This window comes from Rhizobium sp. A22-96 (genome assembly GCF_053521805.1).
Map to the genome: position 1 here is coordinate 113,585 of NZ_JBNWDQ010000008.1, position 115,343 is coordinate 228,927.

At 59.5% G+C, this 115,343-nt stretch carries 99 protein-coding genes and 1 pseudogene (2 of these 100 running past the window's edge); 52 read left to right on the top strand and 48 right to left on the bottom strand.

The window, feature by feature from the left end; genetic code table 11:
• Window positions 1-1,295 carry the 5' portion of an efflux RND transporter periplasmic adaptor subunit gene (locus ACQZ6F_RS30100; protein ID WP_449094882.1) on the bottom strand. It extends 142 nt beyond the left edge of the window, so only the first 1,295 of its 1,437 coding nucleotides appear in the window; it begins with the start codon at window positions 1,293-1,295; the stop codon falls past the left edge of the window.
• On the bottom strand, window positions 1,292-1,696 hold the full coding sequence (locus tag ACQZ6F_RS30105; RefSeq protein WP_449094883.1) for a FixH family protein: 405 nt from the start codon (window positions 1,694-1,696) through the stop codon (window positions 1,292-1,294). Before ACQZ6F_RS30105 ends, ACQZ6F_RS30100 begins: the two co-directional genes overlap by 4 nt.
• Window positions 1,697-2,544: 848 nt before the next feature.
• Between ACQZ6F_RS30105 and ACQZ6F_RS30110 the strand changes: the two genes are divergently transcribed.
• A complete protein-coding gene (locus ACQZ6F_RS30110; RefSeq protein WP_449094884.1) occupies window positions 2,545-3,459 on the top strand; it encodes a GntR family transcriptional regulator in 915 nt (304 codons plus the stop codon).
• A gap of 15 nt (window positions 3,460-3,474) precedes the next feature.
• Here ACQZ6F_RS30110 and ACQZ6F_RS30115 read toward each other — a convergent pair whose 3' ends face one another.
• Window positions 3,475-5,697, bottom strand: coding sequence for a N,N-dimethylformamidase beta subunit family domain-containing protein (locus ACQZ6F_RS30115; protein WP_449094885.1), 2,223 nt, complete (start codon window positions 5,695-5,697; stop codon window positions 3,475-3,477).
• 10 nt (window positions 5,698-5,707) lie between these two features.
• Complete coding sequence (locus ACQZ6F_RS30120) at window positions 5,708-6,016, bottom strand: hypothetical protein (protein WP_449094886.1); 309 nt, start codon at window positions 6,014-6,016, stop codon at window positions 5,708-5,710.
• 243 nt (window positions 6,017-6,259) lie between these two features.
• Here ACQZ6F_RS30120 and ACQZ6F_RS30125 point away from each other — a divergent pair, with 243 nt between their 5' ends.
• From ACQZ6F_RS30125 to ACQZ6F_RS30140, 4 genes are all read left to right on the top strand, one after another.
• Window positions 6,260-7,636 (top strand): aminotransferase, encoded by a 1,377-nt coding sequence (locus ACQZ6F_RS30125; protein WP_077471687.1) that lies wholly within the window; start codon window positions 6,260-6,262, stop codon window positions 7,634-7,636.
• A 211-nt stretch (window positions 7,637-7,847) separates the two neighbouring features.
• Window positions 7,848-9,173 carry an APC family permease gene (locus tag ACQZ6F_RS30130; protein ID WP_449094887.1) on the top strand — a complete coding sequence of 442 codons (1,326 nt, stop codon included), beginning with the start codon at window positions 7,848-7,850 and terminating at the stop codon, window positions 9,171-9,173.
• A gap of 101 nt (window positions 9,174-9,274) precedes the next feature.
• Window positions 9,275-10,711, top strand: coding sequence for an APC family permease (locus tag ACQZ6F_RS30135; RefSeq protein WP_449094888.1), 1,437 nt, complete (start codon window positions 9,275-9,277; stop codon window positions 10,709-10,711).
• 32 nt (window positions 10,712-10,743) lie between these two features.
• Entirely contained in the window at window positions 10,744-12,189 is a 1,446-nt protein-coding gene (locus ACQZ6F_RS30140) for a glutamine synthetase family protein (protein WP_449094889.1), read from the top strand.
• A gap of 98 nt (window positions 12,190-12,287) precedes the next feature.
• On the opposite strand, the gene ACQZ6F_RS30145 is transcribed toward ACQZ6F_RS30140, so the two are convergent.
• Window positions 12,288-12,836 (bottom strand): hypothetical protein, encoded by a 549-nt coding sequence (locus ACQZ6F_RS30145; protein ID WP_449094890.1) that lies wholly within the window; start codon window positions 12,834-12,836, stop codon window positions 12,288-12,290.
• 184 nt (window positions 12,837-13,020) lie between these two features.
• A complete protein-coding gene (locus ACQZ6F_RS30150; protein ID WP_449094891.1) occupies window positions 13,021-13,680 on the bottom strand; it encodes a hypothetical protein in 660 nt (219 codons plus the stop codon).
• Window positions 13,681-14,179: 499 nt separating this feature from the next.
• On the opposite strand from ACQZ6F_RS30150, the gene ACQZ6F_RS30155 reads away from it, so the two are divergent.
• Entirely contained in the window at window positions 14,180-15,328 is a 1,149-nt protein-coding gene (locus ACQZ6F_RS30155; RefSeq protein ID WP_449094892.1) for a polysaccharide biosynthesis/export family protein, read from the top strand.
• A gap of 10 nt (window positions 15,329-15,338) precedes the next feature.
• On the opposite strand, the gene ACQZ6F_RS30160 is transcribed toward ACQZ6F_RS30155, so the two are convergent.
• From ACQZ6F_RS30160 to tssA, 14 genes are all read right to left on the bottom strand, one after another.
• Window positions 15,339-16,223, bottom strand: coding sequence for a protein kinase domain-containing protein (locus ACQZ6F_RS30160; RefSeq protein ID WP_449094893.1), 885 nt, complete (start codon window positions 16,221-16,223; stop codon window positions 15,339-15,341).
• A gap of 23 nt (window positions 16,224-16,246) precedes the next feature.
• On the bottom strand, window positions 16,247-17,632 hold the full coding sequence (gene tagF, locus ACQZ6F_RS30165; protein WP_449094894.1) for a type VI secretion system-associated protein TagF: 1,386 nt from the start codon (window positions 17,630-17,632) through the stop codon (window positions 16,247-16,249).
• 11 nt (window positions 17,633-17,643) lie between these two features.
• On the bottom strand, window positions 17,644-21,135 hold the full coding sequence (gene tssM, locus ACQZ6F_RS30170; protein ID WP_449094895.1) for a type VI secretion system membrane subunit TssM: 3,492 nt from the start codon (window positions 21,133-21,135) through the stop codon (window positions 17,644-17,646).
• A complete protein-coding gene (tssL, locus tag ACQZ6F_RS30175; protein ID WP_449094896.1) occupies window positions 21,132-22,652 on the bottom strand; it encodes a type VI secretion system protein TssL, long form in 1,521 nt (506 codons plus the stop codon). The genes tssM and tssL overlap by 4 nt, the downstream gene beginning before the upstream one ends.
• Entirely contained in the window at window positions 22,649-23,989 is a 1,341-nt protein-coding gene (gene tssK, locus ACQZ6F_RS30180) for a type VI secretion system baseplate subunit TssK (RefSeq protein ID WP_077471695.1), read from the bottom strand. The genes tssL and tssK overlap by 4 nt, the downstream gene beginning before the upstream one ends.
• Window positions 23,986-25,182: an FHA domain-containing protein gene (locus tag ACQZ6F_RS30185; protein WP_449094897.1), complete on the bottom strand. Its 1,197-nt coding sequence runs from the start codon at window positions 25,180-25,182 to the stop codon at window positions 23,986-23,988. Before ACQZ6F_RS30185 ends, tssK begins: the two co-directional genes overlap by 4 nt.
• A complete protein-coding gene (gene tssG / locus ACQZ6F_RS30190; RefSeq protein ID WP_449094898.1) occupies window positions 25,172-26,197 on the bottom strand; it encodes a type VI secretion system baseplate subunit TssG in 1,026 nt (341 codons plus the stop codon). Before tssG ends, ACQZ6F_RS30185 begins: the two co-directional genes overlap by 11 nt.
• Window positions 26,198-26,218: 21 nt before the next feature.
• Window positions 26,219-28,000 (bottom strand): type VI secretion system baseplate subunit TssF, encoded by a 1,782-nt coding sequence (tssF, locus tag ACQZ6F_RS30195; protein ID WP_449094899.1) that lies wholly within the window; start codon window positions 27,998-28,000, stop codon window positions 26,219-26,221.
• Window positions 27,993-28,502, bottom strand: coding sequence for a type VI secretion system baseplate subunit TssE (gene tssE, locus ACQZ6F_RS30200; protein WP_068390616.1), 510 nt, complete (start codon window positions 28,500-28,502; stop codon window positions 27,993-27,995). The genes tssF and tssE overlap by 8 nt, the downstream gene beginning before the upstream one ends.
• Entirely contained in the window at window positions 28,495-29,322 is an 828-nt protein-coding gene (locus tag ACQZ6F_RS30205; protein ID WP_449094900.1) for a type VI secretion system accessory protein TagJ, read from the bottom strand. Before ACQZ6F_RS30205 ends, tssE begins: the two co-directional genes overlap by 8 nt.
• Window positions 29,319-30,722 (bottom strand): type VI secretion system contractile sheath large subunit, encoded by a 1,404-nt coding sequence (gene tssC / locus ACQZ6F_RS30210; RefSeq protein ID WP_449094901.1) that lies wholly within the window; start codon window positions 30,720-30,722, stop codon window positions 29,319-29,321. Before tssC (ACQZ6F_RS30210) ends, ACQZ6F_RS30205 begins: the two co-directional genes overlap by 4 nt.
• 51 nt (window positions 30,723-30,773) lie before the next feature.
• Window positions 30,774-32,252, bottom strand: coding sequence for a type VI secretion system contractile sheath large subunit (gene tssC / locus ACQZ6F_RS30215; RefSeq protein ID WP_068390609.1), 1,479 nt, complete (start codon window positions 32,250-32,252; stop codon window positions 30,774-30,776).
• A 109-nt stretch (window positions 32,253-32,361) separates the two neighbouring features.
• A complete protein-coding gene (gene tssB, locus ACQZ6F_RS30220) occupies window positions 32,362-32,874 on the bottom strand; it encodes a type VI secretion system contractile sheath small subunit (protein WP_068390605.1) in 513 nt (170 codons plus the stop codon).
• A 105-nt stretch (window positions 32,875-32,979) separates the two neighbouring features.
• On the bottom strand, window positions 32,980-33,969 hold the full coding sequence (tssA, locus tag ACQZ6F_RS30225; protein ID WP_449095062.1) for a type VI secretion system protein TssA: 990 nt from the start codon (window positions 33,967-33,969) through the stop codon (window positions 32,980-32,982).
• A gap of 286 nt (window positions 33,970-34,255) precedes the next feature.
• On the opposite strand from tssA, the gene tssH reads away from it, so the two are divergent.
• From tssH to ACQZ6F_RS30275, 10 genes are all read left to right on the top strand, one after another.
• Window positions 34,256-37,003, top strand: coding sequence for a type VI secretion system ATPase TssH (gene tssH / locus ACQZ6F_RS30230; protein WP_449094902.1), 2,748 nt, complete (start codon window positions 34,256-34,258; stop codon window positions 37,001-37,003).
• 63 nt (window positions 37,004-37,066) lie between these two features.
• A complete protein-coding gene (locus ACQZ6F_RS30235) occupies window positions 37,067-37,543 on the top strand; it encodes an Hcp family type VI secretion system effector (protein ID WP_034511314.1) in 477 nt (158 codons plus the stop codon).
• A 118-nt stretch (window positions 37,544-37,661) separates the two neighbouring features.
• Window positions 37,662-38,210 (top strand): hypothetical protein, encoded by a 549-nt coding sequence (locus tag ACQZ6F_RS30240; protein WP_136686881.1) that lies wholly within the window; start codon window positions 37,662-37,664, stop codon window positions 38,208-38,210.
• A 7-nt stretch (window positions 38,211-38,217) separates the two neighbouring features.
• Window positions 38,218-40,620: a type VI secretion system tip protein TssI/VgrG gene (gene tssI / locus ACQZ6F_RS30245; protein ID WP_449094903.1), complete on the top strand. Its 2,403-nt coding sequence runs from the start codon at window positions 38,218-38,220 to the stop codon at window positions 40,618-40,620.
• Between the two features lie 4 nt (window positions 40,621-40,624).
• Window positions 40,625-41,563, top strand: a complete 939-nt coding sequence (locus tag ACQZ6F_RS30250) for a DUF4123 domain-containing protein (RefSeq protein ID WP_449094904.1) — start codon at window positions 40,625-40,627, stop codon at window positions 41,561-41,563.
• A gap of 362 nt (window positions 41,564-41,925) precedes the next feature.
• Complete coding sequence (locus ACQZ6F_RS30255; protein ID WP_404944594.1) at window positions 41,926-42,090, top strand: NucA/NucB deoxyribonuclease domain-containing protein; 165 nt, start codon at window positions 41,926-41,928, stop codon at window positions 42,088-42,090.
• Between the two features lie 2 nt (window positions 42,091-42,092).
• Window positions 42,093-42,581, top strand: a complete 489-nt coding sequence (gene comJ, locus ACQZ6F_RS30260; protein ID WP_449094905.1) for a competence protein ComJ — start codon at window positions 42,093-42,095, stop codon at window positions 42,579-42,581.
• A 27-nt stretch (window positions 42,582-42,608) separates the two neighbouring features.
• Window positions 42,609-43,091, top strand: a complete 483-nt coding sequence (locus tag ACQZ6F_RS30265) for an N-acetyltransferase family protein (protein WP_449094906.1) — start codon at window positions 42,609-42,611, stop codon at window positions 43,089-43,091.
• Window positions 43,092-43,154: 63 nt separating this feature from the next.
• Window positions 43,155-43,454: a PAAR domain-containing protein gene (locus ACQZ6F_RS30270; protein WP_077470539.1), complete on the top strand. Its 300-nt coding sequence runs from the start codon at window positions 43,155-43,157 to the stop codon at window positions 43,452-43,454.
• A gap of 114 nt (window positions 43,455-43,568) precedes the next feature.
• The gene (locus ACQZ6F_RS30275) at window positions 43,569-44,417 is read left to right on the top strand and encodes a sugar phosphate isomerase/epimerase family protein (protein WP_449094907.1); all 849 of its coding nucleotides are present in this window, start codon (window positions 43,569-43,571) and stop codon (window positions 44,415-44,417) included.
• Between the two features lie 15 nt (window positions 44,418-44,432).
• Here the strand turns inward: ACQZ6F_RS30275 and ACQZ6F_RS30280 are convergent, their stop codons facing one another.
• Window positions 44,433-45,320: a sugar phosphate isomerase/epimerase family protein gene (locus tag ACQZ6F_RS30280; protein WP_449094908.1), complete on the bottom strand. Its 888-nt coding sequence runs from the start codon at window positions 45,318-45,320 to the stop codon at window positions 44,433-44,435.
• 122 nt (window positions 45,321-45,442) lie between these two features.
• On the opposite strand from ACQZ6F_RS30280, the gene ACQZ6F_RS30285 reads away from it, so the two are divergent.
• The gene (locus tag ACQZ6F_RS30285; protein ID WP_449094909.1) at window positions 45,443-46,930 is read left to right on the top strand and encodes a GMC oxidoreductase; all 1,488 of its coding nucleotides are present in this window, start codon (window positions 45,443-45,445) and stop codon (window positions 46,928-46,930) included.
• 455 nt (window positions 46,931-47,385) lie between these two features.
• Here the strand turns inward: ACQZ6F_RS30285 and ACQZ6F_RS30290 are convergent, their stop codons facing one another.
• Window positions 47,386-48,141, bottom strand: a complete 756-nt coding sequence (locus tag ACQZ6F_RS30290; RefSeq protein WP_449094910.1) for an SDR family NAD(P)-dependent oxidoreductase — start codon at window positions 48,139-48,141, stop codon at window positions 47,386-47,388.
• Window positions 48,142-48,260: 119 nt separating this feature from the next.
• Here ACQZ6F_RS30290 and ACQZ6F_RS30295 point away from each other — a divergent pair, with 119 nt between their 5' ends.
• The 5 genes from ACQZ6F_RS30295 (at window position 48,261) to ACQZ6F_RS30315 (ending at window position 52,731) form a co-directional block, all read left to right on the top strand.
• Window positions 48,261-49,163 (top strand): LysR family transcriptional regulator, encoded by a 903-nt coding sequence (locus ACQZ6F_RS30295; RefSeq protein WP_449094911.1) that lies wholly within the window; start codon window positions 48,261-48,263, stop codon window positions 49,161-49,163.
• Between the two features lie 773 nt (window positions 49,164-49,936).
• Window positions 49,937-50,200 (top strand): phosphopantetheine-binding protein, encoded by a 264-nt coding sequence (locus tag ACQZ6F_RS30300; RefSeq protein WP_077470543.1) that lies wholly within the window; start codon window positions 49,937-49,939, stop codon window positions 50,198-50,200.
• Entirely contained in the window at window positions 50,197-51,219 is a 1,023-nt protein-coding gene (locus tag ACQZ6F_RS30305; protein ID WP_449094912.1) for a hypothetical protein, read from the top strand. The genes ACQZ6F_RS30300 and ACQZ6F_RS30305 overlap by 4 nt, the downstream gene beginning before the upstream one ends.
• 331 nt (window positions 51,220-51,550) lie before the next feature.
• The gene (locus tag ACQZ6F_RS30310) at window positions 51,551-51,760 is read left to right on the top strand and encodes a hypothetical protein (protein ID WP_449094913.1); all 210 of its coding nucleotides are present in this window, start codon (window positions 51,551-51,553) and stop codon (window positions 51,758-51,760) included.
• Entirely contained in the window at window positions 51,757-52,731 is a 975-nt protein-coding gene (locus ACQZ6F_RS30315) for a D-2-hydroxyacid dehydrogenase family protein (protein WP_449094914.1), read from the top strand. The genes ACQZ6F_RS30310 and ACQZ6F_RS30315 overlap by 4 nt, the downstream gene beginning before the upstream one ends.
• Window positions 52,732-52,834: 103 nt before the next feature.
• On the opposite strand, the gene ACQZ6F_RS30320 is transcribed toward ACQZ6F_RS30315, so the two are convergent.
• Together ACQZ6F_RS30320 and ACQZ6F_RS30325 are read right to left on the bottom strand one after the other, a co-directional pair.
• On the bottom strand, window positions 52,835-53,458 hold the full coding sequence (locus ACQZ6F_RS30320; protein WP_449095063.1) for an isochorismatase family protein: 624 nt from the start codon (window positions 53,456-53,458) through the stop codon (window positions 52,835-52,837).
• 42 nt (window positions 53,459-53,500) lie between these two features.
• Window positions 53,501-53,572 (bottom strand): annotated as a pseudogene (locus ACQZ6F_RS30325) (twin-arginine translocation signal domain-containing protein); the annotation flags it as partial.
• Between the two features lie 152 nt (window positions 53,573-53,724).
• On the opposite strand from ACQZ6F_RS30325, the gene ACQZ6F_RS30330 reads away from it, so the two are divergent.
• Complete coding sequence (locus ACQZ6F_RS30330) at window positions 53,725-54,636, top strand: LysR substrate-binding domain-containing protein (RefSeq protein WP_449094915.1); 912 nt, start codon at window positions 53,725-53,727, stop codon at window positions 54,634-54,636.
• 31 nt (window positions 54,637-54,667) lie between these two features.
• Here ACQZ6F_RS30330 and ACQZ6F_RS30335 read toward each other — a convergent pair whose 3' ends face one another.
• Window positions 54,668-55,732 (bottom strand): magnesium transporter CorA family protein, encoded by a 1,065-nt coding sequence (locus ACQZ6F_RS30335; protein ID WP_449094916.1) that lies wholly within the window; start codon window positions 55,730-55,732, stop codon window positions 54,668-54,670.
• 301 nt (window positions 55,733-56,033) lie between these two features.
• Window positions 56,034-56,537, bottom strand: a complete 504-nt coding sequence (locus ACQZ6F_RS30340) for a hypothetical protein (RefSeq protein WP_449094917.1) — start codon at window positions 56,535-56,537, stop codon at window positions 56,034-56,036.
• A gap of 124 nt (window positions 56,538-56,661) precedes the next feature.
• On the opposite strand from ACQZ6F_RS30340, the gene ACQZ6F_RS30345 reads away from it, so the two are divergent.
• Both ACQZ6F_RS30345 and ACQZ6F_RS30350 read left to right on the top strand, forming a co-directional pair.
• The gene (locus ACQZ6F_RS30345; RefSeq protein WP_449094918.1) at window positions 56,662-57,246 is read left to right on the top strand and encodes an IMPACT family protein; all 585 of its coding nucleotides are present in this window, start codon (window positions 56,662-56,664) and stop codon (window positions 57,244-57,246) included.
• A gap of 167 nt (window positions 57,247-57,413) precedes the next feature.
• A complete protein-coding gene (locus ACQZ6F_RS30350; RefSeq protein ID WP_449094919.1) occupies window positions 57,414-57,719 on the top strand; it encodes a hypothetical protein in 306 nt (101 codons plus the stop codon).
• A 239-nt stretch (window positions 57,720-57,958) separates the two neighbouring features.
• On the opposite strand, the gene ACQZ6F_RS30355 is transcribed toward ACQZ6F_RS30350, so the two are convergent.
• Window positions 57,959-58,438: a lysozyme inhibitor LprI family protein gene (locus tag ACQZ6F_RS30355; protein ID WP_449094920.1), complete on the bottom strand. Its 480-nt coding sequence runs from the start codon at window positions 58,436-58,438 to the stop codon at window positions 57,959-57,961.
• Window positions 58,439-58,568: 130 nt separating this feature from the next.
• Here ACQZ6F_RS30355 and ACQZ6F_RS30360 point away from each other — a divergent pair, with 130 nt between their 5' ends.
• The gene (locus tag ACQZ6F_RS30360; RefSeq protein ID WP_449094921.1) at window positions 58,569-59,462 is read left to right on the top strand and encodes a glyoxalase; all 894 of its coding nucleotides are present in this window, start codon (window positions 58,569-58,571) and stop codon (window positions 59,460-59,462) included.
• Window positions 59,463-59,552: 90 nt separating this feature from the next.
• Here ACQZ6F_RS30360 and ACQZ6F_RS30365 read toward each other — a convergent pair whose 3' ends face one another.
• Window positions 59,553-60,482, bottom strand: coding sequence for an MYG1 family protein (locus ACQZ6F_RS30365; protein WP_449094922.1), 930 nt, complete (start codon window positions 60,480-60,482; stop codon window positions 59,553-59,555).
• Between the two features lie 330 nt (window positions 60,483-60,812).
• Between ACQZ6F_RS30365 and ACQZ6F_RS30370 the strand changes: the two genes are divergently transcribed.
• From ACQZ6F_RS30370 to ACQZ6F_RS30395, 6 genes are all read left to right on the top strand, one after another.
• Window positions 60,813-61,931, top strand: coding sequence for an ABC transporter ATP-binding protein (locus tag ACQZ6F_RS30370; protein WP_449094923.1), 1,119 nt, complete (start codon window positions 60,813-60,815; stop codon window positions 61,929-61,931).
• Window positions 61,932-61,981: 50 nt separating this feature from the next.
• On the top strand, window positions 61,982-63,115 hold the full coding sequence (locus ACQZ6F_RS30375; protein ID WP_077470550.1) for an ABC transporter substrate-binding protein: 1,134 nt from the start codon (window positions 61,982-61,984) through the stop codon (window positions 63,113-63,115).
• A gap of 67 nt (window positions 63,116-63,182) precedes the next feature.
• Window positions 63,183-64,007, top strand: coding sequence for an ABC transporter permease (locus ACQZ6F_RS30380; RefSeq protein WP_449094924.1), 825 nt, complete (start codon window positions 63,183-63,185; stop codon window positions 64,005-64,007).
• Window positions 64,004-64,840 carry an ABC transporter permease gene (locus tag ACQZ6F_RS30385; RefSeq protein WP_449094925.1) on the top strand — a complete coding sequence of 279 codons (837 nt, stop codon included), beginning with the start codon at window positions 64,004-64,006 and terminating at the stop codon, window positions 64,838-64,840. Before ACQZ6F_RS30380 ends, ACQZ6F_RS30385 begins: the two co-directional genes overlap by 4 nt.
• Complete coding sequence (locus ACQZ6F_RS30390; protein ID WP_449094926.1) at window positions 64,837-65,868, top strand: LacI family DNA-binding transcriptional regulator; 1,032 nt, start codon at window positions 64,837-64,839, stop codon at window positions 65,866-65,868. The genes ACQZ6F_RS30385 and ACQZ6F_RS30390 overlap by 4 nt, the downstream gene beginning before the upstream one ends.
• A gap of 139 nt (window positions 65,869-66,007) precedes the next feature.
• A complete protein-coding gene (locus tag ACQZ6F_RS30395) occupies window positions 66,008-66,712 on the top strand; it encodes a hypothetical protein (protein ID WP_449094927.1) in 705 nt (234 codons plus the stop codon).
• A gap of 591 nt (window positions 66,713-67,303) precedes the next feature.
• Here the strand turns inward: ACQZ6F_RS30395 and ACQZ6F_RS30400 are convergent.
• The gene (locus ACQZ6F_RS30400) at window positions 67,304-68,215 is read right to left on the bottom strand and encodes an SDR family NAD(P)-dependent oxidoreductase (protein WP_449094928.1); all 912 of its coding nucleotides are present in this window, start codon (window positions 68,213-68,215) and stop codon (window positions 67,304-67,306) included.
• 20 nt (window positions 68,216-68,235) lie between these two features.
• Window positions 68,236-69,015, bottom strand: coding sequence for an SDR family NAD(P)-dependent oxidoreductase (locus ACQZ6F_RS30405; protein WP_449094929.1), 780 nt, complete (start codon window positions 69,013-69,015; stop codon window positions 68,236-68,238).
• A 138-nt stretch (window positions 69,016-69,153) separates the two neighbouring features.
• Here ACQZ6F_RS30405 and ACQZ6F_RS30410 point away from each other — a divergent pair, with 138 nt between their 5' ends.
• Window positions 69,154-70,092: an AraC family transcriptional regulator N-terminal domain-containing protein gene (locus ACQZ6F_RS30410; protein WP_449094930.1), complete on the top strand. Its 939-nt coding sequence runs from the start codon at window positions 69,154-69,156 to the stop codon at window positions 70,090-70,092.
• A gap of 55 nt (window positions 70,093-70,147) precedes the next feature.
• Here the strand turns inward: ACQZ6F_RS30410 and ftsZ are convergent, their stop codons facing one another.
• The 10 genes from ftsZ to melA all read right to left on the bottom strand — a co-directional run bounded on the left by ftsZ (window position 70,148) and on the right by melA (window position 81,075).
• Window positions 70,148-71,155, bottom strand: coding sequence for a cell division protein FtsZ (gene ftsZ / locus ACQZ6F_RS30415; RefSeq protein ID WP_449094931.1), 1,008 nt, complete (start codon window positions 71,153-71,155; stop codon window positions 70,148-70,150).
• A 194-nt stretch (window positions 71,156-71,349) separates the two neighbouring features.
• Window positions 71,350-72,420 carry an ABC transporter ATP-binding protein gene (locus ACQZ6F_RS30420; protein WP_449094932.1) on the bottom strand — a complete coding sequence of 357 codons (1,071 nt, stop codon included), beginning with the start codon at window positions 72,418-72,420 and terminating at the stop codon, window positions 71,350-71,352.
• Between the two features lie 67 nt (window positions 72,421-72,487).
• Window positions 72,488-73,786 (bottom strand): D-tagatose-bisphosphate aldolase, class II, non-catalytic subunit, encoded by a 1,299-nt coding sequence (locus tag ACQZ6F_RS30425; RefSeq protein WP_449094933.1) that lies wholly within the window; start codon window positions 73,784-73,786, stop codon window positions 72,488-72,490.
• Complete coding sequence (locus ACQZ6F_RS30430) at window positions 73,783-74,736, bottom strand: SIS domain-containing protein (protein ID WP_449094934.1); 954 nt, start codon at window positions 74,734-74,736, stop codon at window positions 73,783-73,785. The genes ACQZ6F_RS30425 and ACQZ6F_RS30430 overlap by 4 nt, the downstream gene beginning before the upstream one ends.
• 11 nt (window positions 74,737-74,747) lie before the next feature.
• Complete coding sequence (locus ACQZ6F_RS30435) at window positions 74,748-75,581, bottom strand: carbohydrate ABC transporter permease (RefSeq protein ID WP_449095064.1); 834 nt, start codon at window positions 75,579-75,581, stop codon at window positions 74,748-74,750.
• A gap of 23 nt (window positions 75,582-75,604) precedes the next feature.
• Entirely contained in the window at window positions 75,605-76,522 is a 918-nt protein-coding gene (locus tag ACQZ6F_RS30440) for a carbohydrate ABC transporter permease (protein ID WP_449094935.1), read from the bottom strand.
• On the bottom strand, window positions 76,519-77,775 hold the full coding sequence (locus tag ACQZ6F_RS30445; RefSeq protein WP_449094936.1) for an ABC transporter substrate-binding protein: 1,257 nt from the start codon (window positions 77,773-77,775) through the stop codon (window positions 76,519-76,521). Before ACQZ6F_RS30445 ends, ACQZ6F_RS30440 begins: the two co-directional genes overlap by 4 nt.
• A 31-nt stretch (window positions 77,776-77,806) precedes the next feature.
• Window positions 77,807-78,766: an N-acetylglucosamine kinase gene (locus ACQZ6F_RS30450; RefSeq protein ID WP_449094937.1), complete on the bottom strand. Its 960-nt coding sequence runs from the start codon at window positions 78,764-78,766 to the stop codon at window positions 77,807-77,809.
• On the bottom strand, window positions 78,763-79,557 hold the full coding sequence (locus tag ACQZ6F_RS30455; RefSeq protein ID WP_449094938.1) for a DeoR/GlpR family DNA-binding transcription regulator: 795 nt from the start codon (window positions 79,555-79,557) through the stop codon (window positions 78,763-78,765). The genes ACQZ6F_RS30450 and ACQZ6F_RS30455 overlap by 4 nt, the downstream gene beginning before the upstream one ends.
• Window positions 79,558-79,758: 201 nt before the next feature.
• Window positions 79,759-81,075, bottom strand: a complete 1,317-nt coding sequence (gene melA / locus ACQZ6F_RS30460) for an alpha-galactosidase (protein ID WP_449094939.1) — start codon at window positions 81,073-81,075, stop codon at window positions 79,759-79,761.
• A 100-nt stretch (window positions 81,076-81,175) separates the two neighbouring features.
• Here melA and ACQZ6F_RS30465 point away from each other — a divergent pair, with 100 nt between their 5' ends.
• Window positions 81,176-82,042: a helix-turn-helix domain-containing protein gene (locus tag ACQZ6F_RS30465; protein ID WP_449094940.1), complete on the top strand. Its 867-nt coding sequence runs from the start codon at window positions 81,176-81,178 to the stop codon at window positions 82,040-82,042.
• A gap of 184 nt (window positions 82,043-82,226) precedes the next feature.
• Window positions 82,227-82,538: a hypothetical protein gene (locus ACQZ6F_RS30470; RefSeq protein ID WP_449094941.1), complete on the top strand. Its 312-nt coding sequence runs from the start codon at window positions 82,227-82,229 to the stop codon at window positions 82,536-82,538.
• 85 nt (window positions 82,539-82,623) lie between these two features.
• On the opposite strand, the gene ACQZ6F_RS30475 is transcribed toward ACQZ6F_RS30470, so the two are convergent.
• From ACQZ6F_RS30475 to ACQZ6F_RS30505, 7 genes are all read right to left on the bottom strand, one after another.
• A complete protein-coding gene (locus ACQZ6F_RS30475; RefSeq protein ID WP_449094942.1) occupies window positions 82,624-85,044 on the bottom strand; it encodes a glycosyltransferase family 39 protein in 2,421 nt (806 codons plus the stop codon).
• 541 nt (window positions 85,045-85,585) lie between these two features.
• A complete protein-coding gene (locus tag ACQZ6F_RS30480; RefSeq protein WP_068389326.1) occupies window positions 85,586-85,966 on the bottom strand; it encodes a pore-forming ESAT-6 family protein in 381 nt (126 codons plus the stop codon).
• 277 nt (window positions 85,967-86,243) lie between these two features.
• Window positions 86,244-87,092 (bottom strand): sugar phosphate isomerase/epimerase family protein, encoded by an 849-nt coding sequence (locus ACQZ6F_RS30485; protein ID WP_449094943.1) that lies wholly within the window; start codon window positions 87,090-87,092, stop codon window positions 86,244-86,246.
• A gap of 5 nt (window positions 87,093-87,097) precedes the next feature.
• Window positions 87,098-88,093, bottom strand: a complete 996-nt coding sequence (locus ACQZ6F_RS30490; RefSeq protein ID WP_449094944.1) for an ABC transporter permease — start codon at window positions 88,091-88,093, stop codon at window positions 87,098-87,100.
• Window positions 88,093-89,091: an ABC transporter permease gene (locus ACQZ6F_RS30495; protein WP_449094945.1), complete on the bottom strand. Its 999-nt coding sequence runs from the start codon at window positions 89,089-89,091 to the stop codon at window positions 88,093-88,095. Before ACQZ6F_RS30495 ends, ACQZ6F_RS30490 begins: the two co-directional genes overlap by 1 nt.
• Window positions 89,084-90,598 (bottom strand): sugar ABC transporter ATP-binding protein, encoded by a 1,515-nt coding sequence (locus tag ACQZ6F_RS30500; protein ID WP_449094946.1) that lies wholly within the window; start codon window positions 90,596-90,598, stop codon window positions 89,084-89,086. Before ACQZ6F_RS30500 ends, ACQZ6F_RS30495 begins: the two co-directional genes overlap by 8 nt.
• Before the next feature lie 90 nt (window positions 90,599-90,688).
• Window positions 90,689-91,678: an autoinducer 2 ABC transporter substrate-binding protein gene (locus tag ACQZ6F_RS30505; RefSeq protein WP_068389342.1), complete on the bottom strand. Its 990-nt coding sequence runs from the start codon at window positions 91,676-91,678 to the stop codon at window positions 90,689-90,691.
• 230 nt (window positions 91,679-91,908) lie between these two features.
• On the opposite strand from ACQZ6F_RS30505, the gene ACQZ6F_RS30510 reads away from it, so the two are divergent.
• The gene (locus ACQZ6F_RS30510) at window positions 91,909-92,967 is read left to right on the top strand and encodes a LacI family DNA-binding transcriptional regulator (protein WP_068389693.1); all 1,059 of its coding nucleotides are present in this window, start codon (window positions 91,909-91,911) and stop codon (window positions 92,965-92,967) included.
• Between the two features lie 254 nt (window positions 92,968-93,221).
• On the top strand, window positions 93,222-94,067 hold the full coding sequence (locus tag ACQZ6F_RS30515) for a lysozyme inhibitor LprI family protein (protein ID WP_449094947.1): 846 nt from the start codon (window positions 93,222-93,224) through the stop codon (window positions 94,065-94,067).
• A gap of 184 nt (window positions 94,068-94,251) precedes the next feature.
• On the opposite strand, the gene ACQZ6F_RS30520 is transcribed toward ACQZ6F_RS30515, so the two are convergent.
• The gene (locus ACQZ6F_RS30520) at window positions 94,252-95,247 is read right to left on the bottom strand and encodes a LacI family DNA-binding transcriptional regulator (protein ID WP_449094948.1); all 996 of its coding nucleotides are present in this window, start codon (window positions 95,245-95,247) and stop codon (window positions 94,252-94,254) included.
• 301 nt (window positions 95,248-95,548) lie between these two features.
• Between ACQZ6F_RS30520 and ACQZ6F_RS30525 the strand changes: the two genes are divergently transcribed.
• The 15 genes from ACQZ6F_RS30525 to ACQZ6F_RS30595 form a co-directional block, all read left to right on the top strand.
• Window positions 95,549-96,247 (top strand): 6-phosphogluconolactonase, encoded by a 699-nt coding sequence (locus tag ACQZ6F_RS30525; protein ID WP_449095065.1) that lies wholly within the window; start codon window positions 95,549-95,551, stop codon window positions 96,245-96,247.
• Window positions 96,240-97,019: a sugar isomerase domain-containing protein gene (locus tag ACQZ6F_RS30530; RefSeq protein ID WP_449094949.1), complete on the top strand. Its 780-nt coding sequence runs from the start codon at window positions 96,240-96,242 to the stop codon at window positions 97,017-97,019. The genes ACQZ6F_RS30525 and ACQZ6F_RS30530 overlap by 8 nt, the downstream gene beginning before the upstream one ends.
• Window positions 97,019-98,161, top strand: a complete 1,143-nt coding sequence (locus ACQZ6F_RS30535) for an N-acetylglucosamine-6-phosphate deacetylase (protein WP_449094950.1) — start codon at window positions 97,019-97,021, stop codon at window positions 98,159-98,161. The genes ACQZ6F_RS30530 and ACQZ6F_RS30535 overlap by 1 nt, the downstream gene beginning before the upstream one ends.
• Complete coding sequence (locus ACQZ6F_RS30540; protein ID WP_449094951.1) at window positions 98,158-99,420, top strand: neutral/alkaline non-lysosomal ceramidase N-terminal domain-containing protein; 1,263 nt, start codon at window positions 98,158-98,160, stop codon at window positions 99,418-99,420. Before ACQZ6F_RS30535 ends, ACQZ6F_RS30540 begins: the two co-directional genes overlap by 4 nt.
• 88 nt (window positions 99,421-99,508) lie before the next feature.
• On the top strand, window positions 99,509-100,813 hold the full coding sequence (locus ACQZ6F_RS30545) for an ABC transporter substrate-binding protein (RefSeq protein ID WP_449094952.1): 1,305 nt from the start codon (window positions 99,509-99,511) through the stop codon (window positions 100,811-100,813).
• 117 nt (window positions 100,814-100,930) lie between these two features.
• Window positions 100,931-101,818, top strand: a complete 888-nt coding sequence (locus tag ACQZ6F_RS30550) for a carbohydrate ABC transporter permease (protein WP_077470580.1) — start codon at window positions 100,931-100,933, stop codon at window positions 101,816-101,818.
• Window positions 101,815-102,708, top strand: coding sequence for a carbohydrate ABC transporter permease (locus ACQZ6F_RS30555; RefSeq protein ID WP_449094953.1), 894 nt, complete (start codon window positions 101,815-101,817; stop codon window positions 102,706-102,708). The genes ACQZ6F_RS30550 and ACQZ6F_RS30555 overlap by 4 nt, the downstream gene beginning before the upstream one ends.
• Window positions 102,709-102,713: 5 nt before the next feature.
• Window positions 102,714-103,940 (top strand): hypothetical protein, encoded by a 1,227-nt coding sequence (locus ACQZ6F_RS30560; protein ID WP_449094954.1) that lies wholly within the window; start codon window positions 102,714-102,716, stop codon window positions 103,938-103,940.
• A 4-nt stretch (window positions 103,941-103,944) separates the two neighbouring features.
• On the top strand, window positions 103,945-105,012 hold the full coding sequence (locus ACQZ6F_RS30565; RefSeq protein WP_077470583.1) for an ABC transporter ATP-binding protein: 1,068 nt from the start codon (window positions 103,945-103,947) through the stop codon (window positions 105,010-105,012).
• A 41-nt stretch (window positions 105,013-105,053) separates the two neighbouring features.
• Window positions 105,054-106,517 carry a mannitol dehydrogenase family protein gene (locus tag ACQZ6F_RS30570; protein WP_449094955.1) on the top strand — a complete coding sequence of 488 codons (1,464 nt, stop codon included), beginning with the start codon at window positions 105,054-105,056 and terminating at the stop codon, window positions 106,515-106,517.
• A gap of 4 nt (window positions 106,518-106,521) precedes the next feature.
• A complete protein-coding gene (gene uxuA, locus ACQZ6F_RS30575; RefSeq protein ID WP_449094956.1) occupies window positions 106,522-107,700 on the top strand; it encodes a mannonate dehydratase in 1,179 nt (392 codons plus the stop codon).
• Window positions 107,701-107,702: 2 nt separating this feature from the next.
• Complete coding sequence (locus tag ACQZ6F_RS30580) at window positions 107,703-108,704, top strand: Gfo/Idh/MocA family protein (RefSeq protein ID WP_449094957.1); 1,002 nt, start codon at window positions 107,703-107,705, stop codon at window positions 108,702-108,704.
• 392 nt (window positions 108,705-109,096) lie between these two features.
• The gene (locus ACQZ6F_RS30585; protein WP_174075098.1) at window positions 109,097-109,267 is read left to right on the top strand and encodes a hypothetical protein; all 171 of its coding nucleotides are present in this window, start codon (window positions 109,097-109,099) and stop codon (window positions 109,265-109,267) included.
• A gap of 356 nt (window positions 109,268-109,623) precedes the next feature.
• Entirely contained in the window at window positions 109,624-115,269 is a 5,646-nt protein-coding gene (locus tag ACQZ6F_RS30590) for a lysozyme inhibitor LprI family protein (protein ID WP_449094958.1), read from the top strand.
• A gap of 7 nt (window positions 115,270-115,276) precedes the next feature.
• Window positions 115,277-115,343, top strand: the 5' portion of a protein-coding gene (locus tag ACQZ6F_RS30595) for an alpha-2-macroglobulin (RefSeq protein ID WP_449094959.1). It continues 5,933 nt past the right edge of the window; the window shows 67 of its 6,000 coding nt (coding positions 1-67); it begins with the start codon at window positions 115,277-115,279; the stop codon falls past the right edge of the window.

Consider the following 115,343-nt stretch of genomic DNA (forward strand, 5'->3'; position numbering starts at 1 on the left):
ACGCCGAGCTTGACATCCTTTGGCTCGAACTTTCCGTCGCCCTTGTCGATGAACACGAGCTGCCGGTCACCGGTGTCGATGATGGCGCTGTTGGGGACAGCGACGACGGGCTTCTGTACGCCGGCCTCGATCTCGACGTCGGCGTACATGTTGGCTAGCAACAGCCCATCCGGATTGCGAAGTTCGATACGGACTTTCGTCGTCCGCGTCTGCATATCGACCTGCGGATAGATCAGATCGACGATACCCTTGAACGTCCGGCCGGGAAGGCTCCTGACCGTTACGTTGACTTCGGCGCCACTGTGGACCGAGGCCAAATCATATTCCGGCACGTCGGCCATCACCCATATGTTGGAGATATCGGCGATACGAAAGAGCACATCGCCGGGCTTGGCCATCATGCCAGTTGTCGCCGCGCGTTCTAGGATGATGCCGTTGCGCGGGGCGACATAACCGATGCTGGTCGGTACCTGATGGGTCCGCGCGATCGTATCGATCGCTTCCTGGGGAACGCCGAGATTTTTCAGGCGCAGAGCGGAGCCTGCGTCCGCGCTGCCGCGGCCGTCATTTCGCCCGGCAGCGTATTCGGAGGCGGCAGCGGCGATGTCCTTCGAGTAGAAGCTGAAGAGGTTTTGGCCCTTCCTTATGCGGTCTCCGGTGGTGACATTGGCGACGTCGTCCACGAACGAATCCGTCCGCATCGAGATGACGCTGACAAGCCGCTCGTCGAGGGTAACGGTGCCGGGTACCTGGATCCTACGGCTGATGACAGCCATCTCGGCAGTGGCCGTCTTGACGCCGGTGCGCTGCAGTTTTCCCAGAGATACCCTAACCGTCGAGGCATCGCCCCGTTCCCCTTCGTAGACCGGGATATAATCCATGCCCATGGAGTCCTTCTTCGGCACCTTCGAAGTATCGGGCAGGCCCATGGGGTTGCGGTAATAGAGAAGTTTTCCCTTTGTCGAGGTGGTGTCGGGTGACGCTGCGGTCGCTGCCGCTTCGACCGGTTTGGGTGGCGCCGTGGCGAAGCTCACGTCCTCGCTTGCATGGACCGGGATGAACGGTCGTCCATCTTCGGCATTCTTCGGCGTTGCGGAGAACCTCGGTTGCCCGTCCGGATGGCGGTAGTAGATGATCGCCCCGATTGGGACGGTCATGGAAGCGGTAGGAGTTGCAAGAGCCGGCTTGATGAAGTGAAGCTGCGTGCCAAGATCGTTCGTGCCAGCCCAATAGCCTCCCCCGCCGAGCAATACGGCGAGGGAGAGCGTGGCTGCCACACGCAATGGCGTGTTCAAGGAGCCGCCTTCAGGACGATCTCGCCCTGGATGGTGTCAGGTTCGCCCTGGAGCTTGGCGGCGAGCTTGAAGCGCCAGTCGCCCGCCATCGTGAAGTCGGTCTTGAAAGCATAGACGCCGGGCTCGGTGGAGGTGGCCGCTTCGACCGGGGTCGTCATCGTCTCCATGCCTTCGGGAGCCATGTCCATGCGGGTGGTGAAGATGACTGCGTCGGGAACGGGTTTGCCGGTGCGTTTGTCGATCAGGCGGACGGATACTAGCGATCCCTGACCCTGTTTCACCTTGGTCGAGACAGGCTGGAATTCATAGTCCTGTGAGGCTGCAAGTGTCACGGTGGCCGAGCCAACGATCAGCACGCCGGCGAGGAGCATCGCCCTCGCGGAAAAGGAAGTGGTGTTCATGATTTAAGATCTCATCGGGACGGATGTCTTGATCACGTCCTTGGGTCAATATTGATTGCCATCGGATCAGCGCAGACGCAGTCAAGCGCGCGGCGCGAACCTTGGGCATGTTCAAAAATGGCTTGAGATCAGGCTCTCGGAGGTCGGGCCGGGGGCTCGATGAGTGCGGAGGTCAATTGCGACGCCGGTAAGAGGTCGTACTGATGGGACGCCCAGGAGATCGCGAAGGACAAGCCGTTGGCGTCGGGAACGTGGGCTGACATCGAGGTTGTGCAAACCAGGGCCAATGGACATCCCTTGGCGCAGTCCGGTTTGGCCGGGGACCTTTCCGGGCAGCACGGCATATTATCCGTCATTTGCATGCCGGGCATGACGCTGGCCATGCCAGCCATTGTCGCGATATCCGAAGATGCCATGGCGCTGCCGGCCGACCCGATGCTCATAGGGCCGACGACGACCGCAAGCATGGCGACGAGCAGGAACAGACGATGGACGGTCCCGAGGAATATCATTGCAGAATACTGGCATGCCGCTTGAGCGTTTGGAAGCCGGGCTCACGGAGATGTGTTCTGCTCATCCCATATGAGACCGTCAACCGAGGCTTATGCACCAACGCTGCGCCGAACGGCTATGGCCGTTTGTCGGAAATCTCGCACTTCTTAAGCCCGGTTCAGGGCGAGAGACTGATCCAAAATTGAGCAAAATCAGCTCCTATTCTCCGAAGCAGGTCCAAGGTCGCGCCGCTCTGGCTCCATGTGGAACGTAACCTTGGCGAAGAAGCGGATGAATTGCGATTCCAGCTTTCGCCGGTACTATACGCGCGCAAAACACAATGCTACCAGTTGCGAATGACCGCAGTCTCACCGCTTCAGGAACGTATTCGCAATCAGCTTCGGGCCCAGTTCTTCGAGGGAATTCAAGTCGGAGAGCGAATCAACGAGGCCGAGATTGCCGCCATTCTCGGCGTGTCGCGCACACCGGTGCGGCGGGCTCTGGTGCAATTGGAGCGCGAAGGCGTTGTCAGCTACGAGGCTAACCGCGGTTTCCGGTTGCTTGAAGCAAGCAGGGCGGACGCCGCCCAAGGGCAAGCGGTTACACTTTCGCTCGATGAAACGGTGATGCGCGACATGGCGCTCGGCGCGTTGGATGGCGTCATCAGCGAGCGGGCGCTGCTGGCGCGTTACAATGCCACACCAGGCGGCCTGACCTCGACCTTGCGCCGACTGATGCGCGACCAGCTAGCCGAACCATCGCCTGGGCGCGGCTGGATCTTTGCCGATGTCGGCGCTGCCGCGCTCGATGACGGATATCGCTTCCGCCAGATCGTCGAGCCGGCAGCGATTCTGTCCGATCTCTATGAGGTCGACCGAAGCGCGATGGAGGCTCTCGACGGCGAGCATGCGCGGGCCATCGATACTATGGAAACGATGGATAGTCGGCGCCTGTTCGAGCTCGACGCGAAATTCCATCTGATGATCGCGCAGGGCGCCCGCTCCGCCAGCCTGGTCGCGGCGATCGAACGACAGAATAACATCCGCCGGGTCAACGAATATCTCGGTTTCGGCCGGCGAGAACGCATCCGCCAGTCTCTGACGGAGCATCGCGGCATCATGGCGGCATTAAAAGCTGGCGAACACCAGCTTGCCGCGGCGCTGATGCGGATACATCTCCAAATCTCACGCGAGGAGACCTTTGTCCACCTGGAGGAGGATCTGGAATCGGTGCGCTCCGGCCGTGTCCGGATCGGCGGCGAGGACGGGTGAGAGCTTTTTTGCGACTCAGCCAAACCCTTTCTCGTCGGCAAAGCGGCGCACGACATTTTCGGTAATGTCGGCGATCTGGTTGTCATAGGCGTTCCAGGCCATGGCGCCGGCCCAGGCGATGGAGCCGGTGGAGAAGACGGCGCCGCCGCTCTGCGTCTCGAAGAATACCATGTCGGCGCGGATGAGATCGCACTGGGTTCCCGACCAGGTCGGTGTCGGGTCGAGCAGGTCCTCGGGCGTCATCAGGTAGATATCCGTGTGCATCTTTGACGACGCCAGCACCAGCGCATGTGGCGGCGTGCCCAGGGCGAAATCGGCGCGGTCGATCTCGTTACCGGCGGCGCCACCGCCGTTGAGCCCGAAATCGCCGAGCACTTCGCCCTCGACGCCAGCAAAGATGAAGGCGGCGCGCGGATCGCTGCTGGCTTCGTTGCGGATATAGGGTGACGAAAGGTCAAACCCTTGCGCGGTCATACCAACGCCAAAGATCTGTTGCGGCGGCCGACCGATGCGGCGCCACAAGCCACCGAGCTCATCGGTGAACTGGTGCCAGTAATTGCCGGTACCCGGCTCCCAGCCGCGAATGCCGGATTCCGCGCGCCGGCATTCGATGACGCCAGGTAGCGTCTCGCTATAGGCGATACGCCAGTAGAATCCGTTGCCGCCGAGATAAGCGACGCAGCCGCCACGATCGAGAAAACTCTGATAGGCATCGAGCATGCGGGTGCTGGTGTATTCGGGATGGCTGCCGGTGAGCACAACACGGTAACCGTCAAGAGCATCGCCGTCCTCTCGGTCGAGGTCCTCGTCGGTCAGCACGTCATAGGCGATGCTGCGGTCCTCGAGAAACCCGAGAATGTGGGTATCGGCATTGAACTGCCAGATGTTGGAGCCGGTGCCGCCGATGAAACCCTGCACCTTGGGCTGGAAGTCGAGGATCGGCCGCAGCCGTGACGAATAGAAGACGCCGGAACCGTCATTGTGCACCTCGTACAGGGACAGGCCGAGTTGGGGATGTTCCTGCAGGTGCAGATGGTGGCGGTCGAGCTGCAGCAATTGGCCGGCGCCGATCTCGGTTTCCGAGACATCGATGCCGAGGCGGTGATTGGCATAGGCCATGTAGCTGGCGGTAGGCAGCACGAAGACGACGCTGTTCTTGCGGTGCCTTGCCCGCACGGCGAACACGACGAAATACTCCGCGTCAGCATCGTCGTCGGAGAACAGTCGCACGGCGTAGACGCCGCTCTTGAGATCGGCCGGCGCCGTGACGGTGAAATCAGTCTGCCAGGCGGCGTCATAAAGATCGTCATCGTGAAAATGCACGGCGGCATAGCTGGCGGGATCCTCGGTCCAGCGATAGCTTCCGCCGCTCCAGCCACAGCCCGTCACGGCCCGGTGCGGCAGGTTGAAGAAGCGGCCGTGCAGGCGGTGCGGGCCGCGATCCGAAAGACGGTCGCCGTGCATGTCCTCGGCGAAATCCCAGTCCGCGGCCGGTTTCAGCGGGCTCGCACAGCCGAGCATGATCAGTGCGATCTGACCTGCCGAGTATGCGCCGTCATAGATGCGTGGATTCTCGATCTTGCCGTTGAAGAACCATCCGGGAAATCCGCCGGCCGCCATCGACGCACCGAAGAGGATGAGAGAGCGAGACAGCACCTTGTGGTGCCCGCGCGCCGAGACCCAGTTCGATGCGGTATCGGCGACCTTCGGAAAACGCTGCACGGCAATCTGGCTGATTGTCAGCCGCTCGGCGGTGGCGTCATAGGTCGCGATGACAACATACCATGAGCGCTCACGGCAGGCGGCGCCGGACGCGACGGCACTCGTGTGACCCTGGGTTGTCAGCTCTATCGACGCCATGGCGTTGTCATCGAGGAAGAGGCGGCAGCCACTCTCGGGAGTGCCAACGGATAGGATCGCCTGCCGGCCCCGGCCGGGCAGTGTCGGCCAGATCAGGGCGGCAATGGTGAAGGAGCCGGAGGGGCAGAGTTCGGCAGCCCCGTCCACCCTGCCGTAAGAGCCAGGGCGAATTTTCTGTTCGCGTGCGGGAAATGGACCACCGAGATCGGCCGCGATCAGCTCGTCGCGATAACCCGGCCCATCCGGATTGATGTCACCCTGGATGATGCGCCGCAGCTCAGCCCGATAGGTTTGAAGACCGATGGCGCTGACCTTGATGTCAATCGTGTCGCCAGGAAAGCAGCTGATCCGGTCCGCGTAGGCAGTGATCTTGAGCATGACGGGTCCTTCAGGCCTTGAGTTCCGTTCCGGTCAAGTCGTGCCAGCGGCGGCGAAACACATCCCGCTCCGCCTCCTGCTGGTCGGTGTATTCGATGCCAGCAACGAGGCTGATCGGTGCGCCGCGCCGGCCTGGAAGCCGCGCCAACGCCCAGCGGCGACAGGGCTCGAGTGTGACCAGCACATATTTGCCCTCGAGCGTGCCGCCACGCATCAGGTTGAGCACGCGCTGCAGGCCCGGGCTGTGATAGCCGATCGGGCTTTCCATGAATTCGGCTGCATAGGCCAGATCGTCTTCCCCAAGTGCGTATCGCGCCATTGAGAATGCCCTATTATGTTAAAAAGCACACAACTGTGTTTTTTGAGAATTTAGCCATCTGGTGTCGATGAAGCACGACGGGAGTGCTTTATTCTCAATCTTATCTGCGAATTTAAGTTCTATGTCGGAGATACACTCGTCCGCACTGTGTCGCAAGTCGCCTATAATAAAAATGCATTATTTATTGACAAAATACAATTTTACTGTTTTGCTTGGTCATCGGGTTTCGGAGGAGTCGAGAAAATGACCACAGCAATTCAGTCCTGGGAGCGGCGCGAGGCCGAAAGCTTCTTTCACACATTCAGCGACCTGCCTTCGCTGCGGCAAGACGGGCCGGTGGTGATCGAAAGGGGTGAGGGCGCCTATATCGTGGACACGGGCGGGCGCCACTATTTCGAGGGCAATTCCGGCCTTTGGAACATGACGCTGGGCTTCTCCGAGCAACGCCTGACCGATGCGGCGGCGCGCCAGTATGCGGAGCTGCCGGGCTACCACACCTTCTTCGGCCGTAACTCCAAGCCATCGATCGCGCTTGCCGAAAGGATGCTGGCGCTGGCGCCCGTGCCGATGAGCCGGGCGTTCTTCACCAATTCAGGTTCGGAGGCCAATGAATCGGTCGTCAAGCTGTTGTGGATGATGTGGGCGCATGACGGGCAGCCGCAACGCCGCAAGTTGTTGACACGCAAGAATGCCTATCACGGCGCGACCGTGATGGCGGCGTCGCTGACCGCCAAGGACTATAACAAGGCTTTTGGCTTGCCGCTGCCGGAGATCGTCGTGCTCGACTGCCCGCATGCCTACCGCTATGCCGCGCCGGGCGAAAGCGATGACGAATTCTGCGCCCGGCTCGCCGCCAATCTCGAAGCGACGATCGAGGCGGAGGGGCCGGAAACCATTGCCGGAATGTTTGCTGAGCCGGTTATGGGCGCCGGCGGTGTGATCGTGCCGCCGCAGAACTATTTCAGCCACATCCAGCCGATCTTGAAGCGTCATGGCATTCCATTGGTTGCCGATGAAGTGATCTGCGGTTTCGGCCGCACCGGCAATTTGTGGGGAACGCAGACGATGGGCATGCAGCCCGACATCATGGTGGCCTCCAAGAGCATGTCGGCCGGCTACTTCCCGATGGGCGCGGTGATGCTGTCTAAAGACATCGACCGTCGCGCCTTGGCGGCGGCTGAAGCCTTCGAGGAGTTTCCGCACGGTTTCACCACCGGTGGGCATCCGGTCGGCTGCGCCATCTCGCTGGAGGCGATCCGTATCATCACCGAGGAGGGTGTCCTCGATGACATCCGCAATGTCGGCAGTGTGCTGCAGAGCGGACTGGACCAGCTCGCCCAGCATCCGATGGTCGGCGAGGCAAGGGGCGTCGGGCTGATGGGGGCGCTGGAAATGGTCTCGGACAAGACAAGCAAGGCGCCTTTCGCCGGCCATCTGCGCATCGGCGAGCGTATTGCCAAGGCGGCGCGCGATCGCGGCTTCATCATCCGCCCGCTTGGCTCATCCGTGGTGCTGGCGCCGCCCTTCATCTCGACCGCCCGGGAGATCGAAGCGCTCGTCGCAACGCTCGGCGAAATCCTCGATCAGGTCTACGCCTCGGCCCGCAAGGAAGCCGCCTGACCGAATGCAATCAGCCCGGACTGTTGACGGGTCCGGGCGAAGTCCGCAGGCGCGCCGCTTCGGACCCCTACGATGCGGCGCGCCCAAGGAGCCCTAGGAATACGGAGCGTGCCGGCAAGGATGCATGTGCGCCCCCGCAACGGAAAACAAGCCCGCTCGACGGGCGGGGAACAAGCCGGAAAACCGGCTGAATAACAATGGGAACGAATCCATGACAGACGCAAAACCGACGCTGGACCGGCGTCTTAGCGCTACATCGGCCGCCATGTTCGGCCTCTCCTACATGTCACCCATGGTGGTGATCGCGACATTGGGTGCGATCGCGATTAAGACCGGCGGCGCCGTCGCTCTCGCCTATGTCGTGGCCACAGCAGCGATGATGCTCACCGCCGCCAGCTATGGTTATATGGCGGCGCGCAATCCGAAGGCGGGGTCGGCCTATACCTATGCCTCGAGCGTATTCGGTCCGATAGCAGGGTTTGCCGTCGGCTGGGTACTGCTGCTCGACTATTTCTTCATCCCGATGGTGATCTGTCTGCTGACCGCCACCGGCCTCTCGACATTGGCGCCCGACGTGCCCTTCTGGATCTGGGTGATCGCGGTCGCTGCACTGTCGACGATCATCAACACGCTGGGCATCAAGCTGACCGATCAGATCAACCTGGCGATTATGGCAGTGCAGCTGGTGGTGGTCGTCGCGCTGATCTATCTGTGCATCAAGTTCGCGCTCAACACACCGCAGGTCGGCACGCTGGTTTCCTCACGGCCGTTCTTCAACGACGCGACCACCCTGCCACTGGTGATGGCGGGAGCGGCGGTTGCCTGCTATTCGTTCCTCGGCTTCGATGCGATCTCGACGCTTTCGGAGGAAACCATAGACCCGCGCCGCAACATTCCGCGCGCCATCATGTTCGCCACGTTGCTCGGCGGCGCCATCTTCCTGGCCACGGCGTATTTCATGATGCTGGTGCATCCCTCACTCGATTATGCCAGCGTCGACGGGGCGGCCTATGAAATCGTCGGCCAGATCGGTGGCGAGGCGTTCAAGGCGGTGTTCACCGTCGTCGTCATCATCGCCTTCTTCGCCGCCGGCCTCTGCGCGCAGGCCAGCGCCTCGCGGCTGCTCTATGTGATGGGCCGCGACCGGATCCTGCCGCCCATCGGCTTTGCGTACATTCATCCTTCCTTCAAGACGCCGGTGGTCAACATCGTGCTGGTTGGCCTGGTCATGCTGGGCGCTGCCAGATTCGACATCGCGACCTCGACCTCGTTCATCAACTTCGGCGCCTTCACGGCCTTTTTCGCCGTCAACCTCTGCGTCGTCGCCTGCGCGTTGCGTGGTGAGGAGCGGGAACGCCCTATCCTTGCCGCGCTGGCCGGCCTTGTCGGCGCGCTGTTTTGCGGCTGGCTGTTCTTCAGCCTCGATCGGCTGGCGGTGGAACTCGGCCTTGGCTGGCTGACGGTTGGCTGCCTCTACCTTCTTTTCCGTACGCGTATCCTAACCCGGCCGCTGCCGCGCATAGCCGCCGACCTCTGAAGAGCAGATGACCATGCCCGGTCCGCCGGGCGCGCCTTCGCATCCGCATCGCTGGTCCATCTGGAACCGGCGCGTTCCGATCCACCCAGGGAGTCAAATCCATGACAAACCATACGGACAATGCATCGCCGGGCTTGCAATCAGGAGCTATCCGCATCTGGGAAAGCGTCCTCATCTCCATCGCCTCCTCGGCTCCGGGGCAGGCCACCGCCGTCTCGCTGGGGCTGCTCATTCCGGCGACTGCCTATGCCGGCGGCCTCTCCATTATCGCTACCACCACGGCCATGCTCGCCATCGCCTGGTCCTATCACCGGCTCAACATGTGGCAGCAGAATGCCGGCGGCGCCTATGTCTGGGTCGGCCGCGCCGTCAGTCCCTATCTCGGGTATATGGTCGGCTGCGTCATGCTGGCGGGGTACCTGCTCGGCACCGTCAGCGACATCCTCCCCATCGGCCCGGCCATACTGACGCTGCTCGGCTTCGCCGATGTTTCCAATGCATGGGGCGAGGCGATCTCGGCCACGCTGCTCGGCGGCATCACGGTAATCTATGCCATTGTCGGCATCCACATGACTGCCAGGTTCCAGACCTTCATCTCACTCATGGAACACCTGATCCTGATCAGCTTCTGCGTCATCGGCGTCTATGTCGTGTTCATCCTGAAGCGCGAGGGCACGGTGACGCCGACATGGGAATGGCTGTCGCCGAAAGGCGTCGGCGGCGCCGGCAGCCTCGTGGCCGGCATGATCATCGCCGTCTATCTGTTCACCGGCTGGGATACATCGATCTATCTCAACGAAGAGACCGAACGGCCGGAGGTCAATCCCGGCAGGGCGGCGCTGTGGTCAGTGGCGATCCTAGGTGTCTATTACACTATACTTGTCGTGACATTGCAGGGCGCGGCTTCTCTGGCCGACATCAGCGCGCATCAGGATTCCGCGTTGATCTTCATCGCTCATCAGCTGGTCGGCTCGCCCTGGGACAAGGCGATGGCATTGGCTATCGTGCTGTCGATCCTCGGTACCACGCAGGCCTTCCTGGTCGGTGCGGCCCGCATTTCCTTCGCCATGGCCCGCGACCGGCTGCTGCCAGGGGTGCTTGGCGAGATCAGCCCGAAATACCGCACGCCGGCGAAGGCGACGGTCATCTTCGGCGTGTCGATGATCGTGATGACCTGGCTCTATGTGTTCCTGTCCTCGGTCGCAGGCGCCTTCGACACCGTCGTCAGTGTTGTTGGCATCATGTTCGCGCTTTTCTACGCGGTGACGGGCTTTACGGTGACCTGGGCATTTCGCGCCACCGTCACGGCAAACACGCGCAACCTGATCAGCCTTGGCCTGATCCCGACTATCGGGGGTGCCACCTTGCTGGCGATCGCGATTGTCTCGATCCGCCAGCTTGAGCCGGCCGCCCTGTGGTCGCTCATCGCCATCGTCCTCATAAGCCTGGTGATGATGGTAGCCGCCAGGTTTGGGAAGGGTGCGGTATTCTTCCGCACCCGCGCCGCCGAGACGCAATCGCAGCCACAACACATCTGACGCACGAACCTAACTGAAATCGGAGGACCGACATGAACTACGACCCCGCGCTACGTCTCGATCCATCACCTTTTGCAGACCGCGATCAGACATCAGGGGCCTCGCGCCTGCCGGTCGCCGGCCGGCTGACGTTGAAGCAGCTGAGCCAGGCGATCGGCGAGGGGGCGATCGACACGGTGATCGTGGCAATGACCGACATGCAGGGCAGGCTGATCGGCAAGCGCTTGACCGGGCGCTTCTTTCTGGAGACTGGCGCCTGCCGGCAGTTGTTCTGCGATTATTTCCTGGCCACGGACATGGAGATGACGCTGGTGCCCGGATATGAAAGCGCGTCCTGGGCGAAGGGCTACGGCGATTTTGCCCTGGTGCCGGACCTCTCCACGGCGCGCGCCATACCTTGGCTGGAGAAGACGGCGATTATTCTCGCCGACGTCACCGGCCGCGACGGCGCGGTGCTCAACCATTCGCCGCGTCAGCTGCTGCGCAACCAGTTGCAAAGGCTGGCCGACATCGGGCTTGCCGCCGACATGGCCGCGGAGCTCGAATTCTACTTGTTCAACGAAACCTTCGACGAGGCGAGGGCGCACAAATATGAAAATCTCAAATTTTCCAGCTGGTATCCGGAGGATGGTCACATCTTCCAGACCAGTAAGGACGAACCCTATATCCGCGCGATCCGTACGCTGATGGAGAAGGCGGACATTCCCGTCGAAGGCTCGAAGGCCGAGTGCAGCCCCGGCCAGCAGGAAATCAATTTGCAATATGCCGAGGCTCTGGAAACCTGCGATCGCCTTGTCCTCTACAAGAACGGCTGCAAGGAGATCGCCCATCAGATGGGCAAGTCCATCAGTTTCATGCCGAAGCTCGACGAGAAGCTGTCGGGCAGTTCATGTCATGTCCATATTTCGCTGCGCGATATAACAAGTGGCGGCTCGGCCTTTCACGATCCGGCGTCCGAGGGTGGAATGTCCGCCACCTTCAGGCATTTTCTGGCCGGCGCCATCGCCCATGCACCAGCCGCGACATTCTTCTATGCGCCCAACATCAACTCCTACAAACGCTTCACGGAAGGTACCTTCGCGCCGACGCGGCTGGCCTGGTCGGTCGACAACCGCACGACGGCCTTCCGCGTGCTCGGCCACGGTCCTTCGCTGCGCTTCGAATGCCGGGTTCCGGGCGCCGACGCCAATCCCTATCTGGCCTTCGCGGCACTGATCGCCAGTGGGCTAGCGGGCATCGAGAGCAGGTTGGAACTGGCGCCCGAACATGTCGGCGACGCCTATGGTGCGACCGACGTCGCGCGCATCCCGAGAACGATGGGCCGCGCCTTGCAGCACCTGGAGACCTCGGAAGCGTTGCGGGCGGGTTTAGGCGACAGCGTCATCACCCACTATCTGCACAGTGGCCGCTGGGAACTCAGCGCATTCGAGACTGCTGTCACCGACTGGGAAAGATTGCGCCTGTTCGAACGTTGTTGAGGGCGCGCCGGATCTCTATCGGGCAAAAGATGCGCCCTGAGACGCCCCACGGTAAACGACGTTGTACCCATGACCATCGGGGTCGCCTCGGGGAAGGTCTATTGAGCCCGGCAACCATGGAGGTAGCCATTGATGACGGTGACGCCGGAGCCGCTTGCGGTCGCGAGGCTTTGAAAACCTGCTGCCGCCACTCTGCTTGCAGCGGCGTTCGTCGATGGCGGATTTTGAATCTCCGTTTTTGCGACACTCCAGTGGCCGGGCGGATTATTGTTGAACGTCATGCTCCAGGGAAAGGCGCGCGGATTGTCGGAGGGACTGGCGTTGACTGGGATCGCTGCGTTCCCAACCGGAACATGCTTGCCGACTACCGGAGCGACGAGATTGCCGAGATCCATCTTGACGAGGCACTGCGCATTGGGGATGGCTGCCCGCGCAGCATCATCGTTCGGAAAGTGGAAGAATGTCAGGGATGGAGGGTTTCCACTGACCCCGAAGTTTGCTGCATACCAGATGACAACGCCACTACGCGCATCGGCTGTAACGGCGCGATAGACTGAATAGGCGTAGGCGGGATTGACGGCGCCAAGCGCGCCGGGGACGGCAAGGATCATGACAAGGACGGAGAAGCGTAGCCTGGCAAGGTGCACGATGATTTTCCTTTTCATTGTGAGGAGATGGGCGTTCGCCACCGCATCCAGGGAGCTCTGACCGACAGCAGCGATCTTCGGCCGGTCAGCCCTCTCTGGAAGCGGCGGTATGCCATGGCGTTTGATAGCTCATGCGGGCGAATGGGGGAGGAGGAGGCTCATAGCCCATATGGCCGCATTCACCCTACTGAAACTGGGTGCTCCAAGTTCCGTCGACGTTCAAGGTGACATTGCAAGTGGTGTGACCGCTGGTGAAATCCGCAAGAGCAGCATTCACGCTGGACTGGGTGAAGTTCATGACAGTGCCCGGCGTGTAGGATCCGGTCTGGACGAAGTATTTTAGGATAGGCTGGCAATCGATGTTGTACATCGGGTTTGCCTGCACGAAGTTGGACAACACGATGCCGCCATTAACAGCAAGCGCGGAGCCGACATTGTATAAGTCCCAGGGGTTGAAGCTGGGCGTCGTGATACGGAAGGCTCCAGGTTGCACACCCGAGCCATTGACCGGTGCGGAAAGTCCGAGCGGTGAGACCGTTGCGGTCGTCCAATCGTTCGGCGAGCCACTGCCGGCTAGGTCGATCGCACGGCTGGCGGAGGCAAAGCCTGACTGCTGGCCAACTTGTGGGGGTGTGTTCGCCTGCTGAATGGCGGCGTAATATTGCAGATTGGCCTGGAAGGTCAGGATTGCACCGGTTTGACTGTAGCTGCCGAGGGCCATCGAAAAGAGACTGTTGGAATAGACCTGCCTACCACCGGCATAGATGGCAGGCTGCTGGAAGAAATAGAAGCTCTGCGTCTGGGGCTGGTTGTTCTTCACATTGATGGTCAGCAATTTAGACATGGTCGACGATCCCTTTGTGTTGAGAGTGAGGCAAGGGTTCCAAACTTGGCGAAAGGTATGTCGTGTTTGGCTTCTGCTTTCGGTGTGGAGACGGAAACCCTGCCGAGATCATATTTTATAAACGCCTAAATCAACTTTAAGATGTTAATTAGGATTTGATAAATCGCCAAATGCGTTTAGTTGTCGTGCATTGAGTATCTCGGTGCCAATCGGCACCGAGGACCGGATGCGGCGCAATTTCGCTGACGTTGCACTTGATTGTCCACGCTCGCCTAGCAGTAGATGATTCGCGCCTCTTGGGCACTTCAGCCTTCCGATCCGGTCTTATCGCTGCCGGAAAGAGCACGCCTAGATCGCAAAAGCGGTGCTAGGTTGCTATTTGGACACATTGGTAAACAACCAGCCTGTCATAATTCATTATTTATTAGGCTCGCATATTGCCTCCCGCCTTCTGGTTGATATTTCTGCCTTGCCTGTAACATCCGAAGGAGGCTCGGGAATGCGGAAATTGGCGGCGGTCGTCTTACCCTTGGTTGTCTTGAGCGCCTGTGCACGGCCGTCGGATGGACCAAGCGCCGGCAACATTCGCAACGCGACGATGCCGCATTCGGGCGAGAGGATTCCGGTCGTGCCGCTGGCCAACGCCCCGATGGGTGGACAGGTCGCCGCGCTGTCCTATGCACCCTCCGATCAGGGCCTTTCGCGCCTTCGCTCCTCCGGCTTTTCAGATGCCCGGCTGCGCCCCGGCGATGTCATCGACGTGACCGTGCTCGACACGGGCGAAGATGGATTGCTTTCCACGACGCAGAGCAAGTCGCTCAATCTTGGCCGCTTCACTGTCGACTCGCGCGGTTTCGTCACCATGCCCTATGTCGGCAAACAGCGCGTGGCCGATTCGACGCCCGAGGGTCTGCAGTCGCAGATCGTGACGGCGCTCAAGGGTTCCTCGGTCAATCCGCAGGCAGTGGTCACGGTTGTCGACAAGCCATCGAGCGCCGTCACAGTCGATGGCAAGGTGCGCTCAGCCGGCCGCTTCCCGCTGACTGCGCGCAAGGAGCGAGTGCTTGACGTTCTCGCCCTTGCAGGCGGCGCATCCTCTGCGCCGAGCAGCACCAATGTGACGCTGACGCGCGGATCGCAGCGCGCAACCGCGCCGTTGGATCGCATTCTGCAAGACGACAAGCAGAACGTCCGCCTGTTGCCGGGCGATCAGGTTTTCGTCGATGGGGCATCGCAGAGCTTCACGGCGCTTGGCGCCTTCAAGAGCGTCGGCGAGTTTCCGCTGGAGCCGGGCAAGACGACCTTGGCGCAGGCGCTCGCCCGCGCCGGCGGCCTGCTCGACGATCGTGCCGACTCGCGGAATTTCTACCTCTTCCGCAACCAGAAGATCTACACGCAGGCGGTCACCCCACTTTCCAAGACCGCAAGCGCCGCTCCGGCTATCGTGTCGATCAAGCCCGTCATCTACAGCGTCAATCTCAAGGACGTCGCGAATTTCGTCCTGATGCAGCAGTTCAAGATGCAGGACGGCGACACGATCTATGCGAGCAACGCCGGACTAGTCGACGCCGCCAAACTTCTCACCGTCTACCAGAAGAGCGTGCCGACGGCGGCGGCTCCGCAGCCGGGAAGTGTCTCGGCGAACTGACGGATTCCATCTAGTTTTCCACGATGAGTTCAAGGGCCGCCATGGCGTTTGGCGGCCTCTGTGAAGGTGCGCGCTCGGTCAGTTTGGCTGCGACATTGTTTAGCGGCGCGAGAGCATCGGCGTCGTCCCTGCAACGCTCCAGAAGCAGCTTCATCACGCATCCCGCCGCGTAAATATCCGCGCGTGGATCTGCCGGCTCCGTGGAAGATAGTTCCGGGGCTGCAAAGCCGGGTGTCGCCGCCTTTGCGATATCCAGATCCCCGTAGGTCTTCCCGCATTCTATCGCCGAGCCGAAATCGGCAATCTTCAATCGCGCGAAATCGTCGTCGCGTAGAAGCAGGTTGGCGGGAGAGATGTCGCCATGGACATAGCCGGCTTCATGCATTGCATGCAGGCCGTCAAAGAGACACGTCATTGCCTGCCTGATATCCGCCGGGGACATGATTCCAGCCGACAATCGCCGTGACAGGGGCGATCCAGCCCATTCCGCGATGATGGCGGGTTGGCTATTCGGCAGCCGAACAACACATTCAATAGCGACGAGATTGGCATGATGAAGGGTCAGGCCGATGCGAGCCTCGCGCAACAACATGGCTTTGGTCGCAGCGTCGTCGAGCCGATTATTGCCGAGGGCCTTCAGCGCGTGCCATGTACCGAGATCGCGATGGCGCAGGCGGCTGATGATAGTCCGCGCATTGGAATGGACGACGGCTTCGACAAGAAAAGTGTTGCCGATAAAGCTCGGCTCGCTCTCGGGCATGGAAGGAAGGCGCCGATCGAGCGCATCGCGCAGGCGATCGATCAGCAGGTCGCGAATGTCTGATGGTCGCTCAATCTCGCCATCGTGAGTCAGAAGACGCAGCAATCCCGCAAAGCGCGCTGCAATCTCTTTCATGTCCTCCGACTTCAGATCTCCTGTCATGAGGCATCGATGACAATGGCGCTGACATTGTCTCGGCAATTGGCGATCAGCGCTTCTTGGATAAGGGCATCGGCAGCTTGTTCCAAGGGGGTCTCGATCAGGATCTCGGCGATGACCCTGTCCGTCAGGGAGCGCGAAAGCGGGCCACTGGCAAGCAAAAGCCGGGTCCCCTGCTGAAGCTCGTCATGGACGATCTCTGCTGCGAATTGTTCCTTCAGGCCGAGACCGCGCCCGAGGGTCCGCCGCAGGCCAATATCGATATGGTCTCGGGTTAGAAGCCGCATCATGCCGTCACGCAGGAGATAGCAGCGCGCATCTCCCGCCCACAGGACGGCAAGCCTGCCTTCGGCCATCACTGCAACGACGATGCTGGCGACCGGCGGTTCCCGCTCTCCGCTCGTTCCCTTCGCGCGCAGGATGGCATGCGCATGGCTGAGCTTGCTTTTCACATCCTGAACCAGCGTTTGCAAAGCTTCGCGCTCGGGAATGCCGGCGAGGATCTGTGTTGCGATCCGCGCAGCTTCGATCGCTCCGATGCCATCGCCCACCCCATCGGCTACAGCGAAAATACCTGGCCTGTCGGATACGAGGAGAGCATCGGCATTCAGCGACAGCCGCGTGCCTGGATGGCTGGCCTGGTTATGCTCCATCGTCCAATGGGTTTGAGATGCCGTCACGAATTTTGCCGGCTCTGCCACGACGGCAATGGCTGGCTGGGCCGGAGCTTCTGGAGGAGCAGATGGTTTCCCGTTTTCCAATGTGACGAGTTTGACAAAGTCTTCCGCCGTTGGCGCAGCCATGGTCCGGAATCCTTTGCCGTGACGTGTCCCGGGATTGATGCGCCACCAGAGCGAGGCGGGAGCGGCGGCTTCGTTGGTGCCCAAGGATGGTCGATTGGCAGGACGGATATCGGCAAATGGCAGACGAAGGCGCTTAATTCCTTCGACGAAGCGTTTCATATCGAAATCAGGCTTCTCCGATGTCTCGGCAAGCGCTTCGGCGGCGATAAACCAGCTGTCGTCTTCGCAGAGGTCGCGAAGCTGGCCCGAAAATTTCTGCAGTTGTGCGGCAATGACGAGCGGGAAGCTGCGGTCGACACGGTCACGGCTCGGCAGGAGCACGCCGGCAACGGCTCCGGGCGCCCATATGCCGTTGCCGACAACGAAACGCCACGCCGATGTGGCATGAAACCGCCGTCGCCACTGGGTCTCCAGGGCAGATTCGAGTGCGATCAGGCCACCCCGGATCCATTGGTCGAGTTCGCCTTGGAGCCGCAGGCCAAGTGCCGAGGAAACGAAATCGCCATGCGTCGGCAATTTGCCGAAGAAGCCGATCGTGTCGGCTTGCATCGGCGATTGGGTGCGGGCGAGGTGTTCGTTCATCGAGCCGACCGTCAAAATTGCGCCGGGCAGCTGAAATCGGACAATGCCTGCAGCCGGAATGGATTGAGAACCGAGCCGAACTGCACATCGAACTCTGCCGCTCGACCGTCGTTCTCGAAGCGTGCCCTGAAAAGATCGGGTCCTTCGACCGTCACCTTGGCAGCGTCGAACAGGCGGAAGGGAGACCAATCGCCGCTCTGCGTCATGGCTTCCTGCCAGCCACCGGGCAGAAACGCGATGCGCGATTGATTATCGGTGTTGGTAGCCGGCCAACCTATGGATTTCGATTGGATCGGGCCGTGGAAGTAGACCACACGCTCACCCTCTATCTCCATCATCACGGCATTGGCCGAATCCGACAGGGATACCGGCTTCACGTTGATCGAAATCGCCGGCTTCTCGCTTCCGGCAGGGAAGAAGGCACGTTCGATCTTGTTGGCATTTTCGAACTGCGCGATGGCCTGGCTCGGAATGCTGTCGCCGCCGAAGGTGCCGCGCCAGCCCCATGGCTGTGCGCTGGTGTCGATGAACGCATCCAGGCGGTTCTTGAAGAACGTCTGGAACAGGCCCTGAGGGCCGAAGAGTCGCACGAAATCCGCCATGGCAATATCCTGGCTTGATTTTCGATCGAAGGGATAGCGACCGGTGACGATGCGGGCGCAGAGATCGGCACCTTCCGTAGCCCAAAGATCGTTGATGCGGGCGCGGGCGGTTTTGACCGCGAGGGATCCGATATCGGCGGCAGTTGCCACCATCCAGGCATCGGCGGGCGCCGGCAGGCCCCGGGCCTGTTGCAACAGGTCCTGATTGGCGTTGGCAAGCTGGCCACCGGCATCGAAGACGCGGGCGACCTCTGCCGTCGATGTGGCGGCGCGCGATAGCTGGCCATAGATATTTTGCAGGATCGGCTGAAGGCTCTGGATCTGCGAGCGAGGCTTGCTGCTTGCTCCATTCGCATTGTCGCCCTGAGGCGCGGCCTGTGTATTGTTGCTGCTCACCTCGAGCGCTGCGCGCAACGGTCCATAGGGATCTGGCGTGTTGGCGACATTTGTGGATGCCGATGCAAGTGCTGCATCCGGAGTGTCGCCGAGCGACGCGACCTCAGTCACACCAGCCGGACGCAGATCCGTAGCCGTCGCGATGGATTTCAGCACCATCTCGATAGGACTTGGATTTGCCGCCAGGATTCTCGCTGTTTCGGTTGCGTCCGCCAGATCCTTCGAAGGGCGAACCTGCAGGTCTGCGAGCAGCGTCGACCAGCGTTGCTGGAATGTATCGAAATAAAGCTGCAATGCGGCCTGGGCGATGGCGTCCGTGGTCATGCCGGTTGGGTTGCCGCCGGCATCGCCGCGCACCCATTGCTCCTTGAGCGCTTCCGATGCCGCCGCTTCGGCGTCCGGCAGCACGACGGTGCGATAGCCCTTGCCCGTGAAGATTCCGGCGATACCGTCACGGAGCGCTGCTTTCGATTTTCTCTGGAACACCTGCGCACCGAGCGGACCCAAGGCGTCGGCGGGGATCCAGGGATCAAGCTGTCGGGCTTGGCGGGAATGGGTGAGAATGTCGTAGGTGCGCGATGCCAGGCTTTGCGGGCGAATGGTGTCGCGTGCCTTGGCAATCAAAGCGTTGTCCAGCTCGATTGCCGGCAGATTGCCCGTGGCCATCGCATCGACATGCGTAACGAGCGCTTTGCGAACGGCGGCGCGTCCTTCGCCCGGATAGAGCGTGGCAAACATATCTTCTGCCTGCTGCGAGATGAAATCCTTGTCGAGGGGACCTAATCCGCCGAGCATCCCGTAGAGCTTTAGGCTGTCGAAGGTCCTTTGGACATCTGAAGGCTGCTTGAGTTCCTTTTGAAGCTCCACCAGCATGCGCGGCAACAGGAGGGAATTCAGGGCACGTTGATAGGCGATGCGCTGGCGGCTGGCGATCTTGTCCTCCTGGTCCAGGCCGAAACTCGTCGGCCAGATCCTCGCTTCATCGAAACTGCCGGTCACGGCGCGAAGATTGTCGAGAGCGGGCAGGACGCGAAGGAAGTCGGCATCGGTGACGTCGCGCACCGGAATGCCGTTTGCCAGCTTCTCGTAATTGTCGATGCGCCGCTCGGCGGCGGCAATCGCGCGGGAATTCTGGAAATAGGTGGCTGTCCAGCCGGTGAAGACGATTGCGAGCGCCACTGCGGCCACACCATAGGCAACGCGCCGGATCATCGCCTGACGGCCGGACAGGCGTCTGTCGCGCGCAACCAGCGATGCTTCGCCGAATATGACCTCCTTGAAGAGGCGCGAGAGGAAATAGCTGCGGCGCATGCGCGGCGCCTCGGCTGCAGCCTCCCTGCCTTGCGTGCCGGAGGCAAAATAGACACCGCGCATCAGCGGGGCTTCGATCAGGCTCGACGAAGAGCAGAGTTCGCCGAGCACCTCCTGCAGCCGTTCGCCAAGGGCAGCAAGCTCGGCGGGGAAACGGAATATCCGGCCGCGAACCTCGATGTTCGGCTCCTGCTGCAGGCGCTCGATCAGCATTGCATCGACGCGTTGCTGCAGAAGCGCGAATTCCTCCATGAAACGTTCGGGCAGATTTTCACCCTTGTAGCTCTCATCGAGATTGAATGTCGTACCCCAGACCTGTTCACGATCGGTCTTTGCAAGTCCGTCAAAAAACTCGACGAAACCGGTCAAAAGGTCCGCCTTTGTCAGAATGACGTAGACCGGCACTCGCGCCTGCAGAAATTCATCGAGTTCCGACAGGCGCTTGCGGATGGAGCGCACCTCATCGAGCTGCTCCTCATGATCGCGGCTGAGGAGATCGCCGATCGACAGCGTGACGAGGGCGCCGTTGATTGGCTGCGACCGGCGATATTTCCTGAGCAGGCCGAGGAAGCCTTCCCAGCCCGCCTTTGATGCGCCGTTCAAATCATCCTGTGTCGTGTAACGGCCGGCCGTATCGATGAGGATTGCCTCATCGGCGAACCACCAATTGCAGTTGCGGGTGCCGCCGACGCCCTGAACTGAATTGCTGCCGATTGCATCGCCAAGTGGAAACTTCAATCCCGAATTGGTCAGAGCCGTGGTCTTTCCGGAGCCGGGAGCGCCAAAGATCACATACCAGGGAAGTTCGTAAATATAGCCGAAGCGCTTCTTGCTGATGCGGCGCAGCAGCAGCAGGGCCTCCTTGAGGCGGCTATGGATTTCGCCGACCTCGGCCTGCTGGCTGGCCGCATCATCGCTGATGCCGTCCACAAGCGCGTTGTCCCGCTTGCGAGCGCGCAGCCGTGCGATCAACAGATAGGCGAGCCAGACTGCGATGACCACGCCGATCGCGATCAAGCGGGCATTGACTGTCGCCAGCGGCTTGAAGGTGCCGTAGCCGAGCGTGTAGCCGTAGAACCAGATGAGGATGCAGATGGCTGCGACCCAGATGAGCGAGATGAAACGCTGGCCGAGAAGGCCGGCATAGACCGAGACGTAGGAGCGAAGCGTGTAGAATATGCCGAGCGGGTTCATCGTGTGGCTCCCGTCGTTGCTGCCGGTGCAGCGCTCGGGTTGTCACCCGCCGGCCCAGTCGTCGCCTGCGGATTGAGGGCGGCGTCACCAAGCCGTTGCGTCGGATCGGTCAGCACGAGGATTTCGGTGCGGCGATTGGTTTCGCGTCCTTCCGGCGTCTCGTTGCTTGCCAGCGGATCGCTGTCGGCGCGCCCTTCCGTCAGGATCGCATCCTTGCCGGTATAGGCGGCCAGGATATCGCCGACCGCGCGGGCTCGGGCCTCGGAGAGGTGCCAGTTCGACGGGAATTGTGTCGTGCGGATCGGCACATTGTCGGTATAGCCGACGACCACCGCGCGGAATTTCTCCGAGGCGAGAGCACCGCCGATGCGCTGCAGGAGATCGCGGAACCGGTCGCTGACCTCGGCGCTGCCGGTGTCGAACAGGCCGGAATTGTTGATGCGCACCAAGAGGCGCCCGTTGGAGTTGGACAGGGTGACGAGTTTGCGCTCGACTTCTGGTTGCAGGAAAGCCAGCAGATTGTCGAGCGGGCTCGGAGCCGGCTTGACCGCCGGCGGGGCCGTTTCAGGCTGCTTTTTCTGCGGCGGTGGAGCCTCGACGACCACCTCCTTGGGTTTCGGCGTCTCGATCAGCAGGCTCGGCATGTCGCGCGGCGGCAGATTTGCCAGGCGCTCGAAGGTCGCATCCGAGGCCCGGTTGAGCGACAGCGTAAAGAACATGTAGCCGAGCGCAAACAGCAGAGCGAGGATGGAAAGAACCGTCCAAAGTGCGACAACGGTCCGCAGCGGCTTGTGCCGTGCGGAAACACCGCGCCAGTGCGGCGACAGCTCGCGTTCGAAGACACCATACTGGCCGAGCAAAGTCTTATAGAGACTGTCGCGGATGCGTCCGAGCTCCAGAGAACCGCGCGGTGAAACGCGTGTCCGGCCTTCGAAGGCCAGAGACAGGCATAGATATATAAGAAGCAGCAGATCCTTGTTGGTGCCCGGGCTTTGCTGGAAGTGGTCGAGGAGATCGAACACCCGGTCGCCGCCGGTGACATCCATGTGGAAGGTGGAGACGAGGCCGGAGCGCGCCCAGCCGGCGCGCACGCCCCAGCGCTTGCTCAGCACGACGTCGTCGATGGTTGCGCAGACCACATAATGGGCGGCGCGCGCCCGCTCCGGACTGATGCGGGCGCTGGCGAGATCGCGCTCATAGCGTCCGACGGCCTCGATCGTCACGCGACGTAATTCGGCGATATCAGGCTGTTCCTCGGTATTGCGGAGACTATGGGCGAGATTCAGCAATGGGGCGGCCGAGCGCACGATGGTCGGAACGTCCTCGCCGCCAAAACGGAAGTTGCGGATCAAGGTGTCGACCGACCAGCCGCCGGGCGTATCCCCAGCCTGTTGATCGAGTTCGTCATCCAGAAGGTCGGCCAGCTTTCGGGCGGCCTCATTCTTCTTGGTGCCGCTGTCGCTGAGCTCGATGATGGTCGGCAGCTCGTGCCATGGTGTCGATCGTGGTGTGTTCATTCTCTGAGAGCCCACAGTTCCATCTCCAGGCCAGGGAAGTCGCCGGCAAGATGCAGGGCGATCGCGCCGGAGGTATCAAGCTGTTTCCAAAGCGGATTCTTCGTATCGAGTTCGAAATAGATCGTTCCAGATCGATAAGGCAGCTGCCGCGGCAAGACCGGTAGCGGACGGACAGGAATACCTGGGAGCGCCACGTTGACGAGTTCGGCGATGCGCTCGACAGGGCCGACCTTGATCTGCGACGGCAGCTTGCGCCTGACGTCCTCGGCCGACATCTCGGCGCGCACGGCAAGAACGAAGCCGGCATCCTTGAGCAGCGAACGATCGTTGATGGTACCGACGCGGACGTCGTGACGCCGCTCGATAAGCTCGATGGAAACCGCGGCTTGCTCCAACACTGCGGAGAGGGAGGCGCGCAAATCATTGAAGACAGCTGCAAACGTCGCCTTCAGATCGTCGTGGCGATAGGGCGGGAAGTCGCTCGCCCGCTTGCTGTCGGTGGTAAAGGTCGCAAGCTCTCCGGCAAGCTCGATACATTGCTCATAGAAGGCCATCGGATGCATCCTCGATGCATTCGCCGCAATGTGGCGCAGCATCGGATCGGCGCGATTGAGGATGTGTAGAAGAAAGTAGTCGCCCACTTCCGCGGTGCCACGCACAGTGGGATCTCCGATGCGTTCGGCAATCGCCTCGGCGCGATGCCGCACGATGCCGAGCAGTTCGGTGACCAGCTCGTTCAGCCGCGCTTCGGCGGCGCAGTTGAGGCAGGGCGCAATATAGTCGGGATCCAGAATGACTGCTCTGTCCGAACGCACCTCGATGATGCGGGCAAGGCCAATCAACTCGTAGCCGGCGAGCTCGTCGCCGGTTTTCAGGTAGCGCAGGCTCAGGCGACCGACATCGATGGGTGCCATGAAGTCGGTTTCTATATTGGAATCCGGCGCCTCATATTGGGAGGCGGTGATGCGAACGCTGTTGCGCATTGCGCTGCCATTGTGGGCGACATCTGCCTTGCCGGGCTGACGCGCCGGCAGGGCGAGATAGACGATGGCATTTTTGGTGCTGTCGTCCAGATCGAGTGGTGGCGGCAGGTCCGCATCGATGGGTGCTTCGAATGGCGTGCCGTCGGGCAGGATGCCGCGCAGATTCGACAGCGCGAATTGGCCGATGGCGAGCGCGCTGCGGTCGATGCCGATTTCAGCGATGCCCCAGGGATAGGGCGCCAATCCGCGCGCGGTCGTCCGCACAAGCCGCTCCGTCCAGCGGTCGGCTTGCTGGAAGTGCTGTACGCGAAGGAACATGCCCTCGCTCCATGCCACTCGATTCTCGTTCTTCATCGGGTGTTGCCCGTCCTCTCTGCAATGGTGCTGATGTCCTGCTCACCCTGACGATCCGCCGGGGCGCGTCCGGCTTCCGTCAGCAGATCGCGGACGGAAATGCGCTTGCCATCTCGTTCGAACCGGGTCTGATAGGCCTTCCAATAATCCCGGCTACCGCGCCAAATCCCCTTGCGGGAGCCGGCATCGACCTGCGCCTCGATCATGCGGGGCTCGAATAGACGACTGGCTTCGCCAAGGAGATTTTCAAGGCCGGCATTCAGGGCGGATTGCCTGGCAATGAGTGTTCGCAGCCGATCCGTGAGCTGCTCGGCTCGCTCCCGGCTGAAGAGCGACGCAGACGAATGAACATGGTCATCTTCGATGCCAAGGAGCGCGGCTTCATCGGCGAGGGTCTGCTCTAATCTATCGACAAGGGCTTCAAACTGCTGGAGCGGATCGTCGGACAGCAGCAAGGTTTCATCTGGCTGGCCAAAGCCTGTGTCTTCCGCCGCCCGGATATCGTTTGCGGGAATGATCACCTTCGTCGTATCCGGGGCATCGCGACCGACGGCGCTGCGCGCAACGGCCACGGAAACGTGTGTCGCAGCACCATGCTCCAATTGGCTGCCGAGGCCGAAATCCGCATTCCAGTCATCGGGGAGGACCGGTTTGATACCATCGATATCAGGCGGACCGCTCCAGCCGACATCGATATTGCGACTCGACTGCTTGTCCTTTCGCGTCGATTGCGGAATAGCCGCGATCCAGTCTTCTCCGCCGCGATGGCCGAGTATGCCATTTGCCGTGCTGCCGCCGGGCGCGACGTCAGCGAGGATTGAGGAGATGGTCATCGTTTCATCGCTGAGGCGCAGGCCGGCGGCCGGATCCTCGATATCGCGATCGGCTTCGCCGCTGATGGCGACATGGAAGGATATTTCGCCGAATGCGATCTTCGACTTGTTTGCAAGTCTCGCAGTCTCACCTTCCATGATCATGACGCCATCGACCCGGGTGCCGTTGGCGCTTTGATCGCGCAACAGAAAGCCGGTGCGGTCGCGCTCGATCATGCAATGAATCTTCGACACCAGGCGGCCTGGATCTTCGACTTGCCAGTCGCAATCCGGCGAGCGGCCGAGCGTGCGCTTGCCGCGTTCGAAGAACCATCCCTTGCTGGCGCCATCGCCGGCGATCTGACGCAGCTCAAGCCGCATGGGCGCCTCCTGCTTGTGACAGCCCGCGAGCCGAGCGTGGTTCGGCGATAATGGCATCGCCACTGTCGCTTTCGGCTGTAGCGACGCGTGCCCAGCTATTCCAACCGAGCCTCGGCGGATCACCATCCTCGCCCAGCTTGCAGAAGGGGATATGCTCCTTCTTCAGGACGACCTGAATATCGAAATCGAGCGTCGGGCCGACAAAGAGACGCGTCAGCGCGAAAAGCGCGTCGATATTGCTGCCGCCGGGTGAGAGCGCCCGATAGTCTTCGTAGTTGACGGGGCCAATAACCACGCGGAAACTGCCACCGAAATCATGGATTGCCGTTCCCGCCGTAGCATTTACGCCGAGCTGAACTCCCTGCGGCTGGCCCATGCGGCTGCGTTCATCGACGGGGATGGAAAGCCAGCGGCCCCTGAACAATTCTATCGCCACCGGCAACCCGCTGAATTCGCGCAGCATGGCCTGCAGATTGATCGCATTGCGGTTGCGAGCCGCAAAGAAGCCGGAAAATCTGAGGATGAGTTCATCGTCGGGTCGAACGCGCTCCCTCAATCGTGCCGTACCGAAGCCCGCGAGGGAGAAAAGCGTTGATATGAAGGTGTTGCCGCTTCTGCCCGGGTTCCATCGCAGTCTGCGGGCGAGGCGATATTTCTCGCTTGCATCGACGAAAAGTTCCGTGAGGCGGGCGGTGAAGATATCGAAGAAGCTTGCAAGTCCGTGGGCACGGTTGCGCTCTTCGCGCATGACGAGCTCGTTGTAGCTCGGCGGCATCGCTCCGAGCGGGCCGAGCAATCCGGCCATGCTGGCACGCAGCGATGCGCCTTTGCCTTTGCGCCTGAAGTCGTTGACGGCGAGCGGCGTCGGCGAGACGCCGACCGGCGACGAAACCGAGAGATGATCTCCGGCCGATTCCTGAGCCACGCGGAATGCCGTCGTCGGCTCGAAGCGACCGGGGTCGCGTTCGAGCAGCGATGCAAGCATTTCACTGTCACTCGGCAGCATCTGATCCATCGTCCTAAGATCGTCCTTTCATCAAAGCAGCGGCCGTTCGGCGGCGCGTGCCGGCCAGACGGCGATCGGCTTGGATTGTCCCTTCATCGAAATGGAGAGACGGGTGAAACTGTTGATAGAGGTGTAAAGCCCGAAAAAACGGTCGAGAACGCTGCCGAAGAGATAGGCCGAAGGCCTGTCAATTGCTGCTGGATCGAATTCCAGCCGGATATCGGTGCCGGGGACCATGCCGCCGCTGCCGAGGCGGGCCATCGAGCTCTTCGCCTCGATCCTCACCAACGCGTCGGCAAGTTGCCGTGTCTCGCGGCTGTCGCGGAAGGCGTAAAGAGCCAGGATGTCCTTTAGCGCTGCGCCGTCATTGTCGAAAATCGAGAGATGGTTGAGCTGCAGATGCGACATGAGCCGCCAGTTGCGCCCCTGTTGTTCGCTCATGCGTACCGAGGGAGTAGGGGCCATCAGGGCTTCGACAGTGCCAACCGCTTCGCTGCCGGAGGCAAGCTGCAGATAGGGGTGGCCGCCGCCGAACGGCAGCTGTTCGGGAAGTTCACGATTGAGGCAGAGCGCATCAATGCTGGCGATCTTATCAATGGACCCGGCCGGCCGCCTTGCGCGATCGACAAAGGCGATTTCCATGTCCGAGGTGCCGTCATCGGCGTCGAAGAGCCGCGCACATTGCCAGAATAGCGACGAGGCTCCACCTTTCAGGCTGCGGCCGAAGAATGGCTGGCACTGCTCCTCCCCGCCGGTGCGCCCTGAGACGAGCACGTTTTCAATCGTGTAGATCTCACGCGTCTTTTGCCGTCTGGCGTCCGGCAGGACGCGATATTCCGTGCGCGTGCCGTCAAGGGCCAGGGGTTCGCAGGTTTGGCGGAAGAGATTGACCACCGGCGTCGCATTGAGCACGAAATCGCGGGCCGAAAGCGTCCGCTCCAGCTTTGTGCTGGTTTCGTCGAGATAGATAAAGATCTCCAGCGTCTCGCCGTCCCAGGCCTTCAGCCCGGTAATGTCGATGAAGAGGAATTTCTGCGGCAGAGCGAAGAATTCCGTGAGTAATCGGTAGCCGGCGAAGCTCGATGTCGGGTAAGGCAGTATGGCTTCATCCGGTTCGAAGCCGATCGGCTGAAGCGCTTTCGCCGGTAGCATGACGGGAGCACGATCATCGGCATGCCGGGCAAGCGCGATGCCGAGCGTATGGTTGGCGAGCAGCTCGTGGATCGCCACTGCCTGCTGCCAGGAGGAAGCAATATGCAGTCTGAGCCGATCAAGGCCGATTTCACTGATGGACTTGTTCGTGTCGCGCGGGCGGATCGAAAGACGCAGACAACCGGCGGCTCCGGCATGGGGTGAGGGTGGCGCGCTGATGGGATGACCCGTCAATGAAGCCGAGACGATTTCGATCGGCGCAACATCCGTATCCTGCGTGGTGCGAAAGCGGCAGCTCTCGCCACCGATCGGCTCGGCGAAGATCTCTGTGTGGCGGGAAACCGTCTGCACTGAGGCAAGCGTGTTGCTCGGCGCCAAGCGCACGATGCTCATCGAGGGCAGCGGCGCCAGATAATGCGGGTAGAGGGTTTCGAGCAGGCCGTCGGTCAGTTCCGGGAACTCGTCGTCGAGTTTCTGGCGTACACGGGCGGCCGAATAGGCAAAGCTCTGGATCAGTCGCTCGACATGGGGATCGTCGGCCACCTCGCCGGTCACGCGCAGCCGGCCGGCGATTTTCGGAAAGGCGTCGGCGAAACGCGCCGCGCGGCGACGGATGGCAGCGAGTTCGTCATTGTATCGCTGCAGGAAACCGTCAGCCATTGCCGGCCTCCACGAGAAAGCGCTGGGTCGACGGATCGATCGTCGATTCAAAGCTGATCGGCGGCATGCCTTCGTGCACGCGAAACGTCGCCTGGATACGCATGCGCAAGGCGCGTTCGCCATTGCCGCGGCTTTTCAGGATGCTCACGCGCACGTCCGAAAGACGTGTCTCGAAAAGCGCGATCCGTCGCTCGATCAGTCTGGCGAGGCGCGTTTTGGCCTCGTCGGTGACGAGGTTCGCCGACACCATGCCATCAACGCCGAACGAGACCAGGGCATCGCCGAGTTCCTCATGGATCGATGGCGGAGCGGTCGGCCGGCGGCGTGTGTTGAGCAGCGCTTCCAGATCGCGGCGGATGCATTCGCGCAGCTCTCGCAACTGTTCGGCAGATGTCAGTGGCGGGTCCTGCAATCGATCCGGGTTTTCGTCGATCAGCCGATCGATGATCGATCTGGCGACGATCCGTTCCCGGGGTCGGTAGCGTTCGAGCGGATCAGCCATGGGCGGCGCGCCTCGTCTGGTCGGCATCAAGCGACACGGTTTCCAGCGTCTCAAGCTCGTGGAAGGAGACGACGTCGTCCCCCGCCAGGAAACATTTCTGGCCGCGTCCGGTCGTAATACCGGTCGGCTCGTCGATCCATTCGGTCTCGCGGCCCAGCAGCAGCCTGGCGCCGGTCGTTCCGTGATAGATTGCCGGCAGAAGAACCGTCGCAATGGCGCCGTCGACAAGTTCCAGTTCGGCCGAACGGAAAGCGAGGTCACGCGGCCGCGAGATCGGCTCGACGCGAAGGGTGGCGATCCGGGAAAAGTCGATCCAGAGATAGGCGCCGCCGGTCATGATCACTTCAAGCGCATGGGGGAGGCGGTCGTCGAGATCGCGGAAATCGGAAATAGGGCGACCGTTCCAGCTCATCGGCCGTTCACCCCGGATCTCTTCCAGGGATTGAAGCCCAGCGGCAGCGTCCTTCGAGCCATCGCGATGCGCGACCGCGACTTTCAACGCAACTTGGTCAAGCGCAGTCGGGCCGTTTGGAAAGTCCGGTGTTGCAGCGGTGTCGAACCAAGCCGATCGGGCCGCCATGGCCCGCAGTTGATTGCGCAACAGCGCAAAACCCATCGTATCTTCCGGCGCGAAGGTGGCAGCGAGATTGCATTGGGCATCAGCGCGCGCATAGTCGCCGGAAAGGATCAGCAGGTCGATGAAAAGGTGCCTGGCGTCCTTGTCGCTGGGCGCCGTCTTCACGTGTGCCTTCGCCAGCTCGATCGCCTCATCGAGGGCGTTTTCACTTAGTGCTTCGGCGATCTTGGCGGAGAGGGTCATGCAGACATCCTTTGCGGCACGTTTGCGGGACGGGAGAGCGCAAGTGTCGAATTCGCTGTCTCCGCGACGAGATGAAAACTGGTGGATACATCGTCGAGCTGGAAATGCGGCTGCAGTCGCACGGTGCAGGCAAACATGCCGGGCTTGCCGGGAATTTCGTCGACGGTGATGCCGGCTGAACGCAAAGGAAACCGGACGCGCAGCAGCACGTCGGCATCGTCGTTGCCGAGCGTGTAGCTGGACAGCCAGTCATTGAGCTTGCGCTCGATCGAGGCCGTATCGGCAAGCCGGCCGATCTCATCGCGCATGATGACCTTGAGGTAGTGCGAGAACCGCGAGGCGCAGAGCACATATTGCAGCATGGCGGCGATACGCGCGTTCTGTCGCGCCTGCTCGCTCGAATAATGCGGCGGTGCGTGCAGCGACTGGTTGGAATTGAAGATCACTGAGGAGGAGAGGTAGGTGGTAGCGACCGGCACGAGGCCGAGTTCGCAGAGTTGTTGTTCCTGCGTATTGGTCAGGCGTATTTCGACCGGCGCCTGCTCCGAAAGGCCGTGGCTTTCCGTTCCAAGATCATACGGCGCCAGTTCCTGCGCACTCAGTAGGCCGCCGTCGACTGCATCCTGAGTGACGCCCCGGATGTCGGCAAACCACCCGGATTCGACGAAGTTGCGGATGACGATCATCGCAAATGCAAAGGCGCCGTTGCCCCACAACAGGCTGCTGCCGTCGGCGGCTATGTTTTCACGGAACGGAAACTGATCGTCTCGCTCGCGTGAAAATGGCTCATAGGGCGAGCGCATCAGGACACGAGGGGCGACCAGCCCCAGAAAACGCGAGTCTTCACGGGCGCGAAGTCCATTCCAGCGAATGCGGGTCGGATCATAGGCAAGCCAGGAAAAGTCCTGGACGCGGTTCAATTCGTTGAAGTCGTTGAGGCCGATCGCCTGCGGTGATGCGGCAGCGATGAAAGGGCAGAAGGCGGCCGCTGCGGCCATACCGATTTGGGTCAGCGCGCCGATCGTGTCGCCGCCATTCGGATCCTGCGGTGAGAGTTCGTAGTCGCCCACCAAAAGACCGAAAGGTTCGCCGCCAGGCATGCCGAATTCGCGGCTGTAGATCAGCTCGAAAAGATGACTCTGATCGAAATCGGTCGTGCGTTCAAGATGCCGTGCCAGCTGCGCCCAGCTGACGCTCAACAGCTTGATCTTGACCTCTTCCGACTGCCCTGTGTGATGTACGAGCATGTCGAGCCCGCGCCACCGCGCTTCCATCGCCTGGAATTCGGGGTGATGCAGGATGGCATTGACCTGCCGATTCAGGGCATCGTCGATCATGGCGATCACGCGATGCACCTGACGGGGCCAGGCGGCTCTCGATTCCATCGTCGTCGCGATCATGTGGCTGACTGAAGGCGCGCAGGCGGCTGGTAGCCGCCGCGCGGTCTCCCCTTAGTTCTTGCTCGGAATGCGGGCGACCATTCGCAGCGAAGTGGTCAACTCTTCCATCTGGAGCCAAGGTCGCATCCAGGCGACGGCATTGTAGGAGCCGGGCTTGCCGGGAACCTCTTGAACCGTCACCTTGGCATCGCGCAGCGGATACTTGGCGCGCGATTCCTCGCCTGCGTCGTCATTGGCGTTGACATAGTTCGAAATCCAGCGATTGAGCCAGTTTTCGCAGTCCTCGGCCTCCATGAAGGAGCCGATCTTGTCGCGACCCATCACCTTGAGATAGTGGGCAAAGCGCGACGTCGCCATCATGTATGGCAGGCGAGCGGAGACAGCGGCGTTGGCTGTCGCTTCCGGCTTGTCGTAGAGCTTCGGTTTGTGCGTGGTCTGGGCGCCGAAGAACACGGCATAGTCGGTGTTCTTGTAGTGGCAGAGCGGCAGGAAGCCGAGCTTGCCGAGTTCGGCGTCGCGGCGGTCGGTAATGCCGACTTCGGTCGGGCACTTGAGATCCAGGTCGCCATCATCGCTCGAGAAGATGTGCATCGGCAGATTTTCCACCTTGCCGCCGTTTTCAGCGCCGCGGATAGCTGTACACCAGCCGCTCTGGGCGAAGGCGTCGGTCAACCGTGTTCCCATGACGTAGGATGCGTTCATCCAGCAGTAGGAATTGTGCTCGAGTTCGCCGGTCTTGGAATGTTCGGTCTCGTCGAAGCCGAAGTCATCGATCGGATTGGTCTTCGGGCCGTATGGCATGCGGGCGAGAACGCGGGGAAGCGCAAGCGTGACGAAACGCGAATCTTCGCTATCGCGCAGGCTGCGCCACTTGGCGTATTCCACCGTCTCGAAGATCTTTTCGAGATCGCGGGGACGGGCAAGCTCACGATAATCGTCGAAGCCGAACATACGGGGGCTTGCGGCTGAAATGAAAGGGGCGAAGGCGGCTGCCGCGATCGACGAGATGGCTTGCAAGGTCTGCACGTCGTCGAAAGAATTGTCGAATTCGTAGTCGCCGATCAGCGCACCCATGGGCTCACCGCCCGGTGTGCCGAATTCATCTTCGTAGATCGACTTGAATAGCCGCGATTGATCGAATTCCACGGCCTTTGCCAGATCCTTCGAGACATCGCGCTTGGATGCGTTCAGGACGCGGATCTTCAGATTGACGCTGGTCTCGCTGTTCTTGACCAGATAGTTCAATCCACGCCAGCTGCCTTCCAGCTTGGCAAATTCCGGCGACTGCATGATCGCCGCGAGCTGTCGCGAGATCTTCCGGTCGAGCTCGGCTATGGCGTTGTTGAGGGTTACCGTCAGGTTGCGGTCGTAGGTGACAGTGCCCTTCAGAGCCTGGTCCGTCAGTGTCCTCAACAGATCCTGTGCACGATCCGGTTCGGTTTGCCGGGTGGCGGAAACGATTTGCGTCAGAAGATCCTCTGCCGGCGCAAACTCGGCCTCTTTGGTCTTCAATTGGCTTTCAGCGCTCATTTTTCGATCCTTACGGAAGATGCAGCGATATTGGTGAGGCTTGCGCGCTTGCCGCTACCGGCTGCTTGAAACAGAACTGAACGACCCGACTGGCGGATCGTGATGGCAATCAGCTGGCGGCGGGCTTTTCTTCCACACCGAGCTCGGACATCAGCTTCGAGAGATCCGCCTTGTTTTGCAGGACTTCCTCGAGCAGTCGTTCCAGCTCTTCCGAGCGGTCGGCCTTGCTCATCAGGTCTCGAAGCTGGTTGCGGGCATCCAGCAGCGCCTTCAGCGCGGGGACCTGGTTGACGACCGAGCCGGGCTCGAAATCGTCCATGCTCTCGAACTTGAGCGAGACGGGCAGTTGCGAACCATCGCCTTGCAGCGTGTTTTCGACCGATATGTTCAAACCAGGCGTCATGCGGCGCATGACATCGTCGAAATTGTCGCGATCGATCTGCACGAACTTGCGTTCGCCGAATGGTTTCAGCGGCTGGGTCGGATTGCCGGAGAAATCACCGAGCACGCCGACGACGAAGGGTAATTCCTTCACGACCATGGCGCCTTCGGTTTCCACCTCGTACTTGATGTGGACCCTTGGCTTGCGCACTCGCTCCAGTTTTTCATGAACACTTGCCATAAGCTTCTCCTTCAATCCCAAGCGGGCAAAACTTGCTTTTCACATGTGGCACAACTCGACTTTGGGAAGAGCTGGTTGCAAAAAGTTCAAAATTGGTTGTGTCCGTCAGCCACCCTTGTTGGACTTTGGCTGAATTCCAGCCGCGGTCAGCACGGCGTTTCGGGTTTGTTGTTCGGGCAGCAATTCGGCCAGCAATTCCGAGAAATCCATGCGTCCCCGCCGCACCATGGTCTCGATCGCCATGGAGATCGGGGAGTGCGGCTCCGTGCGGCGGAAGTAACGCGCAACGGCAAGCATGAGCTCGAACGCCTCCTCGCGGGATCCTATCGTTTCGACATTGAGGGGGCGTGGAATTATCTGAGCCGGGTCACCCGTACCTGTCGGTGCCTGCGGCGTAACTCCGTCTTCGACCGTGTGAGCTTCGATACCCGCAAGAGCGCGAAGCGCCGATGCGGCTTCCTGCAGGACGTTATGCGTGTTGGAGCTAGGCGGCGCCATAGCGCCGCAGCGCTCGTTCAGGATTGCCACGAGGCGGTCAAAGGCGGCTATGCAGCCGTTGAGATGTTCGAGATGGGAGCTCATCGCCGCGGTGCCGGCCACGATAACGGCCTGGTTCAATTCGTCGCGCCGTCTGGTCTCGTTAGGTCGTTGCGAAAGCTGGAAATCCCAAAACGAAAACTGGCCGAATTTCATGCCGGGCACAAGCGGAGTAAGCCTGATTGCCTGAATGATCGTGCCCTCACCGCCTACGCCATTGAGCCCTGCGAGAGGTGCCAGGCGTTCTTCCATGTCGTCCTCGCCGACCGAATGGAATCTCTCCCAATGCTTGTCTAAAAGCGACGCAATTCCCTGGTAGACATCCCTCAATCCTTCAAAGCCGCGCAAACGTAGTTCTGCTTCCGCGAGCCACGCCAATACTTCGAGATCCTTACTTTTTGAAGAAACAATCTGCAATCCCAGATTGCTGACGTCTGACCAGGCAGGTGGAACGCTAATATTCTCCCCAGGTGATATACCTCGTTCTGCAGCGCGCGCCTGATTTCTTGCGTCCTTTATTCTATAGTATATTTCACGCAATGAAGTATTGCTGCGGATGTTTTCTCCGCATGGCGCATTTTCTTCAAATGGAGTCTCTATGTTTCGCACATTGAGCAGGGGCTTAACTCCAAATTTATAACTACATCATCCAAGCGCAAGATAGTTATGTCGATATATTCCATTGTCAACCATGTATATTCTGCAAAGGAATTATGACAATCAGAAATTAGAAAGTCCGGAAAAAATTAATGTTTGCGGGCTGGACACATTTGGATAAGCGCCCTAGTTGTTCGACCGGCATGGAGGATACACCTAACTAGAAACCTAAGGAGGAGATTTCCACGTGTCGAACATCGATCTCAATCGTCTAATCAGAACGCTTGAGCCCGAATTGCGTGTCGGTCTCGAGGCCGCAGCGTCGCTTGCTGCGCGCGAACGGCATGCCGCCGTGGATGTCGCAAACTGGATACGCGTATTACTAGACGTATCGGAAGTTTGCTCTTTTTTTGAAGGGCTTAACGTATCTTCGCAGGCTTTGCGCACCGAGCTTGATACCGCCATCGCGGAACTGCCGCGGGACGGCGGCAATGCGCTGGTGCTGTCCCAGAACCTCCTTGCCTTGATGCGGGAAGCATGGCTCGTCGCTTCGCTTCAATGCGGTCGAAAAAGCATCACCTTGGCCGACCTGCTGACAGCGCTGACCGACGATCAATCGCTGCGAATCATGGCTCGCGGCATGGCGCCGTCTCTGCGGGATATCGACCGCAATGCTCTTGAAAAGCGGTTGAATGCCACGTCGTCGGCCGATGAGCCGGCTTCGTTGTCATCGCAATCATCGCCAGCTTCCGCTGTCGGTGAGAATGAATTTCTGCGCCTATACACCCGGGACATGACGGCCGATGCCAAGCTCGGCCGCATAGATCCGGTGATAGGGCGCAATCGCGAACTGCGCCAGGTCATCGATATCCTGATGCGGCGCCGGCAGAACAATCCGATCCTCGTCGGGGAGGCGGGCGTCGGCAAGACGGCTGTCGCCGAAGCGCTGGCGCTTGAGATCGCCTCTGGAAACGTGCCGGACATGCTGAAGCCGGTCAGGATCCTGTTGCTCGACCTCAGCCTGTTACAGGCCGGTGCGGGTGTTAAGGGTGAGTTCGAACGACGCCTGCATGGCGTCGTTGCCGCGGTACAGGCTTCGCCGGAGCCGATCATCCTCTTCATCGACGAGGCACATGGCCTCATTGGTGCAGGCGGTCAGGCAGGGCAGGGCGATGCGGCCAATATTTTGAAGCCGGCGCTTGCGCGCGGGGAGCTAAGAACGATCGCCGCGACGACCTGGAGCGAATACAAGCGCCACATCGAGAAGGATGCGGCGCTGACCCGGCGCTTTCAGGTCGTCCAGGTGCTCGAGCCTGACGAAGAGACGGCAATTCGTATGTTGCGGGGCGTTGTCGAGAGCTTCAAGGCCCATCACAAGGTTCGCATTCGCGACGAGGCGCTGGCTGCCGCCGTTCGCCTTTCGGCGCGCTACATCCCTGCACGGCAACTGCCGGACAAGGCAATCAGCCTCATCGATACCGCTGCCGCAGCCGTATCTCTGGCCCGGCAAACAGTGCCTGAGGCGCTGAATAGCCTGCGCCACGAGCAGGAGATGCTGGAATCCGAGCTGGAGGCACTGTCCGCGGAGCCACCAACGCCGGAGCTGACTGCCCGCCTGGCCATCATCGGGAACGAGAAGGCCGAGGTGATTGCCGAGATTGAGCGGCTTCAGGCCAAGCTCGACGAAGAAATTCGGCTGTCGAAAGAAGCCGACCGAATTGAAGCGCTCCTGAAAGAGCCCAACGCGCAGCCGGCGGCAGATGAGGCACCGGCGCGTGGTGACAATGTCGCGCTTTTCCCGCCGCACGGCTCATCGCCTGAAACCATCAAGGCCGCGTTGGCGCAAGCGGAGCGAAATCTCGCTGAGTGTGCCGGCGAAATGCCGCTGGTTCCTCGTGTCGTCGACAAGGAAGTCATCGCCGGCATCGTCGCGCGCTGGACCGGTATTCCCGTCGGAAAGCTGCTCTCGGATCAGGTCCAGACAGTCAAGACGCTCGACGCCAGGCTCAAGGAGCGTGTTCTGGGTCAGGATGCGGCAATCGACCGGATTTCGGCGTCGATGCGGTCTGCGCGCGCCGGGCTTTCCGATCCACGCCGCCCGCCCGCCGTCTTCCTGCTGGTTGGCATGTCGGGAACCGGCAAGACGGAAACGGCGCTTTCGCTGGCCGATCTTCTTTATGGCGGCAGTCAGTACCTGACGACCATCAACATGTCGGAATTCAAGGAAGAGCATAAGGTTTCCCTGCTGCTCGGATCGCCGCCCGGCTATGTCGGCTATGGCGAAGGCGGGGCTTTGACCGAGGCCGTGCGCCGCCGTCCCTATGGTGTCCTGCTGCTCGACGAAATCGACAAGGCGCATCCTGGCGTCCAGGAAGTGTTCTACCAGGTGTTCGACAAGGGCACTCTGCGCGATGGCGAAGGCCGCGATATCGATTTCAAGAACACCACCATCGTGATGACGGCCAATACCGGCTCGGAACTGCTGGCGGCTCTCGCCGCAGATCCCGATTCCATGCCGGAAGGCGAGGCGCTGGAGGCCCTGCTGCTTCCGGAATTGCAGAAGCATTTCAAGCCCGCTTTCGTCGGACGCACCACGGTTCTGCCCTTCATGCCGCTCAACGGCGAGACCTTGAGCGGCATTGTCGACATCCAGATCGGCCGCATTCGCGATCGCGTCGCGGCGTCCTATGGCACAAGCGTTTCGCTGTCGGGAGAGGCTCGGGAAGCGCTGGTTGCACGCGCCAAGGCAAGCGAGCTGGGCGCCCGCGCCATCGAGACCATGATCGGACGCGATCTTCTTCCAGAACTGTCGACCTTCTTCCTCGATGCCGTTGCGGCGGGGCGGAGAGTTGGCGGCATCACCATCAGTTTTGGCGATCACCGGTTCCTCATCGAGGAAAGCCCGGTGGACGACGACGAATTCGCTGACCGTGGACAAGGCGGCACGGCGAATGAAGCAGCCCCGGACGACCACCATGTCCGGATGCGGCATTAGACGGAAAGGTAACCCGCCTTGCAGCGACAGGGCGAATTCAATCCTAACAGGAGAGTTGAGAGCATGCCGATTTATCTGCAGATCGACGGAATTCAGGGCGATGCCACCCACGAACAGCACAAGAAGTGGATGGACATCGAAGTCATTCACTGGAACGTCTCGCGCAACATGAAGACGTCGGCCGGTTCGGCGGCGAACCGAGAAGCTTCCGAGCCCACCGTTTCGGAAGTCATCCTGACCAAGGTCAGCGATTCCTCATCGACCAAGCTGTTCCAGGAAGCATGCTCCGGCCGCACCGGCAAGCAGGCCGTCATCCATCTCGTGACGACGGGCAATCCGGGCGACACCTACATCGAATACACGCTCACTAACACGCTGATCGCCAGCTACTCGGTCGATTCCAATGGCGATCGCCCGGTCGAAACGATCAAGCTCAACTTCACAAAGATGGAAGTGAAGTACACGCCTTACGACGACTCGCAGTCGCCGCAGTCGCCGATGATCGCGTCTTACGACCTAGCAACCACCAAGGCCGCCTGACCATACAGCGCTTTTCGGCGCGTCACGATGATGGGGCACGCCAGAACGGTATTCGATGCCAGATCGCCGCTGCGGCGGCGGTCTGCACGCTTTGACAAAGTTTCTCATCGAGGTCGCCATGGTAGATTTTTCCGTTTCGTCACCGGCGCTACAAATGGAGCCGGTGAAGCAAACCGACCTGCCGCCAATGCGGCGCGCAGGGCGCGGTCCTTCCTACGATTATTTCTCCTATCCGAGCGGTCCACGCGAATTCGCCGCGCGGAACCAGGCCATGGGGGCCGCGGCATCTCTCTTCCGGATGTTCTCCGAGAAGGCCAATGAGATGTCGTTGACACATTGGCTGCAACGATGGCTCCGCAACAACGAAGCCAACATCATCAGGGAGATGGATATCAACCATCACTCGATCTTCGTCGCCCAATTCAACTACTCCGTCACCGACGGCGAGACCCGGGCCTATATGGCGCGGGGCGCCTATCTGCTCGGTACGCTCGCCTCACGCGCCGAGATCGGCAAGATCCTGACCCCGGAGGTGCTTTACGGGCCTGGGATGCACGAGACCTTGCCGAACGGGACATTGTTCCAGATGGCCTATCTCGTTGGTGGTCGCAAGCAGGTGCTTGGCAGCGCCGGCAAAGCAGGGGCAGCGAGCTCACGGGTAGGATAATGAACTGATGAATGATCAGCCCTCGGTCAATGACTTCATTCAGGCGACCCGAAATCTCAGGGTCGTCTCGCCGCTTGGCACAGACCAGCTTCTGCCGGAGCGCGTGATGATAACGGAGGGCGTCTCTTCGCTTTTCGATATCCGTCTTTCCGTGCGCGCCAAGCGGGAGGTGATTCAGCCGCAAGAGCTGATCGGCCGCCTGGTTGATGTTTCGATCGAGGTCCAGCAGGCTGAAGATGGTGGCGACGGCGTTCGCCGCCCCTTCAATGGCCTGGTAACGTCGCTTCAGGAAGGGCCGCCAATCACCCGCGGCCTGCGCTCCTATTCGATGGTCCTCAAGCCGCAAATGTGGCTGCTGTCGCAGCGTTCGGACTGCCGCATATGGATGGACAAGACCAGCATCGATATCGTCGAGACGCTGTTCTCCGAACACGGCATTCCCGCTCCGGAGGTCTCCGGTGTTGTCACGCCACCGCCACCGCAGCATTACTCGGTGCAGTGGAACGAAACGGATCTCGACTATTTGACCCGCCGTTTCGAGGAGGACGGCCTGTTCTACTGGTTCTCCCATGAGAGCGGCAGCCACCGGCTGCATGTGGCCGACGGCGCCAATTCATGGGCCGGACCCTCAGCATCCGCCGAAGGCGAGAGCAGGGTGCGCCTCGCACAGGGCTCGACCGACCGCAACCATATCAGCGAATGGATGAAGCACTACGCTTACGTCCCGGGCCAGCGTGCCGGCGCCGATTGGAATTTCGAGACGCCGCAGATGGTGCCGGGTACGGCCACGCCTTCTCTGGTGCAGATGCCGGGCGCGATGAAGCGCGAACTTTATGAGTATCCGGCCCGCATTTCCTCCGTCTCGGAAGCCGAGCGGGCGCAGAAGCTTCGTATGCAGGCAAGCGAAGCCGACCATAATCGTGTCATCGGGCAGTCTTCATCGCGGATACTGGAGGCGGGGCGGCGCTTTACACCTTATGAGGTGGCCCATCCGGAGCATGTCTATGAAGAGCACGTGATCGTTCGTGCGACGCATTTCGCCGTCGATCCGTCCTATGAAACCAACACGGATCAGCCGGAATACACCAACGAATTCGAAGCGGTGCCGTCACGCGTCGCCATGACGCCGCATCGCAAGACCGAACGGCCGCGTATCCGTGGCACGCAGGTTGCCATTGTTGCGGGCCCTTCCGGAGAGGAAATCCATCCGGACCAATACGGCCGCATCAAGCTGTGGTACCCATGGGATCGGCGTGCAAGAAAGGATGGATCCGACACTTGCTGGGTGCGCGTTGCCCAGAATTGGGCGGGCGGCACCTGGGGCGGCCAGATCATTCCCCGCATCGGCATGGAAGTCATGATCGCCTTCATCGACGGCGATCCGGACAGGCCGCTCGTGACCGGCGTCGTGCCCAATCCGAATAACGGCGTGCCCTATGACCTTCCCGGCAACAAGACCCGAATGGTCATGCGCTCCAACACGCACAAGGGCACCGGCTTTAATGAAATGACCTTCGAGGACGATGCCGGCCGGGAAAACATGTTCTTCCATGCGCAGAAGGACCAGACGACACGCATTCGCAACGATCGCACAAAGCGCGTCGACCGTCATGAGGTTGCGTCGATCGGCGGCAACCGCGCCGTCGAGGTGAGCGGCAACCAGAAGCACGAGATCGGCGGATCACTCAATATGGTGGTGGGTGGCACGGGTTCAGGCGCAATGGACGCGCTCACGGGGGTCATGGGCCTAGCGGGCCAGACTTCAGCGCTCCTCCAACAGGCCGGGCAGATGGTCGGCGGTGGCGGCCCCGCTCTTGGTGCATTCGGAATGACCCTTGCCTCTTCCGCTCTCGGATTTTTATCGGGAGGTGGTCTGGCATCGCGTGCCGGCGTCGTCTCTGGCCAAACCCCGCGCAGGGATGCGGGCACGGATCTTGCTGCTTCCGGCACCGGCATGGGGGAGGACGCTGGCGGCTTCTTCCCACTCTCCGGCATCATGAACACGATTGTCCAATCGTTCCAATCGACCAGCGTTGGCGTCGCCCAGGTCCAACAGATCGGCATGAGCAAGATCACGAATGTCGGCCAGACTCATATGGAGACGGTTGGAAAGGAACAGCACACCTCCGTTGGTGAGAAGATCAACATCGAGGTCGGGCAACTCTACAACATCGTTTCCGGCGATAAATATCACGGCGAAGCCAAGGTCTGGGAAATCTACGCGAACGACGAAATCCGCCTCTCGGCACCCGGCGGCTACATCAGCATCGATAAGCAGGGTATCAAGTTCTACGCTCTGAAAATCGATATCGAGGGCAATCAGATCAACTTCAGGAAAGGCGGTCCGGGCAAGGGCCCTTCATGCCTCAAGAAGATGTCGCAGTCCTCCACGCCGTTCGTAAGAGGATAAGCAAATGGATGCCGCTCCACTCGATACTGCGGATACCGACGAAACAAGCCGTGTTTTCCAGGCGGCGCTCGACGCCATGCCCAGACCATTGTTTGCCGTACTTGACGGCGGGCATTTCGATGATCTGGAGGACGAATTGGCGGAGGCCGGGATTATGAGCCGCTCGCTGTTCCTGAAAGGTGGCGACACCGCCATGCGGCGAGACGGGCCATGGCTGGTTACGTTGAGAGACAGGAAGACACATGAGCACGTTGAACGACTCGCGCTCGAAAAGCCATGCGCCGTCTTCTGGTCGTGTCCCGACGGGGAACAGGCATTGTGGCGGCATTTGCGTAGCATCAATCAAGTATTGGTGCCGGATGACAGGGTCCCGGAAAATAACGGGCAGGCAGGTAAGTCCATTGCCTATGAGCGCGTATTGTTCCGGCATTGGGACCCGAATGTGCTGGGCAGCTTCATGCCGTTGCTCTCCGTCAAGCAGTTCGCGCGCGTCCTTGGGCCGGCAACTGCAATCCTTACCAAAGTCACGGATACCGGCAGGTTCAAGCGCGCACTCAGACCGAAAAATTTACCTGAAGCGCCGAAAGGTCCGCTCAGATTCGAGTTGGCACAGATCGAGCCGGTCTCTAAGGCAAAATTTCGGGTGATGAATGAGCGGGTGTCCGAATATCTTTGCTCTGTTGCCGAGGAGAAAACCAAAGAATTCTCAGGGGATGAGTTTTCAGCATTTGTTGAGAACTCGATCAAGGAATCGAGTGATCTTGGGGTCACCTCCGAGGGGGCGCACTGCCGTTGGGCTTACATGAAGCTTGTGTCCGGGGGGCGGATCACCGCCTCTCCGCACGTTATTGGAGCGATGCGGGCGGACGACATCGACATGCCGCCCAATGAGCGGGTCAAGATTCTCATGCAGAAGATCATCCAAGAGATGAGGGGAGGCTGACGTTGGCAGCAATCTTGCTCTATCCACCTTTTTGGGTGGCAGTTGGAGAGGCGGCTTCCGCGGCAGCCCCTTGGGTCGCCGGTGCGCTGGGCATAGCTGTGACTGCGAAAGTCGCTTCAGACCATATGAGCAAGGCGGAGGATCAGGCCAAGGCACGAGACGAAGCCGGAACGGATACGTGTACGACCGGAAACTGCCCCTGCCATGGCGTCGCGGTGATTTCGAAAAGCAGATATCCGGAGTCCGCGCAACACATACTGGATGCACAGGCGGCCGGCCAGCCGTCAATCTTGACAATCGACCGACCGAATGCTCCCCTGCGGAGAGCGGCTGCAACCGGCAGCTTCCCGAGGGAGCCAGGAATGCAGCCCGATGAATATCCGCCCGCAATGTTTTTGGAAGGCGGCGCCGGCGCCAGCGTGCGCAATATCACCGCTGGTGACAATATGGGCGCCGGGGCTTCTATGGGCAATCAGCTCCGAAAGTATCGAGACGGTTGTAAAGCCACTATTATCGTTGGACCTTGATCATGGCTGAAATATTTCCACTTTTCATTAGCTACCAACAAGTAGCTGTATTCGATCCCAACCTGGACGATCCCTTTAACGACTGGGGACCGCGTCATGTCTCGCAAGGGTTTTCATGGCGCGCTGAAAGCGTTTCGTTCAGAGTTCCAGACGGGGAAGGATGTATCGTCGAAGTGCTTCTGGGCAATGAGCCTTCAACACTTACCGGTGTGTCTACGCGCGAAATCTTGACACCCTTTGAAGTCGCGAAGGACAAGCTCGTCGCTGTCGGGTCGATTACCGAGGAGCACAATGTTTCAATTCCGAACGGGGCGAAGTATCAATTGACTTTCGAATTGTTGCCTGCCGGAGTGCACGGGGACAATAAATTCGACCATGCTATACGATTCAGATTCGTGAAAGCAGATAACCCCATTTTTGAAATCCGTAAGGCAGATGGCGAGATGGACACATCTTCGCCGCTGGATCTGCATGCAAGACCAGCTCAGTGAGTTAGTGTGTCGCCCTGTCGTGTAGATATGGATCATGAAGGCGCTGCCGATATCCTGTGCAGGCCGATGGAGGAACGTGACTCTGCTCGCATTCACGATATCCATACTGATTGTATAATGCTCTCCTTAGGCGAGCATTATACCTCGCTTCAAATCAGGACGTGGCTGGAAGGACGCACTCCTCATGGCTATTTGTATGGGGCAATGACCGGAGAGAATTATATCGTTGCCGAACAAAAAGGATTGCTTGTTGCATTTATCAGCTGGCGTGGAGATGAGTTGCGCTCGCTATTTGTTTGCCCTGAAAGGCAGCAATCCGGAATTGGTTCTCTCTTGCTCGAGTGCGATGATCGACTGGCTGATGTCAGATATGTGCAGGCAACTCTGAACGCGGTTGGCTTCTACAGGAAATTCGGTTTCCAGCCTGCGTCGACTGGTCACGTAGAGAAGCGAGGCGTCAGGATTCCATATGTACATATGCGGAAGCCCGACGTTCACCCCACGCATTGAGGTCAGCCGTAGCACGGACCTTCGTATCGCTGGACGCGGAAACAGTAGCTTGAGGAGACTGATTTGGGTCAACCAGTAACGCTCAAAGGCCAAATGCACTTTTGCCCGGCGTGTGATCCAGGGCCGAAGCCGCATGTGGGTGGCCCGGTACAGACCACCAGCCAGGACTTCGTCAAAGTGAACGGTATTCCCATTGCCACGGTCGGCGACAAGTGCCTGTGCACGGGCGTCCCGACTACGGCGGCGATTACCGGGGGGTCATCGATAGCAAACATCAACGGCAACAAGGTCGCGCGCATGGGTGATTCCTGCGAGCACGGCGGTCGACTGTCGCAGGGCGAGGCGTGGTTGAGGTTTGACTAGCTGTTCGCGTCTCAGCCAAATCTAGCTTATCCCGTCCTTTAACCGATTGATCGGCTTTATATTGGCTGACATAGTTCCGCCGCGTACCCGCCCATAGCAAGCAAAGATCCATCGATGACCGAACCAGCCAAGCCATCCACTTTGTCCGTTTCCGCTCGCCCCTTGGCGAAAATCAGCCTGAAATGGGGCATGGTCGAGGAGCCTTCGCTTTCCATCCTGGAGAAGTTCCAGCTCCTGCGGGATCTCGGTTATGATGGGGTTGAGCTCGACTCGCCCAATGATTTGCCGCTCGACGAGGTGTTGAATGCCCGCGACAAGACCGGGCTCCATATCCCCGGCCTCGTCAATGCCGTGCACTGGAAGCGTCCGCTGACGGATCCGGATCCATCGGCGCGCCAGGCTTGCGTCGATTCGATGATCAAGTCGCTTCATGATGCAAAGCTCTATGGTGCCACGACAGTGTTGCTCGTTCCCGGCGTTGTCAATGCAGGTACAAGTTACAAGACCGCTTACGCAAGAGCCAGCGAGGAAATCGCCAAGATCCTGCCCGCCGCGGAAGAGAGCGGCGTATCGATCGCACTCGAAAACGTGTGGAACGACTTTCTGCTGAGCCCGCTCGAGGCGGCGGATTTCATCGATCGTTTCAACCATCCCAAGCTCGGCTGGTATTTCGATGTCGGCAATGTTCTGCGCTACGGCCGGCCGACACATTGGATTGAGGCGCTCGGCAAGCGCATCCTGAAGATCGATATCAAGGAATACAGCCTCGAAAAGATGAACAGCCAAGGCCCGTGGAAGGGCTTCGATGTCGAGCTGGGCGAGGGCGACTGCGATTGGGCTGCGGTCAACAAGGCCCTGTCTGATATCGGCTATTCCGGCTGGGCCTCGATCGAGGTGCCGGGAGGCGACCGACATCGCCTCGCCGATCTCAAGAAGCGCGTCGACCGTATCGCCGCGCTCTAGTCTGGATAACAATGTTCAGCGGCCGGCAGCGGCTGCAAACATCGCTTTCGCATTCTTCAGGCCGGTTTCGCAGCCGAACTGCGCCGGCTCGTTGCCCTCATATTCAAGCGAGACGAAGCCGTCATAGCCTGAGGCGACGATGTCTTCGACGATCGACTGAACAGGCAGGTCGCCATAGCCGAAGACCGCGCCGCGGATTGCCTGACCGCCGACCGTCTTCAGCCAGTCCGCGCCGGGCGCTGTCTGGCGTACATAGAAATCCTTGAGGTGGACGAAACTTGCCTGAGAGAGGCAGGCCCGCGTCCCCGTCAGGGGATTCTCATCGACGCAGAGGAAATTGCCGATATCGACGGTCAGCTTGAAGTTCGGCAGGTTGACGGCATGCTGAAGCCGCCTGATCCGCTCGCTCGAGTTCATGAAGAAGCCGTGATCCTCGACGCTGGTGGTCACGTCATAGCGTCCGGCATGTGCAGCAAGCTCATGGGTGGCTTCGGCGATTGCCGGGAAAGCCGCTTCGAACTGGCCCGGCTCCGTCGCACGGAGCGACCATGGCACGACATCGTGGCGCAGGAAGCGGACGCCGAGCTTGTCGCAGAGCTCGACATAACGCTTCAGCCGGCCAAGCTGGAATGCTCGCTGGCCGTCATCGATGAAGTTACCTGATGTGCAGAGACCGGAAAGCGGCACGTCGCTTTTCTGCGATGCGCCCTTCAGCCTCTCCACCATCTGTGTGTCATCGCAGAGTTCATATTGCAGGTCCTGCCCCTCGGGCGCGACGGAATGCGTCGCCAGTTCGACATGATCGCCGCCATGTTCGCTGACCCACGCAAAGACATCCTCGATCTGCATGGCGCCGCTTTGCATCAACGAACGGAAACTGTATGAACTCAAACCTATCTTCATCGTGCCTCTCCTCGAGCGCTGTCATCAAAACTTTGTTCGACAACTTAACAATCCCTGTTGACTTCGGCTACGATACATCTTTGTCTAAAATCAAATTGATTTAACAATGGGGAATAGCAGGAATGTCTCGTCAGTCTGCCGACGTCGTCATCATCGGAAGTGGCCCGACCGGCTCGGCCTATGCGCGTGTCATCAGGAATAATTGGCCGGAAGCGCGCATTCTGATGGTTGAAGCCGGCCCGCAGATTCTGCCGCAAAAAGGCGCACATCTCGACAATATCGTCGATCCCGAGGAGCGCGCGGCCTTCGAAGTACACGCCCAGGGCGGCGACCGCAGCCCGCGCATGCCGATCAACAAGGAAGAGTGGGAAGCCCGCAGAGCCGGTGGCTTCGATCATTCGCTGCTGCGCCGCTCGGGACTTTTCATCGCCAACGACGCCGACGCCCAGGATGAAAACCTCTTTGCCGGCTTCTCGGCAGCCAATGTCGGCGGCATGGGCACGAAATGGTCGACTGGTACGCCGGTACCATCCGAGATCGAACTGGTGCCCTTCATCCCCACCGACGAGATGCACAATGCTCTGGCCGTGTCAGCAAAGCTGCTCGGCACCAACAAGGACCCACACGCCGGCGATGCTGCAGCCATCGCCATGCGCGAGCGCCTGGGCGAGGTCTTCAACCCCGGTCGTACGCCCGATCGATTCGTCCAGCCGATGCCGCTTGCTGCGACGCCCGGTCCCCATGGCCTGCGCTACCACGGCACCGACGTCGTGCTCGGCAACCTCGTCGATGAACCGGAGGAAAGCTTTTATATTCTCTCCGAAACCGCCTGCCGCCGCGTGATTCATGAAAATGGCCATGTCACGGGTGTCGAGCTTTCCCGCTCCGGTTCGGAAGAAACTTTCATCGTCGCCGCCGGCACGGTCGTTGTTGCTTGTGACTCGCTGCACTCCCCGCAGCTGCTCTATGCTTCGCACATCCGTCCCGAAGCGCTCGGCCGCTACATCAACGACCACTATATCGTCTCGCAGATCACAGAGATGCAGACCGATGTGCCCATGACCGCGATGAGCTGGATTCCGGCCACCGCTGATCTTCCCTTCTCGGTCACCATCGCCCCGGCCAGCCTACGTAGCATGCCGCATGCCAGCGAAATGAGTGGCCAGCCGGTCGGCATGGGTGTTTTCGTGCCCTCAGATCTCGGCGCCGATAACCGCGTCACCTTCGACGACAATCGCCGTGACTGGCTCGGCCTGCCCGCTATTTCCATCCACTGGCGTCAGTCGGAAGGCGACAAGGCGCGCCTGGAAGAGGCCAAGGGTCAGGCTCAGCGGATTTCCGCCATTATCGGTCGCCCGGCCCCCGGTTTTGCTACCTTCGTGCAGCCCGTCGGCTCGTCGCTGCATTATCAGGGCACGATCCGCATGGGCGAACGCGACGATGGCACCAGCGTCTGCGACAGGAACTCCAGGGTTTGGGGCTTCGACAACCTCTATGTCGCCGGCAATGGCGTTATTCCCACGATGACCGCCACCAATCCGACCCTGTTCAGCGTCGCTCTCGCCAGCATCGGCGCCAGCGAAATCGCTGCCGCTCGCCGCACCGCATGACTGTGAGATTGTCAGAATAACGATGTAAAGACGCGAGGTTCTAGCGGTCGACCGCGGCCAGATGGGCAAGAGCCATGCTCTGGCTCATCGCAACTATCCCGGCTTCAACATCGCTAACCTCGTCAATCGTTCGGCTCTCGACTTGCGGGAGGTGCTACGTTCCTGTTCCTTGCGCCGCGCCTATCTTCGGGCTTCGAAGAGTTCAAGCCTGTTGACCGGGATCCGGCCCCTCATCAGACCCACGAAGGTTGAATGGAAATAGGAAATATAGCCAACGGCTTGCGCAACAACGCACGCAGGAGAACGATGGTGGCGACAACGAGAATCGCGTGTAAGTTTGATGATGTCGCCACCATGCCTTTTGGGGCACTAAGCCGTTAACGTGAGAGCATCCCTGCAAAAATTTAAGAAGCAAACCCTGCAGGGGGCACACCATCGCAACATGATGATGTGGCTCAGATCTGTGCTGAACCGCCGTCGACAAAGAGCTCCGCACCGTTGACGAAGCTCGCATCGTCGGAAGCCAGGAACAAAACCGCCTTGGCAATTTCTTCCGGTTGGCCGACGCGGCCGAGCGGAACCGTGCTGGCAAGATAGTCGAGCAGGCCCTGCTGCTGGGCTTCATCCGGACCGGCCAGGTCGACTAGGCCGGGTGTGTGGACCGGGCCGGGGCTGATGGCGTTGATGCGAATGCCGCGCTCCTTCACATCGAGAACCCAACTGCGCACGAGATTACGCACGGCTGCCTTGGAAGCGCTGTAGACGCTGAAATTGGCTGTGCCTTTCTTGCTTGTGGTCGAGCTGGTGACGATGACGGAAGCGCCATCAGACAGGAGCGGCAAGGCCTTCTGCACCGTAAAGATGAGGCCTTTCACGTTTCGATTGAAGGTGTCCTCGTACTGTTCTTCGGTGATCGCGCCGAGGGGCAGCATGCTACCGCCGCCAGCATTGGAAAAGAGAACATCGATACGGCCCTTCTGAGCCTTGATGGTCTCATAGAGGCGATCGAGTTCTTCGAGCTTTGCTGAGTCAGCCTGAATGCCTGTTGCATTGATACCGATTGCTGTGACAGCAGCGTCAAGCTCGGCCTTGCGGCGGCCGGTGACATAAACATGGGCCCCTTCAGCGGCAAACAGCTTGGCTGTCGCGAGGCCGATACCGGTCGAACCACCCGTGACGACGGCGATCTTACCTTCTAGTCTTCTAGACATGAGAAATACTCCATTTGGTTGTTACAGGTGGCAGGTAAGAGCTATAGAATTTGCATAAAGATCGATTTTTTGTTTTCTTAATCCACCTAAATGCATAATGGACTGAGAGGTCTCTCCGCTTGAACCAACTGCTCGCTATCAGGACGTTCGTTCGTATCGCAGAATCGGGGACTTTCGCCAAAGCCGCGGACGCGCTGCGTCTTCCGCACTCGACAGCGAGCAAGCTCATTGCCGATCTGGAAGACCATCTCGGCACAAAGCTCATTCAGCGCACGACGCGCACCATCAGCGTGACACCGGAAGGCGCGGAATATTATCAGCGAGCCATTCGTCTGCTGGCGGATGTAGACGAAATGGACGCGCTTGCTGCCAGCACGCGAGCGCAGCCGAAAGGTCGCTTGCGTGTCGACATCGGTTCGTCGCTCGCCAATTTCATCCTGATCCCGTCGCTGCCCGACTTCCGTGCCCTTTATCCCGAGATCGAGATACATCTCGGCGTCAGTGACCGACCGATCGACCTCGTTAATGAAGGTGTCGATTGCGTCATCCGCGGGGGCGCTTTGGCAGACACGTCATTGATCGCGCGGCGCATTTGCGAATTGAGCTATGTGACCTGCGCAGCGCCTTCATACATCGCAAAGCGTGGCACGCCGGCCCATCCTGCCGATCTGGAAGATGATCACGTTTTGACGAGCTATTTTTCGTCGCTGACCGGAAAGCCTTTCCCGCTCTATTTTCATCGGGCCGATGAGCTGGTTGAAATCGGCATGAGCTCGATGTCGGCAGTCAACGAGAGCACCGCACATCTGAGTAGCCTCATTGCGGGCCTCGGTATTGGGCAGACATTCCGCCACTTGGCTCAACCTCATATCAACAACGGGAGTCTCGTTCCTATTTTGGAAGCGTGGTCTCGCCCACGCCATCCCCTGTACGTAATGTATCCATCCAATAGACATCTCAATGCCAAGTTGCGCGTCTTTGTCGATTGGGTGGCCGATGTCTTCTCCAGGATTGACAGTTGACGACACGTTGCTCGCGTCGCGCCCGGCGCCGTTGGAGATCGCCAGCACGGGGGCGGTTTTCACGGCACGGCATGGCACAGGGGTGTAAAGGTCAATGCGGTTGCGCAGATCGAGATGAAGACCGAAGGATCTGCGATCCGGTGGCCCGTAGGCGGAAGAGATGATCGGGCGTGTCGTATTGAAGCCGACGATCAAGCCGCGTGTCTGCGCAGAGGCGTTGCCGACACGCGTATTACTCGCTTACAGGGAAGCGCGGCGTATCTCAGGCTAGATCATTCGCTTTCGTTGTCTCTGTATCAGACGCCTCGTGTGGAGAAATCTCTCGCAGCCAGCTGTGAGAATGATGATGAAAGGGCTGGAATTCATGCCTCAGCGGAGTCTCTGAAGGATGCATAAGTTATGATTGGATCGAGATGTGATAATTCCATAATACATCTTATCTGATAAATCTTGCGAGCACGGTCCATTCTATTTCCAAGTGCGACATGCCAGTGATTCCAACGTTTAGAGAAGCGGAGCTGAAGCCTCCTCCTCCGGGGTATATGCCGCCCAGAACAGCAGGATCGCGTGCGCTTTGAGAATACGGATGTTGGATTTTTGAGACGATTACTTATGTGTCGACCGTGTCTGGCTACCCAAGTTAGACAACGTCACTTTGAGGCGATCCGCCAAATGAAAAATTCGCTCTAAACGAGCATTTTTGCACTCGACAAAATATATTAAAATTGTTTTAAGTTTTATACATAGATACCTCAGACATCGAGAGACAATCTATGGTGCAAAAACGACGGCAGCAAATAATTACGTGGGTGCAACAATATTTCTCAGATTATTTTCATTATCCCGCAGAGCATTTTACTCTCGATCTCAGTTTGAGAGATGATCTTCAATTCACGTCGCAGTCCCTCGTCGACGTTGGTCGGGACATTAATAAATCACAATTTACTTCGGCGCGTGTAACTCCAAAAGAAATAGTCGACTGCCAGACAATAGGTGACATCGTAAATCTCATTTGGAATTTGGAGAAAGCTAAATGAGGGCGCTTTTCGTCGCGGTTTTGATCCTCATTATTCCGATGAATACGGTGAATGCAGCGGACAAAAGCCTTCAGGATATACTTGATCCGTATACGAACTCGGATGGCCATATCAACGTTCAGGCGCTGGAAGATGCTTTGGCAAAGGAACGCCAAAAAAAGGCGGATGCCATAAAGAAGAACTCGTCGGGAACCGCGGCATATCTGAGGGACAGTTTCACGGATCTCGGCTTCTTCGGAGAGGATCGGTTCAATCTTTCTAAGTCCAAGGGTGCTTCTGTATCCTTTACAAAGGATCGGGTCGCACATGATAACGAACTGAATTTCAAGGGTGTTCTATTCCTTTCGACATTCAGTGACGGCAGTTACGGAGGAAGATATACCGGCTGGTCGATTGGCCCTTACATTGGCGCTAATGTGGATCGCCACTCAGCCCGATCCAAAAAGGATTCGGAGACTTACATAGGCGGCGTGGCAGCCGAACTTGGGACGGATTATGCTGGCTTTGATCAGTTTTATCGGTTGAGTACCGGTGGAGTGCGGGATGTCGTTGCAAACACGACATCGCTGAAAGTAAAAGCAGAATTCTTTCCGGTTCTGCGTCGCGAACCGGACAACCCTCTCAGCTGTATCGGTCGCCCATGCACAATTCCCGACATTGATCTACTTTATGTCCTGACGCCCGAATTGTTTGCCATCTATGGAAACTCCTTCGAGAACCATGGTGACGCCTTTTCGGGGGAAAGGGACGACTTGCGGCTCGGGGGGCAAGTCTCGCTCCTCCTCCAGCCCGCGTTCTTACAGAAAACTGCTCTCTCGCGCCTCTATGGAAGAATTACCTATCAATGGGCTGAGGAAGTCATGTCGAGCAAGCCTTTTTACAATCTCGATTTTTCGACATGGTACAATCTCGACGAGGATGGGCACATCGCGCTTTCCGCCAGTTATACCCGTGGACGCGACGAAGATACGGCAGAGCGGCTTGACAAGCTCGTCGTCGGGCTAACGGGTAAGTTCTAGGTTAATCCGAGCCAATGTATGTAACCACACACAGAAAATCTGCGTATCCGAGGCCGGAGTTCCGACGGTGCCGGGGAACGAGTTTTCGATTTTCGCGATCAGCTCATGCGGGAGCTCGATAGACTTTTGGCTAGATCAGCCCGTTTGTTTGTCAAAATCAGTTGCGGACCATCAATATTGCGAAATGCCCCAGGCTCCGGTTTTCATACACCTAGGCTATTCGGGAACATGCAACCCAATTGCAAGGCGATGCAATGAATTTGCCGGGATGTAGCATGACAATAATCGCCCAAAGGTATAGATTTCTCTTTGAATACTCAGGGAGGTTCTCGTGGAAGTGCCCGATACCCTTGTCGTTGACCTGTTGGTTTTCCTGAAAGCTGGCCCCCGGCCGTACCGTGAAGTCATGGACGCCTGGCGGACGAGTTGCCCGCGCCTGCCCGTTTGGGAGGATGCGGTGGATCTCGGCCTTGTCGAGCGCGAACATGATTCCGTCGTGCTGACGGAGGCGGGAAGAAAAGTGCTGGCATTGCAGTCATGAAGGTTACAATTCTCGATGACTGGCACGATACGCTTCGGCATCTGCCTTGTTTCGCCAAGCTCGGTGGTCACGACGTCGAGATCTGGAACGATCATGTCGAAGACGAGGACGAACTGGTCCGTCGCCTGTCCGAGACAGAGGCGTTGGTTCTGATCCGTGAGCGCTCCCGCATTCAAGGCTCCCTGCTCGACCGCCTGCCCAAGCTCCGGCTGATCAGCCAGCGCAGTGTCTATCCGCATGTCGACGTTCCCGGCTGCACACGAAACGGCGTGCTGCTTTGCTCCAACATGCATTCCGAAACACCGTCCTATGCGGCGGCCGAGTTGACCTGGGCGCTTGTTCTTGCGGCTGCCCGTCAGCTTCCAGCGCAAGTTGCTTCGCTCAAGGCCGGCGGATGGATTTCGGGTGTTGGCCACACATTGAGAGGAAAAGTTCTCGGCATCTATGGCTGGGGCCGCATCGGCGAGGTTGTCGCGGGCTATGGCCGTGCTTTTGGCATGGAAGTGCTTGTTTGGGCGCGTGATGCGTCCCGCGACCGCGCGAAGAGCCAGGGCTGGGCCGTTGCCCAAAGCAAAGAGGCATTCTTCGCCTCCTGCGACGTTGTCTCGCTCCATATGCGGCTGGTGCCGGCTACGCGCGGGATCGTGACCGGTGCTGATCTCGCATTGATGAAGCCATCCGCGATCCTCGTGAATACAAGCCGTGCGCCCTTGATCGAGCCCGGAGCTTTGGTCGCAGCATTGAAGGCTGGGCGCCCCGGCATGGCGGCGGTCGATGTGTTCGAAACCGAGCCGTTGCGTGACATAGCCGATCCGCTGATCAACTTACCGAATGTCGTGGCAACCCCACATATAGGCTACGTCACGCAGGAAGAGTTCGACCTCCAATTCTCAGACGTGTTCGATCAGATCAATGCCTTTGCGGCGGGTTCCCCGATCAACGTCATCAATCCTGAAGCGCTCAATCGCTAGGAGGTCTTTCGAAGCATGGGTGCTTCGAGAGGATGGCGGACACGGATCTCCGTCTCCGCCATTGGTCGAGCGTGTGTCATGAGCGAGGTCATGACGCGACCTGCTACTTGGCGTGGGATTGGGCGATCTGGCCGACGAGCTTAGCCCAGGGCATATCAAGGGCTTCATAAACAGCACCAGCTTCAGGACGCCCATTGTCCTTCAGGATTTCGACCATTAGCGTCGCATAATCCGAAAGAATGACGCCGGCCTGCAGCATGCGCAGGAGACCTGCCTCATGCTTCGTCTCACTGAAGGTCCCCGATGCATCGACGGCGACATAGGAATCATAACCCTTGCCAATCGCGGTGATGGCTGGAAATGCTGCGCAGACCTCGAGAGAGATGCCGGCGAAGATCAGTTTCTTGCGGCCGGTCGCCTCGATGGCCTTTGCGACGCTCGGATCGTCGAAGGCGTTTACCGACGAGCGGTCGATGATATGCGCACCCGGCAATGCCTCTACCAACTCTGGGAAGGTCGGTCCCCACATGCTGTCGCGTGCCGTGGTGGTGACGACGATCGGAAGTTTGAGCGCCTTGGCGGCCTTCGCCAGTGCGACGACATTGTGCTTCAGCTCCCCGGTCGAGAAATCGCGGACACCTGTCATCAGGCCGATCTGGTGGTCGACGAGGACGAGCGCGGCGTTGTCGGAGGTCAGTGGTTCATAGGGGCGGAGTTGGTCGGTCATTGCATTCTCCTGTAATCGGCGTTGATGAAATGCGGCGGCAAGCGAAGGCGCGATTCCGATGATGGTGGTCGCTGCTCCGATTGCTGCAGCCTGGAGGAACTGACGCCGTTCCATGATGCCTCCGTAAAGTTCCCGATCAGCACTTTTGCTGCACCCGGGGTCGCGACTGTTTGCTGGCGACGAATGGAATTTATGCGCTGGACCTTCGTCTAAGAAGCCATCAGAATGACAACATAGCGTCCTGTATGTTGGACGATGGAGGGGGCATGCTCGATCTCAACGACTTCTTCTATTTCGTTCAGGTGGTCGATCGCGGCGGCTTCACCGCCGCCGGGCGTACGTTGCGCATGCCCAAATCCACGCTGAGCCATCGCATCCTTCAGCTCGAGGCGGAGCTCGGCGTTCGGTTGCTGAACCGCACATCGCGGCGCTTCGCCATGACTGACGCCGGCAGCGAGTTCTATCGGCACGCGGTTGGAATGCTGCAGCAGGCCGAGCAGGCAGAGACGGCGATCCGCCATAGGTTGACCGAGCCGACCGGCACGGTGCGATTTACGGCGGGCCTGGCCACGACGCAGTTTGCGATGCGCGACATGGTCGCCGATTTCCTGGTCCGATTTCCGAAAGTGAACGTCGTCGGCCATGCGACGGATCAGACCGTCGATATCGTCGGCGAGAACTTCGATGTGGCGATCAGAGCCCATTCCGCCCCTTTGCCGGATTCGACGCTGGTGCAGCGGACGCTGGCACCGGCGCCCTGGTTTCTCTTCGCCGGTGCCGCCTACCTCGATGCCCATGGTGGATTGGAGACGCCGCAGGATCTCACCAGGCACCCATCACTGTTCATGATGCGGACCAGAGTCTCGCCAACCTGGCGTCTCCGCCACAGCAGCGAAGGTACCGACGAAGTGGTGATGCCCCTCACCCCGCGCCTTCTGAGCGACGATATGGTTGGCCTCAAGCAGGCAGCGATCGCGGGCCTCGGGATCGTCGCCCTGCCCGGCTACATCTGCCGCGACGAGCTGCGCTCAGGCCAATTGCACCGTGTTCTCCCCGACTGGCTTGCGGGCGACTCCACACTCACGGCACTGATCCCTTACCGACAAGGCCTGCTGCCGTCTGTGCGCGCCTTCATCGATCATCTGGCCGCAGAGTTTCCCAAAGTCGTGCTCATGTAGGTCGTCCATCGAAGGGGACAGAATTCCAGCTCTAGAACCAGCCCTTTATTTTGAACCAAACCAGCGGGATGATGGCGCTGAGGATGATCACCGCCCAACCGTATTGGTAGCCCCAGGCCCAATCATATTCCGGCATGTTCTTGAAGTTCATGCCATAGACACCGGCCATCAAGGTCGGCGGAATGCCGACAATCGAGACGATCGTCAAAACCTTGAAGACGTCGTTCTGGGCTATGCCGATCAAGCCTACCAAAGCGTCGAGAACGAATTGCACCTTGTTGGCCAGCTGCTCTTCATAATCCGATAGCGAATGGATGTCCTGGCGCAGGTTGACGACGCGTGGCCTGAGCGCCCCACCTGCCCAATCGCAGGCATTCTGCTCCGCATAGGCAATGACACGCGCAAGCCCCAGAAGACCATCGCGCAACTCCGAGAGCCGATCGCCGAGGCGCCCCACCTGACGCAATTGGCCGCGCAGAACCCGATTGGCTCGCGCAGGATGGCGGCCACGGGGATCATCAGCGCGAAAGGCGTCTATCGACAGTCCATTCAATTCCGCGGCCAGATGTTCAAGAATGTCGGCGACATGATCCACGATCTCTTCGCAAAGCATGGCAAACACTTCAATGCTCGACTTGGGAGCGTCCTGGCCGGCAGCAAATTTGCCCGCAACCGCATCAAAGGTCGGCAACTGCATGAATCGGACGGTGACGAGCCTGTCGGTTGACAATACGAATCCCAGCGGCGGAGTAGCTTGCGCGCCTTCAGGGCGCCGTGCCGCAGACGGTGTGCTCATGTAAAGGATGCCATCCTTGTTCTTGAGGCGGCTGGATGCTTCGATCTCGCTGAGCGCACCCAAGGATGGCAACTTTGCGCCGACGAGCTTTTCGACGTTTGCTACTTCCTCAACGGAGGGATTAACGAGATCGATCCACAGCGCATTGCTCGCGATATCGCCGGCCTTTCCGGTCGGATGACTAGCCTGGATAGGAAATGTATTCAGCATCGCTTGTGATGATCCCTTGATTGAACTTAGAAGTTGATATTGCTTAGAAGTGGTGCTTAACTTGTCGGTATCAGTGGCGACGCGAAGCACGACTACCGGGAAATCGCATCCACATCAGGAACGCACTTCAGAAATTGGGCGTGCACTTGTCTACTCAAGAACCAGTGAGATCTTTCTTTTGTCCGTCCATGATGATGTCGCTGTGCAGCATCTGTTGAGTTGCGCATATCCGTAGTTGTATTCGCGGGCGGATGCCTTGGCAGAAAGTGTTTTCGCGGCCGAGCTGCATCTTCAATATCACGCTCGGCCAAACATGCTTGAGGCCGAAGCATCCTTTTAGGAACTTCGGCCTCTCATCCGTATTAACCTGCTTAAGCCTCGTCGAAGGTTACTAAGCTATGTTTTCTGCCTTCGGCTTGCGGCCTCTTTTCGGCTTTGCATCGCTTTCAGCTGTTGCAGGAGACTTCGCCCTGGACGCTTTTGCTGCAGCCGTCTTCGGAGCAATACCCTTCCCTGCCGTCTTTGCCGCATTCAACAATGTGGCGCGGCGCTTGCGATTTTCTTCAAGCGCCTGCTGAAAGCCGGCATCATTCTCTGCATGGTGCGCGAGATCGTCGAGGAACTCTGCTACATCCTTGAGGGTTTCTACCACGACATAGCTCAAGCCCTTTCCGGCATTGACCGAGTCGCGTCCGATGCTGACACCGAAGCCACCCGGTACACGCTGGAACCAAGTGGAACGCCATTTTTTGAAGCCGGCGGCATCCCGCTCATATTCTTCCAGATATGCTTTCTGTTCCGCCACCCTGGAGCGGAAGGTGTCAATAACGGTCTTTGTTCCTGCTTTGGGTTTATCAGCCTTCTTTGAAGACCATTTTTCAAGAAAATCTGTCACTGTCTCATTCTCCATAGGACGGCTTCTCACGTGTAGCAGTACCGTCGGCAGCCACCGTTAGCACGACACCCATGGAACTGCTAACCTGCTTTCCAACGCTCATTGAAATTAGCTAGGAAGTCTCATGTTTGCGATCGTTTCGATCACAACCGCTAACCAGGAAATCAAGCGAAGCCGGTTCGTTGCGACCGCGGCCCCTGTCGTGAGCATGGAGGCAGCGAAGGAATTTGTCGCCCAATACTCGGTCACCGATGCAAATCACAACTGCTGGGCGTGGCGTATCGGACAGAACTATCGGTTCAGTGATGATGGCGAGCCGAGCGGCACGGCAGGCAAACCTATTCTCCAGGCCATCGATGGCCTGGAACTGGACATGGTTGCAGTGGTCGTGACGCGCTGGTTTGGCGGTACGCTCTTGGGAAGCGGCGGATTGATCCGTGCCTATGGAGGGACTGCCGCTATCTGCCTTCAGGCAGCAGAGACGAGGGAAATTGTTCCGACAGTAGCGATGACGATCGGCGTGTCGTTTTCGGACCTTGCCCTGTTAAAGGCAAGACTTCTCGCGCAATCAGGCGTTCAGATTAGCGATGAGAGTTTTACAGGCTCGGGAGCCATTCTTGGTGTGACGGTAGCAACGTCGGTTGCCGAGCAGGTTATTGGGAATATAAGGGATCTGACGAGCGGGCGGGCGACGATAGATGCAGGCTGAAAAAGGCACCGCGAGCATCCAACCTGTCGGCTATACCGACTTCCCGGCAGCGCTGGATGTTGCAGCGGCCATCGTCAGATTGTCGGGCGCAGGATAGCCTTATACTTCACGTTGTGTTCATCTTTTGAATAATAAGGTTTCCTTGCTAATGACAAGGAAACGAATCAATGAAGAAATTTTTCATAGTCGCCATTGCCGGCACGATGCTCTCCGCACCCTTTGCAAATGCCCAGGAATGGCCACGCAATCATCGTGATCACAGGTCCGGCGAGGCTCATCGCAACGTGCCTCCGCGCGACGCGGGCCGCCGCGGATGGGGTCCGCATCGCGGCAATGATGGCCCCGGCTATTATCACGGCTATCGGGGTTATCGCGATCGGCGTCCGGGCTACCGTCGTAACAAGGACGGCCTTTGGTACCCGGCGGCCGCCTTCGCGCTTGGCGCGATCATCGGCGGCGCGCTGAATAACTAATCATGGCATCCCCGGACGGAAGCAAAGGGGGACAACGTTTCCCTCAAATCAAGGCTTCCGTAGGAGGAGGTGCGACCGCCGCTTGCAAGAGGCTGTCGGTGTCAAAATAGCATAGAAAGCGATAGCGGTAGGGCCGTCCCACCGCTATCACCATATCCGGCCTCCTTTTCACAGAGCCGGCGCGATAGCGGCAAGCAGCAAGAGCCGAGTAATGCGATTGGGAGCTTGCCCCGGCATGTTCATTTGTCGATATCCAGAACGCGCACATAACTTTCGAGCAGCAAAGCCCTGTCTCTGGTCAGATCGGTCGCGGCGTCGGCCTCCATGGGGGCGTACATACTTCCTTGCGTGGTGGCAAAAAGGCTTTCTCGAGCACGTGCCTCCATGTCTCGATATGCAATCCAGCCGCGCTGAGCGGCCCTTAGATCTTGCCCGGCCTGGCTTGGCAACTCGTTCAGAAGCTTCGAGTAGGCTAGGTTCATCCGCTTGTCATAAGAGGCAAGCGCTTTTGTCTCGCACGCGGTCTGGTCACCGGTCGAACCATTTTTGGGGTCTTGCAGACAAGTATCAAGGCTTTGACCGGTTGCATCCTTCAGTTGTCCGGCCTTTACGGGCAGAAAAACGAGTTGCGATGCTACCAGTATGGTCAAACATCTGAGCATGGAGTTCATGGTAGGTATAACCCCGTTGATCGAGACCGCGCTGCCCTTGAATGCCATTTTAAATCTCGAAATGTAACCGCTTTCCCACAAGCTGAAATATGTCTCTCTCATCGGCGACTTCCCGCTGGTAGCCTCGCGCGATCTCGATCACAATGTTTCAAGGACGATGGGTGCTTAGGACATGCTAATGCGTTACACTTACACAATCGGACTTCTGTCCGCTCTTGCCTTGATGCCGGCTAGTGCGGCACTCGCCCGGACCGCACATCTGCAGGTCGGTGTCGGTTCGCAATATGACACCTCCCATGTCTATGTCGATCCGGACAAGGTGGACAGCTTCGTCAGCAGCTTTCTCGGCACCTTCGGCGGCACCAGCACCAAGCAGGTGGTCGTCATGGTGACGCCGACACCCAGCAGCACGACCTCGCAACTCCTGCAGACACCGGTTGGCAGCGTCTCGCTCTTCGGCTTCAAGACTCCGATCCCCTATCCGTTTGGTGCCGAGCGAACCGGATATCTCGTTACCGATATGGATAAGGCCGTCGCTACCGCACGTGCGGCCGGTGCTTCGGTTGTCGTCGAGCCCTTTCCCGATCCGATCGGGCGAGATGCGGTCATTCAATGGCCGGGCGGCGTCAACATGCAGCTGTACTGGCATACGGCGAAACCCGATTATGCGGCTTTCGATAAAATTCCGGAGAACCGGGTCTATGTGTCGCCGGATGCCGCCGGTAATTTCGTCAAGGCGTTCCTCGCCTTCTCGCAGGGCAAGGTCGTCTCCGACGATAAAAAGGCGGCCGGCGTCGAAATTGGGCGCCCCAACGATACGTTCCGCCGTATCCGCATCGACTCTGTCTTCGGAAAAATCACCGTGCTGGTGACGGACGGCCATTTGCCGTTCCCCTACGGCCATGAAACGACAGGATACGAAGTACCGGATCTCGCAGCAACGCTCGGCAAGGCCAAGGTGAACGGAGCTAAGGTCCTCGTCGACGCCTATAGCTCCGACGATCGTGAGGCTGCGATGGTCGAATTCCCCGGCGGTTATGTTGCCGAGATCCACGCGAACTCGGTGCGGTAACCAAACCGTCGCCAGCCCTTTGCCGCGCCAGACGTCATCTGCAGCCTCATTAAGAGGCTTGCAGCCGCTAAACCCTGCGAGTGAAATTGCTTATTCCGCAGCCTCTCTTGCTTCCCTCACCGCCAGTTCGGCCATGGTGAGCGCTGCCTCACGAGTTTTCGCCGCGGCGATAAACCGGCCATTGTGGCAGAAGGTTGCGCCCTCCACCCCGCAGGCAGCCTCCAGGTCGCCACCGGTCAGGCCGGCCCAGGCGGCGGGCAGATCAGCCCGCAGCTCAAACCCCTCTTCGGCGCGGCGAATGCCGGTTAGGCACCAATCTTTTTCCCGCGGGTGAACGACGAACAGCAGGTGATCGGCACCGGCCTTCATGATGGCGGGACGGAACGGCATTCCCATGGGCAGCTCGAGGACACGCCCCTCGCCCGTTTTCACGATGGCCTGGTGCACAAGCGCCTCGGCACGCAATTTTGCGGCGCTTTGTCCGATCCTCGCCTCGACGAAACGGCGGGCGATGGCCAGCGCGTCGCGGAAGCTGCGATCCTCGGCCTCAGGATCGGTCTCGTCGAAAACAGGCTTTAAGGTTTCAAGCAAGGCGGGCAGCGTCAGCCCGGCCAATGGCCCTGCAACGGCGGGGCTAAGCGCGCCATTGTCGACCAGATCGACGGGCAGCACGAACTTCGTATCGAAAGAAGCGTGTACCAATTCGATATCGCTTGCGGGAAGGCCATAGGCAGCAAGATAATCCCGCCCAAAGTGCTTCCAGATCAATCCGAACGAACTGAAGGGCTGACCGTCGTCGCGGAGCGGCGCTCCACGCTGATGGTGGTCGAAGATACGTTCGGCTGCGTCATATTTTCCGCCGACGTCGTAGATGATGCGGTCTGCACCGGGCGTAATCCATTCCGGCGACCTGCTGCGAACGATGCGAGCCTGCGGGAAAAGCCGGGTCAGGATGACGCTCGACAGCAGTTCATCGGCATGGAAGCCACCGGAATGGGTGACGAGGAAATCTGGATTCATGCCGGAATGCACCTTGTTGTTCGCGGAGAGCCCTCGTGGGGTTGGCACCAGATAGCCGCTGCCGGATGCCAGCTCAACCCACCATTCACTCATTTCGGCGCAATAGACGATTTCTGGTATCAGGCGGGGAGTGCTGTGATCTCGGTATGAGCGGTATGAGGGAGCGCTCTTTGGCCTCACCTCCAGCAGGCATAGGCTTCGAGGAGTAACCGGCCCCGATTTACCGCCGCAGAAGCCTTTACGGCCGACGCCGCCATTTTCCATTCGATGTCATTTGCCTGTTAAGGAGCTCCTATATTGAACCCTCAGAAGGCAATGCACGGCTGTGCAATGGGGGTTTTCTTGGATCAGGGCGCGTTTTTGGAGCTTGACGGTATTGCGAGCAAGTATGGTTCGACGTCCGTCCTGTCGGACATAAACCTGCGTATTGAACGCGGTGAGTTCGTCGCTCTTCTGGGCTCTTCTGGATGCGGAAAGACGACATTGCTGCGGGTACTCGCAGGCTTCGTCAACCCGTCTGCCGGACGTGTGGTTGTGCGTCATCGCGATGTTACCGGCCTTGCACCAGACAAGCGCGGCATGGCGCTGGTTTTCCAGTCCTACGCCTTATGGCCGCATATGACGGTCGATCAGAACATCGGTTATGGGCTGAAGCTCAAGGGCGTGTCGAAAGCCGGGATTGCCGAGAAAGTTGCCGCGATGGAGACCCTTCTGGGTCTTCAGGGCCTGGGAGCGAGGAAGCCGATAGCGCTTTCCGGCGGTCAGCGGCAGCGCGTGGCACTCGGGCGCGCGCTTGCGGTCGATCCGGAAATACTTCTGCTCGACGAGCCGCTCTCCAATCTGGACGCCAGAATTCGTCTGACAGTTCGGCATGAGCTGCGCGTGCTGCAGAAGCGCCTCGGCATCACGGCAATCCACGTCACACATGATCGCGAAGAAGCGATGGTGCTCGCCGACCGGATCATCATTCTCGATGCCGGTCGCATCGCTCAGAACGGCACGCCGGAACAGGTATACAACCAGCCTGGCTCTGCCTTCGTTGCCGCCTTCATGGGTGCGGAGAACTCACTACCGCTTAGTGGTGTGGTGAAGGCGGATACCTTCGTCATCGCCGAGAGCAAGATCAACGAGACGGCTCAGATTCCAATGCTGTGCTCGCCGCTTTCGGATGGAGAGGTAGAAGCGCGCTTCCGCCCTGAGGCAGCGCGCCTATTCTCGATCACGGAAACCTGCCCCGATGACGGTATCCGCTTCAGGGGCACCGTCGCCACCGCGACCTATCCCGGCGGCTACTGGCGCCATTCGGTCCGCGTCGGCGAGCACGAAATTCTGGCAGACGGACATCGCGCTTTCGAACCTGGCGAACAAGTCATCGTGCATGTGGCGCCACAAGCGCTTTTTCTTTTCCCAAGCCGTGATCGGCCAAAGCCGGCCGATCACCAGCAGTAGATGGGAATATCGACCCCCGCAGCCTTAACCTGAACAATGGAGAAGTGTTCATGAAAAGATTGGCTTATGCAGCGTTCGCGCTGGCGCTTGCAAGCATCCCCGTCAAAGCTGAAGAACTGACGGTCGCAACCGCAGGCGACCAGAACATGGTTGATTATATCAACCAGTACCTCGGCCCGTTGTTTGAGAAGACCTACCCCGGCAACACGGTTCGCGCAGTCGGCACTGGCCCTGGCGATGCCGGCTCGCAGAAGATCCTCGAGCGTTTCGATGCTCAGGCAGCCGCCAAAAGCCCTGTCTGGGACGTTGACGTCGCTGTCGTTCATGAGAAGTTCGCCGGCCCGCTTGTCGAAAAGGGCTATCTCGAGAAGTATCGCGGCAGCATCGACACTGGCACGTTCGTCACCCGCGACAACGCCAAGAATGCACTCGGCGCCAATGTCGACGGCTATGTCATGCCGATGTTCAACAGCCAGACGGCAATTGCCTACAACCCGGCAATGGTGCCGAACCCGCCAAAGACCTATTCGGAATTGGCAGACTGGGTAAAGGCGCATCCGAAGCAGTTTGGCTATAACGGCATCAAGGGTGGCGCTTCGGGCGTAAGCTTCGTCATGGGCTGGGTCTACGCCTTCGGTGACGGCGATGCTCAGAACCTCATGGTCGGTCCCTACAAGGAAGAAGAGACCAAGAAGTGGGGCGGCGCCTTCAAGAGCCTCGCGGACTTCACGAAGAATGCGACGCTGACGCCGGGCAACGCCGGAACGCTCGATCTCCTGAGCCGTGGCGAAATCGCCATGGGGCCGGTATGGGTCGACATGTTCTACAGCTGGCAGGCCAGCGGCCAGCTCCCGCCGGATCTGAAACTCTTCCTGCCTTCGCCCGGCATGCCCGGTCAGCCGATGCACTACGTCATCCCGGCAAAGACCGGCCACAAGGAGCTGGCTGAAAAGTTCGTGGCGCTCGCGACGAGCCCGAAGGTCCAGGCCGATGGCATCGTCAAGCGCTTCAATTGGTATCCGGGCATCGATGCGACCCGCGTAAAGGCTGAGCTGGACGAGGCCACCTGGAACAAGCTGTTCGTGGACATCTCGCCGGAAGATCTGGCGACCAAGGGCAAGCCCTTCCCGATCGCCAAGTACAACAACGCCATTCTCGAAGCCTATGAGAACTCGGTGAAGTAACCAACGCCGCAAGGCCGGCTCCCCGCTCAAACGGCGGGGAGCTCCTCACAAGTCAGACGGGCTGCCGATGCGAAACTATATGATTGGATTGCTGCTTGTGCTGCCGGCGCTGACGGTGATCGCGCTTCTCTTCATCTTGCCCATGGTCATGTCCGGCATCGGCGCCTTCCAGCTTGAAGGCGGCAACTATGGTCTTGGCAATTTCCAAAAGGCATTCGATCTCTACGCCAAGGACATTCTGTTCACGGTGGTGATCGTCAGCCTTTCATCGGCATTGGTCGGGATCATTTCGGTTGCCATCGGCGGCTATCTGACGCTTGGCGGCAATCCCTTGGCGATAGCCATCCTGCGCTGGCTCTATCGGTGGCCCCTGTTCATTCCATTCATCGTCGTGGGGCAAATACTTCGGACCTTTTTGTCGAAGAGCGGGTTGATGAACAGCACGGCCGTCAGTCTTGGATTGATCTCGCCGATCGATACAACGAGCCTTCTCGACTGGCGGGGTATCGTCTTCGCATTCGTTTGGAAACAGACGCCCTTCGTCGCCATGCTGGTCGCTGGCGCCATGGCCTCGATCAGTCGCGACAATATTGAGGCGGCGCGCAATCTTGGCGCGGGACGGCTACGTATCCTAGTCGAGATTCTCGTGCCGCAGGTCGCCGTCACGCTGACGGTCGGGCTTGTTCTCTCCTTTGTGACGATGATGTCCGTACTTTCGGTGCCGATGATGATCAATGCCCAGTCGCCGACAATGCTCACGGCTGACATTGCCTTTCGCGTCAATGCCTATGGCGACTATGGCGTCGCCAATGCGCTCGGGATTATTTCGCTGGTGCTCGCATGCTCGGTCGCATGGATTTACCTGCGCCAAAATCTGAAGGCACGCGCATGACCCTCATCAGCCCAAATATCCAGGCTCGACTAAGCCTTCTTTGGTGGGTGCCGCGTGGCATCATCTTCGGTCTGATCGCTTTCCTGATTTTCGGACCGATTGCAAACCTGCTGCTGTGGACGGTGGCGGAGAAGTGGTATTTCCCCCACGCGCTCCCCCTCCAATACGGTTTCAGCTCGTGGGTTCGCGTCTTCGCGCCGCGTGGCGGGGCGACGGAGTCGCTGGTAAATTCGCTCATCGTGGCGGTCCTGACTGTGATCGTTTCCCTGTTGCTGGCAATCCCTGCAGGCTACGCGCTGGCACGCCTGAAGCTGCCGTTGCGGGGGTTGATCCTGCTTGCCTTCCTCATTCCGCAGGCATTTCCCAATCTGACGATCTATGTCAACGTCGCCCGGATTTTCTACGAACTTCGTCTGAACGGGACCATTCCCGGCGTGGTGTTGGTTCATGTCTCCCATGGACTGGTCTACGCCGTCTGGATCGCCACGGCCTCTTTCTCTGCGATCGAGATCGAGCTCGAACAGGCGGCCCGCTCCGTCGGCGCAGGCGCATTGAGGGCATTCTGGGATATCACCCTGCCCCTTGCCGCACCGGGTCTGATGGCCAGCGCCATATTCGTGTTTCTGGAAAGTCTGGACGAGTTTACCGGCAGCTATTTCGTCGGCGCCCCCGACGTCAACATGCTGCCATTGCTCCTCTATACGGCCGCATCAGGCGGGAATTATCAGATCGCGTCGATCACAGCCTTGTTGCTGCTCGTTCCTTCCTTGCTGTTCATGCTGATGGTAGAGAGGTTCCTCAAGTCGGACGTCCTTTCACGAGTGGGTCATTGATATTGGGCAGTAGCGAAAGCGAAGAACGGCAGAGGGAGCGGCGCTTTGTCAGCGCCGAGGACGTGGCCAGACTGGCGGGTGTGTCCCGATCGGCAGTCTCCAGAACCTTCACCCCCGGCGCCAGCGTGGCCCCGTTGACCCGTGACAAGGTTATGCGCGCGGCCGAGCATCTCGGATATCAGGTGAACGACCTGGCGAGAGCGGTGCTCAACAACCACAGCCGGCTGGTCGGGATCGTCGCCACCAATCCGGAACTCGGTTTTCGCGCCCACCTTGCCGCGGCGCTCGCCAAGGCCCTCATCCAGCGAGGCAGCATCCCGATCCTGATCAATACGGGTCAGACGGAAGAAGAGCTGCTCGCGGCACAGAAAACCTTGATCGGCCATCGCGCCGAGGCGACGATCATCCTCTCGGGATCGACGCCGAAGAACTTCGTTGATCTCGCCCATCGCAACGGCCAGTCGATCGTGGCGATCGGCCGGTCCGAGCCGGGAGCAGATCAGGTGCGCGTCGGCAATACGGCTGCGGCGGCCAAGGCAGCGGAGATATTTGTCCGACGCGGTCATCGTCTTCTCGGAATAGCCGGATCGAATTCCGGCACGCCAAGCATCACCGAGCGTGAGGCAGGCTTCGTGCAGGCGGGAAAAGCGCTGGGAGCGACTGTCGTCGTCGCCAAGGGGCAAAATACGGACTACGCGGGCGGACTTGAGGCGGCACGCCAATTGCTGTGCGGCAGCGATCGCCCGGAGGCGGTGTTCTGCGTCAATGACCAGATCGCATTTGGGCTGATGGATTTTGCGCGGAGCGAACTGGGATTGAGCATCCCGAACGATCTGGCGGTGATCGGGTTCGATGATGTCCCCGAAGCCAGTTGGCTGAGCTATCGCCTGACGACCTTTCGCCAGGATCCGGTCTTGATGGCCCGGCAAGCGGTTGATCTCATCGACCGAAGATTTGCCAATCCCGACGCAGCGCCATTTACGGAGAGCGTCGTCCCCGAGTTTGTGACGAGGCTGAGCGCCACGTAATACGCTCCTGTGATTGCAACCGGGCTGATCGAACTCTCATGCGCAAGATCGAACCGGAACTCGCGATTTCAATCCGTCTACAGCTCTGGGCAAGTCGCAACATGTAGGCCTACCCCTGTAAATTGTAGCGGGGGTAGCAATGCAAATCCAATCGGTGTCGACGTCGCCAACGTCGAGCAGCCTGATTTCGGCGAATGATGGCATCAAGAAGCAGCGCCAGGATCCGAGCCAGATACTCCTGAGCTCAAGCTCCGATGCCAGATCCCGAGCTTTGAGCAAGATCGAAGATGCGAAGCAGGAACTTGATTTTCTGAAGCGCTATGGTTTCCCTCCACAAGTCATCGCCAGGATCGCGGGGGAACTCGCGCGTTCGGTGGGCGCCGCTGCGCAACAATTCTCCCAGGCGATCGGAGCTGCCGGCGCGTCTTCCACGGCGCCAAGTGCCCCCGTCGCCGACGCGCTGGCCAGCACAGAAGCAGGCACGGTGGCATCGGACGATACCGAGTCCAACGCCACCAAGGATGCCGGCACGACGAATGACGGTCAGACGAATGACGGCAAGACGGACGACCCCGATGGCGTCGACGCAAAGCAGGCCAAACTCGCCTATCATGCCATGGCCGAGGATGGTGGCACAGGCTCCGGTTTCTCATCCGGCGATCAGAAGATCGTCGACCAGTTCAATGCGATACTGGCGGAGATCAAGGCGCTTCTCGACAAGGCCAAACGCGATATGCAAGCCGACAAACAGGCGGCTTCCCAAACTGCCTCGGCGGGTTCCGGTGACGACACAATGAGGCAGCCACCGGCCGGCAGTGCAGGCTCGACGGCCCTGTTTATCTGATCCAGCCATCTATTGATGGCTTGGCGCATCGTTTCCAGTCCACAACTTGTTGGCATGCCCAACTGGGTGGTTTGCTTCGTGACTTAAACCACCCGTTTGGGTAGCTTAGATATACCTAAAGTAGTGATATAATTCGAGCTACCGGGTTGGATGCCACCCCCGATCCGGCAACTGCAGCGTCCGACGAGGCCGTGCCCCCCCGCTGGTTTCGTCGGACACGCTCCAGATGGTTTCCAACCGATCTGGAAGACTCGGCAGTTGGCTACGGCGCGCTTTCCAAATGTAGATTAAAGCTCACACGACATGTTTACGCTCGCGCGTGCGCCGGTGACTTGACCAGTGCTGCCGTCCGCTTCAATGGCACTATATCACCAGAGGGGTTCTGGTGTGCGCTTTCTCCCCTTCGATGTCTCGCTCCGCCGAACTGGTCAAGCTGCCGGTTGACATGCATCTCCGATTCCAGCTTTACGCGCAGGAAGATCAGTGGGGAGCGGGATACGTTTCTATCATCTGCAGCAAAAGATCGGCTCCCAAGGTTCAGCCAATAAATGCCCGGAATCGGCCATGAGATGACCCTTGCGGCCGTCACCTCTAAGCCGGAATGCTCTCTAGGAAATCACGGGTTTCCGCAACGACGCGATCCTGAAACGCGATGTCCCGCACTTGCACCGATCCCAGCATCGGCTTGCCGACCTCGTCGAAGTAGACGCCGGTCACTTTTCCCGCGTTCAAGAGTACCTTTACGGCCTCGCGGGCTGCCAGCTTCGGAGTGCTCCAGTATTTGATGTGCGGCGCGAGAGGCGAGAGGACGTATTTCATCAGAAGACGCAGGAAGAGGTTGGCATCGCGCCCAAGATCGCTGCCCGGGCTGAAACCAGGCTCAAGGGCGTTGACGTAAAGGTGCGGGTTCTCGCGTGCCAGCGTATAGGCGGTTGCCAGATTGCATTGTTTCGAGGTGGCGTAGGCGTCAGCGCCGAGCATCTTCGATCCATCCGGTTTCCACTCTCCCCGCGCGCTCGCCTCAACGGAAATGTAGCGCCCACCCCGAAAACCCGCCGCCCTGGCGGGCTTTCGCTCGGGATCTTCCACGCCGGACGCGATGAAGACGACGTTCGAGCCGTCGGGCAGATACGGGAGAAGCGCTTCTGTTAGTGCAAATGGGCCAAGATGGTTGGTGGCGAAAGTCGTGTCCCACCCGAGCCTATTCCTCGTCGCCTTTAGCTGCATGATACCTGCATTGTTCAGCAGGCCCTGAATCGGAAGGTTGAGGGCGATAATCTCCTGAACCGCGCGTTTGACGCTGGCAGGTTCCGATAGGTCGCAGACGACGGACGCGGCCTGTTGTCCTCGCTGTTCGATGAGCTTTCTTACCTCGGACAGCTTTGTGGGGTTGCGGCCGACAAGGACGACCACTCCATGCTTGGCAAGTTCAAGCGCGGTATGTCGACCGATGCCCGAAGTCGGCCCGGTAACAATGTGGGCCCTGTCGTTGGGAAAAGTCATGATGTTCTCTTTTCAAGGTGTCAGATATGAACGCCGCCAGCCACTTCGATGCGCTGCGCGTTGACCCAGCCGAACTCTTCGGACAGCAGCCCGGCGATAACCTGGCCGACATCGTCGGGCAGACCGACGCGCCCGAGCGCCGTATGATCGGCGACCATCTGGTTGACCTGCGGATTATCCCGGACGATGCCGCCGCTGAAGTCGGTGGCGATAGCCCCCGGCGCGACGACATTGACGGTGATCCGGCGAGGACCCAATTCGAGCGCCATGTAACGGGTGAGAGCCTCCACGGCGGCTTTCATCGGCCCGTAAATGGCGCGTCCATTCATGGCAAATCGGGCAAGCCCGGATGAGATGTTGACGATCCTGCCGCCGTCATTGATGAGCGGCAGCAATGCCTGGGTGAGCAGGAAGACCCCTTTGAAGTGGACGTTGAACTGCGCGTCGATCTCGGCCTCGGTGCCGTTTGCCAGCGTTGCGGCAGAGGAGGTGCCGGCATTGTTGACGAGATAGTCGAAGCGGTCGGCTTCCATTTTCGCGAGAGCGCTCCGGACGCTCTCGACGAAGCCCGCGAATTCAGCGGCGTTGCCGGCATCGAGCTGCAGGGCGATGGCCGTCGCACCCGCTTCGGCGGCAAGTGCTACGACCCTATCGGCTTCTGCCTGATTTGACTTGTAGGTGAATATCGAACGGGCGCCGCGTTTTGCGAGGTTCAGCACCGTACTGCGACCGATCCCGCGGCTGCCGCCGGTGATGATGGCGATCTTTTGGGTTGATCCTGTTGAATTCTCAGATGTCATGATGGGCTCCTATATCCGGCCAATGGTCGATTATAGGCAGGAGCGGAGCCTCAGTTGAATGCCGAAACCATCCTGTTTCTTGCCTATTCCTGCTGATGGATCTATGGTGCGAGCTTGGCGCGATGAGGATGAAAAAACATGCTCGAAGAATTGGCGGCGGCGATGCTGGATTATACGGATCGTCAGAAAAGCATGAGTCCCTACTTCACGCCGATCGACAGCATGGCCATTCTTCGCTCCGACCATCCGAAGCCACCCGTCCACCGGGTATCGCAGCCGGCCATGTGCATCGTGGCTCAGGGCGCCAAATGGGCGAGCTTCGGCGAGAACAAGCTGGAGTATAAGGCAGGCGAAGCCCTGGTCGTCGGGGTGGAGGCCCCGTCGATCGGACGGGTCACCGAGGCCAGTCCGGATAAACCATGTCTCGTTCTGGCGTTCGAGCTTGACCTTGTTATCATGCGAAGCGTCGCCGAAAGCCTGGATGAGCCCCCTAAGGCAAGCGGAGATACTGGACGCGGCGTATTCGTCACCGACTTTCAAGGCCCGCTCGCCGATTGCGCGCTTCGCCTGGTTCGTTTGCTTGATACGCCAAAGGCAATCCCGACGCTTTACCCGGGGATCATGCGCGAGATCTGCTACTGGCTCCTGACCGGACCTCACGGCGGCGATATCATCCGCATGGCTTTGACGAACAGTCCTTCGCAGAGGGTGCTGGAGGCCATGCGCTGGCTGCGCGAACGTTTTGCGGAACCCGTTCGTATCGACGAGCTGGCGGAAATCGCCCAGATCAGCGTCTCCGCCTTCCATCGCCAGTTCAAGGCACTGACATCCGTCTCGCCATTGCAATACCAAAAGCAGCTTCGGCTTCTGGAGGCGCGCCGCTTGATGGTTTCCCGCGCGGTCAACGTCGAAGCTGCCGCATTCCAGGTCGGCTATGAAAGCCCATCCCAGTTCAGCCGTGAATATGCGCGCATGTTTGGCGAGCCGCCAAAGCGGGACCTGAAGCGCCTGGCGTCAAGGCTCCAGGACGACATCGTCCAAGGGGATCACAAGGCCATGCTTATGGGAGCCGCCTAGGCGAGCGGCCCATCCTAATACCTGCCTGGAGTTGGGCGCCGTTCAGCGCCGCTCTTTAGCGCTGATCCAGTCCGACGCTTCCGAACTGGTTGCCGGCCGCCGCGAAACCATCGAGACCCGTCGCAACGACCGATACCCTGAACACTCCGTCAAGGTTCCGGTCAAAAATCGCTCCGACAACAATATCGGCATCGTCAAGGACTTCATCGCGGATGCGGCTGGCGGCTTCGTCGACCTCGAACAGCGTCATGTCCGTGCCGCCAGAGATGGAGATCAGCACGCCACGCGCGCCCTTCATGCTCATGTCATCCAGCAGAGGATTGGCAACGGCGGCGTCTGCGGCCTTCAATGCACGGCCCGGGCCGCTCGCCTCGCCCGTTCCCATCATGGCCCGGCCCATACCGCGCATGACGGATTTGACGTCGGCGAAATCGAGATTGATGAGGCCTTCCTTGATGATCAGATCGGTAATGCAGCTGACACCGGCATAGAGCACCCGGTCCGCGGTCACGAAGGCATTCGCGAAGGTGGTCGCGGCATCCGCAATGCGAAACAGGTTCTGATTGGGGATGACGATGACGGTGTCGGCACATTCGCGAAGCCGCTCGATACCGGCATCGGCCGTGCGCATGCGCCGGTTACCTTCGAAGGTAAAGGGCTTGGTAACGACGCCGACCGTGAGGATGCCTGCCTGGCGCGCGACCTGAGCGATAACAGGGGCAGCGCCGGTGCCGGTGCCGCCACCCATGCCGGCCGTAATGAAGCACATATGCGTGCCGTGAAGGTGATCCATGATCTCATCGATGGATTCTTCGGCGGCAGCGCGGCCGATATCCGGCAAGGAGCCCGCGCCGAGACCTTCCGTTACCTGTGCACCCAGCTGAATGCGCTTGGCTGCTTTCGATGTCGCGAGCGCCTGCGCGTCCGTGTTGGCGGCGATGAATTCGACGCCCTGGAGCTCCTCGGCAATCATATTGTTGATCGCGTTGCCGCCGCCGCCGCCGACACCTACGACGGAAATCTTCGGTATCACCCCGGAAAGCGGTGCGCGGATGTCGGCCATGAAGGACTCCAATGGATCAATTTCAACGTCGCTCACGATCGCGTGCCACTATGGGCGGAGACCGTAGCGATTCGCGGGAGCATAGAGATCCTACTGAGGAACGTGTGCGCATTACGGCACGAGTTGGCGACTCTCCACAAGATAATGAATTTCGCGGGATAGCGATCCAATTGTCTGTCGAAACTGATCGGATCCTAGGCCGACATCAGCCGCTTTTCCGTTTTCGCATCAAACAGATGCACCTTGCCGAGGTCCGGAGCGACGACGATCCTATCGCCGGCGCGCAGATCCAGCCGCTCCCTCACCGTCGCAATGAGATGGTCCGAGCCGAGCTTGGCGGTTACCTGGGTTTCAGCGCCAGTGGGTTCGATGAGCACGACTTCGGCCGTAACAGGGCCGTGCCCGATCGTCAGATGTTCCGGTCTGATCCCGTAAATGATTTCCGCTCCCGGCTCCAGCGCTGCCCCATCGGGCAAGGGCAGCTGCCCTCCCCCGTCTGCAATGAAGGTGGGTGCGCCGGCAGTGCTGACTTTCCCGCGAATGAGGTTCATTCCCGGCGAGCCGATGAAACCGGCGACGAAGAGATTTGCCGGGTGGTCGTAGAGATCCAGGGGTGAGCCGATCTGCTCCACATATCCGTCGCGCATCACCACGATCCGGTCGGCCATGGTCATGGCTTCGATCTGGTCATGCGTGACATAGACGATTGTTGTCTTCAGCCGCTGGTGCAACTGCTTGATCTCGGAGCGCATCTGAACGCGCAGCTTCGCATCCAGGTTCGACAATGGCTCGTCAAACAGGAAGACCTGCGGCTGCCGCACGATTGCCCGGCCCATGGCCACGCGCTGACGCTGGCCGCCGGAGAGGTTTCTCGGATATCTGTCGAGCAGGTGTTCAAGCCCGAGAATTTGGGCGGCCTCCAGCACTCGCTGTCTGGTCTGCTCTTTCGGTGCTTTCGCCAGCCGCAGCGAAAATCCCATATTCGCTTCGACGGTCAAATGCGGGTAAAGCGCGTAGGACTGAAAGACCATGGCGATATCGCGCTCCTTCGGCGCGACATTGTTCACGACCTTGCTGCCGATCGAGATCCTGCCGTCGGAAATCTCCTCGAGCCCGGCGATCATGCGCAAAAGGGTCGATTTTCCGCAGCCGGAAGGACCGACAAGGATGACGAATTCGCCGTCCTGGATATCGATATTAACCCCGTGCAGAACTTCGAAGTGACCGTAGCTCTTGCGGGCATTCGCCACGTTTACTGACGCCATAACTCTCTCCGGCTGGAATTCTTAAGGTTCGGTCTGCGGCCGATCGCTGAAGATGGCCGTACTTTTGTTATCGGGCTGCCGTGGCAGCGGAATAAGGCGCCAGCGCCGCGTCGATCGCAGCAAGGCAGAGTTCTCTCGCCCGTGGGACGATCCGCTTCGACACGACATCGGGATAGAGCCTGGCCAGATATTGGCTGATCAGGGTCTCAGGGATATCCCCGCGCAGCCGATCGAACACTGCATCGACGGCAGCGGATGCGCGCGCGTCTGGCCAATAATAGCGAATGCGGTCGCTGTAGCTGAAATGCCTCTGCAACCGCTGTTCTTGGGCGCTACCGGTGTAATGGCCGGCCCAATGTGTGGGTTGATCGAGCATGATTGCTTCCATGGTCGCGGCCAGACCGGTGTGCTGTGGCTTTCCGGCTATCACATCCGCGATTGCATCGAGACCGTAGAGCGCTTCCCGCAGGGCAAAGGTCAGACCGGGTCCCACCTTCAGAATGGCAAAGCCACCGTCGACAAGAGCGGACAGGGCTTCCTCTGGCTGGTAGTCTGTGGAATGCGCCTCGAAAAGCAGCCCAGGCATGTCGTCCAGGGCAGAAATGAGGTTCCGGGCTCGCTCAGCTCTGTAGAGTGCGACATTCGCGTTGCCGAACTCCACACCCGGCTGGACCACGATGCCGATGACGCGCTCCATTGCCGCTGCGACGCCTGCCGCGGCGAAAGAAGAACGATGAACCGCCAGCGTTTTCAAAGCTGCGTCAGCCCGTGTGATCTCGATCTCTTCGAGTGCACGCGTCGCTCCACCGGGCGGCGGCACTTCGGTTCCGATGACGTAAACTGGCGGGCGGAAATCGGAACGCTTCGCCGCGTCTTCTGCGACTTTGGCGAGGCGCGCGGCCCGGGCCGCGGTCAACTCGTCAGCAAGCGCAACAGGCTCGCCGGCGCAGCCCATCGAGGTGTCGAGATGGAGCTTCTCGAAACCCGCCTCGACATAGGCTGCGACCATGGCCTCTGCCCGCGTCATCGCTTCTTCGGCAGGCAGCTTTCTCCATGGATTGGGGCCGAGATGATCGCCCCCGAGAATGATGCGCTCGGCGGGATAGCCGACCTCTGCGGCGATCCTTTCGATGAACCGACGAAAGTCCGCCGGCCTCATCCCGGTATAGCCACCCTCCTGGTTGACCTGATTGCAGGTGGCTTCGATGAGCACCGCCCGGCCCTCTGCAGCTGCACGGCGAAGCGCCGCCTCGATGACGAGCGGGTGAGCCGAGCAGACGGAGGTGATGCCGCGCGGCAGGGGCAGATTTCTTGCTCTGAAGAGCTTTCGAAGCGCGATCTGACGGTTCTCTTCGATCGACGTCATGCGAGTTTCACAACCTTGGTCAGGTGGCGCGGGGAAACGGTATCGATCTGATGGGCCTGGGCAACGCGTTCGCCAAGGATCTGCAACGCCGGGAGGACGACGAGACCGGCAAGCGAAAGATCGACATCCGTGGCGAGTTCCAGATCTCCCGGGCCACCAATTCCGATGACAACCGCGCCCTTTTCCCGCAACTCGTCCACCAGTTTGATCTCGGCCTCTTTCTGATCCGAGGTGTAGAGCACCACTGCGGCAGTCTTTCCGTCGACCAGGCTGATGGGCCCGTGGCGATATTCGAGCGGGTGGAAGGCCTGCGTCATCACCTGGCTCATTTCCATGAGCTTGAGCGCGCCTTCCAAGGCAATGCCGAACAGCGGGCCACCACCCAGAAATACGAAATGCGAGCGGCCGGCGATAATTTGGGGAAGTGCAGCATCGAGGTCGTCGGCAAGCTGGCGGGCGGAGCTGACAGCCGATAGCGGGATTTCCTGCCCGATCATCTGCAAGCCGAGAAGCACCATAAGGCTCGCCGACACCGTCATGACGATGCCTTCTTCCGGGTGAGTCGCGGCGGCGATCATCCGATCGCAGTTTTTCGCGAGCGAGCTTTCCGGTTCAACCGTTATGGCCGTTACGAAGGCTCCGGCGGCGCGGCTTGCCTTGGCCGCGGCGACAGTCTCGGTCGTTTCGCCGCTGCGCGAGAGCGCGACCACATGGGTCTTTCGCCATTTGGGCCAGAAGGCCGACGGCCGGTTCTGCCATTCTGCGCCAGGCACTGCGATTGCCTTGTATCCGGCCATGTTCGCATAGGCGGCCAGCGAGAGCGCAAGATTGAAAGATGTGCCGCAGCCGACAAAGACGAGCAATTCGGCGCTATCGATGGCTGAATTCGAGCCAATGGCCTTTTCCCAATAGGGATATTGCTCGAAAATAACCTTTTCGGTCGTGTTCATGGGGTCTCCGATTATTTGACCGAACCAGCCAGCAGACCGCTGACGAGGTATCGGTTGAGGAAAATGACGACCAAGGCGGGAATGACGATTGCGATCGAGCCGCTTGCCGTGATCAGGCCATAGTCGATGAAATTCTTGGTGACGAATTCAGGGATCAGAACCGTCAGGGGTTTCGTCGCCTGCGGCGAGAAGATGAGCGGAACGAGATATTGTCCCCAGGCACCCAGGAAGGTCAGGATCGCGGCTGCCGTCAGCCCGGGTCCGGCGAGTGGCAGCACGATATTGAAGAAGATGTAGAGCTTGCCCGCGCCATCGAGCTGCGCAGCCTCCTCCAGAGCGATTGGAAGGGCTTCGAAGACGCTTCTAAGCAGCCACAGCGACAGCGGCAGATAGGCCGAAACATAGATCAGCGCGACGCCGACATAGGTATCGACCAGATGCAGCTTGATCATGATCTGGTAGAGCGGGATCAATACGGCATAGGCCGGGATCGCCAGCGTCGCCACGACGGCGACGAAGAGTGTCTTCCGGCCAGGAAATTGAAGCCGCGTAAATGCATAGGCACCGAGCGCGGAGACCGCGACGCAAAGCAGCGTCGCCGCTACCGAGGTAACCACGCTGTTGATCAGGGCTGCCTGAAATTGCTTGAACACTTCCACGCCGCCAATCCGGGCGATGTCGATGCCAAGCAGTCGGGAATAATGATCCAGCGTGAAGTGCTTCGGGAAGAAGTTGATCGGCCGCGTAGAGAAATCGTCGGTGGGTGTGACCGAGCTTGCGATGGTCCAGTAGATCGGCCCCAGGGACCAGATCAACAGGACGGCAACGCCGGTCCAAACCATGATTCTGTATGGAATGGTGGTCTTCATCAGTCGAACCGTGTGTTGCGATAAACGCGAAGGACATAGACGAGCGAGATCAGCAGAGACACGAGCGTGATGACCACCGAGAGCGCCATGCCATAGGAAAAACGCAGGTTCTGGAAGGTCTCGAGGTAGATCTGCACCAGCACGGGCCGCGTCTCCAGGCTTGCACCTGCAAGGACCCAGGCTTCGTCGAAGAGATTGAAGGCATTCACGGTCGCATTCGTCATGGCGACTGCGATGGCGCTTCGAACGAGCGGAAGGGTGACCAATCCGAACATCTGAAAGCGCGTGGCTCCGTCGATGCGGGCGGCCTCATAGAGATGCGCCGGAATGCTCTGCATCGCCGCCAGAACGATGACGATCGTCAACGGCATCATCCGCCAAACATGAACAACGGTGACGGCTATGATCGCGCTGGTTCGATCGTTGAACCAGACGTGGTTTTCGAAGGGCAGCCCGAGTGCCGAGAGAATGCCGTTCAAAAGCCCGGCGCCTGGCTGATAGATCCAGAGCCAGATCACCGAATTGACGACGCCGGGAAGAGCCCAGGGCAGGATTACTGCCGCAAGCACCCATTGCCGCCCGACCTTGATCTGGTTGATGAGCGCAGCCGCAAGGACGCCGAAGATGGTCTCAGCGGCCACGGCCAGAACGACGTAGACGAGCGTGTTGACCCATGTCGTCGCAAGCTGGCCGTCGGTCAGCATCCGGCCGTAGTTTTCCAGGCCGACAAATGGAGTGCCCGCCTGCATGGGATTGACCCTGTGCAAGCTGTCCCAAAGAGTTCGACCCATTGGATAGAAGACCAGGGCGGCCATGGTGATGACGATGGGCGACACCAGCAGCAGGCCCAGTGTGGTGTCGGCGCTGACGCCGACCCCACGCTTGCTCGTAACACCTTCTGACGTAACGGCTGTCATTGCGACATTGCCTGCTTGGCAGCATCAGCGATAGCCTGCATCGCCTGGTCGACGGTCATCTGGCCCTTGGCGGCGCTATTGATCGCCGTGTTCACGCCGCTGGAGAATTGCGGATACCAAGGCGGAGTGCCCTGCGGGAACAGCGGTTCGACCGTCTTGGACTGCGCGACGAGGGCATCGCCGCTGATCAGCTTTCCGGCCTGGTTCAGTTCGGATAGCGCCGAGGTGCGTGTCGGCAAGAAGCCGTTGGCGGCGTTCTTTTTCTGGAAATCCTTGCTTGTGAACCACTTCACGAAGGCGATCGCCGCCTCCTTGTTGGGGGAAACATTTGGAATGGCAAGGGCTTCCGGCAGGCCGAAGCTGCGTGTTTGGCCGCTCGCCGTCGGCACGAGGATGGCTTCGACCTGGCCGGCGACCTTCGACTGCTTGGGATCGTTCATCTGGCTGAGGCGCCCCGGCTCGCCCGAGATCATGATGCTGGCGATGCCCTGCGCAAGCATGCTCTCATTGATCTGGCTGTCCTTCAGGCCGGTCGAGGCCGGATCGACGAGGCCTTCCTTGAGCAGCATCAGCTCGAAAGCGAGCGCCTTGTAACCCGCTGAATCCGGTGAGGTGAAAAGCGGATTGAAGTCCTTGTCGAAGAGCTCACCGCCGAAGGCCTTGGTCAGTAGGTACCAGCTCGTCGACGCACCTTCCGTGGCCGAAACCGGCAGGCCGATCGGATATTGGGTAATGCCCTTTTCCTTGATCTTCTTGGCGGCGGCGACCAGCGCATCCAGCGTCTTCGGCATCTCGGTGATGCCTGCATCCGCAAAATGCTTCTTGTTGACCAGCATGACGCGGAAATCGTTACTGTAGGGAACGCCGAGCAGCTTGCCGTCAACCGTGAAGATATTCGAAACGCCGATATCCTTGACGGTGTCTGCATCGATTACATCGTTTAGCGGCAGATACCAGCCGGCCGCGCTGAACTGGCCGGTCCACGACCAATCGAACTCGGTGACGTCGGCCGGTGCGGTTCCGGCTACGAGGGCGGTGATCAGTTTGGGGCGGATATCGTCCCAGGATAGCGTCTGCAGGTCGACGTGAATGCCGGTTTCGGCTTCAAAATCGGCTGCGATATTTGCGCCTTGCGGCGACGGCATCAGTACGGTGATCGATTGGCCGGCGAGCGGCTTGGCGTTCTGAGCGAGAGCGGGCATGGCGATCGCCAAGGCCGCTGAAGCGAGTAGAGGCAAGATGAATTTATGCATGTTCCCATCCTTGATTGTTCTTGAGCTCAATTCACTTGGATGCGCGGTCACCGCCTTTGGCCGTGGCCGCGATTTGCCCGCACCAGCCCTCTTCCGGGGGCCAGTCGAGAAGTTGGGCGGCGGCCAGGAGCGCGCCACCAATAGGGGGGAGTTTCGGTTGCGCCGGCGGCCTGCCAATGCGGCGCTCAAGCGCGCTCAGGAGGATGCGGCTCGAAAAGGTGCCGCCGGCATAGGTCCATTCAGCACCCGGATCGCAATGTGCGGCAATAGCCAGATGATGCTTCGCGAGCTCTTCTGCTGCCTGTTCAAGCAGCTCCAGAGCGCCCTCGTCGCCACCTTGGGCAACCTCATCGACCAGCACTGCCAATGCCGCAATCTCCGCTCGTGGATTGGCAAGCCCGCTGACCCAATCGCCAAGCCCGTTCATCGGATCCGCCGCATCGAGATGAAGCCGGGAGAACAAGGCCTTAGCCAGCGCGGTCGCGGGAGCACGTCCGTCCAGGCTCTGACTGACGAGGTTGAGCGCCTTGCCCCCGATCCAGTGGCTGCTGCCTTCGTCCCCGATCACATCACCCCATCCGCCCGTGCGAGCAGAGGTGCCGGCGGCATTGCGTGCCCATGACATCGAACCCGTGCCGGATAGAATGAGAATGCCCGGTTGGCCGGCAAATGCACCGAGATGCGCCGCGTCAACATCGTTGAGCACCTGACGGCGGATATGTGGAAATGCCCGTTCGATAGCATCGCGTTGAAGCGCCGATAGGCGCTCGACTTCGCCATAGGCAGGCAGGGCAGCGGCAACAGCCGCTAGTCGTGGTTCATCGCGAAAGGGCTGCAGATGCCGCTCCAGCTCTTGCAGCCAGTTCGGATTGTCCATGGGGTTGACGCCGCTGCCGCGGGATGTCCGCAAGATCCGGCCGGCTCGGTCTGCAAGGGCAACCAGCACCTTGCTTCCACCACCATCGATGCCAAGGATCAGCTCGTCGCTCACTCCTTTGCCCCCGCATCGGCGATTGTCGTATCGACGCCGAAGTTGACCAGTTCGTCGCGCCAGTGGCGCGTCAATCCGGAGTCGGTGATGACCTTTGCAGCATTCAATGGCGCGACCTTGTAGGTCGCCATGGTCCCGAATTTTGAAGAATCGGCCAGAACGAAACGATTGGCCGATCGCGCCAGCATGTGCTGGTTGAGGCTCGCCTCCGCGCTATCCACGCTGTAGATCGCGCCGTCGTTGCTGATTGCGCTTGCGCCGAGGAAAAGCTGATCGAACCAGACCGTCTCGAGCATCGCCTCTGCCAGCGGCCCGACGAATGATGCATTCTCGCTGCGCAGCTGGCCGCCGAGCAGCACGACTTCGAGGTTTGGAATATTCAGGAATTCCTGCGCAACCGTCAGGCCGTTGGTGAAGATCCGGAGCGGCATGGGGTTGATGCGAATGAGGCGCGCGAGCTGCAGGACGGTTGTTCCCGCATCGAGAAAGATGGCCGTGCGCGGATGCAGCAGCTCATAGGCCGCGGTAGCGATCGCCCGCTTGGCCGACAGATGGCGCTTCTCCCGCTCCTGAAACGCAACTTCGACCGATGATCCCTCGGCAATCCGCGCGCCGCCGTGAACCCGGTCGATCGCGCCTTCCTGCTCCAGAATCTGCAGGTCTCTTCGAACTGTGGCAAGCGAAGCCCCGATCGCATCGGCGAGCGCCTGGATGGTCGAAAAGCCGTTCGCATAAAGATGGCTGCGAATGGCATCGAGACGATCGACCTTTACTCCAACTGCCTGGCTCAACGAAGAACTCCAACGGTCTTAGCCTTATTTTCAATCACATTTTCATCCAAAAAGATCATTGTCAATCAGATTTCTGATTTTTTATGATCTATTGGCGATGCGTTAAAACAAAAACGCGCCGTCAAATCGACGGCGCGCTCTGTGACAGGATCGCACTTGATTATGCATTGCCTTGCCGCCCGTTCTCCAGGCGGCCCCGCGTCAATGATAGCTGGGCAGGAGGTCGCCATGCGCCTCGATCAGATCGTCCACGAGCTTCCAGATCTGGTCCGGAGATAGTTCCGCAGACGTGTGTGGATCAAGGAGTGCCGCCTGGTAGATGCGGTCTCGCTTTTTCGTCAAGGCCGCCTCGACGGTCAGTTGCTGCACGGAAACGCTCAAGTTCATGACGGCGGCGAGCTGCGAGGGGATGCGTCCGATCCGGATCGGCTGAATGCCGTTTCGATCGACATGGCAAGGCACTTCGACGATGCATTCGTCCGGCAGATTCTCGATCAGCCCATTGTTCGGCACATTGCCATAGATCAAAGCCGGGTTGCCGGTGACTGCAGCATGGATGATGCCGGCGGCATATTCGTTGCTGCGGCAGACCTCGATCGGCTTGTCGCCTTCCAGCTCCTTCCGCAGAGCGTGCCATTCCTCGATCTGCACTTCGCAGCGGCGGATGTATTCGTCCAAAGGGATGTTGAACTGGTCGACAAGATCTCCGCGCCCCTCCTTGATGTACCAGGAGGTGTATTCGGAAAAATGCTCGCTGGATTCGGTCACAAAATGGCCAAGTCTTTTAAGCACATCGAACCGCACCCGATCATCCGGCGGAATGCGTCCTTCGGCGGCCAGCGCCTTGAGGCGCGGATAAAGGTCCTCCCGCCGCCCGTCGCCATGCACCTTCTCATATTTCAGGAAAAAGGCGACGTGGTTGATGCCGGCCGAAACATAGTTCACGTCGGCAATAGGCTCGCCGAGGCATTGAGCGAGGTGGGCGGCCGTGTGCTGCACGCTGTGGCAGAGACCGACCGTCCGGATCTCCGGGGCCAGTTCCTTGATGGCCCAGCAATTGATCGCCATCGGGTTGACGTATTGCATGAGGAGCGCCTGCGGGCAGACCTCCTGCATGTCGCGGCAGATCGCCTCCAGTACCGGGATGGTTCGCAGCCCGCGGAAAATACCGCCGATTCCAAGCGTGTCGGCGATCGTCTGCCGCAGGCCATATCTCTTCGGCACGTCGAAGTCGGTTACCGTTGCCGGCTTGTAGCCGCCGACCTGCATCATCAGGATCACGAAGTCGGAGCCGCGCAGCGCCTCGCGCCGGTCAAGCGTTGCTTCGACCCTGACATTTGCAAGCTGAAGCGACGCGCAAATCCGCCGGGCGACGATCTCCGACGTCTTCAGGCGCTCCGGATCGATATCGAACAGGCTGATGACGTAATCACCGCCGCCCTGCGACGACAGGACGTCGCCCAGAATATTCTGCGCAAAAACGGTGCTGCCCGCACCCACCAGACAAATCCTCGGCATTGCAATCTCCCATCAGGTCATCCAATGCTAATGCGCCTTCCAAACCAGAATTTCTTCCTGCTATTGGCCTATTAATTCCGGAATCCGAGTCTAGACGACAATGAGAAGCAATCACGAGCGCGGGGAATGGATCGGATCCAGAGGCCAGTTCCTGATCGAACGCCACACGGCGGACACGATGGCGGCGGCGCATTGGCACGATCATGTCGAGGTCAATCTGCTCCTGGAGGGCGAGATGACCTATCTCTTCAATGGGAGGCAGGAACAGGTTGAGGCCGGGCGGTTGGTCCTGTTCTGGGCCGCCATTCCGCATCAAACCATCGCGGTATCAGCGAATGCGCCGCTGGTGTGCGCTTATCTTCCCCTCGTCGATTTCCTTGCCTTGCCAATCGATGGGGAGGCCCGGCAAGCGATCATGCAGGGCCGGTTTCTGCGCGAAAGAAATCGCGAGATGCCAGACACAGTCATGATCCCGCTGTGGGAAAAGGAATGGCGCACGGGCAATGCCGTCAGGCAGAGGCTGATCGTGGAGGAAGTGAGGCTGCGAATGCGGCGCCTTATCCTGGACAATTCAGAAAGCGGCGATTCCACCATATCCATCTCGCCGGTCTCGTCGGGCGGGCAGACGGTTCGTTATGTGGAGACGCTTACCAATCTGATCAATTCTCAATATGCAAACCCGATAAGCGTAACGGATCTCGCAGGGCTTGCGGGTATACACGCAAGCACCGCCAATAAGGCGTTCCGAAGTGTTCTCGGCATATCGGTAAATGATTATCTCACGCGCTATCGGATCGCGAGGGCGATGCAGCGGCTGACGGATACCAACGATCCGGTGCTGCAGATCGGCTTTGACTGCGGCTTCGGCTCTAGCAGCCGCTTCTACGAAATCTTCAAGGAACGAACGGGGACAACGCCTCGTCAATTTCGAGAATCGATCGGTTCGGTCAGACCTACCTCACCTTGAGAAAGTTCGAGCGTCGGGCAACCAATTTTCGGCAAGCGCGGCAGCTCAATTTTAAACACCTAGCTTGATATCGCTACGCTGTATATTCCACTTGGCATTGCGCGCCCTTATTTTGCCCTCGCTTTGCGCCAGGCACAATGGCTGCGTATCCCGCGATTCGATTCTGAAAGTGAAAGGCAAGGAAATGTTCGTAAAATTGGCGACCACCGCGCTGGTCCTGTTGGCCACGACTGCACAATCTTTCGCTTCGAGCGATGATGCCTGGAATGCGCTTTTCGCGAAGGTGAATGGGACGTGTATCGGCATGTCACGCATGAACACGCCTGAAGTTTCCGCCCCGATCGTCTTCGATGACGCAACCGGCAAGGTCGCGATCCTGCTGCGTGGGTCACTCGGAAAGGCCAAGGGGCGCGCCCAGATCGTGAACCTCCTGTGCCTATACGACAAGAAAACCGGCAAAGCTTCGATTGCCGAGTATCAGTGGCCGGGGAAATGATTTCGAAAACGAAAAGTCTTCCCGAGGCAGCGTGCTTAACTTGCCGCTGCTTCGTGGACGTTTGTTTGTGGGTTCGGAGGAACCATCAGCGCCCTTGAGCGCCGTGTGCGTATCGGAATACCTGAACGTTGACGCCATCGATGACGTTTTCGGTCACCAGATCGATCTGATGCTGTTTCCAAAGCTCATCAATATATTGTAGAATCTGGCGATGCACGCCCGGTGCGCCCGCATTGAACAGCTGCTCATGGCTATCGTAGGCAAAGTCCGGGACCCTGGCGACGACTATAGCCTCAGGCGGAGTTTCCTGTAGCTGCTTCAGAAGCAGCCGCCCCTCGTCCTGACTCATGAAATCGAACCATGGTATCGGTGAACGGCCAAACGGCTTTCTATCTGCCAGCAGCGTGAAGATCGGGATATTGGGAAAGCCCAGCACCTCACCTGAAGGCGTGGTCGATGAGGACACGGCGGCAACGGTCGCGGCAATTCCGGTCGCATTATGTTCGTCGATACACAGGCCACTCAATCGGCCGGACATGGGCGAGCAGGTGCTCGCTCCTATTTCTCCAGTGCTTATTCCCCACCAACTATATGGATTGGCGAATTTGGTTGCGGCAAACGCTCCGCAGGCATGAACAGCAAGCAACATCACGAATATAGGCATTATCGCAGATCGTGATGTTACGGACATTCCCGATGCGATGAGTATGCCGATTCCGAGAAACGCACTTATTTCTGACAGGCCAGCCGATGTTCCATTGCCGATCATCAATAGAAGGCCAAAAGCACTCACTATCAACAGTGACAATGTCCGCGTGATATGCCTTCGCCTAATCCTTATAAGAGCGACGATTATTCCGATACAATAGACATTGAAGGCGATGACTATGAAGAGAAAATTCAGCTCATAGCTTTTTGGTAGGCTGACTAAAGGAATTTCGAACTCTATTTTGAGCCTATGGGCAATAACGGTCAAGCTTATCAGTATAAATCCTAATATAGATGCGACCGCGCGTGGATTCCAATTACGAGGCTGCGAGGATGCTGCGCCAAGGAAGGAGTGAGCGAAGACTTTGGCCGGATGTTTGGATCGAGAGTTTACTGCAACAAAAGCTGATTTCGCAGCAGAGAAGCAAAGAACAAGAATCAATGCTGAAATGACGGTCCTTGCAACAAAAATAGCGGCGGCAAGATTGGCACCGGCGAAGTCAGCCTGGAAGAAAAGCTGCCTTATCCAACCCGAGGCAATCGCTGAATTGCCCTTCGCGGAAGCGGCATGAAATGCCGTTTGGTCGAGAAAGGCAAAAAGTGCTTCGTTTCGGGCAAGCCATATCAAAACGGCGATAAGCGGAGCCAGTGCACCGGAGAAGAATAATATCGAGTGCTTCAGTATTGATGTCTTTGAAACGTAATAAATTGCGAATAACGCAACGAAGGTCATACCGATACTAACAATGCCAGCATTGGACTGTTTGGAAAGGGTAGCGATGGCTAGAAAAAATCCGGATGCAAATAGAAAGATTGCATTGCCGGATCGAGCATATCTTACAACGCCTAGGCACCCTAGAAGCATGTAAAGCGTAGCAAATTGAGTGAAGTCATATCCGATATAGGCATTGCCGAATTGATAATAAATTGCCGCAACAATTGCGGCGAAAGCCGATACCCAACGGTCAAAAATAAAGCGGAGCAAGTCAAAAGTTGTAACGGCAATGGCTGCAATCACAACGATGCCGAGAAGCCTGAGCGCCCAAAATCCGTCGCCAAATATCCTGTCAAACACAATCAGCGTCATTGGATAAATGGGCGGGATCAGTAAGTTAACGTCTCTATACATAAAGATGTTACGCTTAAAGGCGTCGACATAAACGTGAAACCAGCCCTCAGTGATTGGGAAGTAAACAAAGGCGTAGGAGGCGGCGTAGAGTGCGGTGACGCCTATGGGAGCCAACGACAGCCAGGCGAGCGGGAAAGTCGAAGGAATAGATGGCAGGCGAAGCGTGGGCCCTCGCTGTACGGCGCCTTCCACTGTCAGCCTGATTGCCGTTAGGATCAGTTGCCTGTGGGCTCGGAAGATCAAGGCCAGCGGAAATGCGAGAAGCAGGACCAGGGCCAGGACAATGCCAATTCCGAAGCGCCATGACAGCGTGCTGTCCACCTGCATTTTAAAGTTCGAAATATTTCCTTGCCAGCGCCGGGTCTGAACGTGACCATCGCCGACACGGAAGTTCGCGCCAGGCAGGCGGACGGAAGAATCCACTATCGATTGCCAGGGATGGTTTCCGAGCTTTGCGAAGACGTAGCTGCGATCCAGGGCCTCTATTTCCAGATGATACTCTTTCCCGAACTCTATTTCTCCCAGCGGTATCAAGAAATTCTGGCCATTGCCCTTTCCAGCCATGACCATCAGGTCTTTTCCCGCCAATTCGATCCTGACGCCGGAATTTCCATCATCGGTCTGCATTATGTTGGGATAGAAGCCATCTCGCAGGGCTGTAAAATCCATGCTCGCACGAAAATATGTGCCCCTGCCTCGTATGCTCAAGTCACCCAATGACACTGGCGCCGCGCCGTCAGCAACCTGTACAGCGTAACTGCCTACGGGTTTGCTATCGAATTGCCTGACTTCGTTGACGACCCGGGGGAATAATAGAGCAATTGTCAGCAGAATCGCGGACAGCGCAATCGAAAGAACCACCTGATTTTTTGGCGGGTGGTACCTATATCCCAACATATTCAGCCCCACATTGTATTCCCAACGTAGGGCCTATCGCAGGATTCCGACGGTCTGTGAAGGTGTTGATTAAAGTTGATGATCGCTATTCCCGCATGTGACCTCAGGTCCGGGAGGCGCGATTGGGGTCGTGATGGCCGGATATCCTACCTGCACTGCCGGCGTTTCGAATTCCTCAACCGACATATCTTCCGAAGGTGCGGCAAAAAGTTCTCGTAGTTTTTGAGTGGTTTGGCGGCGGAGTGCCATAGACAATCTGGCCTCACAGACGGCTGAGGAAATGTGGCGGCTTTCGCCGCCACGACCAGCTTGGTTACTTCGGCAGCTGTGCCCCGGCCTGCACCACCGCATTTGCAATGGTTTCGCAGAACTGCTTCTCGGTGACGTTCTGCGCCTTTGCAGAGGCTGCAAGATTCTGAGTGATGCCCATCGCGGAAATCGTGCCTTTCTGGCCCTCTTCTTCCGCGGCATCTCCCTTTGCCTTGTCTGACGGCGGCGGGATGAGGGTGAGCATTTTCTGCTGCACATCAACGGCTGCGCCGTCTATGTGGCCCGAGGTCTGGCAATATTTCAGGATGCCAAGCTGATTGCGAGCCGAATTGTAAGCCATTTCCATCTGATCGGTTGTTGCCTGCGCAAAGGCCGGTGCGGCGAATGCCAGAGCTGCGATGCTTGTTAGGATAATTTTCCTCATATAAAACTCCCGATTGTTTCCACATGGTGCGATGTATCCTCAATCGCGCACAAGGCAATACTCAGAAACATTTCGATAGTCGTCTTTCAAGAAAACCATGGGTCGCTTGCGTTTAATCCGCTTCGTCTTCGAAGTCGCGCGGCGTAGAAGCCAGGGCGACGCGGATCATCCGAGACATTCGGCGCCCTGCGCCATCGCGGGCAGGAGCGTTCAATGCAATTGGGCTGGATAATCCTCCAGCCCAAGGCAATCACACGGGTCTATTCAGTCGATGACCCTATATCAGGCCATACTGCCGCGCCTTGTTGCGCAGGAATGGCAGGCCGTTGCCCATGACCTCTTCTTCGTCCTTGGCGACCGGCCGCCAGACCGACAATCCGTAGGCCAGCTCCGGCGGCATGTTGATGAAGCTTTCCATCGCAAGCCCGCCCTTGAAGCCGATCGCCGCAAGGGTCGCGAAGATTTCATCCCAGTCGCAGGTGCCGTAACCAGGCGTGCCGCGATCGCTCTCCGACAAGTGGATGTATTTGAGGTGGTCGCGCGCTGCCAGAATGCCGTTGGCGGCGCCCTTCTCCTCGATGTTCATGTGATAGGTATCGAGGTGAACGAAGACATTGTCGGCGCCGACGCGCTCGATCATCTCGACCGCCTGCCAGCCGGTGTTGATCAGATGGTTTTCGTAGCGGTTGACCGCCTCGACCCCAAGCTCGATGCCCTGACCCTTGGCATGCTTGGCAGCAGCCGTCAGAACCCGGGCTACATTGTCATATTCCTTTTGCGTCGGAGGAACGCCGGTGCGCTCCCCGATACCGCCATAGATGACGCCGGAGAGCGCCTCGCCGCCGAGCTCTGCGGTCTTGTCGATTGCGACGGTCAGATGCTCGATAGCAGCCTCCGGGCGGACCGATGCCCAGGCGGGTTCGGGAAGGCCCAGGGAGCAGACTGCCCGCAGCTTGTGTTTTTCAAGCAATGCTTTCGTATGAGCCGTGTCGACAGCCGGAGGATTGAGCATCGGGATTTCGATGAAGTCGACCTTGTATTTGACAGCGGCGGCCACGGCCCGCTCCGCGCCTGACCGGTCCCAGTTCATCGTCCACATGCTGGTGTGAACACCAAAGCCTTCCATAGCTTTCATCCTTTTCTATTGGTGGGGAATTTGTAGTGCGATGCGACCCAGCGCAGGATCATCACGCCGACGAGGAGCAGGCCCCAAACCGCCGTCGCAAGATGCTGATTGGCACCCATCAGGTTCAAGCCCGATGACAGGAGCTGCAGGACGACGAGCGCCACGAACACCGGTATGACACGCCCAAAGCCGCCGAATGGGTTGATGCCGCCGAGGAAGCAGGCAAGCACCGTGATCAGCAGATAGGATTCGCCGTGGCCGACGCGAACGGAGTTGAAGCGGGCCAGCATGATGATGCCTGCAATCGCGCACATGGCACCCGACAGGGCGTAGACGAGCACCACGACCTTGCGCGTATTGACGCCGGAATAGCGGGCGGCTTCGATATTCGAGCCGATCATGTAGGTGTTGAAGCCAAGCTTCGTGCGCGTCAGCAACAGATGCCACAGCACCACGCAGACAATGAAAACGATAAGCGGGACGGGTACACCGAGCAGCGTTCCTTGGCCGAGAGGCTGGATGAAGGCCGGAAAGCCCGAGACGTCGCCGCCGCGCGTCAGGAATTCGCCAAGACCGCGCAGGAAGATCATCATCGACAGGGAGACGAGGATCGGGTGGGCGCGGGTATAGGCGACGACGAAGCCCATCACCACGCCGCTGGCCGTTCCCACCGCGACCGCCAGCAGGCAACCGAGCGCGAAAGCAAGCGGGCCGGCATCAGCCCCGCCGTTTGCCTGCAGGACCCAGGCGACGGTCAGGCCAGCGATGTTTGCGGTAAAGGTAATAGCGAGATTGAGCCCGCCTGTCAGGATGGGCAGCAGCATGGCAAGCGTCAGCAGACCAAGCTCCGGTAGCTGAAAGGCAACCGAGCCGAAGGTCGCAGCACTCAGGAATTGCGGCGACGCGATCCCGAAGAACAGCATGACCGCAAGGAAGGCGAGCGACGGTCCGGCCATTTCGGCGCCAATGCGCTTTTGGAAACTCTGCACGAATGCGGTCATCACACGTCTCCTTCTTTGCGCATGAACGGCATGAGGCGCTCGATCCGCGTATTCGACAGCGTGATGGCAACCAGAATGATGGCGCCGATGATCATCTTGAAGGCGAAGGGCGAGACACCCATCAGGTTGAGCCCGTTCTGCGTGATGGAAATCAGCAGCACGCCGAGAACGCAGCCGAACACCGATCCCTTGCCGCCGCCGAGGCGTGCGCCGCCAAGGACGACCGCCGCGAGAACATCGAGCTCGCGGCCATAGAGCGCGTTCGGAACGACCTCCTGGGCATAGTGCGCCTGTACGAGGCCACCGATCCCGGCCATTAATCCCAGCCATCCGAATGCGATGAACTGCATGGCGCCGATATTGATGCCGAAACGGCGTGCGCCTTCCGGATTGTCGCCAAAGGCATAGAGTTGCCGACCGATTGTGGTGCGGGTGATGAGTATCCAGGTGGCGACGACGCACGCCACCATGACGAGGACCGGAAGCGTGATTTCGATCCAGCCGCCGTCAGGCATTTCATGCTCGAACAGGACCACCTTGGTCGTCAACCAATCCGGCAGATCATAGATCGAAACGCCCTTGGTGAAGAACATCAGGAGCCCGAAATAGATGTTGAAGGTCGAGATCGTCGCAACGATGGAAATGATGCGAAAGCGGTGAATGAGAAAGGCGTTGATCGCTCCGAGCAGGATGCCGATCGATGCCGCGATCAGCAGGCCCGAAACCCAACCTCCCCCGCCGATCCAGCCGAGCGCGATCACGGTCAGATATTGGACGACGGAGGCGGCGACTGCAAAGGAGATATCGATCCCGCCGGCAATCAGGACCACGAGGAGGCCGACCGCGAAGATGATGTTGACTGCACTGGTGTTCAGCAGGTCGAAGCTGTTGCCGAGCGAGAAGAAAGTGTCGGTTGCGAAGGATAGGAACACGCAGATGACGATGGTCACCGCCAGCAGGGAGCTTTCCGTCGCGTGGGTGCTGATGAAATTACGCATAGACGGCAGCCTCGATATCGTGAAGGGAGCATTGCCGTGGATCGAAGGAGCCGACGATCCGGCCCTGTGCCATGTGCAGAACGCGATCCGCATTGAAGTAAACTTCCGGCACCTCGTCGGAAATCAGGATGATCGCGAGACCGCTCTTGGCAAGTTCGGCGACGATGTCGAAGATGCCTGCGCGTGCCCCGACGTCGACGCCGACCGTTGGCGCATCAAGGATCAGAAGCTTCGGATCGGTCGCCAGCCATTTGGCGATGGCAACACGTTGCTGATTGCCGCCTGACAATGTCGAGATCGCATCCTGCTGCCGGCCGATCTTGACCCCGAGTTCTTGGATCCAGTGGCTGACGAGGCTCTCCTTCTTTGCATCGGATAGAAAGCCGCCGGCAAGAATTTTGCGTAAGGACGAAATCACCAGATTATCGGCGATCGATTGCGGCTGGATGAGCCCAAGCGACAGGCGATCCTCCGAGAGATAGGCAATGCCGGCCTTTATCGCGTCGCGATTGGACGAAAATTCTACAGGCTTGCCATCCAGCGTGATCGTTCCGGAATCCGGTTTCGCCATGCCGAATAGCGCCAGAGCGAATTCCGTTCGCCCGGCCCCGAGCAGGCCGGTGATGCCGAGTGTCTCGCCGCGCCGCACCGTCAGGGAAATATCGTCGAACTGGCCGCGCCGGCTGAGCGCCTTGACATCGAGGACAACGGGCTGCTGATCCTTTGGCGTGGCGCGCACCTGATTGTCGAACGTCTTGCCTGTCATCAATTCGGTAATGCGCGACTGCGTCATGCCCGCGGTCGGATAGACGCCGACCAGAGCGCCATCTCGCAGCACGGTCAGCCTGCTCGATATGTCTAGCACCTCCGCAAGCCGATGGCTGACGAAGACGACGGCCACGCCGGAGGCGGAAAGATTGCGCACGATCTGAAGAAGATGGTCGGTTTCCGATTGCGTGAGCGATGCCGTCGGCTCGTCCATGAAGACGATCTTCGCTTCGCCAACCAAAGCACGGGCGATAGCGACGATCTGCCGTTGAGCGATCGCAAACTCCTTGAGGGGCAGATCGACATCAAGCGTGACACCCAGCCGGTTGAGCGCATTGACCGCCAGCCGTCGCATCTGACGGTAATCGACGAGGCGCGGCCAGCGGCCAAGCACGGTCTGAAACGCGATATTTTCCGCAACGCTCATCTCGGGAAACAAGGCAAGATCCTGCCAGATCACCTGAATTCCCTTGGCCTGCGCGGTAACCGGCGACATGTGGCCATAGACCTGACCGTCATATTCGATGACGGCGCCTGGCGCTGGCTGATAGACACCCGTGATGATCTTGATCAGAGTGCTCTTGCCGGAGCCGTTTTCGCCAGCGAGACAATGAACCTCGCCCGGGCGCACCTCGAAGGCCACGTTCTTCAGAGCCTTGACGCCACCGAAGGTGATATTGATGTCGCGCAGCGAGAGCAGCGGCTTGCCGCTCGCAATCGTGCTATCGATCTGAGACATCCAGATAATCCGTTCGATGCAAATTTGATTCGTGAACTGGCCGGGCCAGCCGAAGCCAGCCCAGCCTGCCGGGAGGAAATCGTCCCGGAATTAAAGGCCCATTGCGGCCAAGTCGCCCACGGTCTCTTTGTTGATCTGAACCAGCTGATCGACAATGATATTGTGGTTCTTGAAGTCAGGATGGATCACGCCGAGACCTTCGATGGTTTCGCCATCCTTGATCTCTTCACCCTTCATCAGCTTCTGCGCGAGCGTCACGAAGACTTCACCGGCCTGCTTGGGATTCCACATGAACCCGCCCGATATGGCATCGGACTTAAGCAGCTTCTGACCCTGGCCCGGAGAGAAAGGTCCAAGCACGAAGATCTTGCCGATCTTGCGGCGTTCCTCGACGGCACGGCCGGCGCCGATCGGTCCCTGGCTTCCGAAGGCAAGGAAGCCCTTGATATCGGGATGCGCGGAAATCAGGTCGAGCGCGGTGCTGCGGCTCTTGTCGACATCCTCGGCAACGCCGTAGCGGTCGCCAACGAGCTTCATGTCGGGATAGTTCTTCTTCAGGTAAGCGATGGCAGCATCGGCCCAGGCATTGTGGAGCGGCACCGTCAGCGAACCGACGAACACGGCATATTCGCCCTTGCCGCCCATCTTCTCGGCCAGCAGCTTGCCATAGGCTTCACCGAAGCCGGTCGAGGAGGCCAGCTCGAAATCCCAGTCGGCACCCTTCTGGCTCGGCGATTCATGGGTGATGACAATGATGCCCTTTTCCCTCGCCTTGCTCAGAACCGGTTCGAGCACCTTGGCATCATTCGGGACGACGCCGATCACCTTGACGCCTTGCGCGATGAGATCCTCGATCGCGCGCACCTGAAGCGCCGGGTCGGCACTTGTCGGGCCGATCATCGATGCATCGACACCGAGTTTCTTGCCCTGCTCCTTGATGCCGGCTTCCATGGCGTTGAACCACGGGATGCCGCCGATCTTGACGACGACGCCAACTTTTCCGGTGTCGGCAGCATAGGCTGACATGGCGGTGCCAAGCGAAAGCGTTGCTGCAAGCGCAGCCAAAGCGAATATCTTCATGATTTCTCCTCCACTGTTGTTGACCAGGAAAATCAACCTCGTCAGGCGCCCTCCTCCAGGGCGTGAAATGGCCTGCGACGCTCGCTCCCGGCGATCACCTTTATTGAACAACCCATCACATGCACAATCGATATTTCTTGTGTGCACAATCGATGGTGCAGAAAACATCGATCATAATTGCCTTTCCGTCAAGGGGGTTTGAAGGCTAAGAAGAATTCAAGGAGATGCGCATGAAGAAAGACAGCAGGAAAAAGGCGACGATCTACGACCTTTCGGTCCTATCGGGCAGTTCGGCGTCCACCGTGAGTGCGGTTTTGAACGGCACCTGGCGCAAGCGCCGGATCAAGGAAAGCACCGCGGATCTGATACGCAATCTGGCGGAGGAGCAGCAATATACGACGAACCAGCAAGCAAGAGGTCTTCGCAGTTCCCGTTCCGGCCTTATCGGGCTGATGCTGCCGGTCCATGACAACCGATATTTTTCTTCGATGGCGCAGACATTCGAGGCGCATGTACGCAAGAGAGGGCAGTGCCCGATCGTCGTAAGCTCAAGCCGTGATCCGGAAGAGGAGCGACAGACCGCCGAAACCCTTGTTTCCTACTCGATTGACGAGCTTTTCATCTGCGGAGCGACCGATCCGGACAGCGTGCATGAAATATGCGAGGCAGCCGGATTGAAGCACATAAACATCGACTTGCCGGGAACCAAGGTGCATTCGGTCGTCAGCGACAACTACGAAGGTAGCCGCATCCTTACGGAAGCGATTATTCGGCAATTTCCCGCCGACAACCCCTTGAGCTCGGATGAGCTGTTTCTGTTTGGTGGCCGAAACGACGAAGCCAGCCGCGAGCGCATCCGAGGCTTCAGAGACGTCAAGCGTGAGCTGCTTGGAAGCGATTTCGAAGCGTCAATTCAGCCGACGAACTACTCGCCAAACACGGCGCGCGTCGCATTCGAGAAATTCTTCAACGAGCGGCAACGCTTGCCCCGCGCATTGTTCGTCAATTCGTCCATCAATTTCGAGGGACTTTTGCGATTCATGTCAAACCATCCGCGCGAGCTTTTCGCCGATCTGGTCGTCGGCTGCTTTGACTATGATCCGTTCGCGTCTTTTCTGCCCTTCCCGGTGCTGATGATACGGCAGGACGTCGAAGGCATGATCACCAAGGCGTTCGAACTCATCAAGGAACCATTGTCGACACCGAAGGTGTATTTTCTTCGTCCGGAACTCGTTGCGCCCCGCACGGCGTTGTCCGGACCGTTGGATGGCCTGAAAGACATCGTTTGAAAGCGGCGACCATTTCCCAGCGATCGATCCAGGCGTGAATGCAGCAGCGTGACGAAGTGCAGGCCCGTCACATTGCCTGACGGTGTTCGAACCTCCATGAAATCATCCATAACAAATGCACGCTCGTTCCAAGTTAGGAAAGCGTCTACAACCGGCTCATTCGAGAGTCGGGACGCATGCGCGCGATCGAGTCCTCAGCCTCACGGTCGGGCATGATTCGTGTGGACTGCAGAAATCACGGAGCAGATAGTTTCATGTTCGCCAATCGATCCAAAGCCAAGCTTAACCGTGTGATGACGGTGTTGCTAACACTCCTCGCGATAGGTGCCACGACGCCGGCTTGGGCCATCGATTGCAGCAAGGCAACCGATCCCATCGACGTGAGGATATGCGGCAATGCAAGTCTCAAGGCGGCCGATGCGGCAATGGGGCAGGCCTATAATGCGCTTCTGAAGACAGCGCCGGATGCGGATGTCCGGGCAATGCTCATCAGTAGTCAGCGCCGATGGATCGCAGCGCGCAACGCTACTTTGGGTGAAGATTCTCAAGGCAAGCCATTGCCGATCAGCGAGCTGCGAAAGGCGATTACCGATCGGACCAGCCGCCTCAACGATCGTTCGGACAAGGGATTTGTGGCAGAGGCCGCAGCGCAGCGCCGCTTCCTGGCAAAATACAGCGGCGGCACCTTTTCCGGATTTGACGCCGGCTGCGAATTTATTCCGAACGACAAGAGCATGACGAGTTTCTCCTATCAGTGCTACGGCGCCATGCATGTTCAAAACAGGGACCGGCTCTGCAGTGCACAGACGGAATGGGCCACGTGGTCCCTCTACGAATATTATGGGGTCAGCACCGTCCAGGGCGATACCGCGAAGCTTTCGGCCGTGTGCAGCGATCAGTCCGGCGATATCTGCGCTGCCGGCAACGACAAAGGCGAAGATTCGAGCTGGAAGCTCAATCCTGACAAGGATGAGCACTTCTCATCGGCAAATCCGAATCTCCCCAAGCTTGACGTCGAAGGCCTCTGGCCTCTCGAGGAGGCCGATGCCACCTGGTTCGACCAATGCCTGACCAGCCCAACCTATCCGCCGGCACAATAGCAGGGTGTTCGCCGCCGGCGCAGGCGACTGCATCATCAGCTGAGAAGTCCTGCTGGCAAGATCGATAAGAAATTCCTCTGCTCACCGTGCTTGCGCTCGTCAGAGGAGGTTTAACCTGTGCCCGCGATCATGCGCACCGGACAGGCACGCGATCTGTCGGTATGCCTGGCTAAGCACAACGGATCTAGCCAATGGCGGAGGTTGTCGTGCCCCTGATCACCAGATGGGTCTCTAACACATAACGGACGTCGCGGATGCTGCGGTTGTCCAGCATTTCCAGCAGCAACGAGACGGCCAGCTTGCCGGCTTCGTTAGAGCGATTGGACACGGAGGTAAGCCCCGGATAGGTGACGGCGCCGAGCACGTCGTCACAGCCGATCAGGCTGAAAGACACGGGCACAGAGACATTCTGTTCCGACAGTCCGGCCAGAACGCCCTGTGCCGTCAGGTCGTCGAAGGCGATTGCAGCGGTCGCGCCGGATGCAAGGATCGCACCGACGGCATTGCGGCCGGAATTATAGCTCGCCAGCACGGCCGGTACGATCTCGATTTCCATGCCGAATTTTGAAGCGGCGGTGCGGATCGCCGTGCGTCGCTGCTTGTTCGACCAGGAGTTCGACGGGCCGCTCACGTAAACGATCCTGCGGTGGCCGAGTTTTGCGAGGTGCTCCACGGCTTGGCGGACGCCGGAGCCGCTGTCGATCAGCACGCGCGGTATGCCCTCGATATCGCGATTGATGAGCACCAGGGGCAACTGGGCCGCGTGCGCGCGAATGCGTTCGTCGGTGAGGCGCGAGGAGGCGAGCACGAGACCCTCCACCTGACCGGCAAAACGCCCGACCAGCTTGTCTTCCTGCTTGGGATTTTCCTCCGTATTGCCGAGGAAGATGCAGAAATCCGAGCGATCGGCTTCGAGTTGAGCCGCCTGTATCAGCGGCGGGAAGAAAGGGTTGGCGATGTCAGGCACGATGAGCCCGATATTGCCGTGCCGCCCAGTGCTGAGCGCGCGGGCGGTATGGTTCGGCACATAACCGAGTGCTTCCGCCGCCTTCATGATCCGCTCCACCGTTTCCGGCGAGAGCATGTCCGGTCGGGTAAAGGCGCGTGACACGCTGGAACGCGCCACGCCGGCCGCATCCGCGACTTGGCTAATCGTGACGCCCTTGGTCCGCTTGATCATTGTGTCTTGAAACTCGCCCGTTCTGGACCCGCTTACCATAAAGTTCACAGCCTCATCAATCGACGCAGACAGACTGCCATTCATCCACTTGACATGCAACCGGTTGCATGAAAGTCTCTAGCCAACAAGAACACGGGGAACTGCAACGGATGTGGCCAGGAAGCATGGCCTCGCGCCGCAGGTTTCCGCATGCCTGAACCTGGAGACAGCATTGACTCTCGCCGCCGTCCTTCGCCCCTCGCCGAACTCGCGGCGCATCTTTGATCAGCTTGTGGTCGAAAGCTTTGCAACGCGGAGCGATATGGGCGCTGCCGCAGCAGCGGATATCGCGAGGGCCCTTGCAGAGCGGCTTTCCACCCAGCTGAATGTGCGGATGGTCTTCGCCGCCGCCCCCAGCCAGGCGGATATGCTTGGCGTACTCGCTCGCATATCCGGTATCGACTGGAGCCGCGTCACCGCCTTCCATATGGACGAATATATCGGGTTGGACGCCTCCTCCCCGGCGCGTTTCGCGAACTGGCTCGATGCGCATGTCTTCACGCGGCTACCCTTTGCCGCTGTGCATCGGATAACACCGGAACCGGATGCCGATGCGGAAGTCGCGCGCTATGCTGCTTTGCTGGATCAGGCGCCGATCGACTTTGTCTGCCTTGGCATCGGCGTCAACGGTCACATCGCCTTCAATGATCCGCCGGTTGCCGATTTCAACGATCCGGCTGATGTAAAGATCGTCGAGCTGGACGATATCTGCCGCCAGCAGCAGGTGGACGATGATTGCTTTCCTGACCTAGGATCCGTACCGCATCATGCGATTACGCTCACCGTACCGAGGCTGATGCGCGCCGACCGTCTGTTCTGCGTCGTGCCGGGCGCCATCAAGCGCGATGCGGTGTCCAAGACGCTTCATGCGCCGCTGAGCACGGAGTGCCCGGCAAGCATCCTGCGCACGCATCCTGCCTGCACCCTTTACATCGACAAGGATTCCGATCCCGATGCCTGAGAACACTGTCATCGATGCCGACGCACTTTGCGAAAGCTATTTCGCTGCCACCCAGGCGCTGATGCGCCGGGTTCTGGAGGAAGAAAAAGCACCACTGGATCTCGCGGCGGCTAAGCTTGCTGACCAGATCGCAGCCGACCGGCTGGTCCATATTTTCGGTCCCGGCGGCCATTCCAACCTTGCCGCGCAGGAGGTGTTTTTCCGTGCCGGCGGCCTGATGCATATCAGTGCTGTTCTCGACGAGGGTACACTTCTTTCCAACGGTGCGTTGCGTTCCATGGCCATCGAGCGCACGCCGGGTTACGGCAAGGTAGTCATCGCCAACCAACGCATCGGTGCGGATGATCTTCTAATTCTCGTCAACGCCTATGGCATCAACGCAGCACTGATCGATGCCGCGCTGGAAGCACGCAATCGCGGCGCCTTTCTCATCGGCGTCAGTTCGCGTGAGCACGCCGCCAATACCTCGCCGGATCACCCGGCCCGCCACCCGACCAAGCAGAACCTGCACGACATCGTCGACATCGCTATCGACTGCAAGGTGCCGATCGGCGACGCCGTTGTCAGTGTTCCCGGCATGGGCGAAAACATTGCGGCGATTTCGACTTTCGCCAACGCATTCGCGCTGAACTGTCTGGTGATCCGCACGGTTGCCAAGCTTGTCGAGCGCGGCATCGAGCCGCCCGTCTGGCGAAGTGGCAATGCACCGGGTGGCGACGAAGCGAACAGCCGTTTCATTGCCAATTTCCAAGGACGGGTAAAGGCGCTCTGATGGTTGTTGTCGACGGCATCGATCCCCGCACAGGCAAAGGTATGGCGATCGAGATCGCCGACGGGGTGATCGCCGCCATCCGGCCGGCGGAAACCACCGCCACCACCTATCTTTCGGCCGGCCTGATCGATCTGCAGGTCAATGGCTTCCGCGGCTTCGACCTCAATGCCGGCGCGGTGACGCCGGACATTCTGCTGTCGCTCTGCGAAGAGCTCCTGAGCGTCGGCGTGACGACCTGGCTTCCGACCGTCATTACCGCATCCGAAGCGTCGATACTCCGGGCATTGCAAGCAATTGCCAGGAGCCGTGCTGACCATCCAATGGTTGCCGCAATGGTGCCGGGCGTCCATATCGAGGGCCCGTCGATTTCCGAAACGGACGGTCCACGTGGTGCACATCCTCTGGCACATGTCCGGCCGCCGTCAATTGCGGAATTCGAACGCTGGCAAGAGGCTTCCGGCAACCTCGTTTCCATGGTGACGCTCGCGCCCGAGCATGACGGTTCGATGGAATATATCCGGGGGCTTGCGGCGCGAGGCGTGCTCGTTGCCCTCGGCCATACGGCGGCCACGCCGGAAGAAGTGCACGCGGCGGCGGAAGCAGGCGCCACGCTCTCCACCCATCTCGGCAATGGCGCGGCATCGATGCTGCCGCGCCATCCGAACGTCATTTGGGCACAGCTTGCCGACGATCGGTTGACGGCAAGCTTTATCGCTGATGGCTGGCATCTGCCGGCCGATACCTTCAAGACCATGCTGCGCGCCAAGGGCATGGAACGAGCCATCCTGGTTTCGGACATGGTGGCACTGGCGGGAATGCCGGCCGGGCTCTATCAGCAACCGGTCGGCGGTAGCGTCGAGGTCTCTCCGCAAGGCCGCATCGGAGTCGCCGGCACGCCTTATCTCGCCGGAGCCAGCCTGCCGCTATCTGCCAACGTTGCGATTGCCGCGGAAATGGCCGGAATTCCCCTTACCGACGCCCTTGTGCTTGCCACGCAGAATCCCGGCCGTTTTGTTGGCGGGCGCGGGCGATTGGAAGTGGGTGCGCGGGCCGATCTCATTCGTTTCGAGTGGTCGCAAGGCGAGCGCGAGATCAAGGTTCGCGAGACCTGGATCGGTGGCGAAAGGGTGTTCTGCAAATGATCGAAGCCGGCGCCGCCATCATCGATATCACACCGACGCCCGGGCTTTCGATGTCCGGCTTTGCGGCCCGCAGCCTGCCGGCTAAGGGCGCGCATGACCCATTGACGGCGCGGGCGGTGGTGATCGGCGACACCGCGGTGGTCGTGGCTGATGTCATCGGCATCGATGCTGGCATGAGTGCCAGGATACGGCAACGCTGCGCCCTGCCGGCCGACAATATCGTGGTTGCAGCCCTTCACAATCACGGCGGGCCGGTATCCATGGCGAGAAGGCTCAGCCTTACAGCCGATCCGGCCTATCTCGAACGGCTGGAGGACGCCTGCGTTGCGGCGATCGACAAGGCAGTGGCCGCACGCCGGCCGGCAAGGATAGTGGTGAGTCAGGGAAGCGACCCGGACATAGCGCGCAACCGTTGCCACCCCGACGGGCCGGTTGACACCTCATTGACGCTTTTGCGGATCCGCGGCGAAGACGGGGCGATGATCGCCGTGGTGACGGCCTATGCCTGTCATCCGGTGGTGCTGGGCGCCGACAACCTGCTCTGGACTGCGGACTATCCGCATTTCGTTCGCCGGTCACTGGAAGAAGCCTATCCCGGCGCGATCGCGCTGTTCATGACCGGCTGCGCCGGCGACGCGAATACCGGACACTCGGCGCATGCCTCGATCACGTTGGCCGCTGATCCCGAGCGAAGCTATGAAGCCGCCCAACGCATCGGTGGCAAGATCGCCGAGGCCGCGCTGACCGCAGACGAGGTACCGATTGCGGACGATATCTCCGCCCGTAACGGCACTGTCATGCTCGCTTTTGAGCGTCGCGAAACCGAAGCGCTGGATCTCCTCGAAGAACGCTGGCGCAATGAGGCTTTGACCGCCGAGCCTGCTCGTAAAAACCTGCTTGGCTATTGGGCCGATTGGGCGAAGAACATCGCGCCGACCGCGCCAGCGCCGCTTGCCGCCCGTGTTACGGTGCTGAATTGGGGCGGCATACCGATCGTGGCCTTGCCTGGCGAGATCTTCACCGAGACTGTGCTTGCGATCCGTGCAGCGCTTGGGCCTAAAAAGCCCGCTTTTGTCATTGGTTTTGCCGATGACAATCCCGGCTATATCCCGCCCGCCAGCGAGTTCGCATACGGTGGTTACGAGGTTGACGAAGCCCACCGCTATTACGGTCTACCGATGACATTCGCGCCGGGTTCGGCCGAAGCGCTGGCCGCCTGCGCCATCAAATTGGCGACTGAGGGGGATCTCGCCGCATGATCCGCACCTTCCTCAACGCCTATCCGATACTTGACACGCAACCGGTTGCATGAGAGCTTTTTACTAACAAGAATAAGGGAACAGAAACGTGAAAAACGCATCAGTGAAATTGAAGATCTCGACGCGCGCTCTGCTTATGAGTGCGGCATTTGCGGGCGCACTTCTCTCCGGCATAGCCTCGGCCTCCGCCGAAACCCTGACCGTGTGGAGCGGTTATCCGGAAATGGAGCCGTTCTACCAACATGTCGCGGAAGGCATGAAGGCGTCTCATCCCGATTTGCAGGTAAAGGTCGAGGCTATTGCGCTGCGCGAGCATGAAAAGCGCGTGGCCCTTGGACTGACTGGCGGCGGTCAGGAAGGCGTGACCGTCATCGAGCTTTCCGGCTCCACGGCAACCCGCTACCTCGAAAACGACCTTCTTCCGAAGGCTCCGGACGATATCTCGGCTTTCGTCAAGGACAGCAAGAACTTCGACAAGTTCTTCATCGATAGCGCTAGCTACGACGGTACGGTCTATGGCGTGCCGCTTTTCCGCGGCCAGGGCGCGCTTTACTATAACACCGACATGTTCAAGGCTGCCGGCCTCACCGCGCCGCCGAAGACCATGGAGGAGTTCTCGACCTATGCCGAGAAGCTCACCAAGCGTGATGCTTCGGGCAAGGCGACTGTCTCGGGCTGGAGCCTGCGCCTTTCCGGCGGTGGCCAGGGCATTGCCGAAAAATTCTGGCTCAACCTGCATCAATTTGGCGGCGCCATACTGGTTCCAGCCGGTGACGGCAAATGGAAGACCGATTTCGCCAATGAAGCCGGCCGCAAGGCACTGAAGCAGTATCTGACCAACATCTTCACCACCAAGACCGTGACGCCCGAAATGCCTGCCGATGCCGACGCCTTCGAGCGCGGACAGACGGCCATGTTCATGCGGGAATCCTGGGTGATCGGCGATATCGCCAAGAAGGCGCCGGACCTGAAATATGCGACTGCGCCGCTGCCGAGGGGCTCGATCGCGCTTCCCACAAACCTCTATGTCGCCGGTGACAATGCTGCCATCGGCTGGGAGTTCGCCAAGGCTGCCAATTCTCCGGACAATCTTGTCTGGCTGCTTCAGAATGTCGGCTGGCTGCCGAACCGCGCCGGCCTCGACTATTCAAGCGTCACCTCGAAACAGCCGGCCTTTGCCGCTTTCGTCGACTACCCGAAGAACTATGAGTTCTTCACCCTGCCGTCGATCGGCCCGATCGAGGAAATCCTGACCCGCGTCGCGGCCCAGCTCGTCGTTGCCTTTGGTGATCCGTCGCTCGCCGGCGACGATGCCAAGATCGACGCTTTCCTGAAGGGCAGCAGCGACGAAGTGAACACCATCCTCGATCGCGAAGGCCTGCTGGCAAAATAAGGGCCCTGCGCTCTTGCCGACACCACCGCCCGGGACATCATGGTTCCGGGCATTCTCGAAGATAGTGGTTCCCATCCGCCCTGCGGCCGAACCCACTTGTCTACAGGCCATGACCGAATGCTGAAGCGCAGACGATTCCTCTTTGCGATCCTCGCGATCCTGCCGACATTGGCGATCTTCGCCTATGTCCGCCTTTATCCGATCGTCGATACGTTGAGGCTCAGCCTTTACCAGTGGAATATCCTGTCGAAGAACAAGCCCTTCATCGGGCTTGCCAATTTTCGCGAGTTGATGGGAGACCATCTCTTCCTCGACGCGCTGGTCAACACGACGATCATTGCCTTTGGTGTTCTTATAGTGACGATCCCGACTGCGCTTGTCATTGCAGCGCTGATCTTTCACCGCACGCGCTCAAGGATGGCCGGGTTTTATGAAACCGCCGTCTTCATTCCGCATGTCGTCTCGCTGGTGCCGGCGGCCATGGCCTGGAAATGGATTTTCGACGCGCGCCTGGGGCCGCTCAACGCGCTTCTGGAGTTTTTTGGCATCCCGGCTCAGAACTGGCTGTTCGACCCCGTTCTATCGGTCATCTGCATCATCGTTCTCTGCTCGTGGCAGGCGCTCGGCTATGCCGTGCTGATCTACATCGTCGGCTTCAAGAATCTGCCAGTTTCGCTCTATGAGGCGGCGAAGCTCGATGGCGCCTCGGGTCCGCAAAGCTTCTGGTATCTCTCCATCCCGATGCTGAAGCCGATTACGCTCTACGTTTCGGTTGTGACGCTGGTCTCCGGCTTTAACGTCTACGCCCAGGCCTTCGTGCTGGCCTCCGATGCGCAGGGTGCGCCCGGACGGCAGGTACGCGTGCTCGTCCTAGACATGCTGGAAAACAGCTTCCGTAACTATCGCGTCGGCTACGCGGCCTCCGAAGCCGTCGTGCTTCTGGTTATCGTGCTGGGGCTGACACTCATCCAGTTTTCGATGCTGCGGGAAAGGGGCAAGGCATGAGGGCCGAGACCATGCGCGATAGCGAACTCACATCAGAAGAACTGGCAGATGGCGTGCGCCTGCGCCGCAAGCGGCGGCTGACCAACCTTGCGATCGACATCTTCCTGGCGATCGTCTCGATCCTCATGCTGCTGCCGCTGCTCTTTCTGGTCGCGAATGCCTTCAAAACGCCGGCGGAAATGCTTGCCTGGCCGCCGACCATCATCCCGCACGACCCGACGCTTGCGAATTTCTCGGCAGTGCTCGGCGAGACGCCGCTTCTGCGATGGATCGGCAACAGCATCGCCTTCGCCGTCATGTCGACCATCGCCATCGTCGCTACCTCGGCGATTGCGGGCTACGTGTTCGGCAAGTTTCGCTCCCGGACGATGAGCCTCCTCTTTGCCCTGTTTCTGGCGACGGCCATCGTGCCGTTTGAAGTCTATATGATCCCGCTCTATTTCCAGGCCAAGAGCCTCGGCATCCTGAATTCCGTCTGGGGACTGCTGCTCGGTTATCTGGTGATGAGTTTCGGCATCTTCCTGATCCGCCAGAACGTTATCCACTCGATCCCGGACGAGCTTCTCGAGGCGGCGCGCATCGATGGCGCTGGTGAATTCTGGATCTTTTTTCGTATCGTTCTGCCGCTATTGCGCGGTGCGCTCGGCGCTCTCGCGGTGCTCGCCTTCTTCCAGGCCTGGACGGCCTTCGCCTGGCCGATGATCGTCGCGACAACGCGGTCCAGCTACACGATCGAGGTGGGGCTGGCGCTCTTCCAGACCGGCTTCACCGTCGATCTCGGGCGTCTGAGTGCTGCTTCCGCGACAGTTCTGATCCCATCCATTCTGCTCTTCGTCATCCTTCGCCGCAACTTCGTGCAGGGCGTCGCCAGCACCGGGCTCAAGGAGTGATGTCGATGCAATTCCTCGAAGAGGCGCGCAGGACCTACGTGGCGGCCAATGCCGGCACGCTCTACTGGCTGCTTCAGCGGCCGACGCTCGGCGGCGGGTTCCTCAACACCAAGCAGAACAGCCTGACGTTGAAGAATTACGACCGCGAGGATGGCGTCCGCGGCCCGGATTTCACCTACGGGTGGATACAGGGTCGCGGGTTGGAGGCGCTGGTCGACCATGCGGAATTCTTCGAACGGGAGCTGCCGCCGCTTGCCGAAAAGCTGGATGCTGCTGGTCGCCAACTCTATGGCCTTCTGGCGGCCCTGCAGAAGCCAGATGAACACGCCTATTTTTGCTATGATCGCGATATGACACCGGTCTATGCGGATGCTGCCGGCAGCGTCCGTGGCCAGCAGAAGCCGGAGCTGATCTATTCCTACTCGGATGCTTTCGTCGCCAAAGGGCTTGTCGCTTCCGCCAGCCGTTATCGCCTGCCTGCTCTCGCCGACCATCTCGCCTATCTCGACCGGGTCGTCGCATCGGCCGAGATAGGACGCTTCCAGATGGATGAGCGCCGGCCGCTCTCGCTCGACAGTCTCGCCGTGCAGGCAGAGGATTTCGGCCCGCGCATGATCCTGCTCGGCGCCGCCGGCATGCTGAAACGCTTCGGCCACACGGCGCATCTTGTCTATGCCGACCGTTTCATCTCCCATGTCATCGACCGGCATCTCGATGCGGCAACCGGCTTGCTCCGCAATGTGCCAGGTGAGGATGATTGCAACGCCGGCCATGGCATCGAATTCGTTGGCTTTGCGCTTGACTACCTCGATGCCGAAGCCGATCCGGCGCTGATCGAGGCGCTGGAGCGCATTCTCATCTCCTCTTTCGACAAGGGCTTCGTTGGCCCGGGTATCGTAACGGCGATTTCGATTGCCTCAGGTGAGCCGCAAAGTCCCTATTGCCCCTGGTGGTCACTGCCGGAAGCGATCCGCGCCGCAGCACTTGTTCACCAACGCACCGGCAGCGCGGCAAGCCTGCGCATATGGGAGACGGCGCATGCGGCTTTCTTCGAAAATTACTGGCGTGGCACGCCGCCGATTGCCTACCAGACCATGACGAAGGAAGGGCCGGTGGATTTCGTTCCGGCCACCCCCGACCTCGATCCCGGCTATCACACCGGCCTCAGCCTGCTCGCTGCCATTCGCGCCGCCGACCATCTGATGCTGCAAAATCAACCAATCTCAGGATAGATCCATGGCTTCCGTTGAAATCCAGAACGTCCGCAAGGCCTATGGCGCGCACGAAACCATCAAGGGCGTTTCGGTCGAGGTGCCCGACGGTGCCTTTGTCGTACTTGTCGGCCCATCGGGTTGCGGCAAGTCCACGCTGCTTCGCATGCTCGCCGGGCTTGAGGAGATCAGCGGCGGCACGATCCGCATCGACGGCCGTGTCATCAACGATGTCGAGCCGAAGAACCGTGACATTGCCATGGTGTTCCAGAACTATGCGCTTTATCCACATATGACGATCGCCGAGAACATGGGTTTCTCGCTGAAGCTGGCGAAAAAGTCCAAGCAGGAGATCGCCTCGCGCGTCGCCGATGCCGCACGCATTCTCGGCCTTTCCGATTACCTGACGCGCTATCCCAAGCAACTATCCGGCGGCCAGCGCCAACGTGTCGCCATGGGCCGAGCCATCGTCCGCAATCCCAAGGTCTTCCTCTTCGATGAACCATTATCCAACCTGGATGCGAAGCTGCGCGTGCAGATGCGTGCCGAATTGAAGGATATTCACGCCCGCATCAAGACGACAACCGTCTATGTGACCCACGACCAGATCGAGGCCATGACCATGGCAGATCGTATCGTTGTCATGCGCGATGGCATCGTGGAACAGGTCGGGGCTCCCCTCGACCTCTACGACAAGCCGGCCAATACTTTTGTTGCCAGCTTCATTGGCTCACCCTCCATGAATTTTCTCTCGGCGAGGGTCACAGATGATCGCACGTCCGTCGTGACCGAAAATGGTGTTCGCCTGCCTCTTGCCGGTGCCGCGGCTGCCGCGCCCGGCACCGCTGTAACCTACGGCATCCGGCCGGAACATCTGGCGATCTCGACCGATGGCGACGGCATCGCAATGATGGTCTCCAATGTCGAGCCGACAGGATCCGAGACTTTCATTCAGGGTACGGTCGACGGACAAAAGCTGTCGGCGCAGCTGCATGAGCGCATGTCCACCAGGGTCGGCGATGTCTTGCATCTGAAGCTGCAACCGGCAAACAGTCATCTTTTCGATGCGGGTACCGGTATGCGCTTCGCCTGATCGGCGGCGCAATCAGGCAGCATAGAGGACCGGGAGGATAGATGGGCACGCGCCTTGCAAACGATACAATCGGCCGGCTTCCGGCAAAAGTCAGCCAACCAGGCCTCGACAGAAGCACCTTGACGCCCGGCATCGTGCATCTGGGCGTCGGCGCATTTCATCGCGCCCACCAAGCAATGTATGTCGATCAATGCTTGTCCGCCGGGCAGAGGGACTGGGGCATCATCGCGGCCTCCTTGCGCAGCCCGCAGACACGCGATGCGCTTCAGCCTCAAGACGGCCTTTACACGCTTGCCGTACGGAATGGAGCAGAGGAACGTCTGCATGTGGTCGGCTCGATCCTTGGCCTGTTGGTCGCACCGGAAAATCCGGCGGCTTTGGTTGCAGTAATGGTTGATCCGGCGATCCGCATCATCTCCCTGACGGTGACGGAAAAGGCCTATCTGCGCAATGCCGACGGCCATCTTGATCTCAATCATCCGGACATTCGCAATGATCTGTCCGATCCGGAAAATCCCCGCACGATCTACGGATTCATCGTCGAGGCGCTGGTGCGACGTCGGGCAGCAGGAGATGCGCCCTTCACGGTCCTCAGCTGCGACAATCTCCCCGCCAACGGCAAGACCTTGCATCGCCTGCTGACGGAATTCGCAGGGCAACGTTCCCGCGAACTCGCGGAATTCGTGGCTCGGGAAGTCTCCTGCCCGTCCACCATGGTCGATCGGATCGTGCCATCGACGATGGAGCAGGATAGAGCGCGTATTGCAGATGCAATCGGCATGACGGATGCGTGGCCGGTTGTCACCGAACCCTTCAGCGATTGGGTGATCGAGGATCGTTTCCCGCAAGGCAGGCCCGATTGGGAGCGGTTCGGCGTCACCATGGTCGAAGATGTCGCACCGTTCGAAATCAGAAAGCTGCGGCTGCTGAACGGTGCGCACTCCGCCATTGCCTATATCGGGCAATTGCTTGGCCTCAAGACCGTCTCCGACGCCATGGCCGCTGTCGATGTCAGACAGTTCATCGATGGATTGTGGAGCGAGCTGATCCCCACTCTTCCGCAAGACAAGGGACTTGAACCGCAGCTCTATACCACGAAACTCGTTTCGCGGTTTTCGAATACCGCACTGAATCATCTGACGGCGCAGATCGCCAATGACGGTTCGCAGAAGCTGCCACAGCGGATCATCGAAGCCGCTTGCGAGCGGTTGTCGGCCGGAGCGTCCGCTGAGTATCTGTCGTTCGTTGTTGCCGCCTGGATCGCCGCTCTTCAGGCACGGTCAACAGAGCGTGCGTTCTCCGATCCGCTCGACTCGCAACTGGCGAAGATCGATTTCGATGCATCCGATCACACACAAAGGGTCGAGGTCATCTTCGACACGACAGGCTTTGCGAAGGCCGCGCAAGAGCGGTCAAAGCTCATTCCGCTCGTTGCCAACCAGCTGAAAACGATCCAAACAATAGGCCCGAAACAGGCCCTCCAGAAACTGACAGGCAAGGCTTAGATAGATGAAACAGACATGGCGTTGGTTCGGACCGGACGACTCGGTCAAGCTCTCTCACGTCAAGCAGGCAGGCGCCACCGGCATCGTCACGGCGCTTCATCAGCTGAATGATGGGCGGGCGTGGCCTGAGGAGGAAATCCTCAAGCGCAAGGCAATGATCGAGGCGGCCGGTCTGACGTGGTCGGTTGTCGAGAGCATCATCGTGCACGAGGATGTCAAGACACGGGCCGGGCGTTATCGCGAGCTGATCGACAACTACAAGGCATCGATCCGGGCAGTCGCCAAGGCGGGCATCCAGACGGTGTGCTATAATTTCATGGCGATCACCGACTGGACCAGAACCGATCTGGACTATGAAATGCCACATGGCGGGACTGCTCTGCGTTTCGATGTCGTCGAGTTTTGCGCCTATGATGTGTTCATCCTCCGGCGTCCCGGGGCGGAGGCCGATCATCCGGCTGACCGTATCGAGAAGGCGCAGGCCCGCTTGAAGGCGATGAGCGAAAGCGATCTTGCCAGACTGGAGCGCAACCTGATCGAATGGGTTCCGGCCCGTGAATTCGTCTATGACCGCGACAGCCTCAACCGGATGCTGGACGTTTACGGCGAGCTGTCTACCGAAGGCTTCCGGCAGAATCTGTTTGAGTTTCTGGCGGAAATCATGCCGGTTGCCGAGGAAGCCGGCGTCAGAATGGCGATCCATCCGGATGATCCCCCCTTCCCGCTGTTCGGTCTGCCGCGCGTGATGTGCATGGCATCCGACGCGCGTGCCTTGCTGTCGACCATTCGCTCGCCGTCGAACGGCATTACCCTGTGCACCGGCTCCTACGGCGCCAATCCCGCAAACGACCTGGTCGCCATGGCAAAGGAATTTGCTCCGGACATTCATTTCGCGCATCTGCGCAACGTCACCAAGGAAGGCGACGGCTCGTTCCATGAGGCCGAACATCTGGAAGGCGATACCGACATGATCGGCGTGGTCGACGCACTGATGGCCGAAGAGCGCCGGCGACGGGCAGAAGGCAGGAAGGACTGGGAAATACCGATGCGGCCGGACCACGGCCATGCGATCGTCGATGATATCGGCAAGCAGGTGAATCCCGGCTATTCCTGTATCGGCCGGCTCAAGGGCCTTGCCGAACTGCGCGGGGTCATGCGCACCATCGATGCATTGAGAGGGTAGAGATGACAAGGCTGCGGGTGGTGATGGTAGGACTGGGCATGGCGGCCGGACATCATGCCCGCAGCCTGATCGATCTCGCCGATCAGGTCGAGGTCGTCGGCGTCTACAGCCCGACGGAAACGCGCCGCCTCGCCTTCGCTGCTCAGCATGGCTTTCCGGCCGTCAGTGATCTTGGAGAGATATTTGATCGCAATTTCGCCGATGCCGTTCTCATTCTGACGCCGCCCAACACGCATCTCGAACTTGTCGAGAAGGCCGCAATGGCCGGCCAGCACATCTTGCTGGAAAAGCCGCTGGACATATCGTTGGATCGCGCAAAGGCGATCGTTTCGGTTGCGAACAAGGCCGGTTTGCTTTTGTCGGTCGTATTGCAGAACCGTTTCCGGTCCTCGTTCACCACGCTTCAGGATATGCTGCGAACCGAGCAGCTGGGCACCATTCTCGAAGCGTCGCTGAGTGTCCGCAACTGGCGGCCGCAGCAATACTATGACCAACCCGGCAGAGGCACCTTAGCGCGCGATGGCGGCGGCGTCCTGCTGACGCAGGGCATCCACGCCATCGATCTTCTGCTCGGTCTGGCAGGCGTGCCGGCCAAGGTGTCGGCTTTCGCGCGCACCACACCCATTCACCGGATGGAAACCGAGGATCTGGTGAATGCGGTATTCTCCTTCGAGAACGGTGCGACCGGAACACTGAACGCCACGACCTGCGCCTACCCCGGCTATCCGGAGAGGATCGAGCTGATCTGCACGAAGGGCACAGCATTCCTGACGGGCGACAGCTTGCAGGCCACCATGCATGACGGCCGTACGGTCAATGCCGGCGCCAACATGGCCTCCGGTTTCGGAAGCGACCCCATGGCCTTCGGCCACGAGCTTCATCGGGAGATTATCGCAAATTTTGTCGGTGCCATCACCAGGGGAGAGCGGCTGATTGTTGCCGGTGATGACGCCCTGCGGGCTCATGCATTCATCGACAAAATGCTAGGATCCACTCCGGCATAACACCAGCCGGTCACTGCATCCTATCCGGCGAGCGCCAAGGGCGCGAATTTTCGATCTCCGTGCGCGCAGCGATGGGCATCGACATATGGCGCCCGATCATTGGCCGGGACAAACCGCCTGATGTCTCCACGTAACCTCCACATACCGCCGATCAGGTCGCAACACTCGGGGTGTCTTATCCACCATGGCACTTCGTCCCGAACTCCAGTGGGCGAGCGCGCGGATATGAGAAGACAATGACCTCAAACGAATGGCTTAAGCTTCACTTTCAACGAGATATGTCGATGTCTATCAAGAGGACACACCGTCATCCTGCGGCACGATCCTTGCGGTCGCCGCCGCAGCAATTCTGGCCGGAAAGCCCTCCACCTTCAGCCGGAAGAGGGCGGCGAGTGTTCAAGTTTGTGATGCTGGCGCTACTGGCTGTGCTGCTGCTGGCAGCGCTCATGCTGCTCGCCGGAATCGGGGCGCTGACAGGAAACTGGATCAAGCTTGCTATTCCGCTGATCACTCTCGTCGCGACTGTAATCGCAGTGGTTTTCGCTCTTGGCGAACAATTGTGAGCGGCGTGTTCGCGCCGCCGGTGGCGCCGAAAGTCACAATCGGTAAGTCTTTGGTGACATTTGGCCTGACAGGCCTCTTCCAGATAGGTCGATCAATAGGACAATGGCTCCATAGGTAGTCTCACCTGATCGGCATTGCGCGAGCATCTCTCCGCCTCTCGTGGCCATCTTATGAGAATGACAGAAAGCAGACCCCAGATCACTGGAACCGGGAGCCTGCAAGCGGTCGTTCTCCATCTAGGAGGATCTGCCTTGCGGAGGGCGCCTCGATTTCCGAGGCTGTCAGGTAGCTCTTGTCTTGCGCGAAGATAGCTCATATTGAGTAGCGGACCGGCTGCTTAAGAAACGAGTTACCTATGGCTTTCGCCCCTCGCCTGCTCGCCTTTGTTGCCCTCGGTTTCGGTCTTTTTCCGGCGATCTGCCAAGCGCAATCCTTTGATTGCGGCAAGGCCCAGACTGCTATCGAAAAGGCGATTTGTGCCTCGCCAACCCTGATTTCTCAGGATGCCGCCCTGGCCGCTTCCTATCGGCAGGCCCTGGTCGATCTTGCTGGCGATCCGGCAAAGCTGAGTGATCTGCGGCAGCAACAGCGCCGCTGGTTGGCAGACCGGAACAAATCCTGTGTCCAACCGGACTCAATCGGCCTTTCGAAATGCCTGGCGACCGCATACCAGACACGACTTGCGGCCCTCAAGGCAGCAGTCCCTTCGGCAGACAGCAATACTTCCGCATCTTCCGGTCAGCCGGTCAAACCTGCAGCGTCACCCGCAATCGAAACGCAGACGCCCGTGATACAGGAGCCGGCGGCACCGCCCGTTGTCGTCGCATCTCAACCCGCGCCCGCCAAAGCCTTGCCCCCACCCGTGGCGCAGCCGCATTTGGCCCTGGAGCAACTGCCTGCCGGTCAGGACGGCAGCACCCTGCTGACTGTCGATACCCCCGGCCATATCACCATCCGCACCCAGAGCAGCACGGGCGCAGCACTCCAATTGGTGGACATGATCGCAGGCCCGGGCGACCGCATGGGGGCGCCTGGCGTCAGCGACGGCCGCATCGATGCGCTGCTCGACAAGGGCACCTACAAGATTCGTGTATTCGGAGCGAAGGGAGCCACCGGGACTGTAAAGCTAACGGCCCAGGCCTATCAGGAGCTTGAAAGTCTCGATGCGGCCTTGACCACCACAGGGGTCGATGGCGAGCTGAGCGATCTCCAGCAAAGATCCTATTGGATCGACATTCCCGATTCCGGGCGCGTCGACATCGAGGCGGTCGGGCGCTCGCTTCAGGATTTGCGCTTGTGGCGAAACGGCACCGATATTGCCGACCTCTCACCGAGGCTGTCGATCTTCGAGCTGAAGCCGGGCGTCCCCATGACACGGGCCACGCTGGCCGGTGCAGTCGAACCGGGCCGCTATCTGGTAACGGCCTATGGCGGCCAGAAGCTTGTCTGGACCAACTCGGACGCCGCCGAGCCATTTCACATCCGCGCCGGCACGCAAATGTCCTTGGCCGCGGGGATTGCCGAAGGCGTGATCGGGCCTTTCGGTTCGGTCCGTTTCGAGGCGCCTGCGGATTTAGACACCTTCCGACTTGAGTTGCCGCAATCAGCGCCGGCGGTGCTTCGCGCCGGCCGTATTTCCAGCGCGGCAACCGCGTTTCAAAGTGCCTCGATCGTTAAATCAAGCCGAGAACCGGTTGCCACGCTTGCGCTCTCGGCAAACGGCCAAGCCGGCATTGTCGAAGTGTCGGGGTATGAGGGCCAGCGCTTTCAGGTTCGGGGACTGCGGTTCAGCAATCAGGCGCAATTCGATGGCTCCGTGCCTAATCTCATCAGTCTCGATGTTGCCGGCGAAGGTGGCGACGAGATCCCGGCTACGGCTCTGCTGCTGCGTCAGGATAGCAGCGGCAAGGCCACCATCGTTGCGTCCGACACGCCGCATTTGAGCCCCGGCCAGGCCTGGCATCGGCGCTTCAATTTGCGCGGACCGACCTCGCTTCTGTTCGAGATGACACAGGCGGGCCAGATCGCGATCAAAACCTCGGGCGTTGCCCTCCACGCCGATATCAGCCCGGTACTGGTCGGCAATGCGCCGCGCGCCGATGGCCGCATCCCCGATCGTTTCGATTTGGACGCCGGCTATTATCTGCTGCGCCTCATGCCCGACAACAATGCGGTTGGCATCGTCGACCTCGCCTTTGGCACGCCGGGTGTCGTGCCGCCGATCCAGCCTGCGGCACCGGCGCGCACCAGCATTTCATTTGGTATCCGGGACGCCGAGCAGGCGACGAGCTACGAGATCATCACCAATGTTGCCCCAGGACTGCTGACCGGGCCACGCGCCGTCGCGTTGCCTGCCGATCTGCAGGCGCGGCCGTTGGCTCTTTGGCAGCCCACCGATGCTTCGGCGCAGCCGCAGCCCGCACAAAGCCAGCCGATGTCCAATGTGCCGGCGCCCGTTCCGCAGGCTCAAAAGGCTGCCGCCGATGATGCGAATGCATTGTCACGGCCCGCATCGCCGGCGGATTTGCGCATCGACGTGCATGTGCCGCGCGGCGGGACGATCACCGCATTTGACATCCATAATGCGCCTGTCGCTTTCGCCACCAGCAATGAGCGCGCCGACGCATCGGGTCGAACCTTGAGCCTGCGCTTCCCGGCACCTTCGGCTCCCCAGGTCATTGGCGTCAGCTGGCAGCCCGATGCAACTGCAGCGAAGCGAAGCGCGCCGGCTGCCCCCGCAGCACCCTTGATTGCCGGCCAACGGCAATTTCTCGATCTCGCCGAGGATATACAGAAATCCTATCGCCTGGATGTTGCTGAAGGCGGACTTTACCGCATCGAAACCCTCGGCCGTCTGCAGACATCATTGAGCCTTGGCACGTCGTTCCTGCCGAAACTCGGACAAGCGTCTGACAATGGCGATGGGCACAATGCACTGATGCAGACCTATCTGCGCGCCGGAACCTATCAGGTTGCAGTGTCAGCGCAGAATTCCTCCGGTCATCTCGGCCTTAGCGTTATGCCGGCTTCGCTGCTGACGGCCGCAACCCTGGTTTCGGATGGCACCAGCCGCGGAAGCCTGTCAGGTGGTCGTGGCGCCGTCGTGCCGATCGAAATAGCGAATGCGGGATCCTATCAACTTGATCTCTATTCTCTTGGCGGCGATCTTAGCGCCCGCCTGGAGGATTCCGAGGGGTGGCCGCTGACTGCGCCCGGGCCGCTCTCCACACTGAGTCAGGATTTCACCCCCGGTCATTATCGTCTGGTGATCCTGCCTCGCGATGTCGATACGCGTTTTGTCGCCCGGCTGAGGCCGCTCATCGACCCGCCGCAGCTGCAGGGCCACGGACCGCATCCATTGGCCTTCAACGAGGCTCAGGCATTTCAATGGCGCGAGCCTCAGAGCAAAAGCGACCCACGCGTTCCCGATAGCTGGACTTTCGACCTTTTCGCCGACGCCGACGTCAGCATCGACCTCACCGAAGGCATGATCGGAACCTTGTTCCGTGACGACAAGGACCAGATCGCCCGGTTTGTCGCCTCTCCCCAGTTTAATGGCGTGCTGAAGGCGGGGCACTACCGGATTGATCTCGTGAGCCTCGCCCATGACGACCGGCTGGACTATCAGATTACCCTGAACACGAAGGCTCTGCAGCCAGGCGAGGCGCGCTTCGTCAATCTCCCGGCCGAGCTTTCATTCAATGTCGATAAGGACCACGTGGTCAGTCTCGGCACGTTCGGCCGCAGTGAAATCAAAGGCGTATTGAAGGACGGCCATGGCACCGTGATCGAACGGCTTGCCGGCCGCAGCGATGATTGGAACATCGCGCTGTCGAGCCGGCTGCCGGCCGGATCCTATACGCTGTCCCTTGATGCTGCCGCAACATCCGGCACGGCCAACGGCCAGCAGACTGAGAATTCGGACAGTCAGGAAACCGATTCAGCCGATGGCGACCAGCAGTCTGACGGTGACGATCAGGTCGGTGCCGGGGATATTGAGGTTCAGTTTGCCTTGCCGCAGGAAGTGTTGCAGCCGGCGCTTGGCCCCAACGGCACCGCTGACGTCACAGGCGCCTCCGTCTTTGCCTTCCCTCTGCCAGCCGGCGTGAAGGATCAACTTGCGCTCGTTGCGGCGCAATCCACCAGCGAGCTGGTTCTCTCACTGGAAAAGCGCGGTACTGATGGCATTTGGAAGTCACAAGCCTTTGCCCGAGGCCGTACGCCGGTCATCGCCTGGCCCGTATCTGACGGAGAAGCGCAATGGCGCGCCTCGGTCTGGACACTCGACGGCGGGGCTGCACCCATCAAGATCGCCACGCGCAGCATTATCAGTGCCATTCGGGAGCCCGGCGATATTGCCCTGGAGCCCGTAACCATTGATGGCCTTGGTCTATCACTGAACGTTGCGCTTGTGCACGCACCATCGGCAGGCCTTGTCGAGCTCGATACCGTCACGGATCTGCTTGCCGGAGCAAGTGGTGATCGACCGCTTGCGACAGCAACATCGGGACTTTTTGCCCCGCAAACGGATCGACTGTGGCTGGTTGCCCGCAAGGACGGCCATGTGCGGGTTAGCCCTGCCGAACCCAATAGCGAGATCGCGCTGACGCTCGCGCCCGGTGACCAGGCAGTTGTTCCGGCGACAGCACCATTGCCGGGCAAAATCCGGTTGTGGCGTGCGGATTCGGCCTTCGGGCAGCCAGGCCTCAATGCCGGGCGCGGCATGGGCGTCAGCCTCAACAGCGCGGTCGCCCTGGCCGATCATCAGGATTTGCATATCGGCAACGCCGGCAGCGATGAGAGCCTGCAGATGCGGCTTCGGCCTGTCGATGCCGCCGAACTCGAGGCAGTGGCATTGAACGGCAGCTTCACCGCGACCATACCCGCCCTCAGCGCGCGGCCGGTGAAGCTGGCAGCGGGGGCCAAGCGGCTCACGCTTGATCTTGCGCCCGGCATCGCCGTCGTCTCCGCCCCTTCGGCCTCACAGTTGTTGAATGTGTGGTCCGGCACGACGCCTCTTTCACGTAATGTCGCAACGTCGGCGGAAGAGATCTGGCTCGTCAACCTGACCGATGCCGCCGCATCGGTACGCGTCAGCCTGTCACCTGGACAGGTGATTACGCTGGGTATCGATCAGATCAAGCGTCGGTTCTTCGGCACTGTCGGATCGGAAGAGATCGCGGTCGACGCCCAAAACGGCGATGTTCTGAATGTCTCCGGCGGTCTCGCGACCTTCATTGGGGCTGACGGTCGGGTCTCGCGTGGCAATAGCATTTCTCTATCCGGCCCTGGCCAGCTGATCCTCGACCATGGTGCCGGGTTGGCGGCGCTGTGGTTGGAACGTGGCGGCAAATCGCCCTGGCCCAAGCCGGAGCCAAAGTCCGTTACCCTGCCACAAAGCGTGACGCTTGAGGGCGAGGCCATGGCCTTCCGCCTCGATCCGGCCCAACCGATGGTGCTGGACGTCAGCAGCGACGCGCCTGTCATTGTCAGCCTGGAGCAGAATGGCCACCGCGACCTGCAGCTATTCCCGACTGGAGCCGAATTCCATCGCTATGTTGCGGCGGGCGAGGCAGTGTTGACACTCTACTCCACCCATGATGGCCCCTTGTCAGGCAACCTGGATCTGACGGCAGCGCCTGTCGTTCCGGTCAGCGATGGCATCGGTGCACCTGTGGTGCTTGCACCAGGCACAACGGCCCTGTTCGGCTTCGAAGTCAAGAACAGCGGCAATATCGGCGCCGGCTTGCGCTCCGATCCGGATCTTGCCATTGGTCGCCTGCTGGATGCCAAGGGCCAATTGCTTGGTGAGGGCGTCAACCAGCTCAAGAAGCTTGATGCCGGCTATTATCTTTTGGAAGCGCGGGCGCCGGCCGACGCGCCGACTCTGGTCGTCAGGCCGACGGTGGTGGGCCTGACGCCACCACCCGCGGGTCCGCCGCCTGAAATTATCAATGATTATCTGCAGCGTGCCGGCTTGAAGCCCACGGGATCGAAGTGAGAGGCCAATGAAAAAGATTGTATTTCTCTTTGCCCTTGCTCTCGCCTCTTCGGCACTGATCTCAAGCGGCTATG

Bases quoted from the DNA above. Each gene is read 5' to 3' on its own strand.
- ACQZ6F_RS30105 (WP_449094883.1), bottom strand. From the start codon at position 1,696: ATGAACACCACTTCCTTTTCCGCGAGGGCGATGCTCCTCGCCGGCGTG.
- ACQZ6F_RS30110 (WP_449094884.1), top strand. From the start codon at position 2,545: ATGACCGCAGTCTCACCGCTTCAGGAACGTATTCGCAATCAGCTTCGG.
- ACQZ6F_RS30115 (WP_449094885.1), bottom strand. From the start codon at position 5,697: ATGCTCAAGATCACTGCCTACGCGGACCGGATCAGCTGCTTTCCTGGC.
- ACQZ6F_RS30120 (WP_449094886.1), bottom strand. From the start codon at position 6,016: ATGGCGCGATACGCACTTGGGGAAGACGATCTGGCCTATGCAGCCGAA.
- ACQZ6F_RS30125 (WP_077471687.1), top strand. From the start codon at position 6,260: ATGACCACAGCAATTCAGTCCTGGGAGCGGCGCGAGGCCGAAAGCTTC.
- ACQZ6F_RS30130 (WP_449094887.1), top strand. From the start codon at position 7,848: ATGACAGACGCAAAACCGACGCTGGACCGGCGTCTTAGCGCTACATCG.
- ACQZ6F_RS30135 (WP_449094888.1), top strand. From the start codon at position 9,275: ATGACAAACCATACGGACAATGCATCGCCGGGCTTGCAATCAGGAGCT.
- ACQZ6F_RS30140 (WP_449094889.1), top strand. From the start codon at position 10,744: ATGAACTACGACCCCGCGCTACGTCTCGATCCATCACCTTTTGCAGAC.
- ACQZ6F_RS30150 (WP_449094891.1), bottom strand. From the start codon at position 13,680: ATGTCTAAATTGCTGACCATCAATGTGAAGAACAACCAGCCCCAGACG.
- ACQZ6F_RS30155 (WP_449094892.1), top strand. From the start codon at position 14,180: ATGCGGAAATTGGCGGCGGTCGTCTTACCCTTGGTTGTCTTGAGCGCC.
- ACQZ6F_RS30160 (WP_449094893.1), bottom strand. From the start codon at position 16,223: ATGAAAGAGATTGCAGCGCGCTTTGCGGGATTGCTGCGTCTTCTGACT.
- tagF (WP_449094894.1), bottom strand. From the start codon at position 17,632: ATGAACGAACACCTCGCCCGCACCCAATCGCCGATGCAAGCCGACACG.
- tssM (WP_449094895.1), bottom strand. From the start codon at position 21,135: ATGAACCCGCTCGGCATATTCTACACGCTTCGCTCCTACGTCTCGGTC.
- tssL (WP_449094896.1), bottom strand. From the start codon at position 22,652: ATGAACACACCACGATCGACACCATGGCACGAGCTGCCGACCATCATC.
- tssK (WP_077471695.1), bottom strand. From the start codon at position 23,989: ATGAAGAACGAGAATCGAGTGGCATGGAGCGAGGGCATGTTCCTTCGC.
- ACQZ6F_RS30185 (WP_449094897.1), bottom strand. From the start codon at position 25,182: ATGCGGCTTGAGCTGCGTCAGATCGCCGGCGATGGCGCCAGCAAGGGA.
- tssG (WP_449094898.1), bottom strand. From the start codon at position 26,197: ATGGATCAGATGCTGCCGAGTGACAGTGAAATGCTTGCATCGCTGCTC.
- tssF (WP_449094899.1), bottom strand. From the start codon at position 28,000: ATGGCTGACGGTTTCCTGCAGCGATACAATGACGAACTCGCTGCCATC.
- tssE (WP_068390616.1), bottom strand. From the start codon at position 28,502: ATGGCTGATCCGCTCGAACGCTACCGACCCCGGGAACGGATCGTCGCC.
- ACQZ6F_RS30205 (WP_449094900.1), bottom strand. From the start codon at position 29,322: ATGACCCTCTCCGCCAAGATCGCCGAAGCACTAAGTGAAAACGCCCTC.
- tssC (WP_449094901.1), bottom strand. From the start codon at position 30,722: ATGATCGCGACGACGATGGAATCGAGAGCCGCCTGGCCCCGTCAGGTG.
- tssC (WP_068390609.1), bottom strand. From the start codon at position 32,252: ATGAGCGCTGAAAGCCAATTGAAGACCAAAGAGGCCGAGTTTGCGCCG.
- tssB (WP_068390605.1), bottom strand. From the start codon at position 32,874: ATGGCAAGTGTTCATGAAAAACTGGAGCGAGTGCGCAAGCCAAGGGTC.
- ACQZ6F_RS30235 (WP_034511314.1), top strand. From the start codon at position 37,067: ATGCCGATTTATCTGCAGATCGACGGAATTCAGGGCGATGCCACCCAC.
- ACQZ6F_RS30240 (WP_136686881.1), top strand. From the start codon at position 37,662: ATGGTAGATTTTTCCGTTTCGTCACCGGCGCTACAAATGGAGCCGGTG.
- tssI (WP_449094903.1), top strand. From the start codon at position 38,218: ATGAATGATCAGCCCTCGGTCAATGACTTCATTCAGGCGACCCGAAAT.
- ACQZ6F_RS30250 (WP_449094904.1), top strand. From the start codon at position 40,625: ATGGATGCCGCTCCACTCGATACTGCGGATACCGACGAAACAAGCCGT.
- ACQZ6F_RS30255 (WP_404944594.1), top strand. From the start codon at position 41,926: ATGCAGCCCGATGAATATCCGCCCGCAATGTTTTTGGAAGGCGGCGCC.
- comJ (WP_449094905.1), top strand. From the start codon at position 42,093: ATGGCTGAAATATTTCCACTTTTCATTAGCTACCAACAAGTAGCTGTA.
- ACQZ6F_RS30265 (WP_449094906.1), top strand. From the start codon at position 42,609: ATGGATCATGAAGGCGCTGCCGATATCCTGTGCAGGCCGATGGAGGAA.
- ACQZ6F_RS30275 (WP_449094907.1), top strand. From the start codon at position 43,569: ATGACCGAACCAGCCAAGCCATCCACTTTGTCCGTTTCCGCTCGCCCC.
- ACQZ6F_RS30280 (WP_449094908.1), bottom strand. From the start codon at position 45,320: ATGAAGATAGGTTTGAGTTCATACAGTTTCCGTTCGTTGATGCAAAGC.
- ACQZ6F_RS30285 (WP_449094909.1), top strand. From the start codon at position 45,443: ATGTCTCGTCAGTCTGCCGACGTCGTCATCATCGGAAGTGGCCCGACC.
- ACQZ6F_RS30290 (WP_449094910.1), bottom strand. From the start codon at position 48,141: ATGTCTAGAAGACTAGAAGGTAAGATCGCCGTCGTCACGGGTGGTTCG.
- ACQZ6F_RS30300 (WP_077470543.1), top strand. From the start codon at position 49,937: ATGGTGCAAAAACGACGGCAGCAAATAATTACGTGGGTGCAACAATAT.
- ACQZ6F_RS30305 (WP_449094912.1), top strand. From the start codon at position 50,197: ATGAGGGCGCTTTTCGTCGCGGTTTTGATCCTCATTATTCCGATGAAT.
- ACQZ6F_RS30315 (WP_449094914.1), top strand. From the start codon at position 51,757: ATGAAGGTTACAATTCTCGATGACTGGCACGATACGCTTCGGCATCTG.
- ACQZ6F_RS30320 (WP_449095063.1), bottom strand. From the start codon at position 53,458: ATGACCGACCAACTCCGCCCCTATGAACCACTGACCTCCGACAACGCC.
- ACQZ6F_RS30330 (WP_449094915.1), top strand. From the start codon at position 53,725: ATGCTCGATCTCAACGACTTCTTCTATTTCGTTCAGGTGGTCGATCGC.
- ACQZ6F_RS30345 (WP_449094918.1), top strand. From the start codon at position 56,662: ATGTTTGCGATCGTTTCGATCACAACCGCTAACCAGGAAATCAAGCGA.
- ACQZ6F_RS30350 (WP_449094919.1), top strand. From the start codon at position 57,414: ATGAAGAAATTTTTCATAGTCGCCATTGCCGGCACGATGCTCTCCGCA.
- ACQZ6F_RS30355 (WP_449094920.1), bottom strand. From the start codon at position 58,438: ATGGCATTCAAGGGCAGCGCGGTCTCGATCAACGGGGTTATACCTACC.
- ACQZ6F_RS30360 (WP_449094921.1), top strand. From the start codon at position 58,569: ATGCGTTACACTTACACAATCGGACTTCTGTCCGCTCTTGCCTTGATG.
- ACQZ6F_RS30365 (WP_449094922.1), bottom strand. From the start codon at position 60,482: ATGAATCCAGATTTCCTCGTCACCCATTCCGGTGGCTTCCATGCCGAT.
- ACQZ6F_RS30370 (WP_449094923.1), top strand. From the start codon at position 60,813: ATGGGGGTTTTCTTGGATCAGGGCGCGTTTTTGGAGCTTGACGGTATT.
- ACQZ6F_RS30375 (WP_077470550.1), top strand. From the start codon at position 61,982: ATGAAAAGATTGGCTTATGCAGCGTTCGCGCTGGCGCTTGCAAGCATC.
- ACQZ6F_RS30380 (WP_449094924.1), top strand. From the start codon at position 63,183: ATGCGAAACTATATGATTGGATTGCTGCTTGTGCTGCCGGCGCTGACG.
- ACQZ6F_RS30385 (WP_449094925.1), top strand. From the start codon at position 64,004: ATGACCCTCATCAGCCCAAATATCCAGGCTCGACTAAGCCTTCTTTGG.
- ACQZ6F_RS30395 (WP_449094927.1), top strand. From the start codon at position 66,008: ATGCAAATCCAATCGGTGTCGACGTCGCCAACGTCGAGCAGCCTGATT.
- ACQZ6F_RS30400 (WP_449094928.1), bottom strand. From the start codon at position 68,215: ATGACTTTTCCCAACGACAGGGCCCACATTGTTACCGGGCCGACTTCG.
- ACQZ6F_RS30405 (WP_449094929.1), bottom strand. From the start codon at position 69,015: ATGACATCTGAGAATTCAACAGGATCAACCCAAAAGATCGCCATCATC.
- ACQZ6F_RS30410 (WP_449094930.1), top strand. From the start codon at position 69,154: ATGCTCGAAGAATTGGCGGCGGCGATGCTGGATTATACGGATCGTCAG.
- ftsZ (WP_449094931.1), bottom strand. From the start codon at position 71,155: ATGGCCGACATCCGCGCACCGCTTTCCGGGGTGATACCGAAGATTTCC.
- ACQZ6F_RS30420 (WP_449094932.1), bottom strand. From the start codon at position 72,420: ATGGCGTCAGTAAACGTGGCGAATGCCCGCAAGAGCTACGGTCACTTC.
- ACQZ6F_RS30425 (WP_449094933.1), bottom strand. From the start codon at position 73,786: ATGACGTCGATCGAAGAGAACCGTCAGATCGCGCTTCGAAAGCTCTTC.
- ACQZ6F_RS30430 (WP_449094934.1), bottom strand. From the start codon at position 74,736: ATGAACACGACCGAAAAGGTTATTTTCGAGCAATATCCCTATTGGGAA.
- ACQZ6F_RS30440 (WP_449094935.1), bottom strand. From the start codon at position 76,522: ATGACAGCCGTTACGTCAGAAGGTGTTACGAGCAAGCGTGGGGTCGGC.
- ACQZ6F_RS30445 (WP_449094936.1), bottom strand. From the start codon at position 77,775: ATGCATAAATTCATCTTGCCTCTACTCGCTTCAGCGGCCTTGGCGATC.
- melA (WP_449094939.1), bottom strand. From the start codon at position 81,075: ATGCCGAGGATTTGTCTGGTGGGTGCGGGCAGCACCGTTTTTGCGCAG.
- ACQZ6F_RS30465 (WP_449094940.1), top strand. From the start codon at position 81,176: ATGAGAAGCAATCACGAGCGCGGGGAATGGATCGGATCCAGAGGCCAG.
- ACQZ6F_RS30470 (WP_449094941.1), top strand. From the start codon at position 82,227: ATGTTCGTAAAATTGGCGACCACCGCGCTGGTCCTGTTGGCCACGACT.
- ACQZ6F_RS30475 (WP_449094942.1), bottom strand. From the start codon at position 85,044: ATGGATTTTACAGCCCTGCGAGATGGCTTCTATCCCAACATAATGCAG.
- ACQZ6F_RS30480 (WP_068389326.1), bottom strand. From the start codon at position 85,966: ATGAGGAAAATTATCCTAACAAGCATCGCAGCTCTGGCATTCGCCGCA.
- ACQZ6F_RS30485 (WP_449094943.1), bottom strand. From the start codon at position 87,092: ATGGAAGGCTTTGGTGTTCACACCAGCATGTGGACGATGAACTGGGAC.
- ACQZ6F_RS30490 (WP_449094944.1), bottom strand. From the start codon at position 88,093: ATGACCGCATTCGTGCAGAGTTTCCAAAAGCGCATTGGCGCCGAAATG.
- ACQZ6F_RS30495 (WP_449094945.1), bottom strand. From the start codon at position 89,091: ATGCGTAATTTCATCAGCACCCACGCGACGGAAAGCTCCCTGCTGGCG.
- ACQZ6F_RS30500 (WP_449094946.1), bottom strand. From the start codon at position 90,598: ATGTCTCAGATCGATAGCACGATTGCGAGCGGCAAGCCGCTGCTCTCG.
- ACQZ6F_RS30505 (WP_068389342.1), bottom strand. From the start codon at position 91,678: ATGAAGATATTCGCTTTGGCTGCGCTTGCAGCAACGCTTTCGCTTGGC.
- ACQZ6F_RS30510 (WP_068389693.1), top strand. From the start codon at position 91,909: ATGAAGAAAGACAGCAGGAAAAAGGCGACGATCTACGACCTTTCGGTC.
- ACQZ6F_RS30515 (WP_449094947.1), top strand. From the start codon at position 93,222: ATGTTCGCCAATCGATCCAAAGCCAAGCTTAACCGTGTGATGACGGTG.
- ACQZ6F_RS30520 (WP_449094948.1), bottom strand. From the start codon at position 95,247: ATGATCAAGCGGACCAAGGGCGTCACGATTAGCCAAGTCGCGGATGCG.
- ACQZ6F_RS30525 (WP_449095065.1), top strand. From the start codon at position 95,549: ATGGGCGCTGCCGCAGCAGCGGATATCGCGAGGGCCCTTGCAGAGCGG.
- ACQZ6F_RS30530 (WP_449094949.1), top strand. From the start codon at position 96,240: ATGCCTGAGAACACTGTCATCGATGCCGACGCACTTTGCGAAAGCTAT.
- ACQZ6F_RS30535 (WP_449094950.1), top strand. From the start codon at position 97,019: ATGGTTGTTGTCGACGGCATCGATCCCCGCACAGGCAAAGGTATGGCG.
- ACQZ6F_RS30540 (WP_449094951.1), top strand. From the start codon at position 98,158: ATGATCGAAGCCGGCGCCGCCATCATCGATATCACACCGACGCCCGGG.
- ACQZ6F_RS30550 (WP_077470580.1), top strand. From the start codon at position 100,931: ATGCTGAAGCGCAGACGATTCCTCTTTGCGATCCTCGCGATCCTGCCG.
- ACQZ6F_RS30555 (WP_449094953.1), top strand. From the start codon at position 101,815: ATGAGGGCCGAGACCATGCGCGATAGCGAACTCACATCAGAAGAACTG.
- ACQZ6F_RS30560 (WP_449094954.1), top strand. From the start codon at position 102,714: ATGCAATTCCTCGAAGAGGCGCGCAGGACCTACGTGGCGGCCAATGCC.
- ACQZ6F_RS30565 (WP_077470583.1), top strand. From the start codon at position 103,945: ATGGCTTCCGTTGAAATCCAGAACGTCCGCAAGGCCTATGGCGCGCAC.
- ACQZ6F_RS30570 (WP_449094955.1), top strand. From the start codon at position 105,054: ATGGGCACGCGCCTTGCAAACGATACAATCGGCCGGCTTCCGGCAAAA.
- uxuA (WP_449094956.1), top strand. From the start codon at position 106,522: ATGAAACAGACATGGCGTTGGTTCGGACCGGACGACTCGGTCAAGCTC.
- ACQZ6F_RS30580 (WP_449094957.1), top strand. From the start codon at position 107,703: ATGACAAGGCTGCGGGTGGTGATGGTAGGACTGGGCATGGCGGCCGGA.
- ACQZ6F_RS30590 (WP_449094958.1), top strand. From the start codon at position 109,624: ATGGCTTTCGCCCCTCGCCTGCTCGCCTTTGTTGCCCTCGGTTTCGGT.